This window comes from Bradyrhizobium sp. SZCCHNR1051, assembly GCF_032489615.1.
Taxonomy (GTDB): Bacteria; Pseudomonadota; Alphaproteobacteria; order Rhizobiales; family Xanthobacteraceae; genus Bradyrhizobium.
Genome location: NZ_JAUEYJ010000026.1, coordinates 1 through 114,492 on the forward strand (window position 1 = coordinate 1; position 114,492 = coordinate 114,492).

The 114,492-nt window shown below is 65.4% G+C and carries 101 protein-coding genes, 1 tRNA gene and 2 pseudogenes (1 of these 104 only partly in view); 47 read left to right on the forward strand and 57 right to left on the reverse strand.

The annotated features are described in order from the left end of the window. Nucleotides 1-643: 643 nt before the first annotated feature. The 6 genes from QW868_RS27865 to QW868_RS27890 form a co-directional block, all read right to left on the reverse strand. Nucleotides 644-1,690: a peptidase M29 gene (locus tag QW868_RS27865; RefSeq protein ID WP_316232024.1), complete on the reverse strand. Its 1,047-nt coding sequence runs from the start codon at nt 1,688-1,690 to the stop codon at nt 644-646. Nucleotides 1,691-1,721: 31 nt separating this feature from the next. Further along, nucleotides 1,722-2,483, reverse strand: a complete 762-nt coding sequence (locus tag QW868_RS27870) for an ABC transporter permease (RefSeq protein WP_315741106.1) — start codon at nt 2,481-2,483, stop codon at nt 1,722-1,724. Then, entirely contained in the window at nt 2,480-3,256 is a 777-nt protein-coding gene (locus QW868_RS27875) for an ABC transporter permease (RefSeq protein WP_315773047.1), read from the reverse strand. Before QW868_RS27875 ends, QW868_RS27870 begins: the two co-directional genes overlap by 4 nt. Continuing rightward, complete coding sequence (locus QW868_RS27880; RefSeq protein ID WP_315782577.1) at nt 3,253-4,098, reverse strand: ABC transporter ATP-binding protein; 846 nt, start codon at nt 4,096-4,098, stop codon at nt 3,253-3,255. Before QW868_RS27880 ends, QW868_RS27875 begins: the two co-directional genes overlap by 4 nt. 288 nt (nt 4,099-4,386) lie before the next feature. Continuing rightward, nucleotides 4,387-6,093: a dihydroxy-acid dehydratase gene (ilvD, locus tag QW868_RS27885; protein WP_315812697.1), complete on the reverse strand. Its 1,707-nt coding sequence runs from the start codon at nt 6,091-6,093 to the stop codon at nt 4,387-4,389. 24 nt (nt 6,094-6,117) lie between these two features. Then, complete coding sequence (locus QW868_RS27890; RefSeq protein ID WP_316232025.1) at nt 6,118-7,095, reverse strand: ABC transporter substrate-binding protein; 978 nt, start codon at nt 7,093-7,095, stop codon at nt 6,118-6,120. 291 nt (nt 7,096-7,386) lie between these two features. Here QW868_RS27890 and QW868_RS27895 point away from each other — a divergent pair, with 291 nt between their 5' ends. After that, the gene (locus QW868_RS27895; RefSeq protein ID WP_315741101.1) at nt 7,387-7,737 is read left to right on the forward strand and encodes a RidA family protein; all 351 of its coding nucleotides are present in this window, start codon (nt 7,387-7,389) and stop codon (nt 7,735-7,737) included. 20 nt (nt 7,738-7,757) lie between these two features. Here QW868_RS27895 and QW868_RS27900 read toward each other — a convergent pair whose 3' ends face one another. The 9 genes and pseudogenes from QW868_RS27900 to QW868_RS27940 all read right to left on the reverse strand — a co-directional run bounded on the left by QW868_RS27900 (nt 7,758) and on the right by QW868_RS27940 (nt 18,659). Then, nucleotides 7,758-7,994, reverse strand: a complete 237-nt coding sequence (locus tag QW868_RS27900) for a hypothetical protein (RefSeq protein WP_315741100.1) — start codon at nt 7,992-7,994, stop codon at nt 7,758-7,760. 86 nt (nt 7,995-8,080) lie between these two features. After that, complete coding sequence (locus QW868_RS27905; protein WP_315741099.1) at nt 8,081-9,457, reverse strand: sigma-54 dependent transcriptional regulator; 1,377 nt, start codon at nt 9,455-9,457, stop codon at nt 8,081-8,083. A 12-nt stretch (nt 9,458-9,469) separates the two neighbouring features. Next, complete coding sequence (locus QW868_RS27910; protein ID WP_315741098.1) at nt 9,470-11,272, reverse strand: ATP-binding protein; 1,803 nt, start codon at nt 11,270-11,272, stop codon at nt 9,470-9,472. A 139-nt stretch (nt 11,273-11,411) separates the two neighbouring features. Then, entirely contained in the window at nt 11,412-12,734 is a 1,323-nt protein-coding gene (locus QW868_RS27915) for an NAD(P)/FAD-dependent oxidoreductase (protein WP_316232026.1), read from the reverse strand. A gap of 301 nt (nt 12,735-13,035) precedes the next feature. Further along, nucleotides 13,036-14,364: a dicarboxylate/amino acid:cation symporter gene (locus QW868_RS27920; protein WP_315741096.1), complete on the reverse strand. Its 1,329-nt coding sequence runs from the start codon at nt 14,362-14,364 to the stop codon at nt 13,036-13,038. A gap of 582 nt (nt 14,365-14,946) precedes the next feature. Further along, nucleotides 14,947-15,234 (reverse strand): annotated as a pseudogene (locus tag QW868_RS27925) (methyl-accepting chemotaxis protein); the annotation flags it as partial. A 55-nt stretch (nt 15,235-15,289) separates the two neighbouring features. Next, entirely contained in the window at nt 15,290-16,303 is a 1,014-nt protein-coding gene (galE, locus tag QW868_RS27930) for a UDP-glucose 4-epimerase GalE (RefSeq protein WP_316232069.1), read from the reverse strand. Between the two features lie 133 nt (nt 16,304-16,436). Then, a complete protein-coding gene (locus tag QW868_RS27935) occupies nt 16,437-17,762 on the reverse strand; it encodes an alpha/beta hydrolase (protein ID WP_316232027.1) in 1,326 nt (441 codons plus the stop codon). Between the two features lie 48 nt (nt 17,763-17,810). Further along, entirely contained in the window at nt 17,811-18,659 is an 849-nt protein-coding gene (locus QW868_RS27940; RefSeq protein ID WP_315741093.1) for an ABC transporter permease, read from the reverse strand. Nucleotides 18,660-18,789: 130 nt separating this feature from the next. Between QW868_RS27940 and QW868_RS27945 the strand changes: the two genes are divergently transcribed. After that, nucleotides 18,790-20,190, forward strand: coding sequence for a hypothetical protein (locus QW868_RS27945; protein WP_316232028.1), 1,401 nt, complete (start codon nt 18,790-18,792; stop codon nt 20,188-20,190). On the opposite strand, the gene QW868_RS27950 is transcribed toward QW868_RS27945, so the two are convergent. From QW868_RS27950 to QW868_RS27965, 4 genes are read right to left on the reverse strand one after another with little or no spacing between them, the layout of a single operon-like run. Next, a complete protein-coding gene (locus QW868_RS27950; RefSeq protein WP_316232029.1) occupies nt 20,149-22,167 on the reverse strand; it encodes a hypothetical protein in 2,019 nt (672 codons plus the stop codon). The genes QW868_RS27945 and QW868_RS27950 overlap by 42 nt on opposite strands. Then, the gene (locus QW868_RS27955; RefSeq protein ID WP_315782559.1) at nt 22,164-23,054 is read right to left on the reverse strand and encodes a glycosyltransferase family 2 protein; all 891 of its coding nucleotides are present in this window, start codon (nt 23,052-23,054) and stop codon (nt 22,164-22,166) included. The genes QW868_RS27950 and QW868_RS27955 overlap by 4 nt, the downstream gene beginning before the upstream one ends. 25 nt (nt 23,055-23,079) lie before the next feature. Then, nucleotides 23,080-23,958 carry a class I SAM-dependent methyltransferase gene (locus QW868_RS27960; protein WP_316232030.1) on the reverse strand — a complete coding sequence of 293 codons (879 nt, stop codon included), beginning with the start codon at nt 23,956-23,958 and terminating at the stop codon, nt 23,080-23,082. Next, a complete protein-coding gene (locus QW868_RS27965; protein WP_315782555.1) occupies nt 23,955-25,379 on the reverse strand; it encodes an ABC transporter ATP-binding protein in 1,425 nt (474 codons plus the stop codon). Before QW868_RS27965 ends, QW868_RS27960 begins: the two co-directional genes overlap by 4 nt. 157 nt (nt 25,380-25,536) lie before the next feature. On the opposite strand from QW868_RS27965, the gene QW868_RS27970 reads away from it, so the two are divergent. Genes QW868_RS27970 through QW868_RS28000 form a run of 7 tightly spaced genes read left to right on the forward strand, consistent with a single transcriptional unit; the run spans nt 25,537 to nt 32,232 of the window. Then, entirely contained in the window at nt 25,537-26,676 is a 1,140-nt protein-coding gene (locus QW868_RS27970) for a glycosyltransferase (protein ID WP_316232031.1), read from the forward strand. Further along, the gene (locus QW868_RS27975; RefSeq protein ID WP_316232032.1) at nt 26,589-27,872 is read left to right on the forward strand and encodes a hypothetical protein; all 1,284 of its coding nucleotides are present in this window, start codon (nt 26,589-26,591) and stop codon (nt 27,870-27,872) included. Before QW868_RS27970 ends, QW868_RS27975 begins: the two co-directional genes overlap by 88 nt. Nucleotides 27,873-27,925: 53 nt before the next feature. Next, nucleotides 27,926-28,207 (forward strand): acyl carrier protein, encoded by a 282-nt coding sequence (locus QW868_RS27980; protein WP_315776286.1) that lies wholly within the window; start codon nt 27,926-27,928, stop codon nt 28,205-28,207. A 1-nt stretch (nt 28,208) separates the two neighbouring features. Beyond that, nucleotides 28,209-29,423, forward strand: coding sequence for a beta-ketoacyl-[acyl-carrier-protein] synthase family protein (locus tag QW868_RS27985; RefSeq protein ID WP_315717187.1), 1,215 nt, complete (start codon nt 28,209-28,211; stop codon nt 29,421-29,423). Further along, nucleotides 29,329-30,279, forward strand: a complete 951-nt coding sequence (locus QW868_RS27990; protein ID WP_316232033.1) for a MaoC family dehydratase — start codon at nt 29,329-29,331, stop codon at nt 30,277-30,279. The genes QW868_RS27985 and QW868_RS27990 overlap by 95 nt, the downstream gene beginning before the upstream one ends. 12 nt (nt 30,280-30,291) lie before the next feature. Continuing rightward, a complete protein-coding gene (locus QW868_RS27995; protein ID WP_316232034.1) occupies nt 30,292-31,086 on the forward strand; it encodes an SDR family NAD(P)-dependent oxidoreductase in 795 nt (264 codons plus the stop codon). Between the two features lie 27 nt (nt 31,087-31,113). Beyond that, nucleotides 31,114-32,232, forward strand: coding sequence for a glycosyltransferase (locus QW868_RS28000; RefSeq protein ID WP_316232070.1), 1,119 nt, complete (start codon nt 31,114-31,116; stop codon nt 32,230-32,232). Between the two features lie 39 nt (nt 32,233-32,271). Here the strand turns inward: QW868_RS28000 and QW868_RS28005 are convergent, their stop codons facing one another. From QW868_RS28005 to QW868_RS28020, 4 genes are all read right to left on the reverse strand, one after another. After that, the gene (locus QW868_RS28005; RefSeq protein WP_316232035.1) at nt 32,272-33,771 is read right to left on the reverse strand and encodes a B12-binding domain-containing radical SAM protein; all 1,500 of its coding nucleotides are present in this window, start codon (nt 33,769-33,771) and stop codon (nt 32,272-32,274) included. Nucleotides 33,772-33,942: 171 nt separating this feature from the next. Further along, entirely contained in the window at nt 33,943-35,160 is a 1,218-nt protein-coding gene (locus tag QW868_RS28010) for a radical SAM protein (protein ID WP_315776281.1), read from the reverse strand. Between the two features lie 76 nt (nt 35,161-35,236). Next, entirely contained in the window at nt 35,237-36,442 is a 1,206-nt protein-coding gene (locus tag QW868_RS28015; RefSeq protein WP_316232036.1) for a pyridoxal phosphate-dependent aminotransferase family protein, read from the reverse strand. 44 nt (nt 36,443-36,486) lie between these two features. Further along, the gene (locus tag QW868_RS28020; RefSeq protein ID WP_316232037.1) at nt 36,487-37,740 is read right to left on the reverse strand and encodes an LptF/LptG family permease; all 1,254 of its coding nucleotides are present in this window, start codon (nt 37,738-37,740) and stop codon (nt 36,487-36,489) included. A 353-nt stretch (nt 37,741-38,093) separates the two neighbouring features. Between QW868_RS28020 and QW868_RS28025 the strand changes: the two genes are divergently transcribed. Both QW868_RS28025 and QW868_RS28030 read left to right on the forward strand, forming a co-directional pair. Then, nucleotides 38,094-39,236 carry a glycosyltransferase gene (locus QW868_RS28025; RefSeq protein ID WP_316232038.1) on the forward strand — a complete coding sequence of 381 codons (1,143 nt, stop codon included), beginning with the start codon at nt 38,094-38,096 and terminating at the stop codon, nt 39,234-39,236. Next, nucleotides 39,233-40,366 (forward strand): glycosyltransferase, encoded by a 1,134-nt coding sequence (locus QW868_RS28030; protein ID WP_316232039.1) that lies wholly within the window; start codon nt 39,233-39,235, stop codon nt 40,364-40,366. The genes QW868_RS28025 and QW868_RS28030 overlap by 4 nt, the downstream gene beginning before the upstream one ends. Here QW868_RS28030 and QW868_RS28035 read toward each other — a convergent pair. Next, on the reverse strand, nt 40,311-41,393 hold the full coding sequence (locus QW868_RS28035) for a glycosyltransferase family protein (RefSeq protein WP_316232040.1): 1,083 nt from the start codon (nt 41,391-41,393) through the stop codon (nt 40,311-40,313). The two genes, QW868_RS28030 and QW868_RS28035, sit on opposite strands and share 56 nt — an antisense overlap. 173 nt (nt 41,394-41,566) lie before the next feature. Here QW868_RS28035 and QW868_RS28040 point away from each other — a divergent pair, with 173 nt between their 5' ends. Further along, nucleotides 41,567-42,568, forward strand: coding sequence for a UDP-glucuronic acid decarboxylase family protein (locus tag QW868_RS28040; RefSeq protein ID WP_315741074.1), 1,002 nt, complete (start codon nt 41,567-41,569; stop codon nt 42,566-42,568). A gap of 243 nt (nt 42,569-42,811) precedes the next feature. Here QW868_RS28040 and QW868_RS28045 read toward each other — a convergent pair. After that, nucleotides 42,812-42,886 (reverse strand) — tRNA-Gln (locus QW868_RS28045). A 288-nt stretch (nt 42,887-43,174) separates the two neighbouring features. On the opposite strand from QW868_RS28045, the gene QW868_RS28050 reads away from it, so the two are divergent. Continuing rightward, nucleotides 43,175-44,953 carry an acyl-CoA dehydrogenase gene (locus QW868_RS28050; RefSeq protein WP_316232041.1) on the forward strand — a complete coding sequence of 593 codons (1,779 nt, stop codon included), beginning with the start codon at nt 43,175-43,177 and terminating at the stop codon, nt 44,951-44,953. Nucleotides 44,954-45,172: 219 nt separating this feature from the next. Here the strand turns inward: QW868_RS28050 and QW868_RS28055 are convergent, their stop codons facing one another. Further along, nucleotides 45,173-46,519: an IS4 family transposase gene (locus QW868_RS28055; RefSeq protein WP_315798036.1), complete on the reverse strand. Its 1,347-nt coding sequence runs from the start codon at nt 46,517-46,519 to the stop codon at nt 45,173-45,175. Nucleotides 46,520-47,396: 877 nt separating this feature from the next. After that, nucleotides 47,397-47,801 carry a nuclear transport factor 2 family protein gene (locus QW868_RS28060; RefSeq protein WP_316162913.1) on the reverse strand — a complete coding sequence of 135 codons (405 nt, stop codon included), beginning with the start codon at nt 47,799-47,801 and terminating at the stop codon, nt 47,397-47,399. Nucleotides 47,802-48,116: 315 nt separating this feature from the next. Here QW868_RS28060 and QW868_RS28065 point away from each other — a divergent pair, with 315 nt between their 5' ends. Beyond that, nucleotides 48,117-48,410 (forward strand): HdeA/HdeB family chaperone, encoded by a 294-nt coding sequence (locus QW868_RS28065; protein ID WP_315772939.1) that lies wholly within the window; start codon nt 48,117-48,119, stop codon nt 48,408-48,410. A gap of 104 nt (nt 48,411-48,514) precedes the next feature. Here the strand turns inward: QW868_RS28065 and QW868_RS28070 are convergent, their stop codons facing one another. After that, nucleotides 48,515-49,207 (reverse strand): phytanoyl-CoA dioxygenase family protein, encoded by a 693-nt coding sequence (locus QW868_RS28070; RefSeq protein ID WP_316162912.1) that lies wholly within the window; start codon nt 49,205-49,207, stop codon nt 48,515-48,517. Nucleotides 49,208-49,520: 313 nt separating this feature from the next. Between QW868_RS28070 and QW868_RS28075 the strand changes: the two genes are divergently transcribed. Beyond that, nucleotides 49,521-49,904 carry a hypothetical protein gene (locus QW868_RS28075; RefSeq protein ID WP_316162911.1) on the forward strand — a complete coding sequence of 128 codons (384 nt, stop codon included), beginning with the start codon at nt 49,521-49,523 and terminating at the stop codon, nt 49,902-49,904. Nucleotides 49,905-50,191: 287 nt separating this feature from the next. Further along, a complete protein-coding gene (locus QW868_RS28080) occupies nt 50,192-50,449 on the forward strand; it encodes a hypothetical protein (RefSeq protein ID WP_315740867.1) in 258 nt (85 codons plus the stop codon). Between the two features lie 422 nt (nt 50,450-50,871). Here the strand turns inward: QW868_RS28080 and QW868_RS28085 are convergent, their stop codons facing one another. Then, on the reverse strand, nt 50,872-52,140 hold the full coding sequence (locus QW868_RS28085) for a DUF892 family protein (RefSeq protein ID WP_316162910.1): 1,269 nt from the start codon (nt 52,138-52,140) through the stop codon (nt 50,872-50,874). A 462-nt stretch (nt 52,141-52,602) separates the two neighbouring features. Between QW868_RS28085 and QW868_RS28090 the strand changes: the two genes are divergently transcribed. Together QW868_RS28090 and QW868_RS28095 are read left to right on the forward strand one after the other, a co-directional pair. Next, nucleotides 52,603-52,932: a hypothetical protein gene (locus QW868_RS28090; protein WP_315776239.1), complete on the forward strand. Its 330-nt coding sequence runs from the start codon at nt 52,603-52,605 to the stop codon at nt 52,930-52,932. Continuing rightward, nucleotides 52,932-53,306 carry a hypothetical protein gene (locus QW868_RS28095; RefSeq protein WP_316162908.1) on the forward strand — a complete coding sequence of 125 codons (375 nt, stop codon included), beginning with the start codon at nt 52,932-52,934 and terminating at the stop codon, nt 53,304-53,306. The genes QW868_RS28090 and QW868_RS28095 overlap by 1 nt, the downstream gene beginning before the upstream one ends. A gap of 26 nt (nt 53,307-53,332) precedes the next feature. Here QW868_RS28095 and QW868_RS28100 read toward each other — a convergent pair whose 3' ends face one another. Continuing rightward, nucleotides 53,333-54,148 (reverse strand): hypothetical protein, encoded by an 816-nt coding sequence (locus tag QW868_RS28100; RefSeq protein WP_316162907.1) that lies wholly within the window; start codon nt 54,146-54,148, stop codon nt 53,333-53,335. A 251-nt stretch (nt 54,149-54,399) separates the two neighbouring features. On the opposite strand from QW868_RS28100, the gene QW868_RS28105 reads away from it, so the two are divergent. Both QW868_RS28105 and solA read left to right on the forward strand, forming a co-directional pair. After that, the gene (locus QW868_RS28105; protein WP_315758028.1) at nt 54,400-55,164 is read left to right on the forward strand and encodes a crotonase/enoyl-CoA hydratase family protein; all 765 of its coding nucleotides are present in this window, start codon (nt 54,400-54,402) and stop codon (nt 55,162-55,164) included. Nucleotides 55,165-55,185: 21 nt separating this feature from the next. Then, entirely contained in the window at nt 55,186-56,379 is a 1,194-nt protein-coding gene (gene solA, locus QW868_RS28110; RefSeq protein ID WP_316176778.1) for an N-methyl-L-tryptophan oxidase, read from the forward strand. Nucleotides 56,380-56,391: 12 nt separating this feature from the next. Here solA and bla read toward each other — a convergent pair whose 3' ends face one another. After that, nucleotides 56,392-57,279 (reverse strand): subclass B3 metallo-beta-lactamase, encoded by an 888-nt coding sequence (gene bla / locus QW868_RS28115; protein ID WP_316232042.1) that lies wholly within the window; start codon nt 57,277-57,279, stop codon nt 56,392-56,394. Nucleotides 57,280-57,386: 107 nt separating this feature from the next. Here bla and QW868_RS28120 point away from each other — a divergent pair, with 107 nt between their 5' ends. The 7 genes from QW868_RS28120 (at nt 57,387) to QW868_RS28150 (ending at nt 66,282) form a co-directional block, all read left to right on the forward strand. Next, nucleotides 57,387-59,063, forward strand: coding sequence for a bifunctional metallophosphatase/5'-nucleotidase (locus QW868_RS28120; RefSeq protein WP_316232043.1), 1,677 nt, complete (start codon nt 57,387-57,389; stop codon nt 59,061-59,063). Nucleotides 59,064-59,174: 111 nt separating this feature from the next. After that, nucleotides 59,175-60,104, forward strand: a complete 930-nt coding sequence (locus QW868_RS28125; RefSeq protein WP_315740876.1) for a histone deacetylase family protein — start codon at nt 59,175-59,177, stop codon at nt 60,102-60,104. Between the two features lie 102 nt (nt 60,105-60,206). Next, the gene (locus QW868_RS28130; protein WP_316232044.1) at nt 60,207-60,458 is read left to right on the forward strand and encodes an exodeoxyribonuclease VII small subunit; all 252 of its coding nucleotides are present in this window, start codon (nt 60,207-60,209) and stop codon (nt 60,456-60,458) included. 947 nt (nt 60,459-61,405) lie between these two features. Further along, complete coding sequence (gene dxs / locus QW868_RS28135; protein ID WP_315740878.1) at nt 61,406-63,331, forward strand: 1-deoxy-D-xylulose-5-phosphate synthase; 1,926 nt, start codon at nt 61,406-61,408, stop codon at nt 63,329-63,331. A 32-nt stretch (nt 63,332-63,363) separates the two neighbouring features. Beyond that, a complete protein-coding gene (locus QW868_RS28140) occupies nt 63,364-63,924 on the forward strand; it encodes a nucleoside 2-deoxyribosyltransferase (protein WP_315740879.1) in 561 nt (186 codons plus the stop codon). Nucleotides 63,925-64,316: 392 nt separating this feature from the next. Then, entirely contained in the window at nt 64,317-65,054 is a 738-nt protein-coding gene (locus tag QW868_RS28145; RefSeq protein WP_315796904.1) for a TlyA family RNA methyltransferase, read from the forward strand. Beyond that, nucleotides 65,047-66,282: a class I SAM-dependent RNA methyltransferase gene (locus tag QW868_RS28150; RefSeq protein ID WP_316232045.1), complete on the forward strand. Its 1,236-nt coding sequence runs from the start codon at nt 65,047-65,049 to the stop codon at nt 66,280-66,282. The genes QW868_RS28145 and QW868_RS28150 overlap by 8 nt, the downstream gene beginning before the upstream one ends. A gap of 105 nt (nt 66,283-66,387) precedes the next feature. Here the strand turns inward: QW868_RS28150 and QW868_RS28155 are convergent, their stop codons facing one another. Then, nucleotides 66,388-66,960, reverse strand: coding sequence for a septal ring lytic transglycosylase RlpA family protein (locus QW868_RS28155; protein WP_315740882.1), 573 nt, complete (start codon nt 66,958-66,960; stop codon nt 66,388-66,390). A gap of 199 nt (nt 66,961-67,159) precedes the next feature. Here QW868_RS28155 and QW868_RS28160 point away from each other — a divergent pair, with 199 nt between their 5' ends. After that, entirely contained in the window at nt 67,160-68,002 is an 843-nt protein-coding gene (locus QW868_RS28160; protein WP_316232046.1) for a nucleotidyltransferase domain-containing protein, read from the forward strand. A 67-nt stretch (nt 68,003-68,069) separates the two neighbouring features. Here QW868_RS28160 and QW868_RS28165 read toward each other — a convergent pair whose 3' ends face one another. After that, the gene (locus QW868_RS28165) at nt 68,070-68,924 is read right to left on the reverse strand and encodes a DUF1194 domain-containing protein (RefSeq protein ID WP_315772915.1); all 855 of its coding nucleotides are present in this window, start codon (nt 68,922-68,924) and stop codon (nt 68,070-68,072) included. A gap of 226 nt (nt 68,925-69,150) precedes the next feature. On the opposite strand from QW868_RS28165, the gene clpS reads away from it, so the two are divergent. Continuing rightward, the gene (clpS, locus tag QW868_RS28170) at nt 69,151-69,456 is read left to right on the forward strand and encodes an ATP-dependent Clp protease adapter ClpS (protein WP_035654766.1); all 306 of its coding nucleotides are present in this window, start codon (nt 69,151-69,153) and stop codon (nt 69,454-69,456) included. Between the two features lie 12 nt (nt 69,457-69,468). On the opposite strand, the gene QW868_RS28175 is transcribed toward clpS, so the two are convergent. From QW868_RS28175 to fabI, 4 genes are all read right to left on the reverse strand, one after another. After that, nucleotides 69,469-70,659, reverse strand: a complete 1,191-nt coding sequence (locus QW868_RS28175) for an adenylate/guanylate cyclase domain-containing protein (RefSeq protein ID WP_315772911.1) — start codon at nt 70,657-70,659, stop codon at nt 69,469-69,471. A 58-nt stretch (nt 70,660-70,717) separates the two neighbouring features. After that, a complete protein-coding gene (aroC, locus tag QW868_RS28180; protein WP_315740888.1) occupies nt 70,718-71,803 on the reverse strand; it encodes a chorismate synthase in 1,086 nt (361 codons plus the stop codon). Nucleotides 71,804-71,917: 114 nt separating this feature from the next. Further along, nucleotides 71,918-72,517, reverse strand: a complete 600-nt coding sequence (locus QW868_RS28185; RefSeq protein ID WP_315758041.1) for a histidine phosphatase family protein — start codon at nt 72,515-72,517, stop codon at nt 71,918-71,920. Nucleotides 72,518-72,543: 26 nt separating this feature from the next. After that, nucleotides 72,544-73,377, reverse strand: coding sequence for an enoyl-ACP reductase FabI (gene fabI, locus QW868_RS28190; protein WP_316232047.1), 834 nt, complete (start codon nt 73,375-73,377; stop codon nt 72,544-72,546). A 205-nt stretch (nt 73,378-73,582) separates the two neighbouring features. Here fabI and QW868_RS28195 point away from each other — a divergent pair, with 205 nt between their 5' ends. Together QW868_RS28195 and QW868_RS28200 are read left to right on the forward strand one after the other, a co-directional pair. Next, nucleotides 73,583-74,071, forward strand: coding sequence for a sigma-70 family RNA polymerase sigma factor (locus QW868_RS28195; protein WP_316232048.1), 489 nt, complete (start codon nt 73,583-73,585; stop codon nt 74,069-74,071). A 91-nt stretch (nt 74,072-74,162) separates the two neighbouring features. Continuing rightward, nucleotides 74,163-74,936: an anti-sigma factor gene (locus QW868_RS28200; RefSeq protein ID WP_316162899.1), complete on the forward strand. Its 774-nt coding sequence runs from the start codon at nt 74,163-74,165 to the stop codon at nt 74,934-74,936. A 369-nt stretch (nt 74,937-75,305) separates the two neighbouring features. Here QW868_RS28200 and QW868_RS28205 read toward each other — a convergent pair whose 3' ends face one another. Together QW868_RS28205 and QW868_RS28210 are read right to left on the reverse strand one after the other, a co-directional pair. Then, nucleotides 75,306-76,265, reverse strand: a complete 960-nt coding sequence (locus tag QW868_RS28205; RefSeq protein ID WP_316232049.1) for a DnaJ C-terminal domain-containing protein — start codon at nt 76,263-76,265, stop codon at nt 75,306-75,308. 112 nt (nt 76,266-76,377) lie between these two features. Further along, complete coding sequence (locus tag QW868_RS28210; RefSeq protein WP_315740894.1) at nt 76,378-76,782, reverse strand: RT0821/Lpp0805 family surface protein; 405 nt, start codon at nt 76,780-76,782, stop codon at nt 76,378-76,380. A 125-nt stretch (nt 76,783-76,907) separates the two neighbouring features. On the opposite strand from QW868_RS28210, the gene pdxH reads away from it, so the two are divergent. Together pdxH and QW868_RS28220 are read left to right on the forward strand one after the other, a co-directional pair. Continuing rightward, nucleotides 76,908-77,558, forward strand: a complete 651-nt coding sequence (gene pdxH, locus QW868_RS28215) for a pyridoxamine 5'-phosphate oxidase (RefSeq protein WP_315740895.1) — start codon at nt 76,908-76,910, stop codon at nt 77,556-77,558. 139 nt (nt 77,559-77,697) lie between these two features. Beyond that, nucleotides 77,698-78,450 carry an SDR family oxidoreductase gene (locus QW868_RS28220; protein ID WP_315758045.1) on the forward strand — a complete coding sequence of 251 codons (753 nt, stop codon included), beginning with the start codon at nt 77,698-77,700 and terminating at the stop codon, nt 78,448-78,450. Nucleotides 78,451-78,725: 275 nt separating this feature from the next. On the opposite strand, the gene QW868_RS28225 is transcribed toward QW868_RS28220, so the two are convergent. Next, nucleotides 78,726-78,938, reverse strand: a complete 213-nt coding sequence (locus QW868_RS28225) for a hypothetical protein (protein WP_409998085.1) — start codon at nt 78,936-78,938, stop codon at nt 78,726-78,728. A 423-nt stretch (nt 78,939-79,361) separates the two neighbouring features. Beyond that, nucleotides 79,362-80,339 (reverse strand): magnesium transporter CorA family protein, encoded by a 978-nt coding sequence (locus tag QW868_RS28230; RefSeq protein ID WP_315782504.1) that lies wholly within the window; start codon nt 80,337-80,339, stop codon nt 79,362-79,364. Between the two features lie 343 nt (nt 80,340-80,682). Between QW868_RS28230 and QW868_RS28235 the strand changes: the two genes are divergently transcribed. Continuing rightward, entirely contained in the window at nt 80,683-81,363 is a 681-nt protein-coding gene (locus QW868_RS28235) for a L,D-transpeptidase (protein ID WP_315740898.1), read from the forward strand. Between the two features lie 579 nt (nt 81,364-81,942). On the opposite strand, the pseudogene QW868_RS28240 reads toward QW868_RS28235, so the two are convergent. Next, nucleotides 81,943-83,007 (reverse strand): annotated as a pseudogene (locus QW868_RS28240) (extensin family protein); the annotation flags it as partial. Between the two features lie 120 nt (nt 83,008-83,127). Between QW868_RS28240 and QW868_RS28245 the strand changes: the two are divergent. The 3 genes from QW868_RS28245 (at nt 83,128) to QW868_RS28255 (ending at nt 87,099) form a co-directional block, all read left to right on the forward strand. Beyond that, the gene (locus QW868_RS28245) at nt 83,128-84,756 is read left to right on the forward strand and encodes a fatty-acid--CoA ligase (RefSeq protein WP_316232051.1); all 1,629 of its coding nucleotides are present in this window, start codon (nt 83,128-83,130) and stop codon (nt 84,754-84,756) included. 131 nt (nt 84,757-84,887) lie between these two features. Next, nucleotides 84,888-86,105 carry an MFS transporter gene (locus QW868_RS28250; protein ID WP_315796895.1) on the forward strand — a complete coding sequence of 406 codons (1,218 nt, stop codon included), beginning with the start codon at nt 84,888-84,890 and terminating at the stop codon, nt 86,103-86,105. A 133-nt stretch (nt 86,106-86,238) separates the two neighbouring features. Further along, the gene (locus tag QW868_RS28255) at nt 86,239-87,099 is read left to right on the forward strand and encodes a DUF1499 domain-containing protein (protein WP_315758050.1); all 861 of its coding nucleotides are present in this window, start codon (nt 86,239-86,241) and stop codon (nt 87,097-87,099) included. A 108-nt stretch (nt 87,100-87,207) separates the two neighbouring features. Here the strand turns inward: QW868_RS28255 and QW868_RS28260 are convergent, their stop codons facing one another. The 3 genes from QW868_RS28260 to ribB all read right to left on the reverse strand — a co-directional run bounded on the left by QW868_RS28260 (nt 87,208) and on the right by ribB (nt 90,653). Then, nucleotides 87,208-88,125 carry an MBL fold metallo-hydrolase gene (locus tag QW868_RS28260; RefSeq protein WP_316232052.1) on the reverse strand — a complete coding sequence of 306 codons (918 nt, stop codon included), beginning with the start codon at nt 88,123-88,125 and terminating at the stop codon, nt 87,208-87,210. A gap of 172 nt (nt 88,126-88,297) precedes the next feature. Next, on the reverse strand, nt 88,298-89,512 hold the full coding sequence (locus QW868_RS28265) for an acyl-CoA dehydrogenase (RefSeq protein ID WP_315715517.1): 1,215 nt from the start codon (nt 89,510-89,512) through the stop codon (nt 88,298-88,300). Between the two features lie 64 nt (nt 89,513-89,576). Then, nucleotides 89,577-90,653 (reverse strand): 3,4-dihydroxy-2-butanone-4-phosphate synthase, encoded by a 1,077-nt coding sequence (gene ribB / locus QW868_RS28270; protein ID WP_315740903.1) that lies wholly within the window; start codon nt 90,651-90,653, stop codon nt 89,577-89,579. A gap of 176 nt (nt 90,654-90,829) precedes the next feature. Between ribB and QW868_RS28275 the strand changes: the two genes are divergently transcribed. Further along, complete coding sequence (locus tag QW868_RS28275; RefSeq protein WP_315740904.1) at nt 90,830-92,068, forward strand: PLP-dependent aminotransferase family protein; 1,239 nt, start codon at nt 90,830-90,832, stop codon at nt 92,066-92,068. Nucleotides 92,069-92,079: 11 nt separating this feature from the next. On the opposite strand, the gene QW868_RS28280 is transcribed toward QW868_RS28275, so the two are convergent. After that, on the reverse strand, nt 92,080-93,360 hold the full coding sequence (locus QW868_RS28280) for an amidohydrolase/deacetylase family metallohydrolase (protein WP_315740905.1): 1,281 nt from the start codon (nt 93,358-93,360) through the stop codon (nt 92,080-92,082). A 170-nt stretch (nt 93,361-93,530) separates the two neighbouring features. Here QW868_RS28280 and QW868_RS28285 point away from each other — a divergent pair, with 170 nt between their 5' ends. Both QW868_RS28285 and QW868_RS28290 read left to right on the forward strand, forming a co-directional pair. Further along, the gene (locus QW868_RS28285) at nt 93,531-93,980 is read left to right on the forward strand and encodes a hypothetical protein (protein ID WP_315740906.1); all 450 of its coding nucleotides are present in this window, start codon (nt 93,531-93,533) and stop codon (nt 93,978-93,980) included. Between the two features lie 138 nt (nt 93,981-94,118). Next, nucleotides 94,119-94,346 carry a hypothetical protein gene (locus tag QW868_RS28290; RefSeq protein WP_315740907.1) on the forward strand — a complete coding sequence of 76 codons (228 nt, stop codon included), beginning with the start codon at nt 94,119-94,121 and terminating at the stop codon, nt 94,344-94,346. Between the two features lie 80 nt (nt 94,347-94,426). On the opposite strand, the gene QW868_RS28295 is transcribed toward QW868_RS28290, so the two are convergent. From QW868_RS28295 to QW868_RS28305, 3 genes are all read right to left on the reverse strand, one after another. Then, nucleotides 94,427-95,248, reverse strand: coding sequence for an aldo/keto reductase (locus QW868_RS28295; protein ID WP_315740908.1), 822 nt, complete (start codon nt 95,246-95,248; stop codon nt 94,427-94,429). A 189-nt stretch (nt 95,249-95,437) separates the two neighbouring features. After that, on the reverse strand, nt 95,438-95,857 hold the full coding sequence (locus tag QW868_RS28300; protein WP_315782496.1) for a hypothetical protein: 420 nt from the start codon (nt 95,855-95,857) through the stop codon (nt 95,438-95,440). 316 nt (nt 95,858-96,173) lie between these two features. Continuing rightward, nucleotides 96,174-97,055, reverse strand: a complete 882-nt coding sequence (locus tag QW868_RS28305) for an aldose 1-epimerase family protein (protein WP_316232071.1) — start codon at nt 97,053-97,055, stop codon at nt 96,174-96,176. A 318-nt stretch (nt 97,056-97,373) separates the two neighbouring features. On the opposite strand from QW868_RS28305, the gene QW868_RS28310 reads away from it, so the two are divergent. Next, nucleotides 97,374-98,570 (forward strand): amidohydrolase family protein, encoded by a 1,197-nt coding sequence (locus tag QW868_RS28310; RefSeq protein WP_315740910.1) that lies wholly within the window; start codon nt 97,374-97,376, stop codon nt 98,568-98,570. Between the two features lie 272 nt (nt 98,571-98,842). Here the strand turns inward: QW868_RS28310 and QW868_RS28315 are convergent, their stop codons facing one another. The 8 genes from QW868_RS28315 to QW868_RS28350 all read right to left on the reverse strand — a co-directional run bounded on the left by QW868_RS28315 (nt 98,843) and on the right by QW868_RS28350 (nt 107,119). Next, on the reverse strand, nt 98,843-99,358 hold the full coding sequence (locus tag QW868_RS28315; RefSeq protein ID WP_316232053.1) for a MarR family winged helix-turn-helix transcriptional regulator: 516 nt from the start codon (nt 99,356-99,358) through the stop codon (nt 98,843-98,845). A 13-nt stretch (nt 99,359-99,371) separates the two neighbouring features. Next, entirely contained in the window at nt 99,372-100,076 is a 705-nt protein-coding gene (locus tag QW868_RS28320; RefSeq protein ID WP_315740912.1) for an ABC transporter ATP-binding protein, read from the reverse strand. Continuing rightward, on the reverse strand, nt 100,073-100,864 hold the full coding sequence (locus QW868_RS28325; protein WP_315740913.1) for an ABC transporter ATP-binding protein: 792 nt from the start codon (nt 100,862-100,864) through the stop codon (nt 100,073-100,075). The genes QW868_RS28320 and QW868_RS28325 overlap by 4 nt, the downstream gene beginning before the upstream one ends. Then, nucleotides 100,861-102,747, reverse strand: coding sequence for an ABC transporter permease (locus QW868_RS28330; protein ID WP_316232054.1), 1,887 nt, complete (start codon nt 102,745-102,747; stop codon nt 100,861-100,863). The genes QW868_RS28325 and QW868_RS28330 overlap by 4 nt, the downstream gene beginning before the upstream one ends. Nucleotides 102,748-102,930: 183 nt before the next feature. Further along, a complete protein-coding gene (locus QW868_RS28335; RefSeq protein ID WP_316232055.1) occupies nt 102,931-104,133 on the reverse strand; it encodes an ABC transporter substrate-binding protein in 1,203 nt (400 codons plus the stop codon). A gap of 26 nt (nt 104,134-104,159) precedes the next feature. After that, the gene (locus QW868_RS28340) at nt 104,160-104,744 is read right to left on the reverse strand and encodes an amino acid synthesis family protein (protein WP_315715503.1); all 585 of its coding nucleotides are present in this window, start codon (nt 104,742-104,744) and stop codon (nt 104,160-104,162) included. Between the two features lie 39 nt (nt 104,745-104,783). Continuing rightward, nucleotides 104,784-105,671: a UPF0280 family protein gene (locus QW868_RS28345; protein ID WP_315740916.1), complete on the reverse strand. Its 888-nt coding sequence runs from the start codon at nt 105,669-105,671 to the stop codon at nt 104,784-104,786. Beyond that, nucleotides 105,668-107,119: a 6-hydroxynicotinate reductase gene (locus tag QW868_RS28350; RefSeq protein WP_316232056.1), complete on the reverse strand. Its 1,452-nt coding sequence runs from the start codon at nt 107,117-107,119 to the stop codon at nt 105,668-105,670. Before QW868_RS28350 ends, QW868_RS28345 begins: the two co-directional genes overlap by 4 nt. Before the next feature lie 285 nt (nt 107,120-107,404). Between QW868_RS28350 and QW868_RS28355 the strand changes: the two genes are divergently transcribed. From QW868_RS28355 to QW868_RS28380, 6 genes are all read left to right on the forward strand, one after another. Beyond that, nucleotides 107,405-107,887, forward strand: a complete 483-nt coding sequence (locus QW868_RS28355) for a (2Fe-2S)-binding protein (RefSeq protein WP_316162888.1) — start codon at nt 107,405-107,407, stop codon at nt 107,885-107,887. Beyond that, the gene (locus QW868_RS28360) at nt 107,887-111,432 is read left to right on the forward strand and encodes a molybdopterin cofactor-binding domain-containing protein (protein ID WP_410051336.1); all 3,546 of its coding nucleotides are present in this window, start codon (nt 107,887-107,889) and stop codon (nt 111,430-111,432) included. The genes QW868_RS28355 and QW868_RS28360 overlap by 1 nt, the downstream gene beginning before the upstream one ends. A 153-nt stretch (nt 111,433-111,585) precedes the next feature. After that, complete coding sequence (locus QW868_RS28365) at nt 111,586-112,368, forward strand: IclR family transcriptional regulator (RefSeq protein WP_315740919.1); 783 nt, start codon at nt 111,586-111,588, stop codon at nt 112,366-112,368. Next, nucleotides 112,368-113,243: an ABC transporter permease gene (locus tag QW868_RS28370; RefSeq protein ID WP_315758074.1), complete on the forward strand. Its 876-nt coding sequence runs from the start codon at nt 112,368-112,370 to the stop codon at nt 113,241-113,243. The genes QW868_RS28365 and QW868_RS28370 overlap by 1 nt, the downstream gene beginning before the upstream one ends. Before the next feature lie 8 nt (nt 113,244-113,251). Then, complete coding sequence (locus tag QW868_RS28375; protein ID WP_315776213.1) at nt 113,252-114,130, forward strand: ABC transporter permease; 879 nt, start codon at nt 113,252-113,254, stop codon at nt 114,128-114,130. A 14-nt stretch (nt 114,131-114,144) separates the two neighbouring features. Beyond that, nucleotides 114,145-114,492, forward strand: partial view of an extracellular solute-binding protein gene (locus QW868_RS28380; protein WP_316232057.1) — the 5' end (the start) only. 717 nt of this gene lie beyond the right edge of the window; the window shows 348 of its 1,065 coding nt (coding positions 1-348); it begins with the start codon at nt 114,145-114,147; its stop codon lies beyond the right edge, outside the window.

Consider the following 114,492-nt stretch of genomic DNA (forward strand, 5'->3'; position numbering starts at 1 on the left):
TCTCCACCGAACCGGTCGAAAACTTTGAATCACATCCAGAAATCGCTTGGAATCGCTTTCGGGCATCCCGTAGCCCCTTGTGGGAGAGGGCATCGAGGACAGCGCGTCAAGACTCGGTTGGGTGAGGGGTATGCGTCCACGCGCATCGTTCGCGGAGGGATCCCCCTCACCCGATCGCGTGCGTGGATAGGTCGGAGATGCCCTCTCCCACAAGGGGAGAGGGCACTGTATCGCACAGCACCGCCGAGTGAACGCACTCAGTCAGGCAAGGCAGCGCCGTGAGACGCCGCGGCGACCGCGGTGGGCTAAATCGGATACACGGATCAAACAGCGGCCGGCATGGCGCCTCGTTCTCGCGGCGCGTTGCGCCCGAGGCCTGCTATCACTTTGTCCCTCGCAAGTATGCAGAGGGCGCAGGGAAGGCCAGGCGTCGGCTGACGCCTGCGGCCCGCCTGCGAAAAGAATGCAGGCGGCAGGTACCACAGGTGCAGCCGGAAACACCCGGCCTTCGACGCAATTCTGCATCGCGGACGCTTAGCCATTATGGGGCTGCCCCTCATGTGACGGTGCGCTCCCCTCCCCCTTGCGGGGAGGGGAGTAGACTGCCGCCGTGGCGCCCACTCGCGAGCGACGACCCGGAGAATTACCCGAACACGTCCTGCAGCACGCCCTCCTTGATCACGGCCACACCGTCCAGCTCGATCGTGGTGCCCATCATCGGCAGGTCGAAATGGCCAGCCGTGTAGCGGCCGGCGAATTCGTTGGCGCCGGTGGAGAACAGGAAATTGCCGGGGACGGCGCGCAACTCGGTGCCGTTGGTGTCGCGCTGGTCGTACATGGTCAGCGCCTCGTAACGCGCGCCGGGGTTCATGCCCCAGCCGACATGCGACACCGCATAGGCCTCGCGGTCGCCCCAGGAGGCGAGATAGGATCGCATCATCGCGGCATCGGCGCCCTCGCCGTCCAGCCCGGTGACGTAGTCGTCGCAGAGGGTCATCGTCACCGGCGAGGTGAGATAGCGCTTGAAGGTGAGGTTGATGTCGCCGGGCGCCATCACGATGGTGCCGTTGACCGATTTGCTCCTGGGGAAGCTGACGACGATGCCGCCCGGCCAATGCGCGAGCGTGCCGGGACGGTCGGTCCAGCCCCAGACGCCGACGGTGGAGGCGCCCTCCATGATCACGTCGAGATCGGTGCCGGCCTTCGAGGTCACGCGCATCCGCTTGGTGCCGCGCAGCATCTTGGCGGCGGCGCGCACCCGCTTCTCGAGCGCCGAGTCCGGCACCATGCGCTCGAGCGCCTCGGGATGTTCGTTGGAGATCACCAGGATGCGGGCGCCGGCTTTCAGGATCTCCGGCGTCTCCACCGCATGCATCAAGCCTTCGATGGTGCAGTCGACGACAAAGCCGGCCTGCTGCAGCGCTGAGACCACCGGCCCGAGCTTGCCGATCGCCTCCGACGCGCCGGTCGAGCGCACCGGCACCGGATGGCGGTTGCGCGGGGTCGGCACCACGACATGGAACGGCCGCGCGCCCATCCGCAGCAACGCCAGCTCGGCGATGTGGACGTTCAGCGCCCGGGACTGCGTCTCCGACAGGATCGCGGCGGTGTCACCCGCCTTGACGGCACAGCGCTCGAAGATCTCGCAGAATGCGTCGATCCATTTCGCCTCGATGCGATCCGCCAGCATGGTCGTTCTCCCGATTGTCGTTGTGTTGTTATCAGACTGAGGGAAAGCCGCGCAGCAGATACGCGCGCAGGCCTTGCAGCAGGGCGTTGAGAATGAGACCCAGCAGCGAGATCGTGATCAGCGGCACGAACATGTCGACAGCCTGGAAGGTGCGCGCGGCGGTCACCAGCACGTGACCGAGCCCGTCGGTCGAGGTGATCATCTCGGCCAGGAACACGACGATGCAAGAGATCACGAGGCCGATGCGGCAGCCGGTCAGGATCGACGGCATCGCGGCCGGCAGCACCACCTTCCACAGCACGTCGCGCGGCGGCGTGCCGGCCGCGAGCGCCGACCAGATCAGCTTCTGCTCGACGGTCGTCGCGCCGTAGTAGGTCGACAGCAGGATCGGAAACAGCGCGTCCGCCGCCACCAGCATGATCTTGGATTCGTGGCCGAAGCCGAGCAGCAGCAGGAACGCCGGATAGAGCGCGACCTTCGGCAGCGGCGCCAGCACGCGCACGATCGGCTTGACGGCGGCGTTGACAGGCGGGCTCACCGCGGCGGCAATTCCAAGGGAAACACCGAGCACCACGGCGATCGCAAAGCCGGCGAACAGCCGGAACAGCGTTGCCGCGATGTCCTGCTGAAACGTGACACTGGTGAGCTGCTGGCCCATCCGCAAAAACACCTGCCCCGGCGGCGGCAGCAGGGTCGGCGGCGCATAGCCGAACGACACCAGCCCCTGCCACAGCAGCAGGACCAGCACGATCGGCGCGGCGCCAAGGAGGATGTCGTTGGAGGTGCGCGTCATGAGAAGCTCAGCGGCATGTCGAACTGCGGCTCGGACCAGCGCACCAGCCAGCGCCTGACGACCTCGAACGCCGCATCGAGGCAGATGCCCATGGCGCCGATGATGATGATCATCGCGAACACCGTGTCGTACTGGCCCATGTCGAGCGCGTTGAACAGGATGTTGCCGGCGCCGGATTGCCGCGCGATCATCTCGCTCGTCACCATCGTGATCAGCGCCAGCACGATTCCAGTGCGGCAGCCGGTGAGGATCTCCGGAAGCGCCGCGGGCAGGACAATGCGCAGCAGGCGCTCGCCGGCCGAGAGTCCCATCGCCGCGCCCGACCACAGCATCTTCTCCTCGACCGCCTTGGCGCCCTCGAAGCTGTGGTAGATCACCGGAAGGCTGACGCCGAGGAAGATCACCAGCGTCTTGGAGATGTCTCCGACGCCGAGCCACAGCATGATGATCGGCATCAGCGCCGCCTTCGGCACCGGGTAGATCAGCATCAGCAGCGGATTGAAGAAGGCGGCGGTCGACCGGCTGCGCCCCATCAGCAACCCGAGCGGAATCGAGAACGCAAGCGCGAGCGCGAAGCCGATCGCCATCCGCCGCAGCGAGGCCAGGATGTTGATCAGGGAGTCCTTGTCGGTGAGAATCGGCGGGATCGCACGCAGCGATTCCAGCGCGGTCGGAAAGCTGTCGTTCTTCAGTCCGAGCGAGGCGAGCTGCCACGCCAGCAGCAGACCGCAGCAAGCCAGCACCGGCGCGAGCGGCTTCAGCAGGCCGTTCATGACGGCAGCTCGTTGTCACCGGAATCGTCGAACATGCGCTCGATGTCGACGATGTATTTCTGGTAGCGCGGGTCCAGCAGAAGCTCCTCGCGGCGTCGAGGGCGCGGCAGGTCGATGTCGATCACCTCGCGGATGCGGCCAGGCGAGCGCGACATCATCACGACCTTGTCGGACAGGAACACGGCTTCCTCGACCGAGTGGGTCACGAACAGCACCGTCTTGCGGTCGCGCTCCCAGATGTCGAGCAGGTCGTTCTGCAGCCGCGTACGCGTATGCGCGTCGAGCGCGCCGAACGGCTCGTCCATCAGCAGCACCTCCGGCCCGTAGGCCAGCGTGCGCGCCAGCGCGACGCGCTGCTTCATGCCGCCGGACAGCTCCTTGGGATAGAATTTCTCGAAGCCGGTGAGTCCGACCATGGCGAGCAAAGTCCGCGCGAGCGCCTCGGCCTTCGCCGGCTTCTTGCCCTGCTGCAGCGGACCATACATGACGTTGCCGAGCACGCTCTTCCAGGGAAACAGCGCGAACTCCTGGAACACCGGGCCGCGATCGGTGCCGGGACCGGTGATCGGCTTGCCCTTCATCTTCGCCGTGCCTTTGGTGGGGCTGACGAAGCCACCGACGATGTAGAGCAAGGTCGACTTGCCGCAGCCGGAGGGCCCGAGGATGGAGACGAAGGCGCCCTCGCCGACCGAAAGCGAAATGTCCGACAGCGCGGTGTGGTCGCGGCGCGACGACGTCTTGAACACCTGCGACACGTGATCGATCTCGATGATCGGCGTGGCCGCGCGGCGGCCGAGCGGAGTGCCCGCGAGCTGGCCGGGTCGGATCGGGGTCACGCCCATGTCGGCTTCTCTTTCCGATGCAGCACGCTTAGAGGCTCCGTGATATCAGGCATGAAGACTGCCGCAGACGATCGTTTTAAACCACATCCGCCGTCATTCCGGGGCAAGGCCGAAAGGCCTTGAACCCGGAATCTCGAGATTGCCTTGCGTCATGCTCAACAAGCTCGAGATTCCGGGTTCAATCATCGAAGCGCAACCGCTTCGCGTCTGCGCCTCGACGATTGCCCCGGAATGACGGGGACCTGGAAAGATTAGCAAGAACTCTGCCAATCGTCCCACGCGCGCCGCTCATTGCTGCTCCTGATCGAACCAGGGCCATTCGGCCGGTCCCTCATGCGTGACGGCGCCGAGCGGCGCCTGCCCGACCAATTTCGCATACTTCGCCAGCGCTCCCGCGCGGTGCCGCGGCGGCCGCTGCGTCCAGTGCTTGCGGCGCGAAGCCAGCTCAACGTCATCAAGCAGCACATCGAGCGTGCGCGCCTTCGCATCGATGCGGATCGGATCGCCGTCTTGCACCATCGCCAGCGGACCGCCGACGAAGGCTTCCGGCGAGACATAGCCGATGCACATGCCGCGGGTGGCGCCGGAGAAGCGGCCGTCGGTGATCAGCGCGACCTTCTCGCCCATGCCCTGGCCATAGATCAGCGCGGTGACGCCGAGCATCTCGCGCATCCCTGGACCGCCGACTGGACCCTCATTGCGGATGATCAGCACCTCGCCCGCCTGATAACTGCGCGCGCGGACCGCGGCGACGCAGGCCTCCTCGTCCTCGAACACCCGCGCACGGCCCTCGAACACCAGGTTCTTGAGGCCGGCAATCTTGATGACGGCGCCGTCGGGCGCCAGGTTGCCCTTGAGGACGGCCACGCCGCCATCCGCCATGATCGGCTTGGCCGGGCTGAACACGATCTCGCCGTCCGGCGGGTTGGCCGAGCCATATTCCTCGGCCAGCGTGCGGCCGGTGACAGTGATGCAGGAGCCGTCGATGTGGCCGCTCTCGATCAGCGCGCGGATCACCACGGCGGCGCCGCCGATGTCGTAGACGTCCTTCGCCGTGTACTTGCCGCCCGGCCTGAGATTGCCGATCAGCGGCGTGCGCGCGAACACCTCACCGACATCGTCGAGGGTGAAGCGGATGCCGGCCTCATTGGCGATCGCCGGCAGATGCAGCGCGGCGTTGGTGGAGCCGCCGGTAGCCGCGACGATGGCCGCCCCGTTCTCCAGCGCCTTCCGGGTCACGATGTCGCGCGGCAGCGGGCCGCCACGCGCGAGCATCTGCATGATCATGCGTCCGGCCTGCCGCGCGACGTGCGCGCGCTCGGCATAGACGCCGGGGATCATCGAGACGTTGGGCATCGACAGGCCCATCGCCTCCGACAGCATGCCCATGGTGTTGGCGGTGAACTGCCCGGCGCAGGCGCCGATCGTCGGCAGGCACGACCGCTCGATGCCCTCGAGCGTGTCGGCATCGATCTCGCCGGTCATGTAGCTGCCGACCGCTTCATACGAGTCGAGCACCGTGAGCGTCCTGCCCCGGTACTTGCCGGGCAGCGCGCTGCCGCCATAGATGAAGATCGACGGAACGTTGCAGCGGACCATGCCCATCATGACGCCGGGCAGGGTCTTGTCGCAGCCGCCGAAGCCGATCAGCGCGTCATAGGCCAGGCCATGGACCACGGCCTCGATGGAGTCGGCAATCAGCTCGCGCGAGAACAGAGAGAACTTCATCCCCTCATGGTTCATGCTGATGCCGTCGGAGACCGAGACCGTGGCGAACTCGCGCGGCGTGCCGCCGGCTTCGGAGACGCCCGTCTTCGCCGCATCGACCTGGAAATCGTGCGTCATGTTGCAGGGCGTCTGCTCGCCCTTCTGGCTGACGACGCCGATCATCGGCTTGGCGATGTCGGCATCATCCAGCCCCATCGCGCGCATGAAGGCCCGGTGCGGAGCGCGATCGAGCCCTTCCACCGTCACACGCGATCGCAGCTTCCTCATCGACAAGGCTCCGCGTGAAGCCGCCTACTGGATCGGCGCGACGATCGTGGGATGCTTGAACTGGGCGACGTCGAGCTTCGGCAGCATGCCGGTCTCGGCGTAGATGTCGAGCATCTTCTGGATCGCCGGGAAGTTCGGCGCGGCCACCGGATCGCGGCCGAAATCATTATCTTTCAGCAGATAGGTGTCGATCACGGCGACCGGCGCCTTCATGACCTCCGACACCACCTTCAAGGTCTCGTCGCGATTGGCGAGCGCCTTCTTCATGCCGGCGGTGATGTCGCGGACATAGGCCTTCACCAGCTCCGGGTTCTTGTCGACGAAATCGGCGCGACAGGCCTCGAGGATGTGGACGATGTTCGGCATCGCCTCGGACAGCGAGAACAGCTTGCGGGTGCCGCCCTTGGCCTCGGCGCGCGCGGCAAAGGGTTGATTCATGTTGACGGCGTCGACACGGCCCTGGCGCAGCGCATCTTCCGACACCGCGAAGCCGACTTCGACAAGCTTGATGTCCTTGGCCGGATCGAGCCCGGCCTGCTTCAGCAACATGTTGAACGGCCCTTGCGTGCCGCCGCCGATCACGGAAATGCCGACCGTCTTGCCCTTGAGATCGGCGATGGTCTTGATCGGGGAATCGTCCTTGACCGCCCAGTAGACCGAGAAGCCGCCCGGCTTCTCATAGACGTGCTGGGCGACGATGTAGGCCTTGAGCCCGCCGCCGACGACCCCGTTCGACAGCGACAGCGGCGCCTGGGTCGCGCAGTCGAGCGCGCCGGCAGCCAGCGCCTGGGTCATCGGTGCCGTTCCCTGGAACTGGGTCCATTCGATGTTGTAGGTCTTGCCGAGATCCGGAAATTCGGTCGGCCGCTTCATCATCCAGTATTTGGATTCTTCCGCCGGGATGGTCCAGCCGACGCGGATCGTCTGCTGTGCGAATGTCGGCCCCGCGCTCGTCACCAAAGCCATCGCCGCGAGTGCCGCCAGCATCAACCGTTTCCGCATCACGCCCCTCCGCCCTTTCAAAAAGGAACCTCGCGGAGAATGTTTCATGTCTCAAATATCTGTGCAAGCGCGGAAAACGCCCCGCCTTTGCCTGCCCCATGGGCAAGCCCGCTTTGCAGCGCGACAAGGCCGGGTCATCGTGAAACGCCCCGCGGTCCGTGTGCCGCGGCGCGGTCGACAACGCAAGGTCGCACGCTCCAGGGTGGCGAAAGTGGCCGTTCAGCCGACTGGCGTCGCCGCGTCGCACGCGCTAGGGAGAAGCCCCGAATTGACCTTTTGAGGAGTTCTTCGATGTCGATCCAGCGTTTCGAAATTGGCCCGCGCATGAGCCAGGTCGTCGTTCACGGCAATACCGTCTATCTCGCGGGAGTCGTCGCGCAGAAGACCGCCGGTGAAAGCGTCACCAAGCAGACCGAGGAGATTCTCTCGATCATCGACGGCCACCTCGCCAAGGCCGGCACCGACAAGTCGAAGCTGTTGTCCGCGACGATCTACCTCACCGACATCAAGACCTTCGGCGAAATGAACGCCGTGTGGGATGGCTGGGTCTCGGCCGGCAATACCCCGGCGCGCGCCACGGTCGAAGCCAAGCTGGCTGCGCCGCAATACACCGTCGAGATCATGGTGATCGCGGCGAAATAGGCGCGCTGGGTCGCCGCGCACTAGTCAGTGTCGCGGCGACCAGTATTGCGATTGAGCGGACCACGCCGCTCGCGCATGAGCCCTTCCGGAAGCACCGGCTCGGTGCCGGGCAACGGCTCGGCCCGCACGTCGGCGCCCCACTGCTCCTGCTGGCGGGGCGTCGTTTTGTCCTTGACCTGGTGCGACTGCGGCAGACCGTCCTTGCTGACGGGGTCGTAGGCGCCGGAGCGCAGGTCGCGGGTGTCTCTGCCTGTCATGATCTTTCAACAAGCGGTGTCCAGCATTCGTTCCTGATCGCCGGCATGGAACAGATGCCCTCCTGCCGCCGCAGGACCAGCCACGGTCAGGACTGCGGCCGCAGCGGCGCGCCCTCGCGGACGCCGTCGACCTTCACGGCCAGCCGTTTGATCTTGTCGTAAAGCGTCTGCTTCGGAATGCTCAGCAGCGCCGCAGTCGCCGGCACGTCGCCGAGCTTGCGGCGCAACGCATCCTCGATGATCGAGCGCTCGATGTTCTCCAGCTGCCGTGGCAGCGACAGCTCCGAGGCCGCGGCGCCCGAGCGGTCGAGGACCTTGCGGTCGAGCACACCGAGCACGAAGCGGTCGGCGACGTTGCGCAGCTCGCGCACGTTGCCCGGCCATGAGTAGCCGAGCAGCAGCGACATGGTCTGCTCGTTCACGATCGGCGCGTCGCGCTCGAACCGCTTGGCAGCCTCGAGGGTGAAGTGCTCGAACAGGATCGGGATGTCCTCGCGGCGTTCGCGCAACGGAGGCAGCTCGATGAACGCGACGCCGAGACGATAATACAGATCGGCGCGGAACAGCTTCTGCTCGCTGAGCTCGAACAGATTGGCCTTGCTGGCCGCCACCACGCGGCAATCCACCGCCACAGGCTTGTTGGAGCCGACGCGCTCGACCGAGCGGTCCTGCAACGCCCGCAGCAGCTTCACCTGCACGCTGAGCGGCATGCTCTCGATTTCGTCGAGGAACAGCGTGCCGCCATGGGCATATTCGATCTTGCCGATCCGCTGCTTGGTCGCGCCGGTGAAGGCGCCGGCCTCGTGGCCGAACAATTCGCTCTCGACCAGCGACTCCGGCAGGCCGCCGCAATTCACCGCGACATAGTTGCCGCCGCGCCTGGCGCTGTGAGCGTGCAGGCAGCGGGCGACGACGTCCTTGCCGGTGCCGGTCTCGCCATAGATCGTCACGTCGACATTGGTCGAGGCCAGGGTCGAGACCAGGCGGCGCACCTCCTGGATCTGCGGCGAGCGCCCGAGCAGGCTCGCCTCGATGCCCTGGCGGTCGGCGAGCGCCGAGCGCAGCGCGCGGACTTCGAGCGTCAGGCGGCGCTTGTCGAGCGCGCGGCGCACGACGGAGACGAGCTGCTCCGACGAGCACGGCTTCTCGATGAAGTCATAGGCGCCGTTGCGCATCGCTTCCACGGCCATCGAGATATCGCCGTGTCCGGTGACCAGGATGACCGGCAGGTCCGGATCGAGCCGGTGCAGCTCGGACAGCCACTCGGTGCCGCTCTTGCCGCGCAGCCGCACGTCGGAGACCACCACGAACGGCATGTCGGCGCGAACGGTCGTGCCTGCGGCTTCGGCGGAGGCGAACGGCGTGACCGAGAGCCCGGCGAGCTGCAGCGCCTGGACTGCGCCGATGCGGACATCCTCGTCGTCCTCGACATAGATCACGCCGACCGGTTGCTCAGGAGTCATGCGGGAACCTCTTCAATCGGCAAGCGGCAGCAGCACAATGAACTCGGCGCCGGACGGCTCGAGATTCCGCGCCCGCAGCTCGCCGCCGAACGACCGCGCGATGTGATTGGCGATCACGAGCCCAAGTCCGAGACCCTTGCCGGCCGGCTTGGTCGTCACGAAGGGCTCGAACAGGCGCGGCAGGACATCTGCGGCGATCGCCGGGCCGCTGTTGGCGATGGTGATGCGGCACTGGCCCTCCTCACGCACGGCGCGGATGTGGATGGACTTCCGCGCGGCGCCCTCGACGGCATCGAGCGCGTTGGCGATGATGTTGCAGAGCAGTTGCTCGAGCCGGATCTGATCGGCCCTGACATGAAGCTCGGGCGCGAGATCGATGGTCACGTCGACATTGCCGTCCTTCACCCGCGCGCCGAGGATCTTGAGCGTCTCGGATAGCGCCTGCTCGACCGAGACGGCATCGAGCGGCGCGTTCGATTTGTAGGCGAACACGCGCAGCTGGCCGGTCAGGCGCGCCAGCCGGCGGACCAGCTCGCCGATGCGGATGAGATTGCCGCGGGCCTCGCCGATCATGCCGCGATCGACGAATTGCACGGCATTGTCGGAGGCGGTCTGAAGCGCCGCCAGCGGCTGGTTGATCTCGTGCACCATGCCGGCCGACATCTGGCCGAGCACGGCGAGCTTGCCGGCATGGACGAGTTCGTCCTGCGCGGCGCGCAATTCGGCGGTGCGCTCCTGCACCCGCATTTCCAGCCTGTCATTGGCGGCCTGCAGCGCGGCCTGGCTCGCCAGCCGCTGCCGGATCTCGCGGCGTCGCTGCGCCAGCAGGCCGAACGCCAGCAGCGCCACGATGCTGGCGAGACCCGAGAGCGTGCCGATGATCAAGGCCGTCCGCCGGATCGGCGCCTCGTCGTCGAGCAGCAGCAGCTGCCATTGCCGCCCGTTGAGCGGACGCTCGTCGACGCTGTAGACCGCGCCGCGCTCGGTCGCGACCTGGCCGCCGCGATCGGTCCTCTCCATGAAGCTCCAGCCGAGCGGCGCGAGGCTGGAGCTGCCATAGGGCTTGGACGTCGCGATCTCCTCGAGCGCGTCGGCCGAGAGCGGCGTCAACGGGCGGAAACGCCATTCCTCGCGCGAGGCGAGAATGGTGACGCCGCGGGCGTCGACCAGCAGCATGTCGGCACCGCGGTTGCGCCATTCGCGCTCGAAGGCATCGAGATTGACCTTGACGACGGCGACACCGATCGTCCGTCCCTCTTGCTTGACGGCATAGGACAGGTAATAGCCGGCGCGCGCGCTGGTGATGCCGATGCCGAAGAACACGCCGCGACCGGTCGCCAGCGCCTGGCGCATATAGGGGCGGTAGGACAGGTTGCTGCCGACCGGCGTTCCCGGCTGATCGAAGTCGGCGGCGGCGATCGCATCACCGGCGACGGTGAGGACATAGAGGTTGTCGGCGCCGGCCAGCAGGTTGATCGACTTCAGATGCAGGCTGACGCTCTGCTGCAGCGCGCGATCGTCCGGCGTGCCGAGCAGCCGGAAGACATCGGGCGAGGTCTCCAGCAGCGAGGGCAGATATTCGAAGCGCGAGAGGTAGCCGTCGAGCTGCGCGGCCTCGACCGCCAGCCGCTGCTGGGCCGCGGCGTGCCGCTGATCGAGCCCGCGGGAAAAGGCAATGGCATAGCCGAGCCATGCCGCGACGCCGACCAGCGCAGCCGCCATCACTCCGCGAGCGACCCAGCCCGCGCGCCTGCCGACCACCGCGGTGACGTCGGGATGTCCCTCGAGGCCGATCCGGAATGGAAGGTCCGTCATTCCCTTTTCCAGGCCCATCACTTCCCAGGCCCGTGTACCGGGCCGCGGCTGCCGTATCCGTAATTGTGCTGCAAGTCTAAGGTCTTGCCGGGCAATAGGCGACAACAAAATCGGCCGGGCCGACGCCAAGGCGCCCTCGTCAGTGCAGCTTGACGTGCGGCTCGGTGCGGCGGGTGATCAGGCGCGCCAGCGTGTCCAGCGACACCTTCGCGAGCCCGTGCAGCGCGTATTCGTGCATCTTGTAGAGCGACAGATACATCATCCGCGCGAACAGGCCTTCGAACACCAGATTGCCGCCGACCAGCGCGCCCATCATCGAGCCGACCGTGCTGAACTCGCCGAGTGACACCAGCGAGCCGAAATCGTGATAGCGGTAGTCCGCCAGCGGCTCGCCTCTGACGAAGCGCGGAATCTGCTTGTAGAGATGCGACGCCTGCTGATGCGCCGCCTGCGCCCGCGGCGGCACGTTGCCGCGCTCGCCCCAGGAGCAGGCCGAGCAGTCGCCGATCGCGAAGACGCGCTCGTCGCGCGTGGTCTGCAGGGTCTGCCTGACCACGAGCTGGTTGATGCGGTTAGTCTCCAGGCCCGCAATGTCCTTCAGGAAGTCGGGCGCCTTGACGCCCGCGGCCCAGACGATCAGCTCGGCCGGGATGACACGGCCGTCGACAAGGCTGACCTTGTCGGCGCCGACCTCGGCGACCTTGGCGCCAACCAAGACCTCGACGCCGAGCTTTGCGAGCAGCTTCTCGGTCTCACGCGAGACCCGCTCAGGCAATGCCGGCAACACCCGGCCCGCGGCCTCGATCAGCGTGATCCTGATGTCCTTCTCGGCGTCGACCTGGTCGAGACCATAGGCCACCACCTCGCGCGTCGTGCGATGGAGCTCCGCGGCCAATTCGACGCCGGTCGCACCGGCGCCGATAATCGCGACCTTCAGCTGGTGCGGCGCGATCGGCGATGACTGCGAATGGACGCGGATGCAGGCGTTGATCATGCGCTCATGGAAGCGCCTGGCGTCGCGCTGCGATTCCAGCTTGATGGCGTGGTCGACGACGCCGGGCGTACCGAAATCGTTGTTCTGGCTGCCGATGGAAATGACGAGCACGTCATAGAGGATGGTCCGCTGCGGCGTGACCTCGCGCCCCTCGGCGTCGAGGTAGGGCGCCACCAGCACCTCGCGCTTGTCGCGGTCGAGGCCGATCATGTCGCCGATGCGGTAGTGAAAGCCGTGCCAATAGGCCTGGGCGAGATAGTCGACCTCGTGCGCGGAGATGTCCATGCTGCCGGCCGCGATCTCGTGCAGCTTCGGCTTCCAGACATGGGTACGGTTGCGCTCGACCAGCGTGACGTCGAGCTTGCCCTTGCGGCCGTATCTGTCTCCGAGCCGGGTCGCGAGCTCCAAGCCGCCGGCGCCACCGCCGACGATCACGATGCGAGGAACACCAGACTGCGCAACGGCCATCATCCAATCTCCCCGAGGGTGACCGCGGCGCGACGGAATGACTGCGATGTCACTCCGGCTGCGTCATCACTTCGGCACCGCCGCCCCAGCCAGCGCGACCATGTTCACGATACGCCGTATCGTCGCGATGGTCAGACCATGCCGGCCTTGCGGCACCAGGCAGGATGCCTCCACGGTAAACCCCTGCCTGCCGCCACCTTAGCAGATTATCCGAGATGTTGGCGGCATCGCGATTGGGCAGGGCCGCGGCCGGCGCTACCGACGCTGGAATGCGACAGCAGCGCCCACCGCGACCGCAGGCCTATCCCGTCGTGACTGCGACTTCGACATCGGCCGGATCGATATCGCGATCGAGCGCGATGCGCAGCTTGTCGCGATCGAGCTCGCCTTCCCACCACGCCACGATCACGCAGGCGACGCCGTTGCCGCACAGATTGGTCAGTGCGCGGCACTCGCTCATGAACTTGTCGATGCCGAGCACGATCGCCATGCCCGGAACGAGCTCCGGCCGCACAGCCGCAAGCGTTCCGGCCAGGGTGATGAAGCCGGCGCCGGTGATGCCCGAGGCGCCCTTCGAGGTCAGCATCGCGACCAGCAGGATCGTGATCTGCTCGCCGAAGGAGAGGTGAACGTTCATCGCCTGCGCGATGAACAGCGTCGCCAGCGTCATGTAGATGTTGGTGCCGTCGAGATTGAACGAGTAGCCAGTCGGAACCACCAGGCCGACGACCGGTTTGGAACAGCCGAGCCGCTCCAGCTTCTCCATCATCTGCGGCAGCGCGCTCTCGGATGACGAGGTGCCGAGCACGATCAGCAGCTCGTCCTTGATGTATTTGAGGAACTTGAAGATCGAGAATCCGGCGATGCGGGCGATGATGCCGAGCACGATCACGACGAAAGCGAGTGACGTGAGATAGAAGGTCGCGATCAGGCCGGCGAGGTTGCCGAGCGCCTGCGGCCCGTAGCGACCGATGGTGAAGGCCATGGCGCCGAAGGCACCGATCGGAGCGGCCTTCACCACGAGGGCGATGACGCCGAAGATCGCGTGCGCGGCGTCGTCGATGAAGGCGCGCATCGTATGGCCGCGCTCACCGAGCGTCATCAGGGCGATGCCGAACAGGATCGAGAACAGCAGCACCTGCAGGATATCGCCCTGCGCGAACGCTCCGACCACCGTGTCCGGGATGATGTGAAGCACGAAGTCGACCGACTTCATCTCGCTCGCCTGCTTGGCGTAGTTGGCGACGGCGGCGGTGCCGGCGTTGCTCTGGCCCTGGAACCCTGCCCCCGGCTGAATGAAATTGCCGACGATGAGCCCGAGCGCAAGCGCGAAGGTCGAGACGATCTCGAAATAGATCAGCGCCTTGACGGCAACGCGCCCGACCTTCTTGACCTCGGAGACGTGCGCGATGCCCGACACGACGGTGCAGAAGATGACCGGCGCGATCACCATCTTGATCAGCTTGACGAAGCCGTCGCCCAGCGCCTTGATCCATTCGTTCTTGCCGAGCTCGGGCCAGAGCCAGCCGACGATGACACCGAGCACGATCGCGAACAGGACCTGCACATAGAGGACCCGGTAGAACGGCTTCTGCGGTGGTGCCGCGGCCGCTGTGGTGGTTGCAGACATCGTATCTTCTCTCCCTGATCTTACTCGGTCTATCTCTCTGGTCTGCCTATGACCCGCTTCCGCGCCGGCTCCATTGCATGCCGGAGCAACGTCATGCGTCCGGACGCGGGCCGGGCCGGGGGGCGGACCCGCGAAGCTGCGCAGGCGGAATCGCCTGTCGCCGGGTCTCAGGTGAGGGATGGGCTGTGGGCTGGCATCCGGACGTCCCCTCGCATCTGTTGTTCTGGAGCTGGCGCTCGTTTGGCGGCTCACTAAGCAGCAATCGTGCCAGCGGCGCGGCGCAGCATGGGGCGCCTGCATGTCCTTCAGTTTGCTACGATTTGTGAACCATCACGCGGCGGGCGGTCAAGGCACAGCGCGCGGTTTGTCTGGACTTCCGGAATTTTGCCATCGCAGGCACCCGAAACATCGGACGTACCGGCGACATTGTCCCACGGGCGATATCCAGCCCTGCCTGTCGGGCGCTCGACCTGGCTGGGGCGGGAGGGATCGAACCTCCGAATGGCGGGATCAAAAGCTACGGGCGTCCGCTGTAAATCAACGCCAATTCTGAATTTGGCGCAGATTCTAGCCCTAGTACCCGGCGGACAGAACCTGGGATGTGGCGGTTCCGGCATCGACTGCGCCACGCTGTACATCCGCAATGTTGGCCGAGACCAACTGCGTTCCCGCGCCCGCGTGCTGGACATTGTGCGAGATCTCCCGGGTGGCAGCGCCCTGCTGCTCCACGGCCGATGCGATCGTCGACGAAATCTCCTGCAGCTTCTCGATTGTGATGCCGATCTCGCGGATGGCACCGACCGATTGCTGGGTGGCGGACTGGATGCTCGAGATCTGCTGGCCGATCTCGCCGGTGGGCCGCGTCGTTCGCGACTTTGACATGGCCGGCAGCCGGAAAGAAGGACGCAACGGCGGCTCCCCCTGGTCAAAGCTCGCGGACCCGGCGAGGATGCGCCTTCGTATGCCATGCCCAGGCTGACCTGATGATCGTACGCAGGTCCGATCGCAATGGGCGGAACTGGAGATCGTCGTTGGCAGCTGTGGGGTCCGCCACCAACGTGGAGGGGTCACCGGGGCGACGATCCTTCATCGTTGCGGGCGGCGCAGAACCGGTTTCCCGCTCAATGGCGTGCAACACCTCTTTGACCGAATAACCCTTGCCGGTTCCGAGATTGAACGCTCGTCCGACAATTTTCCTTTCGTTTCTCATCAAGGCATGGATTGCCCTCACATGCGCATCTGCCAAATCGCTGACATGAATGTAGTCCCGGACTGCCGATCCATCGGGAGTATCGTAATCATCCCCGTAGACGGCGAACTCATCCAGGTGTCCCTGAATGACCATCAGCGCCCGCGGAATCAGATGAGTTTCGGGGTCCCGAAGTTCGCCGATGAGCCCGCAATCATCTGCCCCGCAAGCATTGAAATAGCGCAACCGAATCGCGTTGAATCCATATGAAGCCTCGAAGTCCCCGATGATCTGCTCGGCCATCCATTTCGATCTGCCGTATGGATTTACGGCATGCCCTGCTTGGGCTTCTCTGATGGGCATCAGAGGTACTTCGCCATAGACTGCGCCGGTGCTCGAAAAAACAATGTTGGAGCATCCGGCCTTGCGCATGGAGTCGAGCAGCGTCAGCGTGCCGACCACGTTGTTACGATAATAAATGTGAGGATGCGATACAGACTCACCCACCAGGCTCAATGCCGCCAAATGAATAACGGCCTGGATCTCAAACTCCCTTAGCGCTGCAACGAGGCTCCGTTCGTCCAGGATGTCCCCCGTAACAAGAGGTCCCCAGTTCACAAACGATCGATGGCCGATTGCAAGGTTGTCGTAGCAGACAGGCTCAAATCCAGCTTCCTTAACTGCCTTGCAACAATGTGACCCGATGTATCCGGCTCCGCCCGTAACAAGAATCCGCCGCCCAGCACCCATGCAAGAACTCGCTTTCTTCAGCCGCAACCTTCCCGCCTCGCAACCTCAACCAATGCGATCAAATATCGACACGACACCTTTCGATCGATACCATGGGTTATCGTTGTGGTCGACCGGCTTGCTCGAGTCCCGCTCATTCGGGTGACGGCCTCCAACGTGCTGCAGTCGTCGTAGCGATCCACTCAAGGCAACGATCCGGCCAGTTTGCGACCTCGCCGCCATGAATTCCGAGGCCAAAGCCATGGCCGCCGTGATCACAGATCATGGCCTCCACAGGCACGGCCGCCGCGCGCAGCGCCTCAAGATAGACGAAGCTATTCTCTGGCTTGGCGACGGTGTCGTCCCGAGCGTGAACGACAAATGTCGGACAGACGCCTGGCGTGACGGCCCGCTCAAACGAGTAACGTCCGGCCACGGCATCGGATGGAGACTTCCCGAGCAGGGCCTTGCGTGATCCAGCATGGGTAATGGCTCGATCCATTGAGATTACGGGGTAGACCAGGATGGCAAAGGCCGGCGATCCCGCCGACCGCGAGGCCCATGCCACCATATGCCCGCCGGCCGAGAAGCCCATGGCGCCGATCCGATCGGAGCGGATCCCCCACACCGTCGCATAGGCGCGCGTCACTGCCAGCGCTTCGTCGAGATCGGCCATCGGCAACGGCAGGGCGGTGTCCGCCCGATCCGATTGCGGCAGCCGGTATTTCAGGACAAGGCCGGCGATGCCCCGCGCCGCCAGCCAGCGCGCGACGTCATGACCTTCCTTGTCGATGGTGACGCCGGCATAGCCGCCGCCCGGACAGATGACGATCGCCGTTCCGGTCGCGATCCGCCGCTCGGGGAGGAACACCGTCAAGGTCGGCCGGCCGACGACGCGCACCGACCGGTCGGGACGACTGACGCCACGCTCTTCGATCCGATCGGCCATCGCCGATCCGCCGTTCCTGGTGCCCAGCGCCAACTCGATCGGCAGCCGCCCGTCGCCCGTCGTCGTCCATGACGATCCCATCTGCAGGACCCCGCGCAGAACATGCTCGACGCCCTCGATGGCTGGCAGCGCCAACGTCTTGGCTGAAGATGTCTTGGCAGAAGATGTCTTGGCTGAAGACGCCACTGCATCCAAGCCCACAGCGGCATAGCGGCCACGAACCAGCCGCACGAGGCGCGCAATGCCGGGTTGGGGACTGTCCGTCACGACGGGAATGCCGAACAGGACGCCCAAAACGGCGCCCCAGTTCGCACCGCGCGACGACGGCGCGTAGAGTGCCGCGGGCCGACGGCTACGCAACTGCCAGGCCAGCCGCATCAGGCCGGAGAACCGCGTGAGTCCGGCCGGCCAGAGTTCCGGCGCAAACCAAGTGGGATCGAAACCGTCGCACAAGGTGGCGGCTCGCGCCAGCGATGCCGCGTCGGCATCGTCGAACAGAATTGCCAATCGGAACGGTGTGGGCGCCTTCATCGCCCCGGCCGAAGCGCACGTTGTGCTGTTCATCGCGTCCGCAGACCGTCAGACCACGTCGGCGAAGCCGCGCTTCGTGCGCATGAAGAAAGCATAGCCAGCAACAGCGACAACGACGCCAGCGGCGAACATCGCGCCCAGCCTCCCCCATTCCGGCGCAAGCCCCAGCACGGCGACCTTGCGCGCATCATCGACCAGCGCAGCAATCGGATTGAGATCGAACAACCATCGGAATTCCGAGGGGACACTGCTCAGCGAATAGAAGATCGCGCTGGCAAACATGAGCACTGTCAGCAACAATGGCACCATCGCGTTGAGATCCCTGACAAACACGCCGAGACTGGACAGCAGCCAGCTCAAGCCCAATGCAAAGCAGATCAACGGCGCGACCACGAGCGGAAGCAGCGTCGCCGTGGCCGGAACCGTACCGTGCGCCAGCAGGACGCCACAGAAGAATGGGACGAAGCTGACGATCATCTGCACGAGCGCGGCCGCCACGGCCGACAGCGACAGAATCTCCAGCGGGAAAACCACCTTGGTGACGAAGTTAGGTTTCGAGACGACCAGAGCGGGCGAGCGTCCGACCGCCTCGGCGAAGAAATCGAATAGGATCAGCCCGCAGAACATCGAGAGCACGAAGTCCAGCTTGCCCGCGCCACCGCCGAGTTGCGGCTGCAGGATGAAGCCGAAGACGACCACATAGACAGTCAGCATCCCCAGCGGCCGCAACAGCGACCAGACAACGCCCAGATACGAGCCGCGGTAGCGCGCCAGAATATCCCGCAAGGTAAACTGCCGAAGCAGCGTGCCGTGCGCGACCAGTCTGCGCACGATTTCCCACGGCAACAGCAGTTGCGGCCAGGAAAAATGATCTCGCGATTGCTGCACGGCCGCCATGTTACGTCGCCCCCGCTACGAAACCATAAGTATCAACAAGTTTGACAGTAGCGCCAAACGAGTGCAAGCAAATAGCTGAATTTCGCAAGCCGACAGCGACGATTCCGCATCCTTCTCAGGCACAGCGCTCATGACGACCGAGCATCAGGATCGCTTTCCGCCTTGGGCTCTGGCGCTCTTGACCTTCGTCGGATCAGCGCTGATCGCGTTGCCCTCGTTTCCCGGACGGATGAATGCCGATGCGCTCGACCTGTACGGCCAGGCACTCGGCGACCGCTTTCACGACTGGCACGCTCCTCTCGTGGCCTGGCTGTGGAGAACGATCGGCGCCTCTCCGGCCCTGGTCGCGGGGCATACCACGCTGATCGTCTTCGCGATCGTTTATGCGGTCGTCCTCACCTTACGCGCCAATGGCCTTTCGTCGCCGGCGGCGTTGCTGGCCGCGTTCGGATTCGCGTTGTTCCCACCCGTACTCAACCACCTCGTTGCGGTCTCGAAGGACACCTGGGTGGCCGCGCTATTCGTCGCGACCTTCGCGATGTCCTCGGCGGCCGCGCCAGCCAGGCTCCTCCATACGCGCGCAGCCCTGATTGCGCTCGCGCCATCGATACGCCCGGAGACCGTTCTCCTGCTGCCGCTGTTCATTTGGGGCGAGTACGTCCTGGCCGGACGAAAATTGCTCCCCGCCGTCCGCTTCGCCGGGGTCTTGCTCCTCACCGCCGCCGCGCTAGGCCTGTTCGTCGCAAAAGTCGTCAAGCCTGAAGCCCGGCATGCCGAGGGCGGGATCTTTCTGTTCGACCTCGCCGGCATTTCGATCCGGACCGATCAGCTCTTGCTGACTCCCGCGAGCTTTCCCGCCAACGATCTTGCTGTGCTGCAGCGGCACTACTGGAGCGACAGCCTGTCTCCGATCGCATGGGCGAATCCCGAAAGTGAAATGGTGCGGTTCGTCGTCGGCGACGACTTGGCAGAACTGCGTCGCCGCTGGGAGAGCGCCGTTGTGGCCTATCCGCTCGCATATCTCGACACCCGCAGCGTCATCGTGCGCGAGTACCTGCGCGGGCATTGGACGTACCATCCCGGCATCGATTCAAATCCTCGTATTCACCTCTTTTGGCCGAAGGCGAACGGAATGGTGAATGCCTATCTCGATGCCGCGCCTCGATGGCTCTCCAGCCATTGGCTGCCGATGATCGGAGCCGTCGTCCTTCTGGCGGCCATAGTGCGGCTGAAGCTGCATCGGCGTCGACCGGAGTGGATGGTCTATCTGGCCGTGGCTATCGCCTATCAGGTCATGCTGCTTCCCCTCATCGTCGTGCCGGATTATCGGTTCGGATATGCGGGCGTGATCCTGTTCTTCCTGATCCTTGGGTTGACGTCGCGCGATCTCGCGCTGATGGAACGAGCGCGGACTGTGGGCGATGACCATGGGACCAAGGCGGAGGGCGTCGCCGGCGGGTTGGCCGCGCCGGCGTCGACGTCCGCGGGATTACCGGGTCAGAAGCCAATAAACCGCGCGCTGCACCGGTGAGCCCCGACGATTGCGGCCGGCGTGCCAATAATCGTGCCGGAGCACCCATCGGAACGACTGCGGTCGCGCCAGCATCCGCAGACTGTGCGGATAGGCCAGCAGTCGTCTTGCGTATACGGCACCGAATCCTTCTCCGTGCGGAATATCGCCGACATGACGCGCCTCGGCTTCGGTCGGATACTGCAGGAAGCGCTTCAATTGCGCCGCCGCCGCGTCCCTGGACAAGGCGAGGTCCGGAAACCGGACCTTCAGCGCCAGATAGTCGTCGACGAATTGCATCGCCCCTTGTTGCATGCGCACGATACTCTCGACCCTGTAGGGCTCGAGATCGGTGGACGCCCTAACCGGAAAATAGTTGCCGTCGGCGTCGCGCTCCATACGAACGATCGTCCCCTCCGTCGCCGAAAACAACAATTCGACGACTTCGACCCCCTCCCAGATCAAGCGCCGGTAGTCGTCCGGTTCGCCCCGCCGGAAAAGATAGGCGTCGTGGGGATATTTCTCGTCGGGCAGAACGATCTCGTGCGCGAACCCATATGTGCCGAGGTAGAGTCCGGTAATCTCCGGGCAATCCCCCCTCTCGCGCAGCATATCGGTGATCGACCGCTGCATCGTACCATGCCACCCGACGTCGATCAGGCCAACGCGGCGGCCCCCCACCAGACCGGAAGCGCTCAAATAGTCCAGCAGAACCTCACGTTCCTCGCGCGCGTTCTCGCAGATCGGTCCTGCAAGCCCGAGGAACAATTGCCGCAGGCGCCCATAGTCCGCTTCCGTCTTGACCTCGTGGTCGGGGCCGCTAAATCCAGCCGCACCGAAAGCTCCCTGATGTTTGCGCCAGTCGACGCCAGCGCGCTCGATGAATTGCGCCGCTGTAAGCACCGATGTCCCGCCCGACAGAAACCGGATGACATCCTCATTGAGGTCCTTGATCGCCGCCACGTTAAGCGCACGCCTCGAACCATAAAGATAGTGCGTCTCTTTGACCGCTCCATCTGTCGCGGCGGCCAGCTTGTCATAGACCTGCTGCATCACGAGCCCTTCACGGGCCAGGAAATACAGGGCGTCCAAGCGGCGCGCCTTAGCCTGCTCAATCAACCATTCCGTGAAGCCGACAAACAGCGGACCGGCCGTTGCATAGCCGAAATCCTCCCAAAAGCTCTCCTCGCGCGAGACCGGCACGGCGTCCCGCCTTGCATGGGTGATCCGGTTGGCGATCAGCCCCTGCGCGACCGACCTTGCCGCAGATACAGGCTCCGATGTCTTCCACACCTTCGAGGCGCGGTGAGAGCTCATATACGCGTCCATGCAGCGCCGGTAATGCCAGGTCGACATTCCATGCTTCCGTCCCATCTCGATATCCGCGCGGATGTTGTCGCCGATGTGGAGCCAGCGCTGACCTTCACCGGGCAGGCGCGCTCGCGCTTCGGCATGGAGCTCGCCGGTTGACTTCGTCTTCTTCGAGACCGACGAAACCAGCAAGGCTTCATGGCCGTCATAGCCCGCGTTCCGCAGCAGGTCGGCGATCACGTGCTCCGGAAGGTACGAATCGGAGATGAAGGCGATTCGCTTGCCGCGATCGCGGCACCAGCGATAGGCATCATGAATGAACGGATTGCGCCGGCAGACGTCGAGCTCCGCCTCGATCTCCATTTGAGCAACAGCCTTAGATAACTCCGAATCGATAGCCAGGGTCTCGGAAAGGGTGCCGTAGATTTCGTCCAACGTGACTTCCCGGGCACGATGGCTTTGCCAGGCACGTTCGCGCGCCAACCGCTCCGCATCGCGCCGCGCCGCCGCGAACTGTATTGAATCTGCGCCGAGCCTGCGGCGCACTGCCGGCTCCATCAACAGAAAGAGATCATCGGGCTCCGCCAACGCGCGAAGAATCGACGTATCGAAGACGTCGAATGAAACGACGTCGGCGTCATCAAGTCTGGATTGGAGTTCCGCGTCCATGTAGCTTTGCATGCTCAATCGAACTTTCTTCGGCGAAAGACGCGATGAAGAAAGCCCTTGTCCTGGCGCCGCTTTCGAAGCCACGCCTCCAATAGAAACATCTGCCACGAAATATTGGCCAGGGTGCCGATCCCGGTGCGGCCGCTATTCAGTTCCTGACGAAGCCATTCGTTGCGGAGGAAGACGCTGTAGTTCTCATGCTGGTGGCTCTGATCGACGACCGAATTGCTGTATTCGACCGCGCCTGCCGGCAAACGATGGTGATAATAGGCCAGGCATTCGCACAGCACTCCGATCTCGAAGGATTGCAGGAATCGGACATTGAATTCCCAGTCACCCAGAACTGGAAGATCCTCCCGGAACGGGCCGATCTTCACCAGCGCATCTCTCCTGAACAGGAACGAGATCGGCGGGAACATGTTTTGCGCCAGCATGCGAAACAAATGCACCCCCTTCACCCAGGAATTGAAATCATGTCGTTGCACGGTCTCGATCCGGTCCTCCTTTATGGATTCGACGACTCTCTCCGTGTGGGTGATCACGCCGGCCAGTTTCGGAAACGTCGCATTCGCCTCCATATAGGCCACGGTCTTACTGAGGAAGTCCGGTCGCCATGCGTCATCATCGTCGTGAATAACGATATAGCGGCTGGATGACGCTTCAACGCCTTGATTTGACGCGGCTTCCATGCCGCGCGATGTATTATTGTGGATGACGTGGCAACGACCTGCATAGCGGCCCGTGCGCTGGGCGATCAGTCCGTCGACCGTGGCAGGATCGCCGCCGTCGTTGACCACGACGTGAATCCAATTCTCGAAGCTCTGGTCCAACACGCTGTCCAGGGCGCGCGGCAACAGCAACGGACGGTTCCTGGTCCGCGTGATCACCGCAACAGTGTCATCCATCTGCCGATATCCCCAATCCATCCCGTCAATCACCGTCGGAGCGACGAACGATGCCGATCGCGCGCAACCAGCCAGAAGGCTGCCGTCTTTCCAGTTCGCCGACGCGCTGTTTGAATCTCTCGCTTTCCTGCCACCAGCGGTCGGTCTGCTCCCTCTGCCATTGCAAGTCGATGGCGGCGCGGTAGCGCTCGACGAGCCATTCGCCGCGGTAGAGATAGCCGCGAATCTTGTCCGGCACGCCTTCCGCGAGCCCGGCGCGGTACCAGCGTTCGCCCTTGGGAAAGAGGATGCCGAGCCCCCACCGGTTCAGGAATTCGAGGTGCGGATGGCGCTGCTTGATCTCTGCCCAGAAACGGGCGGACTCGTAGCCCGATGACGGCGCGATATCGTGCATCAGGACGATTCCGTCCGGGGCAAGCTTTGGCAACCAGGTGGTGAAATCGCTGCGAACCGCATCATAGGTGTGCAGGCCGTCGATATGCAGCAGATCGATCGAATCGTCGTCGAACGCTTCCGTCGCCTGATCAAAGCTAGCGCGATGCAGCACAAAGCGATCATCGGCGAACGAGCCGGCCATCGTCTTCGCGGCCGTCTCGTACACTTCGCCGCCATAATGGCCGCAGTGCTCGTCGCCTTCCCACGTATCGATGCCGACGACCCGGCTCGGCAGATCGCGATCTTTGACCGCCTGGCAGAAGGCAAAATAGGAGCAGCCGTAGTGAACGCCGAGTTCGACGATCAGGCGCGGCCGCGAAAAGCCGACCAGATCATACGCGAAGTCGCGATGCCCCTGCCAGGGGGATATCGCGAGCTGCGGGTTCAGGACATCCGACTCGTAAGCTGGTTCGCTGACGACCCAGGCTGGTTGCTGCGACAAGTCGGCGGAATGCTCGGGCTCGATCATACGCCACACCGGATTGATGGAGGCGCTGCCGAACCGGGGGCTGGCCAGGCCGTGGAACCGCCAAGCGGCACGATGTCGAGCTTCGTTATCGGGTTGTTGAAGATGCCGTGGATCGCCCGACCAGGACTGATGGCGTTGAGCTTGACGACGTTATGAGCCCAGCATTGGACGACGTGCCGCAGCGGATCCGTCCCCTCGCCAATGCCGACCGTAAGGGTGTAGTCGCCCGGCTGGATTTCCGGCCAGACAAATTCGAGCCGCACCAGGTGTTCGCCGGGATCGAGTGCGACGACGCCGCGGGCGAGGCTACAACTGTTCTCGCCGCAGATTTGATTGCCGTGACGGTCGCTGAGCAGATAGCCGACGATCACGTGCGTCTTCGTTGCGGCGCACCCCAGCAACAGGTCGACGCTGATCCGGTCCCCCGCCTGAACCATACCGGCCGGAGCAAGATCAGGTTTGGTGACGGCGACCCGCCTGATCAGAACGTCCCCCGCCCCGCTCAATTGCGACGATTTGAGATCAATCCATGGCAGCCGCTCGAACCTGTTCGCGTCCATGTCCGCGCCCGGCGCGGAGCGTCTGCCCAGCGCTGCGGAGCCGGCGTCCGCCACGGAACGGTCGCGTCCGTCGGAGACGCGGTGCGACATCCTGATGTAGAAATCGACTGCATCCCTGGAGCTTCCGGCGAAGACGATTTCGCCGCGGTCGAGCACATAGGCGTATTCGGTCACGCTGCGGATCGCCTGGAGGTCGTGCGTGACGAAGACCTTGGTGACATCAGCCATCGCCTCCCTCATGTGGCGGATGCACTTCTGCTGGAAGAAGATGTCGCCGACGCTCAGCGCCTCATCAACCAGCAGCACCTCCGGCTTGAGACAGGCGGAGGTGGCGAACGCCAAACGGACGGTCATGCCGCTGGAATAGGTCTTGGTCGGTTGGTCGATGAAGTCGCCGATGTCCGCAAACGCGGCGATTTCGTCGAATTTCGCGTCGGTTTGCCGCCGGCTCATACCGCGGATGGCCGCATTCAGATAGACATTCTCACGCCCCGAAAAGTCCGGATCGAAGCCGCTGCCAAGCTCGAGCATGGCGGCAATGCTGCCGACGACGGCGATCTCGCCCTGGCTCGGCGTCAGCGTCCCAGCGAGCAGCTGCAAGAGCGTGCTCTTGCCTGAACCATTGCGGCCGATGATGCCGACACTGGCGCCGCGCCGCACCTCGAGCGAGACGTCATGCAGGGCGTAGTAGTTGCGCACGGCGCCATGCGACAATCGCTCGCAGGTGTCTCGCACCGCGGCCGGCAGGAACGGCAGTTGGCCAAGCCGCCCGAGCATCGGCCCATGTAGGCGCGCCGCCGGCGACGACCAGACCGTATAGGCTTTGGAGACGTTCTCGACTTTGATGGCGAGTGATGGCATCTGCGCAGACTGCGGACGAAGGCCATGCCATCAAACATCAACGAGCAGGCCATGGCAATTGCAACCTTGAAGATGTCCGATATCTATCAATCCGGGGCGAAGGACGGTAGAGAAGAACGACGGAACCGTTGAATACAATTCGTACCGGTATTCTTTCTTGATCTGGGACAACACATTGCCCCGCTGGGCGCCGCTTCTGCCGGCCAAGCTTCGCTTCCGGCACATGCTGGCGGCGCATCACGGCGGACGGACAAAGGGCCGGTTCGTGCCTGTCCCGGAGGAACCGCCGCCCGACCCGCGCCGCGCGCCACTCCGCATTCACTTCTGGACACCCAATCCGTGGCCCAGCACCGCCATCCATGTCGATCGGGTCGTACCGGAGTTGCGCCGTCAAGTCGCAGCTCTCGGTCTGCCTTGGCAGATCGATGCCGGAGGCCTCCCCACAGCGCCGGTGGATTGGCTGCTCTGCCTCAAGGCGGTCCCGCCGCGTGGCTTGTGCTCACCGCATCGTACCGTCCTGCTGCAGCCCGACGACGCGGACCGGGTCTGGGCGAATCTCGACCGCTTCGCTCATGTCGTCTCGGTTTCCTCTCCGGTATTCGCATCGTTCTTAGGGACTGCCCATTCCCGCACCTGGTTCATCGAGGAGACCGAAACGCTCGATCTCATCGAAAGCGGCGGCGCCGCGCTCGACGCTGCGGCACCCTCGCAACGACCGCCACTCTTGTTGTGGCATGGTACGCGGGAAAGCCTCGATGGTCTCGTCGCCCTGAAGGACGCGCTCGCTTCGCTCGGCCGCGACACCGATGCCGAACTGGTCATCCTCACGAACCTTCCGGAGCGGAGCGAACGGTGGGGTGCTCTGCCAGTCCGCTACGCCGCCTGGTCGCCCAAAGCGCTGTGCGCGCTGGCAGCCCAGGCCCGGCTGGGCATCGTCCCGGCGCGGCCGTCAGTTCCCGATTCCTATCTCAAGTCTGCCGGCCGCATGCGTGGCCTGTTCGCCCGGGGATGTCCGGCCATCGGCGACGCCCGGTCGCCGGATGTTGTCGCCTTCAGCGAGATCTGCGGCATGCCGTCGGCACAGACCGCGGATCAATGGCGCGACGCGATTCGGCAAATCTGGAACGATGATGTGCGGCTGGATCGCATTGCGCGTCAGGGACATGCCCAGATGCGCGCGCATTACAATACGGCTCGAACCGCGGCCCAGTGGCTTTGGTTCCTCGGCGGTGGGGCCGAAGGGCCCGACCGCCCCGGCAGCACCCATCCCGCTGCCTTGCCCCGAGACCGCACATGACCGCAACCGGCGAGAACAGCCACTTCTCTTCTACCATGGTGCATCGCCGCACGACCTCGTCGCCGCTGACGATCGAGCAGGTCCACACCCGCGCGCAACTACACGATTTCATCGTCCTGCCGCGAGTGATCTACAACGGGATGCCGGGTTTCGTCGCTCCGCTCGATTTCGAACGGCGGCAGATGCTCGATCCCCGGCACAACTCATTCTTCACGCACGGGCAGGCAGCCTATTGGATCGCCATGCGGAATGGTCGGCCGCAGGGACGCATCTCGGCCCAGATCGATCACGCTGCCACCGGGCCGGAAGCGGCCGACATCGGACTGTTCGGGTGTCTCGACGCGATCGACGACGGCGACGTCGTCAACGCGCTGTTCGTGGCCGCGGAGGCTTGGCTGCGTCGGCAGCGGCGCAAGGTGGCTCGGGGACCGTTCCTGCTGTCGATCAATGGCGAATCTGGCCTCCTCCTGGAAGGGCAACAGGAGCCGCCGATGACGCTGTTCCCATGGCATCCCGACTATCTCGATGGTCGCGTTCGCGACGCCGGATACGCGCTCGTCCGAGAGTTGCTCTGCTTCGAGTACAATAGAATGGACGTCGGCACCGAGAGTCGTTTCGAACGATTCTCCTCCATGCGACGTCACGCCGGCATCACCACGCGCGACATTCATCTCGACGCCCTCGACGCCGACATGGAGCTGGCGAGGCAGATCTTCAATGATGGTTGGCAGGACAATTGGGGCTTCACCCCGACCACGCAGTCCGATGTGCGTGCACTGACGGCCCAATTCAAGCCGATGCTGTTTTCGGACGCTGGATTTTTCATCGAGGTCGATGGCGAGCCCGCAGCATTCATGCTGGCGATTCCCAACTTGTTCGATGTCGCCGCCGGGCTCGGGCCTGTCCCGAGCCTCGTCGGCTGGCTCAAGCTGTTGATCCGCATCAAACGCGCGAAGTACCGTTCCTTCAGAATTGTCCTACTCGGCATGGCCTCGAAATACCGCAGCAGCGCTCTCCGCGCAGCGATTGCGGCCGTCATGGTCGAGGAACTCTGGAAGCGCGGATCGACGCTGGGCATCGACCGGGCAATAGCCGGGTGGGTTCTCGACAACAACCCCCTGGCGCAATCCCTGACCCGGATCGGATTGCGACAGTCCCACACCTATGGAGTCTACGAGAAGAGCATTGTAGACTGACTTGAAGTTGCCGTAACTAGGCAGCGCAACTTGGCACGCAATCGGAGGCACGATTGACCCAATCGAATGTGGAAAAGGCCGCTCTTGCCGCCTCCCTGGCCGACCAGATCCTTGAAGTCATTGTCAGCGAAGGGAAGATCGACCCGGCCAAGACGACCCCCGATGCGACGCTGGAGAGTCTCGAGATCCAATCCATCGACGTCGTCATGATCCTGATGGCGATCGAGGAGAAGTTCGGCGTCTATGTGCCGATCGACGGCGGCATCGCTGACGTCAAGGACCTGAGCGGATTCGTGCAACAGATCGAAGCCCGCATTCTGGTGGAGCGCAGCTGACGTGTCGCGCCCTCGCGTCGTCGTCACTGGCATGGGCGCGGCTTGCGCGACCGGCAAGGGCATTGACGCCCTCTGGCGCGCAGCCCGCGACGGACAAAGCGCCGTGGGACCGCTCGAGTTCGAGCGGCCGGGCTCGAACCAGATCAAGCTCGCAGCGCAGATCAAATCCTTCGCCCCGGAGAGCTATGTCGAGGCCAAGGTTCTGCCGTTCTGCGACCGATACGCGCAGCTTGCCATCGTCGCTGCGGACGAAGCCCTGTCCCAGGCAGGCCTTGCGCGCGAGGAGCGCCAGGGGCCGACGACCGCCGTGATTCTCGGAACCGGCGTCGGCGGCATCACCACCATCGACGAGCAGTGCTACAGCGCCTACGCGACGAAGTCCCGTCTCAATCCGCTGGCCATTCCGCGCATCATGAGCAGCGCCGCCACCTCGCACCTGAGCATACGCTACGGCTGCACTGGCCCGACCTTCACCATCACGAGCGCCTGCGCCTCATCGGCCCAGGCGATCGGAGTAGGTACCTCGCTGGTCCGGTCCGGCGCGGTGGAGCGGGCGATCGTTGGCGGCAGCGAATCGTCGATGACCGCGCTGAATATCCGCACCTGGGAATTGCTGCGAGTGCTGACCCCGGATGCCTGTCGGCCCTTCTCCACCGGCCGCAACGGCATGGTGCTCGGCGAGGGCGCCGCCATCATGGTGATCGAAAAACTCGAGACCGCGCGCCGACGCAACGTCGAACCGCTGGCCGAGATCGTCGGCTATGGCACGTCGAGCGATGCTTTCGACATCGTTCGTCCCGACCCCAATGGCGCTCGGTCCGCGATCGAACAGGCGATCGCCGACGCCGGGCTGACGCCCGGCGATATCGACTATGTCAACGCCCATGGCACCGGCACCGTCGCCAACGATATCGCCGAGGCCGAGGCGCTGCAGCGCGTGTTCAGCGACCGGCTGCCCCGCCTCGCAGTGTCGTCCACGAAGCCGATCCACGGCCACGCACTGGGCGCCGGCGGGGCGATCGAACTGGCGATCACCATCATGGCGATGCGCGACAACATTGCGCCGCCGACCATCAACTGGCTCGGTGCCGATGCGAAATGCGGCATCGACCCGGTCGCCAATGCGGCGCGCGCAATGCCGATCCGCGTCGCCATCTCGAACTCCTTCGCCTTCGGAGGCGTCAACGCATGCCTCGCCGTCGCGCGGGCGGATTGACCCTGAGGGATCTGATGTGAGCGGGCCGGACAGCGCGCAGGATCAGGTCAGCATCGGTCCGATTGCGGTCCGGGCTGACAGGGCGGACGTCGCTGCCTTCGTGTCCGCGCTGGGGCTGCAGCGCCGCTTCGGCCCCGTACCGTTTGCGTTTCCGATCCGCTGGCTCAGCCTTCCCGCAATCCGACCAACCGTGATCGGCAGGCTCGGGCTCACCGATGAAATCGTCGTGCAGCAATCGCAGACCTTCACCTATCATGAAGGCCTCGGCCCCGATCGCGACTACGGCTTCGCAGTCGAAGCCCGTCGCGAGCGGACCCCAACGGACCGGACGCTCTTGCGCGGGACCGTGTGCGATTCCGAAGGGCGGATCGTCGCAACGCTCGACACGCTGTTGCGCACGTTTCGTCCCGACGCAGCACGCGACGCCGCACTCCGCTCGCGCCCGATGCCGGACTCGAGCTTTCCGGTGATCGAGACCGGGCCGATCGACATCGCGCAGACCGAGAGCTACGCGGCGGCATCGCTCGACGACAATCCGCTCCACAGCGATCCCGCGACGGCTCGCGCCGCGGGTCTCGACGGCCTGATAATCCACGGCATGCTGGCGATGGGGCAGATCGAAGGCGCGCTCCGCGACTGGATACCGGCACTGCGGATCAATCGCATCCATGGCAATTTCCTGTTGCCCGTTCCAGTTGGCAGCCGCCTCCTCTTCTCCGGTCGTGTTGTCAAGCGAATGCCATCGGACGTGCCGAGTAGCGGTCGCGCCGAGCAGTTGATCCTGCGCGTCATCGTCTCGACCGATGCGGGGTACGCAGCATGCGTCGCTGAAATCGCGGCGCGCCACGACGGCTGAGGATCGCACATCATGTCCGCCCCCAGCTCGATCGTCATCACGGGAGCCAGCAGCGGCATCGGCCGCGCGCTCGCGATGAACTATGCCGCGCCGGGGATCCACATGGCGCTGTCCGGTCGGGACGAGGGCCGCCTGGAAGAAACGGCAGCACAATGCCGGGCCAACGGCGCAGCCGTCACGACCGCATCAATCGATGTCCGGGATCGCGATCGAATGGCGGGATGGATCCGCGCCATCGACGACGCCGCCCCGATCGGGCTCGCGATCGCCGGCGCCGGGGTCACCGCTGGGCTCGGCATCGGCCGGCTGCGGGAAGATCCGGCCGTCGTGCGCAACGTGATCGCAATCAACCTGATCGGCGCCATCAACACCATCGATCCCCTGGCGGAGCGGATGTGCATGCGCGGGCGCGGGACGATCGCCGTCATCGGGTCGATCGGCGCCTTGCGCGGCCTGCCCTCCTGTCCCGCATACAGCGCCAGCAAGGCCGGCCTTCACGCCTATGCCGAGTCGCTTCGTCCCACTCTTGCCGCCCAGGGCGTTACCATCAGCACCATTGCGCCTGGATTCGTCGACACGGCGCTCAACCGCGACACCGTCTGTCCGAAGCCCCTCATCATGAGCGCCGACCGTGCAGCCGCCATCATACGGCGGCGGCTGGAGCGCGGCGATGCGGTCATCGCATTCCCCCGCCTGCTGGCCTTCGGTCTGCATTTGACCCGCCTGTTGCCGCGGCGCTTGACCGACCTTGCGTTCGCCGCAGTCCATGTCGACGTGCCCGAGCGCACCGAACTCTACAACGAGTGACTGGCGCCGGCGATGGACGCGCTCTCGATGCTCCCGGTCGCCGCAGCGGCATGGTGGGCGATCTCCTGCGCTCTTCGCATCACGACCATCTCTGCCGCATTGGCGCACCCTCGCTTACGGCACAGGTTGGCTACGCGACATGATCGACCGCCGGTCTCGATCGTGATCCCAATCCGCCGGCTGGAGTTCGAAGCCGAAGCGGCCTTCACGTCGGCCTTCGCGCAAGTCTATCCGCAAAGCGAGATTCTGGTCGCCGCCGCGGAAGACCGCTCGCCGATGATCGAGATCGCCCGGCAGGTCGCTGCGCAATTCCCGGCGGCCGGCGCGCGGATCCTGACAGGAAACAAGCGCATCACTCCGAACCCGAAAGTCAGTAATCTCGCGCCGGCCATCGCAGCGGCGCAACACGACCTGATCCTGATCAAGGATTCGAACATTCTACTGAGCCCCGACCAACTCGCCGATCTGATGACGAACCTGACCGCCGGCGTCGGCCTCGTCTGCGCGATCCCGGTTGCCGTCGCCCCGACCGGATTCGCCGCCGAACTCGAGCGGGCATTCCTCAATGGGCAGGCCGCTCCGCTGACGCTGGCACTGTCCGTCGCCGGCGCAAACGTCGGCTTCGGCAAGGTCATGCTGTTCGACCGCCGAGATCTGACGCGGGCGGGCGGCATCGGATTGATGGCTTCGGCCTTCGGCGACGATCACGCGCTGTCGCAAGGGCTGGCACGCCTCGGCCTGCGAACGGTGTTCGCCGCCAAGGAGATCCGTCAGCCGATCGGCCGGAGGCCGTTCAGCGAAGTCTGGGACCGCCACCAGCGCTGGATGGTCATTCGTCGAATCCAGGCGCCGCTTGCCTTCTGCGGCGAGCCGCTGGTCAGCGGCGCTTTCACGGCCCTGTGCGGCGCCGTGGGCGCTGCAGCCTTCGGAATGCCATGGTGGCTGATGGCGGGCGCGACCCTGCTCGGCTGGGTCTTGCTCGACGTCACCTTCTTCGCGGCCAAAGGCTGGGGCTGGTCCTGGATGTCCCCACTCTCTGGATTGTGCCGGGAAGTCCTGCTTCCCGTGATGTGGCTGAAGGCGCTGCTCGACCGCCGCGTGACCTGGGCCGGACTGCCGTTCGACGTTCCCGCCAAGACCACCTGACTAGACCACCTGACAAGACCGCCTGACAAGACCGCCTGATCAGAGGCCCGATCGGACCGCCGCCTGACCGATCGCCACCGGCGGTTCATGCCGCCGCGCAAGGCCGGCATCGATTGATCCGATCTGCCGGTTCAGGCTTGCGATCACCTCTTTGGAGAACGGCCCAACATGGAGGTAGAGTAGAAATAGCGAGACCACCTGTTTGAGCGCCCTCGGATTGCGGATTGCGCATTCGGCGATGGTCGCAAGGAATCCGCTCAGGAGGTCCGGCCGCCGCGCGGCCACGAACCAGAGCAGGCGCACGACCGTCGCCGCATCGTTCAAAACCACCCGCCAGGGCACCGAGGCATTGATGCGAGCCGGGACCAGCAGGCGGGCGACCGCCCGGATCCGGCCGAAGAAGGCCGCAGGCCGATTGACCCGTTCCAATATCGAGCGGTAGTCGCCCAACACGTCGCGCCGCGCCCGGGCGGTTCGGAAATTGAGGCCCTCGGTGCATTGATCGCCGCCATCGGCGCTGCTGACGAAGCTGAAATCGACGTCAGGGTTCAGCCGCCCCTCGCGTTCGAGTCGTCGCGAGAGCTGGGTCTGCGGCAGCGCGGTCAGCAGGCCGACCATACAGATCGGCAGCCCGGCCGTTTCGATGCAGGAGACCATCTCGTCGGCGATCCGCTCGTGTTCGTTGTCGAACCCAACCACGAAACCTGCGGTCACGAACATTCCGGCACGGTAGACCTTGTGGACGCAGTCGGCGAGATTGCGCCGCATATTCTGCTTCTTCTGGGTGGACAGCAGCGCGTCCTCGTTGGGGCTTTCGATCCCAATGAAGACCGCCCCGAAATTCGCGTCGCGCATCAAGTGCAGGAGGACGTCGTCGTCGGCGAGGTTGATCGAGGCCTGCGTGCTGAACGTGAAGGGATAGCCGTGCGCCTTTTGCCAGGCACAGAGATACGGCAGAAACTGCTTCACCGCCTTCTTGTTGCCGATCAGATTGTCGTCGACGAAATCGACATGGCCGCGATAACCGAGCCGGTAGAGGCTCTCCAGCTCACCGAGCAACTGTTCAATGGTCTTGGCGCGCGGCACCCGTCCGTAGAGCTCGATGATGTCGCAGAACTCGCAGATGAACGGACAGCCCCGCGAAAACTGGACGGACAAAGCCAGATAATGGTCGAGCTTGAGAAGGTCGAAACGCGGGGGCGGACTCCTGGTCACATCGACGGTGAATTTCTCCGCCTCGAACAGCCCACGGCGCTCGCCCGCATTCCAGGACTCTATGAAGGCAGCCATCGTCGCCTCGACCTCACCCGGCATGCGAAAGTCCGCATGACCGTAGGCATCCGGACTGGAGGTGATGTCCGGCCCGCCGACGACGACCGGCTTGCCGCGGGATTGACCGAGTTCGATCAGGCGCAGCGTATCGGCCCGCTGCGGGATCATGCCCCCGGTCATGACCATGTCGGCCCAGGCGAGATCGGATTCGCCGACCTCCTCCGCATTGCGGTCGATAAGGCGGACCGACCATTCCTTCGGCAGCATCGCCGCGACGGTGATCAGGCCGAGCGGAGGCTCCATGCGCCGCTTGCCGGCGATCCGGCACGTCGTCGTCAGGCTCCAGAACGACGTCAGATCGAAACGAGGATAGACGAGGAGGACGTTGCATCGTGTCGCTGCCATGAACTCCCTCCAGATCCTGCCGACCGCAGCCGCTCAGTATCCCATCAGACCGCAACAGCGGGCGCAGACGGGCATGAGCCCGTCGCGACCGATGCTCGCCCGGAACTTCCTGTATGGCTCGGAATTCCATAATTCGGTGATCGTCGACGTCTTGACGTTGCCGACGACGTAGTCGTGGTAGTCGCGGCACGGCGAGACATCGCCGTTGCTGTTGATCTCGACCGCCTGGAAGATCGCCGCACATTCGTCATAGCCGAAGTGCTCCTGGTGATCGGTGTAATACGTCGTCAGCTTGTCAGAGCCGGAGATCGGCGGAATCAACGCGACCGCAGGCGATGACCAGCCGGACGATCGTTCCATCACCGCCTGTAGCTGATCGTCCAGCGCCTCCGTGCTGCTGGGCTTCCAGTTTCCGACCCAGCCGTGGTGGCGGGTCGGATAGAAGCCGAAGCGGCGAAAGAAATCCTTCTCGTGCGCCTCCGCGTTACCCTGGTCGATCCACCATGACAGATAGAAGACAAACAGATCGACCTTGTCCCGAAAGGCATCGTAGATGTCGACCAGATGCTTGCAGTTGGCCTGCGAGATCACGGTCAAGGCGGCGATGAAGGGCAGCCCGCGGCCATGCTTCGCCCGCGCCTCGGCGACCGCATCCAGCCCGCGGCAAAGCTCGTGGAAATTATCGCCGCCGCCGCCCGCGGCCGGTCGCAGCGCATTGTGCAGGTCAGCGCGATGACCGTCGACCGACACCTGCAACAGGAAGAGCGGCGCCTTGGCCAGCCGTTCGGCGGAGGCAGCCACCCGCGTACCGTTGGTCGCGATGCTCACCGGCAGCCCGAGTTCGGTAGCGCCCTCGATCAGGTCGAGGATGCCGTCATAGAGCATCGGCTCGCCGCCCCAGAAGTAGACCAGCGGGCCATGACCATGGTCGACGAGGTCGTGCAGCAATTCGAGATAGCGACCGGTCGGGATCTCGCGCTCCTTCAGATGCCGGAGGCTGGAGTTGAGCAGATAGCCATTGTCGCCCCACTGGCCACAGGTATGGCAGCGCAGATTGCAGCGGTCGGTCAGACGGAAGCTCGCTTGGCGAATCCTGCCGGCCTCGCCTTCCGCACGACTGATCCGGAACTTGCTGAAAATCCGCTTGTCAGCCTCCATCTGGATCAGCTTGGTTGCGATCCATGGATGCGGAAGGACTCGTCGCGCGTAGCGCGCCGCAGTTAGTATCCCCAGGCTGCTCGTCTTTGCCATGACTTCCCGACCGTCGTCGTCCCATCAAGCCCGATCCGAAGCCGCGACGCCGTGCGGCGCCAGCATCATCTTCCAATCAAGCCAGCTTCACCAACTTCGACACCTCGGCCACGGCGTCGACCGCCGCCCGGATCTGATCCGGCGTGTGGGCAGCGGAGACGCTGAAGCGCAACACCACGTCTCCGTCGGGTGTCGCCGGCGGCACCAGCAGATTGACGTAGATGCCGCGATCGAGCAGTGCCTTCCAGAATTCATAGCCAGCGGCCAACCCAGGCATCCGGATGCTCCCCACGGGGCCGGGGTCCGCGCAAGGCCGGACGCCGATCCCGGCGAGGCCGTCATGCATGGCTCGCGCGTTGCGCCAGAGGTCGTCCCGCAATTTCGGCTCCCCTCCGATGAGGTGAAGCGCCCGCCGCGCCGCCGCCACGATCGGAGGCGGGAGCGATGCGGTGTAGAGATACGGCCTGCTCATGAAGCGCAGCGCGCGCAACGCACTCGAATCGCTCACGGCGTAACCACCGATTCCGCCAAGGCTCTTGCTGAAGGTGCCGACGATCACATCGACATTGGCTTCGACGCCGAGATGTTCCGCGATGCCGCGGCCGTAGCGCCCATAGATGCCGAGCGAATGGGCCTCGTCGACGATGACCACCGCTCCATGGCGCCGCGCGACGGTCGTCAGCCCCTTGAGCTCGCCAAGGTCGCCTCGAACGCTGTAGAGCCCCTCGCAGATCACCAATGTCTGCGGTCCGGGAACGTTGCTGCGCGCAAATCGGCTGTCGAGATCGCTGCGGTCATTGTGAGCGAAGCTCTCCACCTGGGCGCCACTCAACCGACAGGCATCGAAGATGCTGGCGTGGCAATGGGCATCGACAAAAATCATGTCGCCCTTGCGGGCGAGCGCCGAAGTCACGCCCAGATTGGCCATGAATCCCGTGCTGAAAATCACCGCGTCGCGCCGACCATAGAGGGTCGCGATGTCCTCCTCGAGCATCACGTGGAGACGGTGATTGCCTGCAGCGACCCGCGAAGCCGTGGAGCCCGTCCCGTAGTGTCGCGCAGCCTCGACCGAGGCCTCGATGCACGCCGGATTGAAGTTGAGCCCAAGATAGCTGTTGGTACCGAACATCAACGTTCGGCGGCCTGCGACCATAGCGGTGACGGTGTCCACGACATCATCGACGACGATGCTCAGCGGGTTGGTTCGCGAATCGGCCAGCCTCTCCAGCGAGTTGCCGAGGCGATCTGCACGCGCCAATATCCCGTTTCCGCCGTTGTCCATAAGCCGATCCGTCCAAGTAATCGATGAGTCGCCCGAACTACCTGTCAAGGACACGGCGGCGCGATCGCGTTCGGCAATTGATCGTGCGGTCCATTGGCAAGAACGGCGGCGCCCCCGTCCCACAAAGCTAGTCCGGCGTGCAGCGCCGGCACGCCGGTCATTCCGAGCCGCATCGAAACGGCGGGCGTGGCGGACGGTGCGGCCATCGCCCCGCCGCGGCGCCTGAGGGCGAGGATGAGTGCCAGCGCCAACTCGGCCAGAAAGAGCCCGCCGACCGCCCATGTCGTCCGCAAGTCCACCAGCGTCTGCTCGATGGTGAGCACCATGAAGAAATGCAGCGCCCCGATCGCGGCGCAGACGAGCAAGGCACGCGGACCTCGGCGGTCGCCGAAGCTGCGCCAGACGGGAAGCAGTTCGAGGCCGAGCCAGGTGTGGAGGAGCGCGAGAAGCGGGATTCCCAGGCGGTTGAGAGCCTCATGAATCCATTCGCGCGCCGTCCCCGGGTCGGCCATGGCCTTGGAGCGGCCATCGAGGAAGTCCCGCAGGGGCACTTCGTCGATGATCGTATAGTCACGCTTGACGCCTCCGAAGCCATATTCGTTCAGTGGTACGAATATACGAGCATAGGCGACGCCCCTGACCTCCGACTGTCCGTTCCGCAAGCTCTGAACGGTCCCGTCGAGCAGCACTAAGCCGCTTTCGTCCCCCTGCCTTTCGAACACCGCGAAACGAGCTTTGAAGACCCGCTCCTCGCCGTCGGACATCGCCTGCCGGATGAAGACATCGGCAAGCTCGTTGCCCTTGATATAGTTCCTGAAATAGAAGACCTGACGACCATGATCGAACTGATTGAAAACGCCGACCTTGAGCAACGCCGGATTTACCCCGCGCCGCAGCGAGAACAGCACGTCGTGGAGATGCCCTGAGGTTAGCGGAACGACCCAACAGGTCAGCAAATAGCCGAGCGCCACCGCGGCGAACGCGACGGCAAAACCCGGCAACCGCGCAGCGAAGGTCGAGCGACCGCTCGAATAGATCACGATCAGGATCCCATCTGCTGCAAACCTGCCGTAGGACCAGACGATCGCGATCGCAACCAACGCCGGGAGAACATGGAAGAGGATCATCGGCCCCGTGCTGGCGAGCGCGGGCCACACCAAGCTGGTATAGAGCGCCTCTTCGCCCAGATGGCTGATCAGAGAGATCAGAATCACCGGCGCGACGACAGCCGCAACGGCGACGGCCGAAGCAAGCAAAATCTGCCGTGTCAGATATCTGTCAATGACCCCAACTAGCACGCTTCGCCCCTGGCAGCAGTTCCACTCCGGGGGGACGGTCCTTCCTAGGAATCGTTCCCACCACGGCCCCCAAAGCCGTATTGCCGGCGACTGTCTCTTACCGCCGACACTAGACATACGAAAATTATACTATCTTGGCGAGCATGTCATGAAAACGCCGCCGGCCGTCCACATTTCGCGCCGCTCTTGCGGGCAGCGGCCGAATACGGTCAATGGTTCGCGGCAATGACGTCTTTGGACAATTTTCCACGTCCACAGCCATCCGACCCCGCCGTGTGGACGCCCCGACCAACCGCCGACGGAACCGACCGACGCGGTACTGTCGTCACGAAGCGTAGGCTCACTGAGCAGCAATGCAGAAGCTCATCAATCTCGCGATTTTCATCGACGATCTTGGTGTCGGCGGGACCCAGAACTGGCTGACTCTCCTGGTGCCGGCGCTGGCCGCGCGCGGTTTCGCAGTGCGCGTCTACGGCATGCGTGCAATCGCACATCCCGAAATCCTCGAACGTCTGGCGCCTTACGCCGAAGTTCAAATCATCGGCGAAGGCCGTCTGTGGGCAGGACCCGGATTGCTGCGCCTGGCGCAGGAGCTCCGGACCTGGCCGGCACAGGTCGTGCAGACGGCGCTGCCGACCTCCGACATGATCGGCCGCTTGCTGGCATGGCTGACGGGGGTACCGGCGGTCTTTTCTACCATCCGTGGCCGGAACGTCGACAAACCAAGCTGGCAGAGGTGGCTTGATCGCCGCACCGCACACTTGGCCAGGGCGGTCGTCTTCAACGACCGCGAGGCGGTGCCGTTTGCGATCCGCCACGAGGGTATACGCGCAGGCCAGGTCGTCTACATTCCCAATGGCGTTTCGATCACGACGGCGCGCCGGCCACCCGGCGACGTGCGCAGGGAACTGCAGACGTCCGCGGAAGCGACCGTGCTCGCGACCGTCGCCCGCCTCCATCCGTCCAAGGGACAACAATATCTGTTGCGCGCCTTCCGTCTCGTTCGCGAACGCTACCCCAGCGCGGTTCTGTGGCTCGTCGGCGACGGTGAGTGTCGAGCAGCCTTGGAGCGCGAAGCTGACGAGCTCGGGATAACGACGTTCGTCCGCTTCGCGGGCACCCGGCGCGACGTGCGCGACATCCTCGATGCCGTCGATCTCTTCGCGCTTCCCTCTTTGTGGGAAGGCATGCCCAATGCACTGATGGAGGCCATGGCCGCGAGCCGGCCGGTGGTCGCTTCCGATGTCGACGCCATCCGCGAACTGGTGATCCACGGCAAGACCGGCTGGATGGTCAGACCGGGCGACGCCGACGCTCTTGCACGCTGCATGATGGATATCCTGGCGGATCCCGCCCGGGCAGCCGACATCGGCCAGGCAGGCTTGCGGCACGTTCGCGAGCATTTCTCACTGGATGGCATGGCGGATGCCTACGCGACATTGTATCGCGACGGCCTGAAGGACGCGGCACTGCGCGTGGGAGCCCCGTTGCGATGAAGATCGTTCATATCCTCGACAATCTCGATCGCGGCGGAGCTCAAACCATGCTGCGCAGCGTGGTGGCCGGCCTCACGGCGCGCGGCCACATCCAGCACATCATTTGCCTCAACGAGATATTCAACGAAGAGGTCGTCGCTGCCATGCGCGCCGCCGGAGCCAGCGTCGAGATCATCGGGCGGCCGCGCCTGTACGGCCTGATCGGTCTTTGGCACCTCGCCGCGGAATTGCGGCGGCGCCGGCCGGATCTCGTCCACACCGAACTCCCGTGGGGCGATTTGATCGGACGTACCGCCGCCCGCGTCGCCGGCATCGCCCCGATTGTCTCGACTGTGACCGCCCGCTACGCGGACAAGCCGCGGCTGCAATTGTGGTTCGATCGCAAGACCGCGGCCTGGGCCGACCGCGTGGCCTTCCAGAGCGCCGAAATCGTTCCCTTCTCGCTCGCGCATGAAGGTGTCCGGCGCGACCAGGTTCAGGTCATTCCGAACGGGGTCGATGCGGACGACCGTGACCGTTCTGTTGCAGCATCCGCCCTGCGTCGGGACCATGGCGGCAGCGCCACAACCATCCTCGGCATGGTCGCACGGTTGCACCCACAGAAGGCCCACCCCGATCTCCTCGAGGCGTTCGCAAAGCTGGCGTGTTCGGACGTTCGCCTCTGGCTGGTCGGCGACGGACCCGATCGCGCGCAACTCATGGAGCAGGCGCGCGCGCTCGGCATCGCCGATCACGTGGTCTTCGCCGGCGACCGCGGCAACGTTCGCGACTGGATCGCCGCGATGGATATCTTCGTTCATCCGACTTATTTCGAGGGTCTGCCGCTCGCGGTCCTCGAGGCCATGGCCATGGGCAAACCGGTGATTACCTCGCCGGTCGATGGGCTTCGCAGCCTGATCACCTCCGGCGTCGACGGCTGGCTGGTGCCGCCCGGCAATCCCGACGCGCTCGCCGAGCTCATCGGCCACGTCATAGCCCATCCCGAGGAACGGGCCCGCGTTGCCGCGACGGGCGCGATCCGCGCGCTGTCGCAATACGGCTCGGATCGCGTGGTCGAAGCCTACGAAACGCTGTTCAAGTCCGTGCTCGAGGCCCGGAGCGCGGGGAGCGGCGCCAACGGCCGTCGATGAACGCGTCGATCGCAGCAAAGGCCGCATCGTTGCCGCAGAAATCTCCGTGACCGATCCGGGCGCGATAGCTCTCCAGCCGCACCTCGAATTCGTGCAGGATCCGCGACGAGAAAGTCGCCAGATCGGCACGCATGCCGTAACCGAGCCGCTCCAGATAGTGCGCGTTGAGAAACTGTTCGAAGGCGCCACGGACCGGAATCGATAACACCGGCTTGCCGAGATGCAGCGCCTCGGAGATGAGCGTATGGCCACCGCCGCAGACGACGAAGGCGCAGGACGCCAGATCATCGAGAAACGATTGCTCGTCGAATGCCTTGAAGTCGACGCGACCCAGGCTGCAGCGCTCGCCCAGGCCGTAGACGCGGACAGGCCGGCCAAGCGTGGCGAGATGCTCGACGAAGGCCGGGAACGTGGGATAGCCCTGATAGGCGACGACGTGGTCACCCGTCGTCGGCCGGCGCGCAACGACGTCGCGCCGCAGCAGCGGCGGCAGTTGCCGAAGCCAGGGGCTCGACGCCCGCGCGGGAACGTCGAAGAAATTGCAGACGAGGTACTGATCGGCCGAACTGAACAGAAGCCGGACCGCCGCAGCCGTCGCTAACCGGCTCGACATCTGGCCCAGAGGGCATGCGATCCGTCCCATGGTGATGACATGCTGGTTGTCGAGCGACAGGCAGGCCACTCCCATCCTGCGCGCCACCCGCGGCACGAAGAACTCGTAGTCGGTCATGGCAAAGTCCGGGACGAAGGCCTCGGCCGCCTGCTCGACCCGGCGGCGCCAATGTGCGCCATTGCTGAGTGTCGCCGCGGTACGCAGCAACGCCGCCGGAGCATCGACCCGATGCGAGCCCACGGGCGTAACCGGATTGGGACACTCGAATACCCGGAATTGGCCCCCGAGCAGGCGCGCCGCTTCTCCATGACAGACGAACAGGAAGTCGTGCTGGGAATAATGCTGAGCCAGGGTCAAGGCGCGGATCGCGTGCCCCCGGCCGGTCCCATGCACGCCATAGAGAATGCGCGCCATGAATTCAGACCGACGCGCCGGCAGGCGGGTGAAGCGGCGGCCAGCGCCGCGAAAGACAATTCACCATCGGCCGGTTCATTCCTTGTGCCGACAGTCCCGCAGGACCGTCGCCTTGCCCTTCGACTCATCTTATGGTTGTTATTGGTTGCCGAACATTCTAACGAGCAAGGATCGTGTCGAGAAGAGCGTCCAGGCGAATCAGCGAGAACAGTTTGGTTACGGGCGGCGCCGGCTTCATCGGTTCGCATCTGTGCGAGCGACTGATTTCCGACGGCCATCAGGTCGTCTGCGTCGACAATTTCTTCACCGGCACACGCCGCAATATCGAGCCCCTTCTCGACGATAGGAATTTCGAGCTGCTTCGGCACGACGTGACGTTTCCTCTCTATGTCGAGGTCGACAGCATCTACAACCTCGCCTGCCCCGCCTCGCCGGTCCATTACCAGCACGATCCCGTGCAGACGACCAAGACCAGCGTTCACGGCGCCATCAACATGCTAGGGCTGGCGAAACGGCTCAAGGCCATGATCCTTCAGGCGTCGACCTCGGAAGTCTACGGCGACCCGGAGAAGCACCCACAGACGGAGGACTATTGGGGCAACGTCAATCCGATCGGTCCGCGGTCCTGTTATGATGAAGGTAAGCGCTGCGCCGAGACGCTGTTCTTCGACTATTGGCGCCAGCACCGATTACAGATCAAGGTGGCCAGAATCTTCAATACCTACGGGCCTCGCATGCACCCCCACGACGGGCGCGTCGTCTCGAACTTCATCGTCCAGGCGCTGCTCGGCAAGCCGATCACCCTGTATGGCAACGGATCGCAGACGCGATCGTTCTGCTATGTCGACGACATGGTCGATGCGCTCGTCCGCCTCGCCGCGACACCCGACGATGTGACCGGACCGGTCAATCTCGGCAACCCCGCCGAGATCTCGATCCAGGAACTCGCCAGGACCATCATCGACTTGTGCAATTCGCGGTCTGCCATCGTATGCGGGAAGCGACCGGTGGATGATCCATGTCGGCGACGGCCCGACATTGCGTGCGCCGAAGCTGTCCTGTCGTGGCAGCCGAGGATTGGCCTTACCGAAGGCCTGACCAGGACCATCGCCTATTTCGACCGGCTCCTCTCCGAGGATGCTGTCCGCCGATCCCTGCTGGACGACCCGGATTGAGGTGACGGGCCTCGGTGTGGATCGGTCGACGGAATCTCGCTCGCCAGCGTCTGATGCCTGCGCGAGAAGTGGCAAGACGGGCTGGGCGGAGCACAGACTCTCGCTCAGGTCCAAGTAAATTGGCTGCCAGAAACAAGCGGGCATCATGAGATTGCAGGGCAATCTTTTCGCAGCAACCGCCTTCGGAGGGCCAGACTCCTGGCACGCCTGAGAGTTTCAGAACAACAAAATCGCGAAGAAATCTGGCTGGGGCGGGAGGGATCGAACCTCCGAATGGCGGAATCAAAATCCGCTGCCTTACCGCTTGGCTACGCCCCATCAGGCCCGGCGGATCGGCGTGGCGCGCGGGCGCCATGCGATTCCGGGTCGGCGCCCGTGGTCTACAGAGCGCGCCCGCCCATTTCAACCGCGCCGCCGCAGGAATTTTGCAGGCCCCTCCGGTGATCCGCCGCCCAGGCCAATTCGTCAATGCCGGCAAGCCCTTATCCTGCTCGTTGGAAGCCGCCGCGGCGCCCGGCCGCAGCGCCACGCGAAAAAGTTGAGACCCGGCCGGTTTCATGGGATGACGGCGGCCAAACCGGCCACATCGAGCCCCGAGGACACGCCATGACCTATCGCGCCCCGCTCAACGACATGCTGCTCGCCCTCAACCACGGCGCCGGGCTGAAGGCGGCGGTCGAGGCCGGCCATTACGGCGATTTCGACCCCGACATCACCGCGGCCGTGCTCGAGGAAGCCGGCAAATTCGCGAGCGACGTGCTCGCCCCGCTCAACCACATCGGCGACAGGAACGGCGTCAAGCTCGCCGATAAGAAGGTCACCACCGCGCCCGGCTGGCCGGACGCCTACAAGCGCTGGACCGAGGCCGGCTGGAACGCGGTGTCCGGTCCCGAGGCGCATGGCGGCCAGGGCCTGCCGCTCGCCATCAACGCCGCCTGCACCGAGATCTGGAGCGCGGCCAACGTCGCCTTCGGCCTGTGCCCGCTGCTGACCTTGTCGGCCATCGAGGCGCTCGACGCCCACGGCAGCAAGGAGCTGAAGGACATCTATCTCGGCAAGCTGATCTCCGGCGAATGGACCGGAACGATGCAGCTCACCGAGCCGCAGGCCGGCTCCGACGTCGGCGCCTTGCGCACCCGCGCCGAGCGCGCCGCGGATGGCACCTACCGCATCACCGGAGCCAAGATCTTCATCACCTATGGCGACCACGACATGACCGACAACATCGTGCATTTCGTGCTCGCGCGGCTGCCGGACGCGCCGGCCGGCACCAGGGGCATCTCGCTGTTCCTGATCCCGAAATTCCTCGTCAACGCCGATGGCTCGCTCGGCGCCCGCAACGACATCTATGCCTCCGGCATCGAGCACAAGCTCGGCATGCACGCCTCGCCGACCTGCACCATGACGATGGGCGATCACGGCGGCGCCATCGGCTATCTTATTGGCGAAGAAAACGCCGGCATGCGCTGCATGTTCACGATGATGAACCAGGCGCGGCTCGGCGTCGGCCTCGAAGGTGTCGGCGTCGCCGATCGCGCCTATCAGCAGGCGCTGGCCTACGCGCAGGAGCGCAAACAGGGCCGCGCGGTGGGAGCTAAGGGCGCCGGCTCGGACGCGATCATCGCCCATCCCGACGTCAAGCGCATGCTGATGCAGATGCGCGTCCTCACCGCCGCGTCTCGCTCGATCTGCTACGCGACCGCCGTCGCACTCGACGTGTCCGTGCGCGCCAAGGATCCGGCGGTGCGCACTGAAGCCGCCGCGCGCGGCGCGCTGCTGACGCCGATCGCAAAGGCGTTCTCCACCGACATCGGCAACGAGGTCGCCTATCTCGGCGTGCAGATCCATGGCGGCATGGGCTTCATCGAGGAGACCGGCGCCGCGCAGCATTATCGCGACGCCCGCATCACCGCGATCTACGAGGGCACCAACGGCATCCAGGCGATCGACCTGGTGACGCGCAAGCTCGGTTCGAACGGCGGCGCCTCGGTGTTCAAGCTGCTCGACGAGCTCACCGAGATCGTCCGCCGCGTCGAGGCCTCGAACGATCCGGCCTTCGGCACCACTGGCGCCAAGCTGCGCGAGGCGCTGGGCGCGCTCGACCGCTCCAGCCGCTGGCTGCTGGACAAGCTCGGGACCGCGCCGAACGATGCGCTCGCCGGCGCCACGCCTTACCTGCGCCTGTTCGGCTCGGCGCTCGGCGGCTGCATGCTGGCCAACGAGGCGCTGGCCGCGCGCAGCGAGAACGAGACCGAGGGGGCGCGTCACGTCGCGCTCGCCCGGTTCTTCGCCGAGACCTTCGCGGTGCAGGCCCCGTCCCTGGAAAAGACCGTCACCGACGGCGCCGACGCCGTGCTCGCGGCGGAGGCCGTGCTGGTGGCGTGAGCGGCGAGCGTCGCGACCCAGACCAGCGAGTTCAGCCTCCCGCACCAAAGCTCGCTGCCGGGCTCCCACCCTCCCCTGGAGGGGGAGGGTCGCCTCGCGGGGCGCGCAGCGACGCGTGAGGCGGGGTGGGGTGATCTGTCCGCGGATGCTTGTGCCAACGGAGAGATCACCCCACCCCGATCTCGCGCTACGCGCGCGATCGACCCTCCCCCTCCAGGGCTACGGGATTCCCGGTTTTATGCTTTGGGTTGCAAGTAGATAGCCTTCAAGCATTGCAGCGAGACGATCCCAGCCGTCTCGCATTGTCTTTGGCCCTGGTGGTTTACCGTAGCAATTCCAGCCGCCGAGGCGTGCCGCGATCCATGCGACGAACGCGAGGGAATCGGGAGGATGTGGGTTCTGCTGCCGCGCGGTCTTGCCTTCGAGCGTTTTTGATAGGTGCCCCAGAGCTGGTCTGAAGGCCGGGTCGATCACGTCGCTCATGGGACGGGGACTGCCGTCTCTGGCGTCGACAAGCTGGATGGTCCGGATAGCGCCAGCAAGCCCGATCGCCGCGAGATTGAACATGCGATCGGCATCGATGACCTGACTGTCGTCGAGAGCCAAGCCATCGCTCTTGAGAGCACGGAAGACCTGTTCGATGCGCCAGCGCAATCGATAGAGTTGCACGATCTGTTCGGCATCTGCCGCGCTGGCAACGGAATGGGTCGTGAGCAGATGCCACAACAACGGTGTTTTGCCGGCGGGCGCATCGATCTCACGCGCCTGAATCAAAGTCATTTCGGTGGCATCGCAGGCCTCTGATCGTTTCAGGCTCTGTGGCCGGGCAAGAGACACGCTTCCGGCGCGAAGCTCGACGGTCGCCCCGCGCCCTTTATCGCCGGGGCCGCGCGGCGCCACCTTGACGAGGCTTGTTTTCAGCACCTTCGTCTCGGCAAGCGCTGCAAACAGCATTTTGCCATCGGACAGGCAGCGATCTTGCGCAGCACGCACGATCAGATCGAGCCCTTCCGGCTTACGCGTAAACAACGGGTAGATGTCGCTTTCGCGATCGGCGACCATCGTGACGCTGGCCGCCTCCGATAAGACGCCGGCAGCCGCCTGACAGCCATACAGCCAGCGTATCGACTCCTTATCCTCGATCGCTCGCTTGCGGCGAGCCGGAACTCGTCCGGCTGAGCGCGTCCAGATTTCCGCGTCGACAAGTCCCAACACCGCCTCGCTCTCGACGTCGAGGGCAATCACGGGATGGATGAAGAAGCCGGGTGTTTTTCCGTCCCCGCCAGGACCGAAGCCGCGCCGCTTCTTGTCACGGCCGGAGAAATTGATCTCGCTCGTGTCCTGGATCGCCAGAATACGCCGTCCCACGCATTGAGCCGCAGTCCGAGCCGCCAGCGTCTCGACGATCCGATCGACCGAGACGTGGTGCGAGGACAGAAATCGGTGAATGGCCTTCTCGCCGGCTCGCGTCTCCCCCAACTTCCGCAAGACCAGCGTGCCTGCTGTCGCCACCCGTTCGATCAGCCAGTCAGCCCGCTCCGCAACTCGAATATCGCCAAATGACATTCAAAGCTCTCCACCGAACCGGTCGAAAACTTTGAATCACATCCAGAAATCGCTTGGAATCGCTTTCGGGCATCCCGTAGCCCGCAAGGGGGAGGGTGTCCCGAGTTCGCCGCTTCATTGATCCGCATCTCAAACATCTATCCGAACAGCCTGTCGCGATGAGATGAGCATCCGCGTCCTCGCGACGCATTCCGCGCCCGAGCTATGCTCTCGAAACCCGCCCTCACCGAGTGGAGGGCGCAGGGAAGGCCGGGCGCTGGCCGCGCCCGTGGCCCGCCTGCAGAAAAAAAGCAGGCGGCAGTCACCACAGGTCTGGCCGAGAACACCCGGCCTTCCCCGCGCGATGGTTTTAACGGGCTATAGCGCGCTCTTCCTGGTGCACCGGGCTTTCTGGCCACCATGTCGCGACAATGCGCTTCTCGCGCATTGCGCTGGATACTAGCATCGGAGTATCGGAACCACGCGCCTTCACCGTCCGCAGGCTAACGTTCGTCCGTGCCAACAGCACTGCGCCGCCCGCGTCCACCGCATCCCGCTGCCAACGTCCGTGACGACCGCGAACCGTCCCCTACCGTGCAACGGGATGCGCGAACCATAATGCTGATTTGGGCAAGCCGCAAAGCGATTTATGTTTTTCAGAACGACTTGACAGGAGTTGGCCCGACCGAGCTGATTTGGCCGACGGGTCGGAAGCGCGCTTCCCTGCGCTCCGGCAAACCGGAAGGAACCAGGTCGACTGCCGATAAAGTTCAAGCCCTGCCCCAGTCAGCCATTCACTTCCGGGATAATGTTCACTTCCGGGACAATGATCCGACGCCGCACCACGCAGGTCGCAGTGCGAGCCGCTCTGGTGGTCGCCACGTAGCGCTCAACCGGCTTACGACGCCATCGTCTGGATGAGCGCCGTGTCGGCGAACTCTATTAGTTCGACGATCTTCCCATCCTGAATTCTGAAGAGGTCGAGTATCTCGGTTTCCCGCGTCATATTCGTCGGACAGCTTCGCACGGTGAGGCGGGAACGCACGGCCACGCGATCGTTGTCCACCAGTTCGGTCAGGATATTTCGCTGCGCGAACTCGAACGTATCGATGAGCTTGGCCAAGCCCTCCTTGACTTGGGGGTGACCACACATGCACCCCAACATTTTGGTGGCGTTCCGGTCGCCAGCCAGTGTGAACACCACGTCCGGATGACACTCTGCCATCAGGTCGTCCAACGACCCCGTGTCGCGCGCCTTGTATGCGCGCCTGACCTGCTCGAGGAGTACTTCGCGATTTTCCATCGGCACCTCCCAAAGTTCAGCACGAAGACCTTAGCTGGTCATTGATCTACTTGCAATTGAGTCAATCGAAAACTTCGCCTTCAACTGTGCTCGCTTACCTCGGAGAGATGGAGCGAGCATGGGCCAGCTAGCCGAAGGCGTAGCCCGCCGCGCTTCCTCTGATTGAAGCCGCTGCCGTTCTTGACTTCCGCCATCGATCCAGCCAGTTCTATCTGCTCAGGTGCCGGCTCGACCGTGGTCACGCAGTTCGGCTCCTCATTCGCGAAGCCTCTGCATAGTTCGTTGTTTTTCACCAAATCCATTCGGAGCAAGAATATGAAATCTGTCGTTGCGACGTTGTTTGCCGCGGCCCTGATGCTGTCGTCCGCGCCGGCGTCGGCCGTCGTTCTCGATCTCTCCACCATGAGCTGCAAGCAGTTCGTCGAAAGCGGCGACGACGGTATCAAGATGGTGCTGATCTGGCTCGACGGCTGGTACAAGGGCGACCAGGACGAGGCGATCTTCGACACCGAGGTGTTCCTCGAGAACGCCAAGAAGTTCGGCAAGTACTGCGCCGAGCATCCGACGGTCAGCATCGTCACCGCGGCGGAGAAGATCCTCGGCAAATAGGCAAATAGGATGGCTGCGGATCGTCAGCGCGCAGGCGAATGAACACGCTTTCCGCACGCACGCCACCGCAGGTGACTTTGCGGCTGCTCGGCCCCTCTCTTCGTCTAGACCCCGAGCCACTCCAGCCCGCCCGGCAGTTCGTCCGCGGCAAAATCGATCTGCAGCACCCGGCGATGGCCGGGCTGGGTTGAGGGCTCCGAAGCGTGCAGGATCGGCGTCGCGTAGAGCCAGATGTCACCGACGTCGGCGCAGCACGTCGCCGTGCCACAGCGCGCGACCGTCGCGGCCACATCGCCTTCCGAAATGCGACCGAGGCGGTGCGAGCCTGGAGCGATCAGCAGCGGCGCGTTGCCGTCCGGCACGACGTCGAGATGGACGCGCAGGGTGACCATGCGCGCGAGCACCTCATAGGGCGGCGCGACGTGTTGTAGGCCCCCCTTGATGGTCCAGGGCCCGAACCCGGTGACATCGATGCGCTCGCGGACGACGATGGTGCGGTCCTGATGCCAGGGCACGGCCCAGTTCGACGCGGCCGTCTTGTCGAAATAGACCGCCCGCACCGGGCGAGTGGCGTCACCGAGAACCGCGGCGCCGGCGGCGCCGACCGGTCCGGCATTGGCGAGGAACGGCCTGAGCGCCGCGACGCCGTGCAGCCGGCTGCCCGCCTGCTCCGGTGCGTGGCCGGACAGCGCCTCGAAGAGAGCGCGCAGGGCGGACGCATCGAGCGCGGCCGCGATGTGCAGCGCACCCGTTTCCGCGACGAGTGAGGCTTGCTGGGGAGAGAGTGCGACGGTCATGCGTGAGGGAGACTAGAGCGCGGCGCCGGCGCTTGGCAATCACTCTCCCCGCTCTTCGCCATCAGTCCGAACTTGCGCCGGGAGAGCAAGAGAGGCGCGAAGGTGATCCGCAACGTCTCGGTGTGCCACCCTGCGACAGAAGACTATACCGCGGACGGCGCGGCTGGCCGCAAGTTTCGATGACCCCGCATGAAGACCGCAGCATCCGGACACACTCAGACGCAACTCATTGCGCCAGCTTGGCGCGGAGGCTGCGTTGAAGAAGCGTGCCGCGCCCCGTGCGGCACCTGCCCTTTCTTCATGCGAGAGTCCCATGTCGATCAGCTCCGTCACGACGCCCCTCGCGGCGCCTTCGTCGCAGACCACCTCGGCCACATCATCCACTTCGGCGACGTCTGCGACGTCATCCTCGTCGGCCACGAGCTCGGCTGACAGCACGTCGGAAAGCTCCTCCGGCAGCGGCGGCTCGTCGTCGGGCAAGACCGTCGTCAGCGAGGTCTCGATCACGCTCGACGGCGTCACCACCACGACGATCACCTATTCCGACGGTTCGACCGAGGTGACCAAGACTGCCGCCAGCTCGGACGGCAGCAGCAAGGGCGCGCAGACCTACAACGCGCAAGGCGCGACCAACAGCGCCGCGAGCAACGGCGTCTCGGGCAGCGCGGGCACGGCGAGCACGACCGTGACGACCTGAGGCCTCGCAGGACGCGCGACACGCCTTCGCTCAGGGCTGATGATGCCGTCTCGACCGGAGGCGTAGGTTCCGAAGCCGGAACCGTTCGATCTCTCAACACTGTCAGGGCGGCACGGGGACAGGCCATTCCGCCCGGCGACGGTTGCAGGCGATGCTCAACCGTCACGTCCGGTGACACCGCGAAGCCACACTGCGCTGACGATGTCACGCGCGTGTCATTGTTAATTTGCGCCCTCGCTCCGAGTCACGCCTGTTAGCAGGCAGCTGCGACAATGGGGAGGATGTCGATGTTGCGGGGTGTGATCGGTGCGGGGATTCTGATCCTGGCGATGGGGTCCGAGGTACAGGCGGCCAACGAGGCCGGTCCTGAGACCCGGATGTCCTGCTCGGAGGTGCGCTACTACGTGGAGAAATACACGGCCGAGGTGGCCGAGATGTATGCTCGCAGCCGCGGCGCCACCGATGCGCAGATCAGCCGGGCGCGGCGCTGCCTGTCGACGAACCATTTCCGCAGGGCGGAGCGGGTGCACAGCTATACGGAGTAAGCGGGCGAAAGATTCGCAAGGGATGGCTCTCGTCCGGCCATGATCGCCTGTGGTTATGGATTCCGGGCTCCCGCGCGCTGCGTCGAACGGCTGCGCCGTTCGCGCGTGAATGCCAGGGATGACGGCTGGGGAGAGAGCAGCGCTCGCAAGATGCAGAGCATATCGGCCGAAGGCGTGACGCTCGACCCATCCTTCAGGGCACACGCGGCGCCCTGAAAATGGTCATCATACCCCGCGCAGGCGGGGTATCCAGTACGCCGCGGCGTCTCGACTGAAGTCGACCGTTTCGGAGTACTCGATCGCCCGCCTGCGCGGGCGATGACAGTTGTTGTGACGCAATGTCTGCGCTGCGCTCCACGGTGGCGTCTGCGCGCCACGGCGGCCTGCATGGCGCAAGCGCCGCGCAGGTCCCGCTCCCCGCCTCACGCCTGCTCGATCGCGGCCGGCATCTTGGCGACCGACATCAAGGAGCGCCCGACCTGGTTGAGGAGCTGATCGGCATTCTCCTCCTCGGCCAGCGACTTCGACAGCAGCGCGACGACGGCGCTGTGGCGGAGCTGGGAGGCGAGATTGCGCGCGGTCGTGTAGCCCGACATCTCGTAGTGCTCGACGCGCTGCGCGGCGCCGATCAGCGCGAGATCGGCGGCGGCGTCCTCCTTGTCCTCGGCCTGGGTCATGATCTCCTGGCCCTCCTCGATGAGGCCCATCATGCCCTTGCAGGGCTTTGCCCGCGGCGTCTTGCCGAGCAGCTCGAAGCATTCGTTGATGCGCTCGATCTGCGCTTCGGTCTCGACCAGATGCTGCTCGAACAATTCGCGCAGCTGGTCGAAGCGCGCGGCCTCGGCCATCTTCGGCAGCGCCTTGGTGATCTGCTTCTCGGCATGGAGAATGTCGCGCAGCTCGTCCATCAGCAGATCGCTCAGGCCGGATTCGTCGGCCGGCGGCGAGCTTTCGGTGACGATCGACGACGCCGCGCCGGGCTCACCGGCTTGGATCGCCGGCGACTCCGTGAAGACCCAGTCGCCACCCTCGTTCCAGGGGCCGCGGGTATCGATCTCGCCATGATCGCCGGAGCCCGTGGAATCGTTGAAGAACTGGTCGACCAGGCCCGGCGTCGGCGCGAGGCGGCCGATGCTGAAGGCCGGCTTGCCCATGCTCTCGAGCGCCAGCGCGAACGCCTTCATGTGGGTGATCTCGCGCGTCATCAGGAACTGCAGCGCGTCCTTGGTGCCGGCATCGTCGGTGAAGTTGATCAGCCGCTCGTAGACGATCTTGGCGCGCGCCTCGGCGGCGATGTTGCTGCGCAGGTCAACGTCGAGCTCGCCGGTGATCTTCAGATAATCGGCGGTCCAGGCATTGCCTTGCGAGTTGAACAGGTTCACACCGCCACCGCCGGCAATCGCGATCAAGGGATCGGCCTCGGCGGCCTCGCGATCGAACTTCGACGGCTTCAGATGCAGACGCGCCAGGGTGCCGACGACCTCGAGATGGCTGAGCTCCTCGGTGCCGATGTCCATCAACAGGTCCTTGCGGTCGGGATCCTCGCAGTTGAGGCCCTGGATCGAGTACTGCATGGCGGCGGCGAGCTCGCCATTGGCGCCGCCGAACTGCTCGAGCAGCATGTTGCCGAAGCGCGGATCGGGCTCGTCGACACGAACGGTGAACATCAGCTTCTTGACGTGGTGATACATCGGGGGACCTCGGAGCGTTGGAGGGGACGCAGTCATGTCCGAACGGCCCGACCACACGGTTGTTCCTTACCTCTCGCCCCGGAACCCGAGCGCCGGCTGCCTGCGCCGGCCGCTTCTTATGCACACTGTCGCACTATAGGCGGGCGCAGACGACACCCCGGCAACGGACGTGCGGGACCGGCGCGCGCAAGCATCTGCGCCGGCTACCGCCATACATCCTGTTGGCAGCTCGACGACTGCCTCTTGCTAAGCTTTTCCCTGCTCGCCTAAGCTGTTCAGCTGGAGAGTGACATGTTGATGCGAACACCGGCCAGGGAGAAGCCAGGTCTCGGCGCGCGAGTCCGCCGGGTCATCGCGCGACTCCGCGACCACGCATCGTCATTCACGTCATCATCGCCCGCGAATGGGGCGACACTGCGGAAGCCGTCCTACGTTGTCGACGATGAGCCTGACGACAGCAACATGGACGTCGCGCTGGCGGCGCTGATCGATCAGATTGAACGTCCGGCGCGCACGCCGCCACCACGGTTTCCGAGTCTCGCGCGCGTCACGTCATCGCGTCAGGCGCCGCACATCCCGGTGTACGAGCGGCCACCCTATTTCGACGTCGCGCCGCGCCCCGTCGAGGTCGAGCCGCGGCGGATGGCCTATGATGAACCCGTCGAGCGCATTGTGCCCGAGGACGAACTGTCGGAACTGCGCAAGGATCTGATGAGCGCGATCTCGGCGCGGCTCGGATCGCCGGAGGACCATCTGGCGACGATCAGGACCCTGCTGAGGTCGGTGAAGTAATGTGGGGCCGCAGCAATATCGGCAAGACGGTCGAGGAGCTGACTGACCATCTGCGGCTGGTCGATCATGTCCGCGCGCTGCAGGACGGCCAGAAGGAGATCGCCGAGGCGATCAGGGCGGTCAACAACCGCCTCACCTCGATCGAGGCCGAGTTCAGGGTGCTCAAGGCGGAGACCCAGCGCGACGCGTTGCGCGAGGTGCAGCACGCCGTGCAGGGTGTCCAGGGCTCGGTGCATGACGAGCTGACGCGCATGGCGACGCGGCTGGTGGTGCTGGAGCAGGCACTGCGGCGCGAGGCTGTCCGACAGCAGGCATCGCCGGCCGCCGGCCCGCGCCCGCCGGCTGCCCCGCCCCGCCCGGACGGATCACGCTGAGGCGCGACAACTGGACCGCCGCAGACTCAGCCCAACTTTGCCGAGCGGCTTGCAATCTCGATGATGACGCTGCCGCTCTTGGCGTAACCGTCCGGCACAAAGGCTTCGCCCGGAGCGAGTTCGCGCATGTCCTCCGCGTCCCTCGGCTTCGGAAAGCCCTTGGCGCAGGCCGTGCTGATCGTCTCGCGATCGGCGTAGCTGACGGCGGCGACCACGCTGCCGGGGGTTGGCCCGGCCGCGAGCTTCGACAGGCCGAAATATTTGAGCTGCTCCGAACAGCTAACGACGTTGGTCAGGTAGGCTCCCGTCGTGTCCTCGGCCTGCAGCAGAAAATCGTACGACATTTCGATGGACCCGCCGCTGGCACTGGCGAAGCCGACGCGCGCCACGCCGGTCTCGACCACCCCCTGCCCCATATGCCCGGTCAGGCAGACGAGCACGTCCTGCGCTTCGTCCCTGGTGGTGGAGATGACGCATTCATTCACCTGCATGCCCGGCTGGAAGCCGCGAAATTTGTAGGCGCCGCCGACCTGCTCGAACACGACCGCGCCGCCGAAATCGGTCGCGTGCGGCTCGCAGCCGCTGCCATAGCTCACGACCAGCAGCGGATTGCTGGAGGCCAGGAAACGTCCCTGCTGCCGCTCCGGCTTCAGGGTGACGTCACAGCGGCGCCCCTCGGAGTCGGGATAGGATCTGGCGCGCTTGCAGGTGGTGCCCGCGATCGCGCCGGGCGCGCAGAACAGCGACAGCAGCGCGCGGTTGGTGGCGGCAGCCTCAGCGATCCCCGGGAAGGCGTGACAGAGCAGCAGCAGCGACAGCAGCACTGAAAAGACCTTGGTCATCGAATTGCCTTGCAAAAGATCGCAGTTCTGCGCGGGACGATAGCGGACGCCGATGCTGTTGCAAACCAGTCGTAAACCACGACGAGAATCATGGCGAGCGCTCGCCTGCGATCACGCCCGCATTCCCTCCGCGACCAATGACCGCTTCAGCCCTTGGCGCGACCAGCGGATGATGTAGGCTGCGGCGAGACGCAGGACTGGACGAATGATCGGCGGCAACGCAGCGGCCGGCGCACACGCATGAGGGGCCCATGACCGACCATCTGATCGTGACCGACGAGGGCGAGACGCGGACGATCAAGCTCAGGCGCCCGGAGAAGAAGAACGCGATCACCCAGGCCATGTATCTCGGCATGAGCGATGCGATCGACACCGCGCAGAACAATCCGCTGGTGCGATGCATCATCATCACCGGCGGCTCCGGCGTGTTCACGGCCGGCAACGATCTCGAGGACTTCCTGCATGCGGGGTCGGCCGGCAACGACGCCGCGCGCACCTCGGCGGCGACCAAGTTCCTGTATTCGCTGGCGCATAACGTCAAGCCGATCATCGCCGCGGTCGACGGCGTCGCGATCGGCATCGGCACGACGATGCTGTTTCACTGCGACTACGTGCTGGCCTCCACCACGGCGACGTTCTCGACGCCCTTCATCCATCTCGGCCTGGTGCCCGAGGGCGCCTCGAGCCTGTTGATGCCGCAGACCATGGGCTATCAGCGGGCGTTCGCGATGCTGGTGATGGGGCGCACCATGACGGCGACGGATGCGCAGATCGCCGGCTTCGTCAACACGGTGGTGGCGCCGGGCCACACCGAGGTCGAGGCGCACAAGGTGGCGCGCGACATCTGCCGGCTGCCGGCCGAGGCGGTGGCGATCGGGCGCAAGCTGATCCGCACCGCGCCGGACGAATTGACCCGGCGCATCGACCAGGAGGCCTATCTGTTCGCCGAGCGCATGACCTCCGAGGAGGCGGTCAGCGCGTTCAAGGCGTTCCTATCGCGCAAGAAGAAAAAATGAGCGAGGCCGCGGCGGGCGCGCATGGCGCAGTTTGATGTCATCGTGATCGGCTGCGGCGCGGTCGGCAGCGCCGCCGTGCTGCATCTCGCCAAGGCCGGGAGGCGCGTGCTGGGCATCGACCGCTTCCAGCCGCCGCACCGCTTCGGCTCGACCCATGGCGAGACCCGCATCACCCGCGCGGCAATCGGCGAAGGCGTCGACTACACGCCGCTGGCGCAGCGCTCGCACGCGATCTGGCGGGCGCTGGAGCGAGAAACCAGCACGCGGCTGTTCGAACAATGCGGCTGCCTGTTCATTCCGAGCCAGCACGGCGGCGAGGTCCACGGCGTCAGCAGCGCGCAGTTCTTCAGCAACATCGAAACCGCGGCGCGGCTGCACGGCGTCGACGGCGAGACGCTTTCCGCGGAGCGGTTGCGTGCGGATTATCCGGCCTTTGCCACCGCGCCCGGCGATCGCGCCTTTCTCGATCGAGAAGGCGGCTATCTCCTGGTCGAGGACTGCGTGCGCACCGAGCTCGCGGTCGCCGCGCGCCATGGCGCCGAGTTGCTGACCGGCCGGCGCGTGACAGCGTTTCGCCGTGCCGCGGGCGCCCTCACCGTGACCATGGACGACGACACGACGGCGTCGGCCGACAAATTGATCGTCACCACCGGACCATGGATCACCGAGATGATCGCGCCGCTGCGCCGCCGCGTCCACGTCACCCGGCAAGTGCTGTACTGGTTCGAGCTCCTGTCCAATCCGCAGCATTTTGGACCGGGCACGCCGGTGTTCATCTGGGACGTCACCGGCCGCGATCGCGCGGCCTCCGACATCTATGGCTTTCCCTGGCTGGGCTCGCAGGACAATGGCGTGAAGATCGCAAATGAAGTGATGACCGGCGAGACCGATCCCGACGACGTGGCGCGCGAGGTGACCGCGGACGAAATCGCCGCGACCTATGAGACCTATGTCCGCCCCTTCGTGCCGGATCTCGGCCCGCGCTGCCTGCGCAGCGAGGTCTGCCTCTATACCAACGCGCCGGGCGGCCGCTTCGTCATCGACCACGATCCGGGTGACGCCGACGTGATCTACGCCTCGGCCTGCTCGGGCCACGGCTTCAAGCATTCGCCGGCCGTCGGCGAGGCGCTCGCGGCGATGGCCCGGGGCGAGACGCCGTGCGTCGACCTCTCCGGCTTCACACTGGACCGGCTCGCCGCCGCCGATCCAGCATAGCGGACGCCGCAACTACTTTGCGGACTGCAGCGCAGCCGTCTGCTTGGCGAGGCCTTCGTTGAACTGCGTCTCGAGCTTGTCGAGATAGGCGTTGAATTCACCCGGCTTGACGAACGGGTTGGGCGCGCCGTCGGCAATCTTCGCTCGCTTTCCGGCCATGTCGTACATCTCCGGATGCGGCGCCAGCAGGATGTCGGGATGCGCCGTCTTGGCCCAGGCGAAGGTCTTCTTGTAATCGTCGACGATGCCCGGATAGGTGGGACGGCCGACCAGCCGGTTCAGCGCCACGGTGGCGCTGCAGAAGAAGATCAGGCTGCGGGTGGCGTCGCCATCCTTCACGTCGGCCGTCCAGCTGGTGCAGCCCGGCGAATGGCCCGGCGTCTCGTGCGCCGTCAAGGTGACGCCGCCGAGCGTGACGGTGTCGCCCTCGCGCACGGCGCGGTCGACCTTGACCGGCGGGAAGCCGAGATAGCGCTCCTCCTCGCGGCCCGGATAGAAGCCGCCTTCCAGCAGCGGCACGTCCTTGGCGCCCGCCACCATCTGCGCCCCGGTCTCCTGCTTGACCTGCGCCAGCCCGCCGGTGTGGTCGATATGGGCGTGGGTGTTCAGGATGTATTTGATGTCGGCGACCTTGAAGCCGAGCTTGCCGATGCTGGCCTCGATCTGCGCGGTCGATTCCGGCATCACGGTATCGATCAGGATGTGGCCCTGCGGCGTGGTGATCAGGTAGGAGGCGAGCCCGTTGGTGCCGACGTAATAGACGTTGTCGATCACCTTGAACGGCTCGGTCGGCTTATTCCACGCCGCGACCATTTGCTTCATCAGGTCCGGCAGCGATTGCGCTGCAGCGGAGCCGGCCACGAGCGACAGTGTGGCGGCGAGCAGCATCATTCTTTTCATTCCGGCCTCCCGATGTATTGTTGTTATGAAATCATTTTATGTCATTGCGACCGCGGCGGGGCAATCGCGCTTCGTCCCGCGGCCCCTGCATCACACGTGACCCTGCCATGAGCCGTCTCTCCCGCTTCGCCCTCGCCTGCCTGCTGACCGGTGCCGCCGTTGCAAGCATCGCCGGCCCGCCGGCATCGGCCGAGGACGAGCCGGTGGCGTTGCGCATCCTCGCCATCAACGACTTTCACGGCAATCTGAAGCCGCCCTCCTCCGGCATCCGCGTCGCCGATCCCGCCGATCCAACCAAGACCACCGTCGTTCCTGCCGGCGGCGCCGAGCACATGGCGAGCCTCGTCAAGCTGCTCGCCGACGGCCAGCCCAACACGATCTTCGTCGCCGCCGGCGACCTGATCGGCGCGAGCCCGTTCCTGTCGGCGATGTTCCACGACGAGCCGACCATCGAATCGATGTCGCAGATGGGGCTCGCGCTGTCGGCGGTCGGCAACCACGAGTTCGACGAGGGCAAGGCCGAGCTGTTGCGGATGCAGAACGGCGGCTGCCATCCGACCGATGGCTGCGGCGGGCCGCAGCCGTTCACCGGCGCCAAATTCCATTATCTTGCGGCGTCGACGTTCCTCGCCGGCACCGACAAGACGGTGTTTCCGCCCTATGAGATCCGCACCTTCGAGGACATCCCGGTCGCCTTCATCGGGCTGACGTTGAAAGGGACCGCCGGCATCATCTCGCCGGCGAGCGCGGCCGGCCTCGACTTCCGCAACGAGGCCGAGAGCGTCAACGCGCTGATCCCGGAATTGAAGGCCAAGGGCGTGCAGGCGATCGTCGTGCTGATCCACGAGGGCGGCTGGCCCTCGGGCGGCATGAACGAATGCCCCGGACTGTCCGGACCGATCGTCGACATCGTCAAGGAGCTCGACAGCGCCGTCGACATCGTCATCTCCGGCCATACCCATCAGGCCTATGTCTGCACCATCGACAAGCGGCTCGTCACCTCGGGCGACAAGTTCGGCACGTTGGTGACGGCGATCGACGTCAAGCTCGACCGCACCACGCGCGACGTGATCAGCGCCACCGCGACGAACATCGTCGTCGACACCACCCTGCCGAAGGATCCGGCGCAGACCGCGCTGATCGACGCCTATGAGAAGCTCTCCGCCCCTTACGCCAACCGCCCCGCCGGCGTGCTCGCCGCGACGCTGTCGCGGCTGCCGAACGCCTCCGGCGAGAGCGTGCTCGGCGACGTCATCGCCGATGCCCAGCTCGCAGCGACAGCCGCGGCGGACAAGGGAAGCGCGGTCATCGCGATGACCAATCCCGGCGGCATCCGGACCGATCTCGTTCGCCGCGATGGCGGCGCGGTGACCTATGCCGACGTGTTCGCGAGCCAGCCGTTTCGCAACCAGCTGACGACGGTCACCCTGACCGGCGCCGAGATCAAGGCCGCGCTGGAGCAGCAATGGCTCGACCCGGCGCGGCCGCGCATCCTGCAGGTCTCCAGCGGTTTCTCCTATGCCTTCGATGCGAAACAGTCCGCGGGCGCTCGGATCGACGCCGCCAGCATGATGCTCGACGGCAAGGCCATCGACCTCGCCGCGTCCTACCGGGTCACCATCAACAACTACCTCGCGCTCGGCGGCGACGGCTTCACCGCATTCAAGAGCGGCCGCGATCCGATCACGGGACCCTATGACGACGAGGCGCTGTTCGCCTATCTCAAGTCCAACAGCCCGCTGGCCCCGCCGCCGCGCGGCCGCATCGTCAACAAGGCTTCGTGACGCCTGCCGCGCCCGCCGGAAAGCCGGTCATATCGCCCGCGGGGCTCTTTCCGAGGCTGCGTTCAGCGCATAGATTGGGCACTCCCGCAACGCGCGAGTGGCAGAGCCCTGATGTCGACGCTGTATCTCTCTCATGAAGCCTGCCTCGATCACGCCACGCCGTCCGGCCACCCAGAGCGCGCCGACCGCCTGCGGGCGGTCGAGGAGGCCCTGACCGAGGAGCGCTTCGCCCTGCTCGACCGCGACGAGGCCCCGGAGGCCGATATCGAGCTGGCCCTGCTCTGCCACAACGAGCACTACGTCACCGAGCTGCGCCAGATGGCCCCGACCTCGGGCATCATCTATCTCGACGGCGACACCTCGATGTCGCCGGGCACCTGGGAAGCCGTGATGCGCGGCGTCGGCGGCGCCGTCGCGGCAACCGAATCCGTGATGTCCGGCCGCCACCGCAACGCCTTCGTCGCGGTGCGTCCGCCCGGGCACCATGCCGAGATCGCAAAGCCGATGGGCTTCTGCTTCTTCGACAACGTCGCGATCGCGGCACGCTATGCCCAGCGCACCTTCGGCATCGAGCGCGCCGCCATCGTCGACTTCGACGTCCACCACGGCAACGGAACCCAGGACATCTTCTGGGCCGACAAGAGCGTGATGTACTGCTCGACCCACCAGATGCCGCTGTTCCCGGGCACCGGCGCCCGCGGCGAGCGCGGCGAGCACGACACCATCGTCAACGCGCCGCTGGCCTCCGAGGACGGCAGCCTCGAGTTCCGCTCCGCCTTCGAAAACCTGATCCTGCCGCAGCTCACCAAGTTCAGCCCCGAGCTCGTGATGATCTCGGCCGGCTTCGACGCCCATTACCGCGACCCGTTGGCGTCGCTGAACCTGCGGGCGGAGGATTTCGGCTGGGTCACCCGCAAGCTGATGGATCTCGCCGACAAATCCGCCGGCGGGCGGGTCGTTTCGGTTCTGGAAGGCGGCTATGACCTTCAGGGGCTTAAAGAATCCGTCTCAGCCCACGTTGCGGCCCTGACTGGGGCGTGATCCCCAGGTTCCAGCCGATCCCACCCTCGGCGGGGCCTGACATGGCCGCGACCGGGGTGTAAAAGCACGGCCCCGGAGTTGAGTGAGCTGCAGGGAACCCGCATGGCGGACAACACCTTAACCGACGTCAAGAAGCTGTCGTTCGAGCGCGCGATCGAGGAGCTGGAATCGATCGTGAAGCGGCTCGAGGACGGCAAGGTGCCGCTCGAGGAGTCGGTGGCGATCTATGAGCGCGGCGAAGCACTGAAGCGGCGCTGCGAGGAGCTGCTGCGCCAGGCGGAGGCCCGGGTCGAGAAGATCACGACCGACGCCAGCGGCCATGCGACCGGAACCGTGCCGCTCGACGTGCAATAGCGGCTTGCGGCCGAACGGCCCTCTCCGAGCAACAGTCCGGATTTATTTCGCTGCCGCCGGGCGCGAGTTGACGCGGGCAAAGCGCGCCTCTCAATCGTGCAATTCAGCCGCAGATCGGTGCAACTGCATCGAAGAGCTCGGCCGCGAGGTGGCCCTCGGCGAAGTTTCGGCCGCCGCGTTGGCCACTTGAGACCCAGAGGTGCGTCCTTCGTTTACCATGCGACACGATTTGAATCGGCAGTTCGCCCCTGATCCTGTGATCGTGCCGATCCAGGTCCGCGATCATCCGGCGCAATCATGACGACGTGCTTCGCTCGCAGCTCTTTCGCATCGACTTGACGGCCAACGAAAGGCCGCACGCCGACGACTTCTTCATGATCGTCTACGGACCAATCCCTTACGCGAACGCATGGCTCACGGCGCCGCGGCGTGCGCAATCACCGCATCGGCGGATTTTGCGCCGCGGGAAAAGGCCTGGACCGAGCCGGCTTCCCCGGTCTATTCCGGAGCGCCGGCTGCCGTCGATTTGAGCAGTTGAATGGAACCTCCGGCACGCCGCCGCGGTTGAGAGGTGGCGCAAGGGTACCGTTTGCGGGCTTGCCAACTCCCATCGGGTTGGCTTTAAGACGCACTTTGGTGTAAAGCTTCTCGCAACTGCGGGTTTTTGGAAGTGTTTATCCTCTCTGGAGAGAGGAAACTAAGCGCTTGCAGGAGCTAGCAAAACTGACTTGGCTGAACGACTTGGCGATCTTGGGCGACTAACGAGGACGGCAAGGCCACCAAGAGTGACTTACATCACATAGATCGATCCCAAACCCGGCTAGTCTCCGGACTGCGGCTTCGATCCGCGCGGATGTCACCTTCAAGACTTCAGGTTTCGCCGCCCGTTACGATGAACCTCTCAGATGTCGGCCCTTGAACCCGACCTGCAAAATTGGAATGTCACCGTGACCACATTTAGTAAGACGCCGCTTCTCGACACCATCAAGACTCCGGAAGATCTGCGCCGGCTGAAGGTCGAGCAGGTCCGGCAGGTCGCCGACGAATTGCGCCAGGAGACCATCGACGCGGTCTCGGTAACCGGCGGTCATTTCGGCGCGGGTCTCGGCGTGGTCGAGCTGACCACGGCCATCCACTATGTGTTCGACACGCCGCGCGACCGCCTGATCTGGGACGTCGGCCACCAAGCCTATCCGCACAAGATCCTGACCGGTCGCCGCGACCGTATCCGCACCTTGCGCACCGGCGGCGGCCTCTCCGGGTTCACCAAACGCGCCGAGAGCGACTACGATCCGTTCGGCGCCGCGCACTCGTCGACCTCGATTTCCGCCGGCCTCGGCATGGCGGTTGCGCGCGACCTGTCGGGCGGCAAGAACAACGTGATCGCCGTGATCGGCGACGGCGCGATGTCCGCCGGCATGGCCTATGAGGCCATGAACAATGCCGGCGCGATGAACTCCCGCCTGATCGTGATCCTCAACGACAACGACATGTCGATCGCGCCGCCGGTCGGCGCCATGTCGGCCTATCTGTCGCGCCTGTACTCGGGCAAGACCTACCGGACGCTGCGAGATGCCGCCAAGCAGCTCGGCCAGCATCTGCCCAAGGTGATCGCCAACCGCGCCAGCCGCGTCGAGGAATATTCCCGCGGCTTCATGATGGACGGCGGCACGCTGTTCGAGGAGCTCGGCTTCTACTACGTCGGCCCGATCGACGGCCACAACCTCGACCATCTGCTCCCCGTCCTGAAGAACGTCCGCGACATGGAGACCGGCCCGATCCTGGTCCACGTCGTGACCCAGAAGGGCAAGGGCTACTCGCCCGCGGAAGCGGCGGCCGACAAATATCACGCGGTGGCCAAGTTCGACATCGCCACCGGCACCCAGGCCAAGGCCAAGCCGAACGCGCCGGCCTATCAGAACGTGTTCGGCCAGAGCCTGGTCAAGGAAGCCGAGAAGGACGACAAGATCGTCGGCATCACCGCCGCGATGCCCTCGGGCACCGGCATCGACATCTTCGCCAAGGCGTTCCCGAAGCGCACCTTCGACGTCGGCATCGCCGAGCAGCATGCCGTGACCTTCGCCGCCGGCCTCGCGGCCGAAGGCTACAAGCCGTTCTGCGCGATCTACTCGACCTTCCTGCAGCGCGGCTACGACCAGATCGTGCACGACGTCTGCATCCAGAGCCTGCCGGTCCGCTTCGCGATCGATCGCGCCGGCCTGGTCGGCGCCGACGGCGCGACCCATGCCGGCTCCTTCGACAACGCCTATCTCGGCTGCCTGCCGAACATGGTGATCATGGCGGCCTCCGACGAAGCCGAGCTGGTGCACATGGTGGCGACCCAGGTCGCGATCAACGACCGGCCGAGCTCGGTGCGCTATCCGCGCGGCGAAGGCCGCGGCGTCGAAATGCCCGAGGTTGGCGTTCCGCTGCCGATCGGCAAGGGCCGCATGATCCGCCAGGGCAAGCAGGTCGCCCTGCTCTCCTTCGGCACCCGGCTCGCCGAGTGCGAGAAGGCGGCCGACGAGCTCGCCGCACACGGCCTGTCCGCCTCGATCGCCGATGCGCGCTTCATGAAGCCGCTCGACGAAGAGCTGGTGCTGAAGCTCGCCCGCGAGCACGACATCCTGATCACGATCGAGGAAGGCTCTGTCGGTGGCTTCGGCTCGCACGTAATGCAGTATCTCTCCGATCAGGGCATGCTCGACGGCGGCCTGAAGATGCGCACCATGGTGCTGCCGGACGAGTTCCAGGACCACGACACGCCGGCGGCGATGTACGCCCGCGCCGGGCTGGACGCCAAGGGCATCGTCCGCAAGGTGTTCGAGGCGCTCGGCAAGGATTACACGACCGAGTCGGTCAAGCTCGCCTGAGGCGAGCTTGCGTCCCGCCGTGGTGGTGAGCCATGAAGATCTATCTGGCAGGTCCCGACGTGTTCCTGCCGGATGCCATTGAAATCGGCCGGCGGAAAGTCGCGATCTGCGATCGCCATGGCTTGATCGGCCGCTACCCCCTCGACAACAGCGTTGACCTCGCCTCCTCCGACGCCTCGCGCCAGATCTTCCATGGCAACGAGGCGATGATGGACGACGCCGATGCCATCATCGCCAATCTCACGCCGTTCCGCGGGCCCGGCGCCGATGCCGGCACCGTCTACGAGCTCGGCTACATGGCGGGCCGCGGCAAGCTCTGCCTGGGCTATTGCAACGATCCCGCCGTCTATGCCGACTGCGCCCGCCGCTTCACGACGGTGACGGAGCAGGACGGCCGCCTGGTCGATGCCGAGGGCCTGACGGTCGAGGATTTCGGCCTGCCCGACAACCTGATGATGATCCACGCGCTCGACCTGTACGGTGCCCCGCTGGTCCTCCCGCGCGAGCGGTCGGGGGATGTGTGGCACGACCTGGCGGCGTTCGAGATCTGCGTGAAGCTGGCGGCGGAGCGGCTCCTCGGCAAGACGCCGTAGGGTGGGCAAAGCGGCGCCGTCAGGCGACGCGTGCCCACCGTGGATCCGCGCCCACAATCGAAATGGTGGGCACGGCGCGTCAATTGCGATACGAGCTTGCGGAGCGGCCGGTGCACGCGCCTTTGCCCACCCTACGAACTCACTATAGGAGGCGCGATCTCGCCTCACACCACTGTCGTCCCGGCCTAGTGCGCAATTGCGCACGCGGCGCCGGGACCCGACCACAGGACGTCATGTTGGGCAGACTCGTAGTTGCCATCTCCCTACAAACTAAGTCCTGTGGTTATGGGTCCCGGGTCGGCGCATCAACGCGCGATGCGCGCTGATGCTTGCCCGGGACGACACTGAATTTGGTGTGCGTGCTCAACAACTCATGACGACTGATCAAACTCATGCCCCCTGCCCGCAAACGCGCTGATATCCTGCTCGTCGAACGCGGCCTGTTCGAGAGCCGCGCGCGGGCGCAGGCGGCGATCGAGGCTGGGCTCGTGTTCGCAAACGACAAGCAGGTCGGCAAAGCCTCGGAGAGCATCCCAGTTGATTCCGTGCTGCAGGCGGAGCCGGCGCATCCCTGGGTGTCGCGTGGCGGAGTCAAGCTTGCGGCAGCACTGGAGCATTGCGGCATCGAGGTCGAGGACCATGTCTGCCTCGACGTCGGCGCCTCCACCGGCGGCTTCACCGAGGTGCTGCTGGCCAATGGCGCGGCTGTCGTATTCGCCGTCGATGTCGGCCGCGACCAATTGCATCCCTCGCTGCGCAATCATCCGAAGATCGTGTCGATGGAGCAGACCGACATCCGCAGCTATGACGGCAAGCGCCTGCCGCAGCGCCCCGACATCGTCGTGATCGACTGCAGCTTCATCTCGCTCAAGGCGGTGCTGCCGGTCGCATTGTCGCTCGCGGCCTCGCCGATGAGCCTGCTGGCGCTGATCAAGCCGCAATTCGAGGCGAAGGGCGCACACGGCAAGGGCGGCATCATCAAGGATGCAGCGGTGCACGCCGCCGTCTGCGACGACATCGCCACCTTCGCCGCCTCGCTCGGCTGCAGTGACATCGAGATCTTCCCATCATCGATCAAGGGCGGAGACGGCAACGCCGAGTTCTTCCTGGGAGCACGCCGTCATGGTTGAGCGTCTCGTCATCGACCATGTCGGCCATCGCGGCGACGGCGCCTCGCTGTCATCGGGCGAGGCGCTTTACGTGCCCTATACGCTCGCCGGCGAGACCGTCGAGGCGGCCGTCGTTCCCGGCCATCCCGATCGCCGCAAGCTGCTCGCGGTGGAAATTCCGAGCCCCGAGCGGATCGCGCCGTTCTGTCCGCATTTCGGCGTCTGCGGCGGCTGCGCCATCCAGCACTGGGCGCCCGAGCCCTATCAGCAGTGGAAGCGCAACATCGTCGTCGAGACGCTACGGGCGGCCAAGGTCGATTGCGACGTGGCCGATCTGATCGATGCCCACGGCACCGGCCGACGCCGGGCCACCTTCCACGCCCGGATGGGCACGCACGAGGTTCTCCGCGTCGGATTCTCGGCAGCCAACAGCCACGACATCGTTCCGATCGACCGCTGTCCGATCCTCGACCCCGCGCTGGACGGTGCGCTGGAAGCCGCGTGGGCGCTGGCGGAGGCGCTGAAGCCGACCGGCAAGCCGCTCGACATCCAGGCGACCGCGACAAGCAACGGCCTCGACATCGACATCCGCGGCTCCGGCCCGCTGCCGCCGCCGCGCGTCGCGGCCCTGTCCCGCCTCGCCGAACAGCACCGGCTGGCGCGGCTGACCCGCCATGGCGAGTTGGTGCTGATGCGCAATGCGCCCGTGGTCACGATGGGTACGGCACAGGTGACGCTGCCGCCCGGCTCGTTCCTGCAGGCCACCGTGCAAGGCGAGGAGACGCTGGCGCAATTGGTGCTGGAGCGGATCGGCAAAGCCAAGCACGTCGCCGACCTGTTCTGCGGCGTCGGCCCGTTCGCGCTCCGGCTCGCTACGCGGGCGCGCGTCACCGCCATGGACAATGATGCCGGCTCGGTTGCCGCGCTGCAGAAGGCGGCCGGTACGCCCGGCCTGAAGCCGATCAAGGCCGAAACGCGCGACCTGTTCCGCCGTCCCCTGATGCCGCCGGAATTGCGCGACATCGACGCTGTCGTATTCGACCCACCGCGCCAGGGCGCTCAGGCGCAGGCCAAGCAGCTCGCGGCCAGCAAGGTGCCGGTGATCGTCGCGGTGTCCTGCAACGTGACGACGTTCGCGCGCGATGTGCGCATGCTGATCGACGGCGGCTACAGGCTCGAGACCGTGGTGCCGGTCGACCAATTCCGCCACACGCCGCATGTGGAGCTGGTGGCACGGCTGGTGCGGTGAGCTGATCTCGATGCCTGCACGTCATCGCGAGCGAAGCGGCGAAGCAACGCAGGCATTCTTCTTGGCCCTGGATCCTTCGCTACGCTCGCGATGACGAGGACATGTCTACCTGACCACGCTGACCTTCACCGGCGCGACGCCGGAGTTGACCATGCCGAGCGCCTGCGCGGCTGAGTAGGACACGTCGACCACCCGCCCCTGCACGAACGGTCCGCGATCATTGACGCGCACCACCACGGAGCGGCCGGTCTTGACGTTGGTGACCTGCAGCCGCGTGCCGAACGGCAGGCTGCGATGCGCGGCCGTCAGCTCGGAGGGATTGAAGCGCTCGCCGCTCGCGGTCTTCTGGCCTTCCGAATAGTAGCTGGCGAGACCGGACGCTCCGGAGTGCGCCGGCGGCGGGCTGAGCTCGGCCCGCCGGACGCGCACCACCGACTCCGGCGCCGTCTCCGCACGCTGCACCTGCGGCCGGAATTCGGCTCCGGCTTGCTTCGTCGGCGCCGCCCAGCGCGCCTGCCGGACCGCCGATGATTGCGCGCAGGCTGCGAGCGAAGCCGCCGCCGCACACACCAGCGCTGCCCTGAGAAGTTGGCAAGCGAGCCCTGCACGCGGACCTTGGATGACTGACGAGCGCCTGACGCGCTGCGCGGGATGGGCTGTCCGGTCGATGATACGCATGTTCTGTGCGCCTCCGCCTCAACCCGCTCATGGTCGCGGCCCAATCGCGGCAGCACGGTGGCAAAGGGAAACTTGCGAGAGGTGCAACCTATGGTTTTTGGGAGATTGTGGCTTAATGGCAACAGATCAGCCTGAACGGCGGCCCTGTGGAGTTTTTCCACGCAAGAACTTCATACTGTCATGCTGGGAGAACACGTGAATGCCTGACCCGCTGCTGACCCGCATCGTTGGCGAACTTGCCGATGTCCCGGGACTGCGCGCCATCGCGCTCGGTGGATCACGTGCGCGCGGCACCGCGCAGGCGGGCTCGGACTACGACGTCGGGCTCTACATCGCATCCAGGCACGACCTCGACACCGACGCGCTGCGCGAAGCAGTGCGGCGGCTCGTCGACGACCCGCAAACGGTCGAACTGACGGCGGTCGGCGGCTGGGGACAGTGGGTCGTCGGCGGCGGCTGGCTCAGAATCGACGGGCACAAGGTCGACCTGCTCTATCGCGAGATCGATGCGGTCGGCGGCGTGATCGACGACTGCCGGAAGGGGCGGATCGAGATGCACTACCAGCCAGGCCATCCGCATGGCTTCGTGTCGGCGATCTGGATGGGCGAGGTTGCGCTCTGCCGCCCGCTGCACGATCCCGCGCAACTGCTGGCGGGACTGAAGTCGCGCTGCACGCCCTATCCGCGCCGCCTGCGCGACGCGATTATTGCGCGCTTCCAGTGGGAGATCGCATTCAACATCGATAATGCCGAGTTGGCTGTCGGGCGTGGCGACCATACCCACGTCGCGGGCTGCGCCTATCGCGCCCTCGCCTGCCTTGCGCAGGTGCTGTTTGCGGTCAACGGGCGCTACCTGATCAACGAGAAGGGTGCGCTCAAGGAGGCCGCGACGTTTGGACTGGCGCTCGGCGGTCTCGCGGCGCGCGTGGAGTTCATCTGGCAATCGATCGGCAATGGCGAATTCGGTGCGGCGCTCCGCAGCCTGCGGGAGGTCGAGGCCGAATTGAAACAGGCGTTGGTCCATGCTGCGACGGCCGGCTGAGATCGGCGGCGCCTTACCAATCAAGCCTCCCCGCGCGCTCGTCTGCTCGGCAGCCCGGGCGTGCTGGTCACCGCCCCCAGCGGTCCTGCCAGATCTTCTCGCCGATCGTGCAGGACACGCGCGGCTCCTTGTCGGCATCGTCGGCGACCGGCACGATGCGCGGCGGCGGTGTACGTCCGGCGACCTCCATCAGCAGCTTGGTGCGGATGGCTTCCTTGAATTCGTCGCGGCTCTTGATCGTCACCACGAACGAGCCGTGGCCGCCGGTCACGCAATCCTTGTAGTAGAGATCGAGATTCTCGATATCCATCGTCGAGTAGGACGGCTCCTTGACCATGATCGGCAGGCCGTTGATCGTGATGCCCTTGTCGACGGCCTCGTCGCGCGCGATCGTCACCGGTGAGGGACCATTGTTGTTGGGCCCGTCGCCGGAGATGTCGATGACGCGGCGCAGCCCGCGATAGGGATTCTCATCGAACAGCGGCATGGCAAAGTAGATCGCGCCGGAGATCGAGGTGCGCGACGCGCGGCGGATCGGCGTCTTCATGATCTCGGCGGCGACGGCGTCGGCACTTTCCGGTCCGTCGATCAGGCGCCATGGAATGATGATCTTCTGGTCGCTCGAGGCCGCCCATTCGAAATAGGTCACGGCGATGCGGCCGTGCACGCCGCTCTTCAGCGCCTGCAGGAACTCGCGCGAGCTGAGCGCCTGGGCGTAGCCTTCGCGCTGGATCGCCAGCTCGTCCAGATCCATCGAGTAGGACACATCGACGGCGAGGATCAGCTCGACGTCGACGGACGCTTCCTTCTCACTCAGTTGCTGCGCCGGCTGGGCCCTCGGCGCTGCCACGACGGTGGCGACGTCGCCGCCCGCCAAGGCGCCTGCCAGACACGCCACCCCGATCGAGATCCACCAGCGCATGAGCTGCCCTCCAATCGCGTCTGATGATGGTGACATGCAATCCGCAGAGCGCAAAGCGGGAACGCACACATCCATTCACATTCCGGTTAGTCCCCTGGGGTTTGCCCGGATGTCAGGCAGCTGCGTGCGCCCATCGCGCAAGGCATGCAGCCCGTGGTTTCCCGGAGCGGCCGAAGCTTGTATCGTGGCTCGACTGCCGCATCAGGAACACAGGCGCGCCCTTAGAATGAACGATGCCGTCACCAAGCCCAAGACGAAGGTACGCACCAAGACCGAGCGTCCGCGGCTCTACAAGGTGATCCTCGTCAACGACGATTTCACGCCGCGCGATTTCGTGGTGATGATCCTGAAGGCGGAATTCCGCATGACCGAGGACCAGGCCTACAAGGTCATGATCACGGCCCATAAGCTCGGCGTCTGCGTGGTGGCCGTGTTCACCAAGGACGTCGCCGAGACCAAGGCGACGCGCGCGACCGATGCCGGCCGCGCCAAGGGATACCCGCTGCTGTTCACTACCGAGCCGGAGACCTGAGCCGGCGGCGAACTAATTCCCTTCCTCACGCAGCCCATACACACGTTGTGCGGTCGCGAGGCCAGCGATCGGAAATTCACCGAGATCGGTCCAGAGATCGGTCAGCGGCTCGGGACAGGCGCCGGCAAAGGCCTCGGACGCGACCACCGTCCGCTGCAGCCGCGCGGCCATCTTCTCCAACCGTGCGGCGAGATTGACGGCCGGGCCGATGCAGGTGAAGTCGAGCCGGTTGCCGCCGCCGATATTGCCATAGAGCAACCGTCCGACATGCAGGGCGACGCCGAAGCGAAAGCGCTCGACCCGGCCGCCAACCGCATATTCCAGCGCATCGACACTGGCGCGCGAGGTCCGCGCCGCCGAGAGCACGCGCCCGCAGACCGCGCTCGGATCACCGTCCTGCTCGGGAATCGGAAACACCGCGAGCAGCCCGTCGCCCATGAACTTCAACACTTCGCCGCCCTGCTCCCGGATCGCGGCGACCTGGCAGTCGAAGTAGTTGTTGAGGATCTCGACCACGTCTTCGGCCGGCAGCCGGTCCGACAACGGCGTGAAGCCGCGCAGGTCCGACAGCCAGATCGCCGCATCCATCGTATCGGTATGGCCGCGGCGGATCTGGCCGCCGAGAATGCGCTCGCCGGCGCTGTTGCCGACATAGGTGTCCAGCAGCATCGAGGCAGTCCGGCGCAGCGTGACGATCTCGGTGTAGCGTGCCAGGGCCGGCATCAGCGACCGGATTGCGTTCACGTGCTGCTCGCTGAAGCCACGGGGATCCCTCGTGGTCCAGCTCGAGGCATGGATCGCCCGATCGACGAAGGTCAAGGGCAGCGCGAGATAGTCGGTCGCCCCCTCGGCGCGCACATCCATCAGGATCGGAAAGCGCTCGGCCTCCGAGCCGCGAGGATCAGCCCTGAATTCCGCCCCGCTCTCGAACACGAGCGCGAGCGGGCTGCTCCTGTAAATCGGGCGGCTCTCAAAGCCGAAATCAACGGTGGAGGTCTCGACCTCCGCTCCCGGCCGCCAGATGAAGCTGCGGCCCGCAATGTCCGGATGCAGGGTGCGGACGAACACGCCGACGCGCCACAACGGCACACCGAGCCCGACCAGCCGCTCGCAGCATTCGGACATCATCTGGCCCGGCGTCGCTGCGGAACGCGCACCGTCGACCAGCCAGTCCTTGATCTCCTGCAGCTTGAGGATGTCCATGGGACGACATTAAGCGAGCGGCATGACAACAGCAAACAGCCGCGGCGGCCGCGTGCCTCTACCCCACCTGGCCGCGATGGCGCAGCAGGTGATCGGCCAACACGCAGGCCATCATCGCCTCGCCGACCGGAACCGCGCGGATGCCGACGCACGGGTCGTGCCGGCCCTTGGTCAGGATCTCGGTCTCCTGGCCTGAGCGGTCGACGGTCTGGCGCGGGGTGAGGATCGACGAGGTCGGCTTGACCGCGAAGCGCAGCACGATCGGCTGTCCAGTCGCGATGCCGCCGAGAATGCCGCCGGCATTGTTGGAGAGAAAGCGCGTGCCGTCATTGGCCGAGCGCATCTCGTCGGCATTCTCCTCGCCGGTCAGCTCGGCGGCGCCGAAGCCGGCGCCGATCTCGACGCCCTTCACGGCATTGATGCTCATCATCGCCGCGGCGAGTTCGGCATCGAGCTTGCCGTAGAGCGGCGCGCCAAGTCCCGCCGGCACGCCCTCGGCGACGATCTCGAGCACGGCGCCGATCGACGAGCCGGACTTCCTGATGCCGTCGAGATAGTCCTCGAAGAACGCCGCCTTGTCCTTGTCGGGGCAGAAGAAGGGATTGCGCGCGACCTCGTCCCAGTCCCAGTTGCCGCGGTCGATCTTGTGCGGGCCCATCTGCACCAGCGCGCCGCGCACCTTCACGTCCGGCAGGACCTTGCGCGCGACGGCGCCGGCCGCAACGCGCGTCGCGGTCTCGCGCGCCGAGGAGCGGCCGCCGCCGCGATAGTCGCGCAGGCCATACTTGGCCTCGTAGGTGAAGTCGGCGTGACCCGGACGAAACTTGTCCTTGATCTCGGAATAGTCCTTGGAGCGCTGGTCGGTGTTCTCGATCAGGAGCGCAATCGGCGTGCCGGTGGTGACCTGCGCTCCCGTGTCGGGATCGGCCATCACGCCGGACAGGATCTTCACTTGGTCCGGCTCCTGGCGCTGGGTGGTGAAGCGCGACTGGCCGGGACGGCGGCGGTCGAGATCACGCTGGATCTCCTCGGCCGTCAGCGGAATGCGTGGCGGACAGCCGTCGACGACGCAGCCGATGGCAACGCCATGGCTCTCGCCGAAGGTGGTGACGCGGAACATGTGGCCGAAGGTGTTGAAGGACATGAGCTGATCACCCAATCGGAAAAACCGTCATTCCGGGATGGTCCGAAGGACCAGACCCGGACTCTCGAGATTCCGGGTTCGCCTCTGCGAGGCGCCCCGGAATGACGGGGATAACTAACTGTACTTCTCGAACCCGTTCTCGCCGAACACATAGACCGCGCCCTGCTGGATCGGCAGGTCGACGGCGCCGTGCGGCGTCTCGAAGCCCAGCGCGACCATCAGCGCCCGCGCCGTGCCGCCATGGGCGACCGCCACGATATCGCCAGACAGCCCATCGTACCAGTCGCGCACGCGGCGCTCGACGTCGGCATAGGTCTCGCCGCCCTCGGGCGCCAGCGACCATTTGTCGGTCAGCCGCCTGGCATAGAAGGCGGGGTCTGCCGCCTGCATTTCCGGCAGCGTCGCCCCTTCCCATTTGCCGTAGCCGATCTCGCGCAGCCGGGCATCGAGCGCATAGCCCTCGGCCGGCAGCCTCAGGGTCTCACGCACCAGCTCCATGGTCGCGCGGGCGCGGCTGAGCGGACTCGCGACGTAAGGCAGGCCCGCCGCATCATGGCCGTTGCGCGCAACGATCTCGGCCAGGATGTTGCCGGCCTGGACCGCCTGCACCTGCCCGAGCGCGTTCAGCGGAATGTCCTGCGTGCCTTGCAGCCGGCCGAGCGCATTCCATTCCGTCTCGCCGTGGCGGATGTAGTAGATCGTGGGCCGTGGCATTGCGCGTTGACGCTATTCCTTGAACGCTATTCTTTGGCGCCGACGGAATTGCTGAGCGAGATGTCGGGCGCCTCGGGCCGCTTCATGCCGACGACGTGATAGCCGGAATCGACGTGATGCACCTCGCCGGTGACGCCGCGCGACAGGTCGGACAAGAGATACAGCGCGCTGTCGCCGACCTCGTCGATGGTCACGGTCCGGCGCAGCGGCGCGTTGTACTCGTTCCACTTCAGGATATAGCGGAAGTCGCCAATGCCCGAGGCGGCCAGCGTCTTGATCGGTCCTGCCGAGATCGCGTTGACGCGGATGTTCTTCTCGCCGAGATCGGCGGCGAGATAGCGCACGCTGGCCTCCAGCGCGGCCTTGGCGACGCCCATCACGTTGTAGTGCGGCATCCATTTCTCGGCGCCGTAATAGGTCAGTGTGATGATCGAGCCGCCGTCGGTCATCAGCTTCTCGGCGCGCTGCGCGATCGCGGTCAGCGAGTAGCAGCTGATCAGCATGCTCTTGGAGAAATTGTCCTGCGTGGTCTCGATGTAGCGCCCGTCGAGCTGGTCCTTGTCGGAGAAGGCGATGGCGTGGACGACGAAATCGATCTTGCCCCACCTCTCCTTCAGCACGTCGAACACGGCGTCGATGGTGGCGGGATCGGTGACGTCGCAATGGCCGAGCACGAGGCCGCCGAGCTCGGCCGCCAGCGGCTCGACCCGCTTCTTCAGCGCGTCGCCCTGGTAGGTCAGCGCGATCTCCGCGCCCGCCGCACGCGCCGCCTTGGCAATGCCCCAGGCGATCGAGCGGTTGTTGGCCACGCCGAGAACGACCCCGCGCTTGCCCTGCATCAAACCTGAAATCTGCGCCATGCGGCTTCCCATCGAACTGATTATTAAGGACTGGACGTACACCACCGGTCTGGCCCGGTACAGCCCCATTCCGCCCGCTCTGTGGCAAACTCCCCGCAGGGCTTGCGGCCCGGAATAGGCGCGTCATCGCGGTGTTATGATCTTTGCAAGGCACAGGCTGCGGCCTGCGCCCTTGTCATCGCAGCGAACAGCCGCAGGGCATTCCATGAACGCGTTCCGCCAGAGCGTCGAGGCCATGATTCCGGCACTGCGCCGTTATGCCCGGGCGCTGGCGCGCGACATGGACGCGGCCGACGAGTTGGTCCAGGACACGCTGGTGCGGGCGCTGCGCTCGGAACGGCTGTTCCTGGGCGGCGACATCAGGAGTTGGCTGTACACGATCCTGACCAATCTGAACAAGAACCGCCGGCGTTCACTGGCGCGGCGGCCCCACTTCATGCCGCTTCAGGACGACAATCCCGACGCCAGCGGCACCGAGGCCGAGGGCCGGGACATCGAGCGCGCACTGGCGACCCTGGTGGACGAGCAGCGCGCAGCGCTTCTCCTCGTCGTGCTCGAAGGCATGAGCTACCGCGAGGTCGCCGACATCCAGGGTGTCCCGATCGGCACCGTGATGTCCCGCCTCGCCCGCGCCCGCGCCCATGTCCGTGCCGTGCTCGAGGGCGAGCGGCCGGCGCTGCGGAGGGTGAAATGACCACTGCACAAAAGCCGCCCTGCCATGTTCGGCTGCTCAAGCCTGCAGCGACCGCGCATCGCCGCAGCCGCTCGATTGCCATGAGATCCCGATGATGACCGACCCGACCATTCCCGTCACCGAAGACGAGCTGCACGCCTATGTCGACAACGAGCTGCCGGCCGAGCGCCGCAGCGACGTCGAGCGCTGGCTGGCCGAGCATCCGGCGGACGCCGAGCGGGTGCAATCCTGGCGCAGCATGGCCGAGGCGCTTCACGCCCGCTACGATTCGATCGTCAACGAGCCGGTGCCGCCGCGGCTCGACCTCGACGGTCTGGACCGCCAGCCGCGGCGCTGGGTCATCGGTGCGATAGCGGCAAGCGTGGCGGCCTTCGCGGTCGGCGGCGCGGTCGGCTGGGTCGCGCGTGGCGCCGCGTCCTCGCCGTCGCCGCTGCAGGCCCTCGCCGGCGAGGCGCTCGATGCGCACCGGCTCTACGTCGTGGAGGTGCGCCATCCGGTCGAGGTCCCCGGCGACGAGAAGGCCCATCTGCAGCAATGGCTGACGCGGCGCTGTGGTCGCACCGTGCAGGCGCCGGAGCTGGAAACCACAGGACTGAAGCTCGTCGGTGGCCGGCTGCTGCCGGGACCGACCGGCCCGGCCTCCTTCCTGATGTATGAGAGCACCTCCGGCGAGCGCTTCACGGTGTATGCGACCAAGGTCGGGATCGAGGCGGCCGAGATGCGCTATACGGCGCAGGGCACCACCGCTGCGCTGTCCTGGGCGGAGCGCGGCGTCAGCTACGTCGTCAGCGGCAGCAGCGACCGGACGCGTCTCACCCAGGTTGCGCGCCTTGTTTATGATCAGTCCGAACGGACGGGCGGCTAGCGGCGAGACGCCGGAGATCGTGGCCCCCACGAGTACCGTTACAATTCCCGATACGATCTGAAGGGCTTGCTCGCAGGCTGCAGGAGATGAGCGAGGGGAAGCGGTGCCTGCGTCCTCCCGCGCAGGGGGACACGCCAAGGTCGGCGCCGCAATTCGGTCACCGGAAATCTGGAATCCGGCCACCGGCACGTCTCAATATAGCGCCAAATGTTCACGAAAAAATGAGGAGTGTTCGATCCGCCGATCGACACGGAAGCGGCCTCGATTGGGGTTTTGTACCGCGCTGGTCCCCCTTTCGAGGCCGCACTTTTTTCTCAGCTTTCCAGCTCGCACTTCAACTTCTAGCCGATATACATGCGAAATGCAACCTCAGGAGATGTTGCTGCGCGGATTGTAGGTATGGCGATCGCGCCACTTGGTCATCAGCGCCTCGAGCTCGGCGTCGTTGCCGTCGGGCAGCACGATCCGGGTGGTGACGAACAGATCGCCGGCCGAGCCATCGCTCTTGGGCAAGCCCTTGCCCTTGAGCCGGAAGGTCCGGCCGCTGGACGTGTTCTTCGGGATCGATAGCTCGACCGCGCTGCCGAGCGTCGGCGCCCTCACCTTGGCGCCCAGGACCGCCTCGTAAAGCGTGATCGGCAGATCGAGCCTGAGGTCGCTGCCCTCGACCTTGAAGAACGGATGCGGCGCGATCTGGATGGTGATCAGGAGATCACCCGGCCGGTGTCCGGGCGCGCTCTCGCCCTGCCCCTTCAGCCTAATCTGCTGGCCGGCGGTGACGCCGGCGGGGACCTTGACGTTGAGCTCCTTGCCCGACGGCAGCCGCACGCGCTTCTCGCCGCCCTTGACGGACTCCTCGAGCGAGACCGACATCGCAACCTTCAGATCGAGGTCGAGGCCGACACCGCCGGCGTCGAACTCGAACGGGCTGCCGCCGCCGCGCGCGCCGCGCTGGGCGCCGCCGAACATGCTGTTCAGAATGTCCTCGAAACCGCCGCCGCCGAAGCCGCCGCCCGGCCCGCCGCCACTGCGGAAGGTATAGTTCTCGAAGCCGCCCCCTGGACCGCCGCGCCCGGCGCCGCCACCAGGAAAGCCCTGGAAGCGCGGCTTGCCGTCAGCGTCGATCTCGCCGCGATCGAACTGCTTGCGCTTCTCCTCGTCGCCCAGGATCTCGTTGGCAGAACTGATCTCGGCAAACCTTGCCGATGCCTTCGGATCATCCTTGTTGCTGTCGGGATGGTGCTTCTTGGCGAGCTTGCGATAGGCGCTCTTGATGGCCGCAGCGCTGGCGCTTCGCGGCACCCCCAAGACCTCATAGGGGTCGCGCATCCGTCACGTCTCCTTACAGAAAGTCAGATACTAACCTATGGGCTCCCCGCCCGCTTTGCATTTCATCTGGGGAGTCCGTTGTATTTTTGCAACGGGTTTCAGACGATCCCAGCTAGCTTTGCTGCCAGGGCTTGAGCGTCTGGATGTCCCAGCGCCCCCGCTCGATCCGGCACGCCGACCCCTGCAGCCAGCGCTCGGTCTTGCCGTTGACGTAGCTCGCCAGGAAATCCCGGCAGGTACGGCCGTTGTCCGCGGTGTAGGACTTGGCGATCGGCGTCACCGAGCCGCGGGCGCCGGTCTGCGGATTCTGCCAGGGCTGGCTGGAATCCTTGGTCCCCTTGGTCAGCACGTCCGACGCAGCGTTGCGGGCAAAAGCGAGATCGGCTTCGGTCGGCTCGCGCTCGGGCGGCGGGCTGATCGCGCCGGTGACCTCCGCATCGTCCATCTTGGCAAAGGCCGTTTCAGGGTGCGACAGGCTGCAGCCGCTGCCGGACAAGCCGATTAGAATGAGTGTCAAAGCGGTGCCGGCATGACCGATCGCGGATAGGCCAAGCCGGACCGATGCCCTATATAGGGCCGGACCAGAATGGACTTGCACGCGCCTGGCCGCGGGTGAACGCAAAACTCGGACTCCCCATACACATGACCGACCCCACGAGCATCAAACACCAGACAACCTTAACATCCGGTACATCGGCCGATTTTACCCAGGCCGGCGAGCCGTTTGCGCTGTTTGCGGCGTGGTTTGCCGAAGCCGGCAAGAGCGAGCCCAACGATCCAAATGCGATGGCGCTGGCAACGGTCGACGACAGTGGGCTGCCTGACGTGCGCATGGTGCTGATGAAGGGCTATGACGCGGACGGCTTCGTCTTCTACAGCCACAAGGCCAGCCAGAAGGGCCGAGAGCTCGCCGCCAATCCGAAGGCCGCGCTGCTGTTTCACTGGAAGTCGCTGCGCCGCCAGGTCCGCATCCGCGGCCTCGTGACGCCGGTGACCGACGAAGAGGCCGACGCCTATTTCGCGACCCGGCCGAAGCAGGCGCAGCTCGGCGCCTGGGCCAGCAAGCAGTCGCAGCCGCTGGAAAGCCGCTTCGCGTTCGAGCAGGCGATCGCCAAGGTCGCCGCGCAATACATCATCGGCGACGTGCCGCGCCCGCCAGGATGGAGCGGCTGGCGCATCACGCCCGTCAGCATGGAGTTCTGGCACGACCGGCCATTCCGCCTGCACGACCGCATCGAATTCCGGCGCGAGGCTTCGGGCCAGCCCTGGACCAAAGTGCGGATGTATCCGTAGGGGGATCGCCGCGCGCGCTTGCGCCCGGCCTCTAGGCGTCCGACGCGCCAACGAAACGCCATCGCGCGCGTGAATCAGGCGCCGAACACACAACCATTGTGGTAAGTTGATCCGTCCGGGATCGTGAAAGACGCAATTCATGCCGACCTCTTCCAACCAGCCACGGCGCACGATGCTGCTGACCGGCGCCAGCCGCGGCATCGGCCATGCCACCGTGATCCGCTTCTCCTCTGCCGGCTGGCGCGTCCTCACCTGCTCACGGCACCCCTTTCCCGAAGAATGCCCGTGGGGCGCCGGCCCCGAGGACCATGTCCAGGTCGACCTGTCCGATCCCGAGGACACCGTGCGCGCGATCGCCGAGATCAAACAGCGGATCGACGGCGGCGAGCTGCACGCGCTGGTCAACAACGCCGCGATCTCGCCGAAGGGCGCCGGCGGCGCCCGGCTCGGCACCGTCGACACCGACCTCGACACCTGGAATCACGTCTTCCGCGTCAACTTCTTTGCGCCGATCATGATGGCGCGCGGCCTGATCAAGGAGCTGAAGGCGGCCAGGGGCTCCGTCGTCAACGTCACCTCGATCGCGGGCTCGCGCGTGCATCCCTTTGCCGGCGCGGCCTACGCGACCTCCAAGGCGGCGCTGGCCGCCTTGACCCGCGAGATGGCGTCGGATTTCGGCCGGGTCGGCGTCCGCGTCAACTCGATCGCCCCCGGCGAGATCGACACCTCGATCCTGTCGCCGGGCACCGAGAAGATCGTCCAGGAGCAGATCCCGATGCAGCGCCTCGGCACCCCCGACGAGGTTGCCAAGATCATCTATGTGCTGTGCTCGGAGACCAGCTCCTACGTGAACGGCGCCGAGATCCACATCAACGGCGGTCAGCACGTCTGAGGCAATCGACGCAGAGACGCTTGCCCGTCTTCGATTTGGTTCATAGCGGCGATTTGGTTCATAGCAGCTTGCCACGTTCGGCAAGTTCCGGATGACCGGACGAAGGCGCGATTAACGCCATCTCCGAAGATCGCTACGGAACCTACCGACCACCACAAACAAGACAGCGCTCCCGGAGGGAACGCTGTTCATGGGATGGGATCGGCGCACCGAATTTCCGATCATTGGCAGCGCGGGCGGCATTGCCTGAATACCGCCCAGTCGAGAACGGTCGTTCAGCCTTCGCACACCAAACCGCGCAGAATCTGCGCGGCGCGCCAGCGCAGGCGGTCGGACTCGACGTTGAGAGCGCTGGAGCAATCATCATCGCGCTCGTCGTCCTCGAGTTCGGCGCCGCAGTAGCGGCAGGTACGCGGCGACAACGCCACGACAATGTCGGCGCGGCTGCGCTGATAGCTGGCAAGATCGATCACGTTGTTCGATGCCATTATGCGTTTCTCAACCATTGCCGCCGCCTCTTGGATAAGGCGCGATGAACGCGCCCTCGAGCTCTGCCTTGCATGCCACGCGCCGAGGCGCTCGTTGTTTGTCATGCTGGTGCAGATTTATCGCAGAGAAGTTTCGATCAAACGTTCAGCGTTCCCATCAAATTTTACCTGAGGAATTGGGGCGGCTTTGCAGCGGCATTGCAGCCGGCCTAACAAGTATTTCCTATTATGTGTTGCATCTCACCGCTTGTGTCACCTTAAGTGCATAGCGACGGACAGCATGACGATCGATCAATGACATGTCTACGCCGCTGCTAACAACAGGGCGCGAATGAGGCATCGCCTGGAATGACGGCACAATGCCGCAGGCCTCGCGCAGATTCGTCCCTCTCGCGTAGAGCCTGGATTTTCAGGCCAGCGGCACTACAGCCACTTCTTCAATTTGAAGATGTAGTACGGCACGATCGCACAGATCAGCATCAGCACCAGCGCCATCGGATAGCCGTGCACCCATTCGAGCTCCGGCATCATCTTGAAGTTCATGCCGTAGATCGATGCGATCAAGGTCGGCGGCATCAGCACCACCGCCATCACCGAGAACAGCTTGATGATGTTGTTCTGCTCGAGGTTGACGACGCCTAACATCGCATCCAGCACGAAGGTGATCTTGCTCGCGAGGTAGGACGCGTGGTCGGTCAGCGAAGCGACGTCGCGCTGCATGGTCTTGAGCTGCTCACGCATGTCCTTCGACCACTTCACGCCTTCGACCACCGCAGACAGGAAGGTGACGAGGCGGCCGATCGACACCAGGCTCTCACGTACCTTCGAGGTCAGGTCGCCCTTGCGGCCGATCGCGATCAGGATCTGCGAATATTGCTTGGCATGGCCGTGACGCTCATTGTTAGGCTCGAAGATCTCGTGGCTGACCTGGTCGATATCAGCCCCGACCTTCTCGAGAATGTCGGCGCAGCGGTCGATTACCGCATCGAGCAACTCCATCAGCACCATCTCGCCGGTGATCCCGGGCGCACAGTTGCGGGCGAGCTTGGCCTCCACCACGGCGAACGGGCGCGGCTGGTCGTAGCGCACCGTCACGAGACGGTGGCCAGCCAGGATGAAGGTGACGGCCGTGGTCCTGGGCATATCGGAATCCGAGTGACACATCAGCGTGGCCGTCATGTAACGGGCTCCGTTCTCGATGTAGAGACGGCTGGAGATCTCGATCTCCTGCATGTCCTCGCGGGTCGGTACCGCAATCCCGGCCAGCTTTTCGACGGCCCGATCCTCGGCATTGCTCGGGTTGACCAGGTCGACCCACACCGCATTCTCGGGCAGAGCCGCGGGATCGGTGACCGCCATCTTCTTCAGCGCGGCTTCCGACGGGACGAACACCGAGAACATGGACAAACTCCGAATCGCGAAACGTGAATTTCGGGGACTTAGCGGTGGGATGCTGCTGCCTTGTGACGCAGCCTGCGGGCCCGGTCCATGGGCTTTTCTCGCCAATGCCCCGCAGCCGCTCGCGCAACGCCCAGCGGAGCATGAGCGTGCCATTCGGAGCACAGCTGTGGATGACTGCCCGCAACTTTGCGGCAGAAAAGCAACAATCGCGGCGCTGCAGCGTGACCTATGCGTGTAGCGGCTGGAATTGAGAACGATTTTGACGATAATGGGACATGTGGAATCGCGCTGCAGTGGCGCGGCCGTGTCATTGCAACGTCAGCTGTCGATTGGAATTGGTGACATGTCGCTGAAGGTGAAACTCGGACTCCTGGCCGCCGGCCTGATGCTGTCGGGCTGCATGCAGGCCACGACGTACGAGGCGACCAACACCCAGGCCTTCAAGCCGAAGGACAAGGAGCTTCTCGCGAAGATCCGCTACACCAACACGCCGGTGGCCGAGCCCTATCGGCGCGCAATCGTCGACTATCACCGCAAGGAAGCCCCGGGCTCCATCGTGGTCGATTCCGACAGCCACTACCTCTATTACGTGCTCGATGGCGGCAAGGCGATTCGCTACGGCATCACCGTCGGCGAAGAGGCCATGGCGTGGTCGGGCATCGCCAAGGTCGGGGCCATGACCGAATGGCCGGCCTGGCATCCGACCAAGAGCGAGATCGAGCGCCTGGGCGTCCCGACCTTCGTGGCGGCCGGTCCGGACAATCCGATGGGCTCGCGCGCGATGTACCTCTATGCCAACGGCAAGGACACGCTGTTCCGCATCCACGGCACCAACCAGCCGGAATATATCGGCGCCTCGATCTCCTCGGGCTGCATCCGCCTGACCAACGAGGATGCGATCGATCTCTATAACCGGGTGAAGGTCGGCACCATCGTCGTGGTGCTGGATCCGAAGAAGGGTGATTCGCCCTACAAGCCGCAGATGGCGCTGCAGGGCGGCGGCACCTACGCTGCGATGCAGTAAGCATCGCCTGCGGCGGACGAAATTCAAAAGCCGAGAAACGCGTTTAGCATCCTTCTTTGAGAGCGCCGGGCAACCGGCGCTCTTTTGTTTTGGGCGCTAGAGCGCGATGCCTCTTGGTTGAATCGACTTAACCGCAGGCTCGCTTCACCTCTCCCGCTTGCGGGGGAGGTCGGCGCGAAGCGCCGGGTGGGGGCTCTCTCCGCTCGGGCAGCCTCAATCGCGGCAACACCCCCACCCCAGCCCTCCCCCGCAAGCGGGAGAGGGAGCGCACCTTCGTTCGCAGCTAGCAACCAGACCTCATCTCATCACGCGCTAGAACAATCCACGGAACGGATCCCAGCTTCGGCGACTGTGATGGCGCTTCCGCGACGCCGGCTTCGAGGGCAAGGCTCGCTCCCCATTCTGGCTCGTCTGCGCGCGCTGGTCGCGCCCGGCTGCATCGCGGGTTTTGTCCGACACTGCGGATGGACCGCCTGCCGGCGGCTTGGCGGTCGAGGATCGCGCCTCTGGCGCAGCGGCTTCGACCTTTTGCTGCTCGGGCGCCGGCTTTGACGCCGTGCGCCGATTGCGGGCCGAATCAGCTGGTTTTTGCGCGGGAGAGCGCTCTTCCACGGCGGACCGTTCGGTCCCCTCGTCAGCTGACGGAGCGGTGCCGTCCGCTGCGGTAGACGTTCCGGCCTCCATCTCCGCCGAGACGCCGCGACTGGTGCCGTTGCGCTCGGCCGGGGTGCTCGCGGTCTTCCTGGAGCGTTCAGTGCCGGCCTGTTCGGTCTCGCGCGGCGGCGCATCGTCAGGCCGGGCGGCCGGCATCAAGGGCGCGACCTTCGGCAGCGGGTCGAGCACGTCCCATTGGCAGATCCGGTAGTTGTTCCGCCGCTCCATCAGGTCGAGATGGATGTGATCCTCGTGGTACCAGTCGGAGTCGGGGCCGAGCACGGTGGAGAAATGGGTGCACACCGCGTGCAGCACCGCCTCGCGCAAATCGCGCGGCTGGGTGCGGTCGGTGAGATCGATCATGCGGCCGTCGGCCAGCCTGAAGCCGTGGACGTCCAGCGCATTGGCACGGCCGTGCTCCGAAAGCTGCGCGCCGCTGACATTGTTGCGGCCGCGGCACTGATATGAATCGAAATTGTCGAGCGCGGTGACCGCGCTGCCGAGCCGTTCGGCCAGCGGCGCCACATCGTCGCGCACCCAATTGACGACCGCAGTCGCCATCGGACAACGCATGGTCGCCGCGGGCGTCAGCGCCACCCTGCGCTTGTCAGGCAGCACCACCGCCTCCAGCCGCACCAGATCCTCGCCGCCGCAGCCGCCAGGACCCTTGATCGGCGGAATCGACGGCGCGATCGCGACCTCTTCGGTCAGGGCCAGCCTGCAAGCCGAAGGCGGCGGCGGGGCTTTGGCATCCACCTTTGGACCGGTGCTGGCCTCGTCGCGCAGAGCGGCATCCTCGCCCTTGGCCGCCTCCCGCGCCGGCGCGTCGGCCGGCCGCGGCTGCGGAAGCGGCACCTTGGCAACGCCATCGGCCAGCTTCGCAGCGGGCTCAGAGGCCGCGGGCGGGCTGCGGTGCGCTGATTTCGCGGCCGCCGCCGGCGCCGCCATGAGCCAGCTCAATGCGATCGCCACGGCCACAGCGCTAACCATCACGCCCGGCGCGACGTCGTGGCCATCACAAGTCCATTTGCGTCGGGTGCGGCACGCGCTAAAATTGACCAAAGAGACCAAAAGACCCTCGCTGCAAGCGAATACCGGAGGAACGACCTGATGCTTGGTTTGATGCAAGACTGGCCCCTGCTTTGTCACCGGATCATCGAGCATGCGGCGACAATCCACGGCTCCCAGGAGGTCGTGACCCGCTCGGTCGAAGGCCCCATCGTTCGCACCACCTATCGGCAAATCCACGACCGCGCTCTCAAGGTCTCGCAGAAGCTGACGCGCGACGGCATCAAGCTGGGCGACCGCGTCGCCACCATCGCCTGGAATACCGGCCGCCATCTCGAGGTCTGGTACGGCATCATGGGAATCGGCGCGATCTGTCACACGGTCAATCCGCGCCTGTTTCCCGAGCAGATCGGCTGGATCATCAACCATGCCCAGGACCGCATCGTCATCACCGATCTGACGTTCGTGCCGATCCTCGAGAAGCTCGCCGACAAGCTGCCGAGCGTCGAGCGCTACATCGTGCTGACCGACGCCGCGCACATGCCGCAGACGACGCTCAAGAACGCCGTCGCCTACGAATCGTGGATCGGCGAGGCCGACGGCGATTTCGCCTGGGGGACCTTCGACGAGAACACCGCAGCCGCGATGTGCTACACGTCCGGCACCACGGGCGATCCGAAAGGTGTGCTGTATTCGCATCGGTCCAACGTGCTGCATGCGTTGATGGCCAATAGCCGGGATTCACTCGGTACGTCCGCAGCAGACACAATGCTTCCGGTGGTTCCGCTGTTCCATGCCAACAGCTGGGGCATTGCCTTCTCCGCTCCCTCGATGGGCACCAAGCTGGTGATGCCCGGCCCCAAGCTCGACGGCGCGTCCGTCTACGAGTTGCTCGACACCGAGAAGGTGACCTACACCGCCGGCGTGCCGACGGTGTGGCTGATGCTGCTGCAGCATATGCAGGCGCATAACCTCAAACTGCCGCATCTGAAGATGGTGGTGTGCGGCGGCTCGGCGATGCCGCGCTCGATGATCCAGGCCTTCCTCGACATGGGCATCGGCGTGCGTCACGCCTGGGGCATGACCGAGATGAGCCCGATCGGCACGCTCGCCACCCTGAAGCCGCCGTTCCTCGGCGCCGAGGGCGACACCAAGCTCGATGTGCTGCAGACGCAGGGCTTCCCCCCGTTCGGCGTTGAGATGAAGATCACCGACGATGCCGGCACCGAGCTGCCGTGGGACGGCAAGACCTTCGGCCGGCTCAAGGTGTCCGGACCCGCGGTGTCGAAGGCCTACTACAAGGTCGACAGCAACATCCTCGACGATGAAGGCTTCTTCGACACCGGCGACGTCGCCACCGTCGATGAACATGGCTACATGCGCATCACCGACCGCTCCAAGGACGTCATCAAGTCCGGCGGCGAATGGATCTCCTCGATCGACCTGGAGAATCTCGCGGTCGGCCATCCCGCCGTCGCCGAGGCTGCCGTCATCGGCGTCTATCATCCGAAATGGGATGAGCGCCCGCTGTTGATCGTGCAGTTGAAGCCCGGCCAGACGACGACGCGCGAGGACATCCTGAAATACATGGAAGGCAAGATCGCCAAATGGTGGATGCCCGATGACGTCGCCTTCGTCGACGGCATTCCGCACACGGCAACCGGCAAGATCCTGAAGACCGCGCTGCGCGACCAGTTCAAGAGCTATCGCTTCCCCAACGCCGCGGCCTGAGCAGGCCACCTCCAACGGCGCATCACTACGAGCGGCCTCTCCATCACCGGGGAGGCCGTTCTGCATTGCCGCCGGCATACAGCGTTGACGTGGCGCAAGGCTCGACGAGATCCAATCGCTACAATGCCGTGATGAACACGACAGGACCACGGACCGCGCGCACGACATGGCGCGACGTGCCGTCGACGGTGCTGACGCTCGGGCTGGTGTCGCTCCTGATGGACATCTCCTCGGAGCTGATCCACGCGCTGCTGCCGATCTTCCTCGCGACCGTGGTCGGCGCTTCTACGGTGACCATCGGCCTGATCGAAGGCGTGGCCGAGGCCACCGCGGCGGTGACGAAGGTGTTCTCCGGCGCTCTGTCGGACCGGATCGGCAAGCGCAAGCTTCTGGTCGGAATCGGCTATGGGCTGGCGGCACTGACCAAGCCGGTGTTTCCGCTCGCCAGCACGTCGTGGCAGATCCTCGCCGCGCGCTTCGTCGACCGCATCGGCAAGGGCATCCGCGAGGCGCCGCGCGACGCGCTGATCGCCGACGTGACGCCGGAAGGCATCCGCGGCGCGAGCTACGGCCTGCGCCAGGCGCTCGACACGGTCGGCGCCTTTGCCGGCCCCCTCCTCGCCGTGGCACTGATGGCGCTCTACGCCAACGACTTCCGCGCGGTGTTCTGGTGGTCGGCACTGCCGGCCGCGCTCGCCGTGCTGCTGATCCTGTTCGGCCTGCGCGAACCGGTGGAGACCGCGCCTGTGCCGCGCCGCGATTGGCCGATCCATGCGCGCGAGCTGCGCCGGCTGCCACGCGCCTATTGGATCGTGGTCGCCATCGGCGCGGTGTTCGCGCTGGCCCGCTTCAGCGAGGCGTTCCTGGTGCTCAAGGCGCAGGCCGACGGCCTTCCCCTATTCCTGATCCCGCTGGTCTACGTGCTGATGAACCTGGTCTATGCCGGCGTGGCCATGCCGGCCGGAATCCTTTCCGACCATATCGGCCGCAGCAACGTGCTGACCTGTGGCCTCGTCGTGCTGACAGCCGCCGACCTGACGCTGGCATTCCTGCCCGGCCTGATCGGCACCGCGATCGGCGTCGCGCTTTGGGGCCTCTATCTTGGACTGTCGCAGGGGCTGCTCTCGGCGATGGTCGCCGATACCGCCCTACCGGACTTGCGTGGCACCGCCTTCGGCCTTTTCAACCTCGTCACCGGCGGTGCGCTGCTCGTCGCAAGCCTGCTGGCGGGCTGGCTGTGGCACGCCTATGGGCCGCAGGCGACGTTCACGACCGGCGCAGCATTCTCCATCGCGACCGTCCTGTTGATGCTGACGGCCTTGCGTATCCGCCCCAGCGAAAGCACCTGAGACGGTGTCCGGATCATCCGCCCTCTCCGGACCAGACGCCTCTTGAATTTACCCCATCCGCGTGGTCTCACACGGATGACCCGGCCGCCCGGCGCAATGCAGGCAGCGGCCCAACCCGGCAGTTCCTGACACGATGGCACGCAGGTTTCACGCCCCCTATCTGTCGGAGCCGATCTCCAGCCTCGCGACCTGGACCCGCAATCTGGCGGTGTTCTCGGTCGTCGCCGTGCTGGTCTCGATCCTGATCCTGCGCTTCGATTTTCTGGAGATGAAGCCGGCGCTGGCGACGTTCTTCGGCGCGCTGGGGCTTGCCGCGCTGTCGATCCTGCTCGGACTTGCCGCCTTCGTCGCGATCTGGCGCAACGGCAGCCGCGGCATGAGCCGGATTCTGCTCGCCTTCATGATCGACGCCGTGGTGCTGGCCTATCCGGCCTACCTCGCGCTCCAGTACCGCAAGCTGCCGAAGATCTACGACATCACCACCGACCCGATCGATCCGCCGCGCTTCGAGGCTTTGGCGCCGCTCCGCAACGGCGACGGCACCAACACGGCCGTCTATGCCGGGCTGTATTCAGCCGAGCAGCAGCAGAAATTCTATCCGGACATCGAGCCGGTGCAGATCGAGCTGCCGCCCGATCGCGCCTACGCGATCGCCCTGAAGCTGGTCAACCGGCGCAAATGGTTCGTGGTCGACGAGCGCGCGCCGCAGCCGCCGCGCCGCGTCGGCCGCATCGAGGCCGTCGCACGCACACCGATCATGGGCTTCCGCGAGGACATCTCGATCCGCATCCAGCCCGACGGCGAGGATTCCCGCGTCGACGTCCGCTCCGCCTCGCGCTATTTCGAGTCCGATATCGGCAGCAACGCCGCGCGCGTGACCAAGCTGATCGAGGACCTGTCCAACGCCGGCGAGGCCGAGGCGCAGAAGCCGGTGAAGAAGGTCACGCCGCCGCCGGTGGCGGCGAAGGGGAATGCGAAGACGGTGAAGAAGTGAGCGGGGCGAATGGCGAATAGGGAGTAGCGAATAGGAAATGAAGTCTTCCCGGCTCGCACTCTTCCCCTACTCGCTATTCCCTACTCGCTATTCCCTATTCGCTATTCGCTACACCAGCCGATACGTCCCGCCGATCACCGGATCGCCCTCCGTTGCGACGATGCCGCGGGCGACGAGGTCTTCCAGATGGGCGAGAACGGAGTAGCCCGCCGCCGTGGTGAGCCGCGGGTCGATGCCGATGTAGATCGCGCGCACCATCGTCGGGATGTCAGCCTCGCCCTTGGCGAGACGATGCAGGATCGAGGCTTCGCGCGCTTGGCGGTGGCGCATCAGGAAGCGCGTGTAGCGTGGTCCCTCCGGAATTTCCGGGCCGTGGCCTGAGAAATACAACTCCTCAGGTCGCGCGGCGAGCCGCTCCAGCGAGGCCATGTAGTCGACCATCGCGCCGTCGGGCGGCGCCACGATCGAGGTCGCCCAACCCATCACGTGATCGCCGACGAAAGTGGTGCCGCGCTCGCCCCAGGCGAAGGCGAGATGGTTGGCGGTATGGCCGGGCGTCGCCACCGCTTCGAGCTGCCAGCCGTGCCCTTCGATCACGTCGCCGTCAGCAACGGTGACATCCGGCGCAAAGTCGCGGTCGACGCCGGATTCCGGATTGTGCTTCTCGCTCTCGTAGCGCGGCCGCGAGGCGCGATGCGGGCCCTCCGCATAGACGGTGGCGCCGGTCGCGGCCTTCAGCCGGCCGGTGTTCGGCGAGTGATCGCGATGGGTGTGCGTCACCAGAATGTGCGTTACCGTCTCGCCTCTGATGGCATCGAGCAGCGCCTGCGCATGGGCCTCGTTGTCCGGGCCGGGATCGATGATCGCGACGTTGCCGGTACCCACGATGTAGCTGACGGTGCCGGTGAAGGTGAAGGGGCTCGGATTGTTGCAGAGGACGCGGCGAATGCCCGGCCGAACCTCGTCGACGACGCCAGCAGGAAGCGGGAAGTTGCGGTTGAACGGGACGTCGTCATTGTCGGCCATGGCGTGCCTTCCTTCGCCTGGGGCACTTCGTCGGCCCCACTCTCCGCCCGTCATACCCCGCCAAGGCGGGGTATCCAGTACTCCGAGACGGCATTGAGTCTCGATAGGCCAGCGTTTACCAGATCGTCCGCTTTCGCGGACGATGACAGTGAGGGTGGCCGAGACACAAGTCTTAGAAGAACGCCTGGATGCCGGTAATGGCGCGGCCCAGGATCAGCGCATGAACGTCATGCGTGCCCTCGTAGGTGTTGACCGTCTCGAGGTTGGCAGCGTGGCGCATCACCTGATACTCGATCGAAATGCCGTTGCCGCCGTGCATGTCGCGTGCGACGCGGGCGATGTCGAGCGCCTTGCCGCAATTGTTGCGCTTGACGATCGAGATCATCTCCGGGGCCATCTTGCCCTCGTCCATCAGGCGGCCGACGCGCAAGCTCGCCTGCAGGCCAAGCGCGATCTCCGTCTCCATGTCGGCGAGCTTCTTCTGCACCAGCTGGGTGGCGGCGAGCGGCTTGCCGAACTGCTTGCGGTCCAGCGTGTACTGGCGGGCGCGGTGCATGCAGTCCTCGGCGGCGCCGAGCACGCCCCAGGAGATGCCGTAGCGGGCGCGGTTGAGACAGCCGAACGGCCCCTTCAGACCGGACACGTTGGGCAGCAGCGCGCTCTCCGGCACCACCACGCCGTCCATCACCACCTCGCCGGTGATCGAGGCGCGCAAGGAGAGCTTGCCGCCGATCTTCGGCGCCGACAGGCCCTTCATGCCCTTTTCGAGGATGAAGCCGCGGATCTGGTTGTCATGCGCGGCCGACTTGGCCCACACCACGAACACGTCGGCGATCGGCGCGTTCGAGATCCACATCTTGCTGCCGGTCAGGCGGTAGCCGTCGGCGACCTTCTCGGCGCGCGTCTTCATGCCGGCCGGATCGGAGCCGGCATCCGGCTCGGTGAGGCCGAAGCAGCCGACCCATTCGCCGCTGGCGAGCTTCGGCAGATACTTCTTGCGCTGGCTCTCGTCGCCATAGGCGTAGATCGGATACATCACCAGCGAGGACTGCACCGAGTTCATCGAGCGGTAGCCGGAATCGACCCGCTCGATCTCGCGCGCCACGAGGCCATAGGCGACGTAGCTCGCATTGGCGCAGCCATATTCCTCCGGCAAGGTGATGCCGATCAGGCCGAGCTCGCCCATCTCGTTGAATATCTCGCGGTCGGTTTTCTCTTCGAGATAGGCCTTGGTCACGCGCGGCAGCAGCTTGTCCTGGGCGTAGGCGCGCGCGGTGTCACGCACCATGCGCTCGTCCTCGGTCAGCTGATCGTCCAGCAGGAAGGGATCGTCCCACTGGAAGCTCGACTGGGCCGGCTTGTCCTTTGCCTGAGGGCGCGCGCTCATGAATGGTCCTTTCGCGTCTCGCTGCGCACGGGTCGCAGCAGTCTAGAGGTTAAATCCTGGAAGTTCAGCCTTCAAGCCGCTCGTTGGCGACGATCTCGATGCCGAAACCCGACAGGCCCTTGTAGTCATGCGCCGACGACGTCAGGTTCCGGATCGAGGTCACGCCGAGATCACGCAGGATCTGCGCACCGACGCCGACCTCGCGCCACTGACGATGGCGATCGGCCTCCGCGGTGTGCGGCTCTTCGACCGGCTCGACGGGAACGCCGGCCGCCCCGTCGCGCAGATAGATCAGCACGCCGCGACCGGCCTGCTTGAAGTGCTGCAGCACCGCCTGGATACGCTGCGGACCTGCGATCAGATCCTTCACGATGTTGGGCTTGTGCAGCCGCGTCAGCACGTTCTTGCCGTCGCCGATGCCGTTATAGACGAACGCGGCGTGGGTGATCGGATCGAACGGCGAGCGGTAGGCGAAGCCCTGCAGCGGCCCGATCGGGCTGTCGGTCGTGAAGGTCGACACCCGTTCGATCAGCTTCTCGCGCGCCTGCCGGTACGAGATCAGATCGGCGATGGTGACATGCTTGAGATTGTGGGCCGCGGCGAAACGAACGACCTGCTCGCCTTTCATCACCGTGCCGTCGTCGTTCATCAACTCGGAGATGACGCCGACCGGCGGGAGCCCCGCGAGCTTGCAGAGATCGACCGCCGCCTCGGTGTGGCCGGAGCGCAGCAGCACGCCGCCGTCACGCGCGATCAATGGGAAGATGTGGCCGGGGCGCGCGAAATCAGCGGCGCCGGCATTCGGGTTGGCGAGCGCACGACAGCAGGAAGCGCGCTCTTCGGCCGAGATGCCGGTGCCACCGTCCGGCTTGTAGTCGATCGAGACGGTGAAGGCCGTGGTGTGGTTGGAATCATTGTGCGCGACCATCGGGTCGAGCCGCAGCCGCCGCGCGTCGTCGGCCGTGATCGGCGCGCAGACGATGCCCGAGGTATGGCGAATGATGAACGCCATCTTGTCGGGCGTGCAGAGCGAGGCGGCGACGATGAGATCGCCCTCGCCCTCGCGGTCGTCGTCATCGGTCACGACGACCATCTCACCCTTGGCGAAGGCGTACAGAACTTCCTGGATCGAGTCGGCCATTGCAAGTCTCGCTGCTTTTCCGGGCTGCTTTAGCCGGGATCGCAGGCGCGCGCCAGAGCGGTGGAACCGCCGTTCGAAGGTCGCCTTCCCCCGGGAAAAGGACCTACCCTGCGAGGACAAGCGCCCCGGTATCTGTTTAAAGTCGCCTCAAATCGAGAACAAGGGAGCCGCGCCTCATGGCCGCATTCGATTTTGCACCCCTCCTCAGCCCCGGCCTGCCCGCACCGGCCGCGCGCTGGACGGGACTCGCAAAATACAGCTTCGTCGGTGGCAACAACGACGCCGATGCCGTGCCCGTGGAGGGCTTGCGCGCGGCCGCCGACGCCGTGCTCGCCCGCGAGGGACGCGCGCTGGCTACCTACGGCCTCGCGCATGGGCCTCAAGGTTACCGGCCGCTACGGGAATTCCTTGCCGCCAAGCTGACGCGGGACGCCGGCATGTCGGCGCGCGCCGACGACATCATGATCCTCTCGGGCTCGCTGCAGGGCCTCGACCTCGTCAACCAGGCGCTGCTCACGCGCGGCGACACCGTGCTGGTCGAGCAGGACAATTACCAGGGCACGCTGACGCGCCTGGCGCGACTGGGCGTCAAGGTCATCGGCATCCCGCTCGACCAGGACGGCATGCGAACGGATGCGCTGGCGACGGTGCTGGCCGATCTAAGGGATCGCGGCATCCGGCCGAAATACATCTATACCATTCCGACGGTGCAGAACCCGACCGGCACCATCATGCCGGAAAGCCGCCGGGCCGAGCTGCTATGGCTGTCGCGCGCCTATGGTGTGCCGGTGTTCGAGGACGACTGCTACGCCGACCTGATCTGGGATGGCAAACGGCCCCGCGCGATCCACGGCATGTCCGACCATGGCGGGGTGATCCATCTCGGGTCGTTCTCGAAGTCGGTCGCGCCCGCGTTGCGGGTCGGCTTCCTGGTCGCCCCCTGGGAGATCATGTCGGTGCTGCTGTCCCTCAAGACCGATGCCGGCTCGGGCGCGCTGGAACAGATGGTGCTTGCGGAATATTGCAGGCCGCATTTCGCGACCCACGTGCCGCAGCTGGTGCGGGGCCTGCGCGCCAAGCTGGACACCCTGATCGAGGCGCTCAACGCCGAGTTCGGCATCGCCGCCGAGTTCGAGGCGCCGAAGGGCGGAATCTTCCTCTGGCTCAAGCTGCCGGACCAGGTTGACGCGATGAAGCTGTCACAGGCCGCGCTCAAGCGCGGCGTGTCGATCAATCCGGGACCGGAATGGTCCACCGACGCCGCGCATGCGCGGAGCCGCCTGCGGCTGTGCTTCGCCAGCCCCTCGCATCAGGACATCCGCGAGGGCATCGCGGTGCTCGCCGACGTCTGCCGGGAGGAGTTCGGCGTGCCACTGCGCTCGTCCAATGTGGAGCGGACGCGCGCGATCGAGTGATCGCGCGCTGCTCATCGCACCGAAAATGGCGACTGGTAGGGCCGTCCGAACGGCACGCCATTGATCACCGTCTGCACCGGCTTGAGCTGCAGCTTGCCCTCGCGCTTGTTGCCGCGGGTATCGACGAAGCTGACGGGACCCTCGACCAGGTCCATGATTGCGACGTCGGCCGGCGCGCCGACCTGCAAGCTGCCGATCTTCGGCGCACGGTTGATGATCTTGGCCGGCGCCGAGGTCGCCATGCTCACCACCTGCTCCAGCGAGAGTCCCATCGCCATGAATTTCGCCATCACGTTGGGCAGGAACGGCATGCCCGGGCTATTGCCGGAGAACACGTGGATGTCGGAGGAGATGGTGTCCGGGCCGCAGCCGCCGGGGATCGCGACCTCGGCCACGGTGAAATCGAAGCTGCCGCCGCCATGGCCGACATCGAACAGCACGCCGCGCTGCTTGGCGGCGAGCGCCGCGGGCAGCAGCTTGCCGTCCTGGACGATGTTGGTGAAGGCGCCGCCCATGTTCGGCGCGCCGGAATAGGCATGGGTCAGGATGTCGCCGGGGCGCAGCAGGTCCAGGATCTGCGACATCAACTCACCGGTCTCGACGCCACCGATATGCACCATCATCCGCGCCGGCCAGCCGCACAACTCGCAGGCCTTGATGCCGCGCTTCAGCGGCTCGAGCCCATGCTTGAAGATCACGTTCTCCGACATCCGCACCTTGACGCCGAGCAGAAAGTCCGGGTTCTCGGCCAGCGCCATGGCGCAGGCATCCACCTGGGCGTTGTCGATGTTATAGAGCTCCGCGACCGGAAATGCCGACAGACCATTGTTGGCGATATGCACGAAGGCGTAGATGCGGGCGCGCGACTGGGCGGCGATGAAGCGGCGCAGCGCCGCCAGATTGTTCACCCCGGCATCGCCGGCCGAGACGACCGTCGTGGTGCCCTGGAATTGCACGAGCTCGTCCGGCGGAATCCCGATCGCCGAGCCATAGGGATAGACGTGGCTGTGGAGGTCGATGAGGCCCGGCATCACCAGCCGGCCGGCAGCGTCGATCGACCGCAGCGCACGCTCGACCGGAATGTCCGGTTCGAGGGCCTCGACCACGCCCCAGCGGATCCCGATGTCGCGCCGGCCGCGCAGGGCCTGGCTGGGATCGATGACGTCGCCGCCCTTGATGAGAAGGTCGAACTTGTCGGCCGGCCCCATCGCCGCGTGAGCCGGGCCCGACACCGCAGCCATGGCGGCCGCTCCGGAAGACAACAGGAAATGACGGCGCGACAGCGCGGACATGCTCGGCCTCCCCCACATCTTATTTGTAGTTGCCGATAGCATGCGCCTTGTCGGCGGCTCCGGCAAGACCCGCACCGGAAGATCGACGCTTCGGGCCTATCTCGCAGGTCCGACATTGCGCCGTTGACGCGGTGCATTAAGATGGACGGACGACATTCCTGCGAGACCCCATGACCTCGATCTCCCAACGCCTGCTCGCAATCCTCCTGCTCGCATCATCCTTTGCGCCGGCCGCCTCGGCGGACGATACGGCCGAGGTGGCACGTGCGTGGGGCCTGATCGGAACCTGGGCTGCTGATTGCAGTGCGCCTCCGGTCAGAGGCCGCGGCGCCATCATCTCCTACGAGATCTCGCCGGACGGCAGCCTGGTCTATCGCCGCGACCATGATCCCTCCGACGTCAATGAGGTCGCCACCGCGCGGATCGAACCCGACCAGACTCTAGTCCTCTCGATCGTCCTGTCGAGGGCGCGCCAGACGCGCGAGAATGGGATCATCAAGACGACGGACGGCGGCATCCGCTCGGTGTTCAATCGTGGCGAGGACGGCAGCTATACCATTCGCGAGGCGCGCTTCGTCGCCAACGGCAAGCCGACGCCAGCGCTCAGGAAGTGCGACTGACGCGGCAGGCTCGAGACGCAGCTCGCCCGCAAGCGTGAAGACCAAATCTGAACGTGTATTCAGCAACTTCGTGGAAGGTCCTGCGGAACGTTCTTTCACACTTCAAGTTGATCCCGCACTTTCATTCTGGAGGACAACATGAAGAAAATCGCTCTCGCGCTCGCTTCCCTTGCAGTCGTCGCTCTCGCGGCACCGTCGATCGCCAACGCCGAGACGGTGGTCATCAAGCGTGGTGGCCATCACTACCACCACGGCTGGGATCGCTCCCACGCCGAATACCGCATGCATCGTGAGTACCGGCCTCACCACTATGTCCGGCCGCTCCACCGCCATCATGACCGCACCGTGATCATCAAGCGCGACTGATCCGCGGACTTCGACGCAGCAATGGCCCCGCAAGGGGCCATTTTCTGTGGTCCATTCACCCCGGCCCGATGGCACGGTCGTCAGCGATCCCAGTCCGGCGCAAAGGCCGGATTGACGAAGCGCTTGTCCTTCGGGAGGGACGCGATGGTGGCACGATCCTCATCATCGAGTTGAAGCTTCGTCGCATCCCAGTTCGCCCGCTGACTTTCCGGGCGCGCTGCCTTGGGGATCGCCGCCACCCCATCCTGGTCCAACAGCCATTTCAGCGCGACCTGGGCGGCGCTGGCGCCATGCTTCCTGCCGATGGCCCCCAGCGTCTCGTCGGCGGCGGCGCGTCCCTGCGCCAGCGGGCAATAAGCCACCAGGGGAATTGACCGGCTCGCCATGTAAGCCATCAGCTTCGACTGATCGAGCATCACATGATACTCGACCTGGTTGCACGCCACTGGCGCCCGAATCTCCTCGACCGCCTGCTTCAGCAGCGCGACGGTGAAATTGGCGACGCCCACCGCGCGCGTGCGCCCCTCCTCCTTCAGCTTCAACAGTGTCTCCAGCGCAGCCGGCAGGTCCATTCCCTTGGCCGGCCAGTGGATGAGATAGAGGTCGACGAACTCCAGCCTGAGCTTCCTCAGACTCGTGTCGAATGCGCGACGGATCGCGTCCGGCGCGAGGTTCTCCGGCCAGACCTTGGTGGTGACGTGCAATTCGGCGCGCGGCAGATTTGTTGCCGCAAGTGCAGCACCGATCGCGTCCTCGTTGGCGTACATCTCAGCAGTATCGATGTGGCGGTACCCGAGCGCGAGCGCGCTCTCGACGGCCTCGCGGCAGACGGTGCCCTGCATGCGAAAGGTGCCGAGCCCGAGCTTGGGCAGACGAATACCCTGGGTGTCGATGGCGTTCATGAATTCTCCTGGAATCGCGCGAACCACTCGCCAGCGAACGCCGGCGGCAGCCTCGAAACATCAAGACCTTGGCGGGAAGTGCTCAGCTTGCCGTCGCTCCGCTTGCGAGTTCAAGCGAGCCGGCATCCACCTCAATCAAGATGTCGGGAGGTCGGTTCCGGCGTGCAGGCGCACGCCGAGCCTGTCTGCTCAGCGCCAGTTGCAGATGCCGCCGCTGCCGGGCCGGCACGGCCAGGTCTGGATGCGCGTATCCATCGCCTGCGCGTCCAGCGGATTGCCGCGCCGATGGACGAGCTTGGTGCGAGCGGCGCCGCGGGGCCGCTCGGCCGTCCTGGTGCCATGAGCGCGCCGGGTGGCGACGGCGCGCGGGATGCCGGAGCGCTCGTCCGGGTCGATCGCGGAACGGACGGCGACCGCAGGTCGATCTGATTTGGCTTCGATAGGCACAGGTTCGAAATGCGCCTCGGGGCCGAGCGGCTCCGGCGACAACACGGCCTTCGACAGATCAAGCTTGAGGAAGTCGCCCGGCCGATAGGCCCCCGCCACAGCATCGCTCGCCGTGAGCAACACGGCGCATGTAATCGTGCCGATAACAGCTCTCAACACCATCCCATCCTCCCGTTCCCCGCGTAACGCCACTTACGCGCCCCGCCGCGAGATCTCTGCACGCCGGCCGATGGCGAACTCGCAGCGCTGCCCGGCTGCAAGAGCCAGCTAAGAGCGCCTGACATCACGCCGCACATCATGTTCGGTGATCGACCGTTATCAGTTCGGAGAAAGCGCCCACCAACCGCCGGTCGTTCGACGCATCATAGCCAAAGTTCCGCGCTCGTCTCTGATGTAGGTCACGGCGCCGTCATTTCCAGGCCCAAAACTGCGAGTCACAGTTACCGCTGTGCACGCAAATGGGCGCTGCGAGCATTAGTCATAGCAATCCGTCGACCCGGATGCGGCATCGCAGCGTCTCTGCAGAGTCCGGGGCGATGTGCATGACGCCGGGCTTGGCCGCAAACTCGCCGTCGAAATCGAGCGGACTGGCGAAACCGCGCCACGGCTCGATGCACAGGAACGGCACGCCGCCGGGCTTCGACCAGATTCCAAGCTGACGAAAATGATCCCAAGTTAACTCAAGCGCCGGTCCTGTGGTTCCGACGAGGCGAACCGAACGGCTGGCCGGCTGATCGAGGATCACGGCATCGTCGTCGAACAGACGTTCGCTCAACGGGAGAACGCGCCCCTCGATCGGTGAGGGCTCCGGCCGCTCGCGCAGCAAACCGCCAGTCAGACGGCGGATCGGCGCCGGCTCCGGCTCTGCAAAAATTAGCCGGTAGCTCTCCTTCGGCTGGCCGGGGAGCAGCGGCCAGTTGAAGGCGGGATGGCATCCGAACGAGGCGGGCAGAACCTCCGCGCCGGGGTTGGCGATCTCGACCGCCACGTCCAGCGCATCAGCGGTGATCCGGTAGCTCACCGTGAGACGGAAGGCGAACGGATAGCGCGCCCGCGTCGTCTCGTCGTCGGTCAGCTGCAACACGCATGACTCGGCCCCGCGCTCCAGCCAAGTGAAGCGGAGGTCGCGGGCGAAGCCGTGCTGCGTCATCGGATAGGTTTGGCCGCGGTGGTGGAGCTGGTCATTCTTGAGTCGGCCGACGATCGGAAACAACCATGGCGCATGGCGCGGCCAGACGGCTCCGGCCTGCCAGAGCAACTCCAGGCCCCCGCCGGTCTTCAACGAGCACAGCTCGGCGCCATCAGCCTTGACCGCGGCAGTGATGCCGCCCGCGCTGATCGTATGAAGGTCGTCGCTCATTGCCGTCACCGACGTCGCAAAAGAATCGCACGAGGTGATGCCGGATTGCGGCAGCAACGTCCAGGGGTGCGGTTCATCACCAGCGCGTAGACCACCGCCACAAGCACAGGGCACGGGAATGTCGAACACAGGACCGAAGCCGCACTCATAGGGCCCGCGCTGTGTCTGAAGGGTAGGCAACCCGCGCCAAATCTTCGTGCAGGCCGCAGCTTGCCGGCCCTGATCATTCGTGTACGAATGACCGAAACCGGCTTGATGCTGCGCCGCGTGCAGGCGCAAACTGCCGCAAATTCTTTGCCAGGAGAGAAGGATATCCCGATGGCCCATGACGCGCCGCAAGCGACCGGTCCCAGCAAGCTGGTCATCCGCAACATCGGCCTGATGCTGTCCGGCGCACTGGAACGGCCCATCCTGGATGCCGACACGATCGTCGCCGAGAACGGCAAGATCACGGGAATCGGCCGCTTCAAGGACGTCGACACCGAAGGCGCGACGACCATCGTCGATGCTCATGGCACGACGGTGGCGCCGGGCCTGATCGACAGCCACGTCCATCCCGTCGCCGGCGACTGGACGCCGCGGCAGAACCAGACCAACTGGATCGACTCCTATCTGCATGGCGGCGTCACTACGATGATCTCCGCCGGCGAGGTGCACATGCCCGGCCGTCCGCGCGACGTCGTCGGCCTGAAGGCGATGGCGATCTTCGCGCAGCGCGCGTTCTGGACCCTGCGGCCCGGCGGCGTGAAGGTGCATGCCGGCGCGCCCGTGATCGAATGCGAGATGGTCGAGGACGACTTCAAGGAGCTCGCCGCGGCTGGCGTCAAGCTGCTCGGCGAGGTCGGTCTCGGCGGCGTCAAGGATGGCCCCACCGCACGCAAGATGGTCGGCTGGGCACGCAAATACGGCATCCAGAGCACCATCCACACCGGCGGTCCGTCGATCCCCGGCTCGGGCCTGATCGACAAGGACGTGGTGCTGGAGGCCGGCACCGACGTCATCGGGCACATCAATGGCGGCCACACCGCCCTGCCCGACGACCAGATCCGCTGCATCTGCGAGGGCTGCAAGGCCGGGCTCGAGCTCGTGCACAACGGCAACGAGCGTTCGGCGCTGTTCACCCTGCGCACCGCGCGCGAGATGAACGAGCTCAACCGCGTGATCCTCGGCACCGACGCGCCGGCCGGCTCCGGCGTGCAGCCGCTCGGCATCCTGCGCATGGTGTCGCTGCTGTCCTCGCTCGGCGACGTGCCGGCCGAGATCGCGTTCTGCTTCGCCACCGGCAACACCGCGCGGATGCGCGAGCTCGACTGCGGCCTGATCGAAATCGGCCGCTCCGCCGATTTCGTCATCATGGACAAGGCGCAGCACTCGCCGGCCAAGACGCTGCTCGACAGCGTCCAGCTCGGTGACCTCCCGGGCATCGGCATGACCATCATCGACGGCATCGTCCGCACCCAGCGCAGCCGCAACACGCCGCCGGCGACGAAGATCCCGGAGATCGTGGCGAAATAGGATCGACCGGCTTTCTCCGCCGTCATTGCGAGCGCAGCGAAGCAATCCAGGGCCGCATGTGAAGCTCTGGATTGCTTCGGCGCAAGGGCGCCTCGCAATGACGCCGTGAGTTTGATGAAGATTGCGTAGCAAGGTTGGGCAAAGGCGCGCGCGACGCGCCAGCGCCGTGTGCGACGCACCCAGCGTCTTCGTCGCAGCATAGATGGTGGGCACGACGTATTCGCTACGCGAATGCGTCTTTGCCTACCCTACACGACCTGCGCTCGTGGCGACTACCGCAGCCTGTTCAACAGCGACAGCAGCGTCTCGCGTTCCTTCGCATCGAGCGGCGCCAGTGTCTCCTTGGAGATCGCCAGCGCGAGCGGTGCGGTCTTCTCCGCGAGCTGCTGGCCGGCGCGGGTCAGGCTGACTAACAGCCTGCGACCATCCTGCGGGTCCGGGCTGGTTTCAGTGAGACCGCGCGCCGTCAGCCGATCGATCACGCCCTTGATGGTCGCGACATCCATCGCCGTGAACCGTCCGAGCTGGTTCTGAGAGCACGGTCCGGTCTCGACCAGCTTCGACAGCGCCGCCCATTGCGTCGGCGTCAGGTTGCTGCCGATGTCGCGCGCGAAGATCATGGTGTGGCGCTGCCACACCTGCCGCAGGATGAAGCCGATCTGGTCGTCCAGCACATAGGCCGTGCGGGCCGGCTTTGGCGCAGCCTTCGCGGCTTGCCTGGCCTGTGGCTTCGGCGTCGTCTTGGTCGCCGCTTTTGTCGACCGCTTCAGCGGGGCGCTCTTGGCCATATCTTTCCTCGCCTCAGATCGACAGATGCGCGTCGCGGATGTCGGGCCGCGCGTCGAGCTCGGCCATGGTGCCGGAGAAGCAGATGCGACCGCGCTCGATGATGTAGGCGCGGTCAGAGATCAGCTTCGCGAAATGCAGGTTCTGCTCGGAGACGACCAGCGAGACGCCTTCCTTCTTCATGGTCAGGATCGCATCGACCATCTGCTCCACGATCTTCGGCGACAAGCCTTCCGAGGGCTCATCGAGCAGGACCAGCGACGGATTGCCCATCAGCGTGCGGGCGATGGTCAGCATCTGCTGCTCACCACCGCTCATGCGGCCGCCCGGGCGACTCTTCATCTCGCCGAGATTTGGAAACAGCTGATACAACTTCTCGCGGGTCCATTGCGGGGCATTGGGCCGCGGCTTCTGGCGCCCGACCTCGAGATTCTCCTCCACCGTCAGCTCGGTGAAGATTCTGCGCTCTTCCGGAACATAGCCGAGGCCGGCACGGACGATCTCATGGGTCGGCGCGGACGAGATGTCCTTGCCCTCGAACATGATCTGGCCCTCGCGCAGCTCGACCAGGCCGACGATCGAGCGGAAGGTCGTCGATTTGCCGGCGCCGTTGCGCCCGAGCAGCGCCACCACCTCGCCCTCGCCGACCTCGAGGCCGATGTCAAACAGGATATGCGCAGGACCGTAGTGGCTGTTGAGATTGGCGACGGACAGCTTCATGCCGGAGCTCCCTCGCGATGATCCGCATCATACAGCAGGCCTTCGCCGAGATAGATCGCCTGCACCTCGCGATTGGCCCGCACCTCGGCTGGCGATCCCTCGGCAATGAGACTGCCACGATTGAGCACGAGAATGCGGTCCGCATGCTCGAACACCACGTCCATGTCGTGCTCCGTGAAAAGGACGCCGATCGACTGCTCACGCGCGATTCCGGCGGTCAGCCGCATCAACTCGACGCGCTCGCGCGGCGCCATGCCGGCGGTCGGCTCGTCCATGAGCAGCAGCTTCGGCTGGTTGGCGAGCGCGATCGCGAGCTCCAGCCGCTTGAGGTCGCCATAGGCGAGCTCGCCGCAGGGACGCTCGGCATAGCCGGCCATGCCGACGAGATCGAGCAGGCGATCTGCTTCGTCGCGCTCGATGGCAAGCATCGGGCTCCAGAAATCGAACAGGCGGCGATGATGCGAGACCAGCGCGACCTGGATGTTCTCACGCACCGTCATGGTCGGATAGGTCGCGGTGATCTGGAAGGTCCGCCCGACTCCGAGCCGCCAGACCTCGCGCGGCTTGCGCCCCGTGGTCTCCTGCCCCATCACGGTGATGCGGCCGCTGTCCGGCACGTTCTGGCCGTTGAGCATGTCGAAGCAGGTGCTCTTGCCGGCGCCGTTCGGACCGATCAGCGCGAGGATCTCGCCGGCCTGCAGCGTGAACGACACGTTACGGACGGCGTGAATGCCGCCATAGGATTTAGACAGGCCTTCGACCGAGAGCAGCGACACGCCGAGACTCATTGTGCGCCCTCCATCTTGGCCGACAGCGAAGCCCCCTTGGGGGCCGCTGCGCGGCGCCGATGCATGACGGTTTCGACCACGCCCACGATGCCTTTCGGGAACACCACCACGATCAGCACGATGAAGATGCCGAGCACGAGCTTCGACCAGTCGGTCTGGCTGACCAGCCAGATGTTGAGCGCCTTGTAGACGATGGCGCCGAAGATCGCGCCGGGCACCGTCTCGACGCCGCCCAGCAGCACCATGACCAGGGCATCGACCGACAGCGAGATGCCCATGTTGTCCGGAAAGACGCTGCCCTTGAGATAGGCGAACAGCGCACCGCCGAGGCCGGCCGTCGTGCCGGCGATGATGAACGCCGTCCACTGGATGCGCTTGCCGTTGATGCCGATCGACTCGCTGCGCAGCGGAGAGTCGCGCATTCCGCGCAAGGCGTAGCCGAACGGCGAGAAGGTGATCAGACGCAGCACGCTGACGACGAACGCGGAGACGCCGAGCGCGAGCCAGTAGAAGTGCGACGGCGACGCGGCCCATTTCTCCGGCCAGAGCCCGAGAATGCCGTTGTCGCCGCCGGTCACCGCAACCCACTGGAACGCGATCGACCACACGATCTGTGCGAATGCGAGCGTCAGCATCGCGAAATACACGCCCGAAAGCTGGACGGCGAAGGCGCCGAACACGGCCGCACCAAGCGCGCCGAGCAGCGGCCCCAGCAAGAGGCAGGCGATCATCGGCAGCCCCGCCATCTTCGCGAGGAAGGCGACGCCGTAAGCGCCGAGGCCGAAATAGGCGGCGTGACCGAACGAGGCGAGGCCGCCGACCGCCATCAGGAAATGCAGCGACGCCGCGAAGATCACGAAGATCGCGATCTCGGCGCCGACGGTCAGCGCGTAGTTGCCGGCGATGAAGGGCAGCATCGCCGCCAGCGCCAGCGCGACGAGAGACGCCAGCCGCTCGACCGAGCTCAGCGGACGCCAGGGAATGACGGTGAGACCGGGCGTGCGCCGCGCCGGCGCCTCCTTCTTGCCAAACAGGCCCCAAGGCCGCACGACCAGCACGACGGCCATCACCAGGAACACGAGGATCAGCGAGATCGTGGGGAAGATGAGAATGCCGAAGGCATTGAGCTCCGAGACCAGAACCGCGGCAACGAAGGCGCCGAGGATGCTGCCGAGGCCGCCGATCACGACGACCACGAACACCTCGACGATGATGCGCAGATCCATCGCGTGATGGACCGCGTCGCGCGGGATCTGCAGCGCGCCGCCGAGCGCGGCGAGGAAGACGCCGACCGCGAACACCGAGGTGAACAGCCACTTCTGATTGACCCCGAGCGCTGCGACCATGTCGCGGTCCTGCGTCGCCGCGCGCACCAGGATGCCCCAGCGAGTGCGCTGGAACAGCAACCAGAGCACACCGAGCACGATCGGACCGAGCGCGATCAGGAACAGGTCGTAGCTCGGGATGTTCTGACCGAAGAAATCGACCGCACCTTTCAATCCCGGCGCGCGGCGGCCGACCAGATCATCCGGTCCCCAGATCAGCACGACGAGATCCTCGACCATCAGGGTCAAGCCGAAGGTCGCGAGCAACTGGAACAGCTCCGGCGCGTGATAGATCCGGCGCAGCAGCACGATCTCGACGAGCACGCCGATGGCCGCGACCACGAGCGCCGCCACGATGATGCCGCCCCAGAAGCCGAGCGGACCGGACAGCCGCTCGGTGAGCGAAAAGGCCACATAGGCGCCGAGCATGTAGAACGCGCCATGGGCGAAATTCACGATGCGGGTGACGCCGAAGATGATCGACAGTCCCGACGCCACCAGAAACAGCGAGGCTGCACTGGCAAGGCCGGTCAGGAACTGGACGAAGTAGAAGGCCATGGGCGGTCCGCGTGAGGAGATCGTCGAATCGATGAGCCGCATTTGCGCTCGGGCGCTCCTTCAGAGAGCTGACGAGCAAGCGTGGGGTGAGGGATCTCGGCCCGAACCTGTAGATCAGGCGTCGTATTCCCTCACCCCGCCCGCTCTCCCCCTGCGGGAGAGGGAGAAGCAGGATCGTGTGGATCAGTCCTTCGGCCGGAGCTTGCCGACTTCCGCGTCACCAGGCAGATAGTCCGAGCCCTTGCGGTAGACGGTGTCGACCATGATGCCCTTGCCGTCCTTCAGCGCGGTCTTGCCGACGTAAGCGCCGAGCGTCGACTGGTGGTCGATCTTACGGAACGTGATTTCACCGAAGGGCGACGGCACGGACAGTCCCTCGGCCGCGGCGATCAGCTTGTCGGTATCGGTCGAGCCGGCCTTGGCGAGAATGGCGGCTGCCGACTTGATGGTCTGGTAGCCGACGATCGAGCCGAGCCGCGGATAGTCGTTGTACTTGGCCTGATACGCCTTCAGGAACGCGTCGTGCTCGGGCGTCTTGATCGAGTACCAGGGATAGCCGGTGACGATCCAGCCCTCGGGCGTCTCCTCCTTGAGCGGATCGAGATATTCCGGCTCGCCGGTCAGGAAGCTGACGACCTTGCGGTCCTTGAACAGGCCGCGGGTGTTGCCTTCGCGGACCAGCTTCACGAGATCGGCGCCGAAGGTGACGTTGAGGATCGCCTCCGGATTGGCGGCGGCGACGGCCTGCACCACCGGACCGGCGTCGATCTTGCCCTGCGGCGGCCACTGCTCGTCCACCCACTGGATGTCGGGCCGTTTCTCCGACAAGAGCTTCTTGAACACCGCGACGGCCGACTGGCCATATTCATAGTTCGGCGCAATGGTGGCCCAGCGCTTGGCGGGAAGCTTGGCGGCCTCCTCCACCAGCATCGCCGCCTGCATGTAGTTCGACGGACGCAGGCGGAAGGTGTATTTGTTGCCCTTCGCCCAGGTGATGGCGTCGGTCAGCGGCTCGGCCGCCAGGAAGAACACCTTCTTCTGGTTGGCGAAGTCGCTGACGGCGAGGCCAATGTTCGACAGGAACGTACCGGCGAGCATCGCGACGTTCTCGCTCGAGACCAGTTCGTTGGCTGCGGTCTGCGCATCGGCCGGCTTGCCGCTGTCGTCCTTGGAGACGACGACGAGCTTCTTGCCGTAGATGCCGCCGGCTGCATTGACCTCCTCGACCGCAAGCTGCCAGCCCTTGCGATAAGGCTCGGTGAACGCCGGCAGCAGCGAATAGCTGTTGATCTCGCCGATCTTGATGACGTCCTCGGCGCGCGCCGCGCTCGTCAGTCCCGCGACGGCAAGGCCCAGGCCTGCCGCAAGCATCGTTCTCCGTCGCATCCCTTCAGCCTCCATGTTGAGTCGAATTACCGTAGACCGTCCTCGCCCTTGATCTCGGCGACCGTGAGCCCGCCGACGCGCGGCAGCGGACGGCCGCTGTCGGTGACCGCGAGCGCGACCATGATCTCATTGGCGCGTGGCGCGTCGTTGATCTGCACCTCCATGCCGTCGAAATGACTGCGCACGAAGGCCGCATCTTTGTGGCCGAGCGGAATGTCGAGCGTGCAGCCAACGCCGCCGCGCTTCTTCGACGAGGGGATCAGCGCCGCGCCCTTGCCGAGCACCTTGCGCACCGGCGCCCCCATCTTCGGATGCAGGATCGCGGCCGCATGCTCCAGCTCGCCATCGCTGCCGACGGCCGCCGCCTTGCCATAGCTGTGCGCGGCCGGACCCTCGATGCCGAGCGCGGCGACCGCGCGCTTGGCCAGCATCTCGCCGAGCTCCTCGCCGATCGCGATCAGCGGCGACAGGTCCTCGACATAGCGGCCGGCAAACGGATTCTCGATCACCGCCACTGCCGCAGCCCGCCGCGTCGGCGGCGAGACGGACCGGCCCATCTCCTGATGGACTTCCTCGACCACGGTCACGATCTTCCTGATGACGGCGCTCATCGTCGACCCTTCGTATTCTTGCACATCATGCATCAAACCTCACGCCGCCGCCGCCCGCAACTGCGGCCGACGAACGATCTCGACCGCGCGCGGGCCGACAACGCGAATGTTGCCGCGGAGCTGCAGAACAGCGCCTTCGATCAGACCAGCCGACAGCAGCGACTGCCCACGATGCTCGCCCGCGGCCAGCGCTTCGGCAACCTCGACATCACGGAGCTCTCCGACCTCGCATGTGACGAGGCGGTCACCGAGATCGCTCTCCGGTTGCAGCTCGCACGCAGGTCGGCGAAGCACGGCCGGATGACCCGGAAGGTCGACCGCGTTGCCGATCACCGTCGCAGCCGCATCGGCCTGCGCCGCGCTACGCGCGAGCACCGTCACCGCATCGGCAATGCCCAGCGAGAAGCTGCGACCGTGGCGGCCCGATGTGGCGACACCGCCGATCGCGTCGGCAGCACGAAGCGTCATCCTCCGCATCACGCCCGCGCCGTCGGGACGGTCCATCAGCCCGACGCTGAACGTGGCGGCATCCCGCAGATGGAGTGCGATGTCACCGCCATTGTTGACATAAGCCCGCGTCAGCTTCGCCGCGCCGCGCATTGCGCCGAGAATCTCCTCGGCGACACTACCCGCGACAGCCGCCATCGGCGTGATGAACATCTCGCGCGCAAACGGCACCACGGCGGCATGCATCCGCTGCGCGACGACGCCCTTCAACGGGCAGCGATCCTGATCGGCCCCTCTGCGCAGCACGGACAGTTCCACACACAGCTCGTCGAGCAGCCCCGTAAAACGCTCGGCCGCCGCACGATAGGCCGCACCAATATCGCCATCGGCCGCATCTGCGCCGATGATCAGATCGATCGGGCCGTCCTGCAGATGCAGCCGCCGGTCGGGCAACAAGGCGATCTGTGGCCGCCGGCTCATGCGCCCGGCCTCGGCCACGGCAGTTGGCGGATGTCCTTGCTGACATCCTTCAGCGAAGCGAGCGGCTGGACGTAGTCCATGTGCCCGCCGAGCGCCGCATAATCCGATAGCCTCAGCGTGAACTCGATCGGCGCGACGATCGCAGGCGTCGGCACATAGCCGAAGGCGCCGGCCGGCATCTGGGTCACGTCGACCATATAGGTGATGCCGCCGCCCGGCCAGACATAGACCGGCGCACCGCCGCTCGTCACCCGCGTCAGCGTATCCTTGACCGAACGCGTCAGCCGCACCGGATTGTCGGTGACGCCAGCGCGCAGCGAGCCGCCGGCACCGGCCATGAACAGCACGGTGCACAGCGCCGGCTCGCAGTTCTCCTGGATGCGCTCGACCGAGAACCGCAGCTCCGGCGGCATCTCGCGCTGCACCGGCCTGAGCGTCTCGTCGAGCACGTAGTATCCGGCATGCTCGCCCGTCGTGGACACCATCAGCAGCGTCGTTCCCGGCTTCGCCGTCTTCGGATCGAACGGCCCGAGGATCGACAGCGGATCGGAGATGTCGGTGCCGCCCCAGCCGGTTCCGGGCTGCGCCACCTGGAAGTAGCGGCCCGGCGTCGAGCGGCGTCCCTTCATCTTGATGCCGGTCGCAGGAATGTCGAGCAGCTTGCCGGCCTGGTGCTCCGAAAGAACGCCGGTGATGTGATCATCAACCACGACGACCTCGTCGACCTTGCCCTGCCATTGCTTGGCGAACATGCCGATCGTGGCCGAGCCGCAGCCGACGCGCATGCGCTCTTCCTTGACGCCGTTGACGATCGGGGGCTGCCCCGCCTGCACGATCACGCTGGAGCCCCCGTCGACCACGAGTTCCACGGCTTTGCGGTTGCTGAGGTCCATCAGCGCGTCACAGGTGACACGCCCCTCCTTCTTGGAGCCGCCGGTGAGATGATGCACGCCGCCGAGCGACAGCATCTGCGAGCCGTATTCGCTGGTCGTGACGTGACCGACCGCCTCGCCGTCGACGCGCACCGTCGCCGCTTCCGGTCCGAGATAGCGGTCGGTGTCGATCTTCACCTTGACGCCGCAATAGCTGAAGATGCCCTCGGTCACGACCGTGACCATGTCGACGCCATCGACCACCGACGACACAATGAACGGCGCCGGCTTGTAGTCCGGATAGGTGGTGCCGGCGCCGATCGCGGTAACGAACAGCTCGGGCTGATGCACGATCTTGCCGTCCCAGTCGCCGCTCGCCTGGAACGGCACCAGCTTGCCGCCATGCGACACCGTGCGCTCCAGCAGGATATGCGGATCGACGCGCACCAGCACACCGTCCTGATTGGCATAACGGTCGCAGGCACCTGCCGCGCCCGGCTTGATGTAGCACATCACCGGACAGGCATCGCAGCGGATCTTGTCCGCGGCACCGTCGCTCGCCGTTTCGGTCACCATGCAGAGAAGCCTATCTTGAAGCGGAGCTGGCGGCAAACGTCCACACGCCGCGGCAATTCGTTCGTATACGAATGATGTCGCGCCCCTCCGCCGGCTGTCAAGCGCCACCGCGAACGAAAAGCACGATTGCCGGATAAACGATCAGTTTGCCCTGCACAATGACGACAAATCGTGCATACGCTGCAGCGCAAAACGTGGCACTTGCATGTTAGTACACAAACGATACGCTCGGAGCGATCGCCATCGCATCCTCGTTAACGATAGCATAGCGGACGACAGAAGGGCATGACGCCAGCAACGATTCGGCTGACCGTGAACGGACGGGCGCACGACGTCGCCGCCGCGCCCGGCACGCCCCTGCTTCATGTGCTGCGCAACGACCTCGCCCTGAACGGTCCGAAATACGGCTGCGGCCTGGGTGAATGCGGCGCCTGCACCGTGCTGATCGACGGCCGCGCCGCCCGCTCCTGCGTCATTCCGGTGGAAGGCTGCATCGGCCGCGATGTCACCACGCTGGAAGGGCTGGGCTCGCGCGAGGCGCCCGATCCGGTGCAGCAGGCCTTCATCGCTGAGCAGGCCGCGCAATGCGGCTATTGTCTCAACGGCATGATCATGACGACCAAGGCGCTGCTGGCGATCAAGCCCGATCCGTCACGCGACGAGATCAAGCAGGCGCTGCGCTACAATCTCTGCCGCTGCGGCGCCCATGTCGAGATCCTCCGCGCGGCGATGCGGGCGGCCGGCCACACGCTCGAGGCGCTGGACTGATGAACGATCGCCTCACCAAGGACGAAGACATGCCTCGCGGCCGGCTGGTCGTCGAGCGTCCCATGGCCGGCAACAATGGCCGGTTCGAAACCTTCATCCGGATCACGGCGGCAGGCGAGGTCTCGGCCTTCAACGGCCATGTCGATCTCGGCACCGGCATCCGCACCGCGCTGGGACAGATCGTTGCAGAAGAGCTCGACGTCTCCTTCGCCCGCGTCGTGGTCGTGCTCGGTCACACCGCGGTCGTGCCGAACCAGGGCGCGACCATCGCCAGCGAGACAATTCAGATCACCGCCGTGCCCCTGCGCAAGGCGGCGGCGCAGGCGCGCGCCTTCCTCTTGGCGCGAGCGGCCGCGCAGCTCGGCCTCGACGTTCAGGATTTGACGGTCGAGGACGGGCTGATCCGCGGGCCCAACAACCGCGTCCTCAGCTATGGCGAACTGATCGGCGATGAGACGATCAGCCTCGCGCTCGCCGACGATATCATCGTCAAGTCGATGAACGACTATCAGGTCGTCGGCCGCTCGGTGCCGCGCGTCGATCTGCCGGCGAAGGCGACCGGCGAGCTCACCTACGTACATGACGTGCGCGTGCCCGGCATGCTGCACGGCCGCGTCGTGCGCCCACCCTATGCCGGCGTCGATGCCGGACCGTTCATCGGCACCAGCCTGCTTGACGTCGACAGAGACTCGGTGCGCGGTGTCCCGGGCCTGATCGACGTCGTCGTCATCGGCGACTTCATCGGCGTCGTCGCCGAGCGCGAGGAGAACGCGATCCTGGCCGCCGAGCGCCTCGAGGTGAATTGGAAGCCGGTGCCGGCCTTGCGCGATCTCGACGATGTCGAAAACGCGCTGCGGGCCAATCCGTCCGAGCCGCGACGGCTGCTCGACAAGGGCAATGTCGATGACGCCATCGCCGGCGCCGCCAAGCAGATGCGGCGGACTTATCTCTGGCCTTATCAGATGCACGGCTCGATCGGTCCGTCCTGCGCTGTAGCCGACTATCGCGACGGGCAGATCCGCATTTATTCCGGCACGCAGAATCCGCACATCCTGCGCGGCGATCTCGCCAGGCTGATCGACTGTCCAGAGGATCACATCGAGCTGGTCCGGCTGGAGGCCGCCGGCTGCTATGGCCGCAACTGCGCCGACGATGTCACGGCCGATGCGCTGCTGCTGTCGCGTGCGGTCGGCCGCCCGGTGCGCGTGCAGCTGACGCGCGAGCAGGAGCATCTGTGGGAGCCCAAAGGCACCGCGCAGCTGATGGACGTCAATGGCGGCCTCAATGCCGACGGTTCGGTTGCGGCCTATGAATTCGCCACGCGCTATCCCTCGAACGGCGCGCCGACGCTGGCCTTGCTGCTCACCGGCCGCATCGCGCCGGAGCCCGCCGTGTTCGAGATGGGCGACCGCACCGCGATTCCGCCTTATGATTACGACCATATGCGCATCACAGCGCATGACATGCCGCCGATCGTGCGCGCCTCCTGGATCCGCGGCGTCTCGGCCCTGCCCAACACCTTCGCCCACGAGTCCTACATCGACGAGCTCGCCGCCGAGGCCGGCGTCGACCCGATCGAATACCGGCTGCGCTATCTGAAGGACGAGCGCGCGCGTGATCTCGTGAACGCCGTGGCCGAACGCGCCGGCTGGACGCCGCGCCCCGTGCGGGAAGAGAAGACGCCCGAGAACGGCGTCGTCCATGGCCGCGGCTTCGCCTACGCGCTCTACGTCCACAGCAAGTTTCCCGGCTACGGTGCGGCATGGTCGGCCTGGATCGCCGATGTCGCCGTGAATACGACGACCGGCGACGTCAGCGTCACGCGGGTGATCGCAGGCCAGGACTCCGGCCTGATGATCAATCCGGACGGGGTACGCCACCAGATCGAAGGCAACGTCATCCAATCCACCAGCCGGGCGCTGATGGAGGAGATTCCCTTCACGCGCGGCAAGGTCGCGGCGCGGGAATGGGGCGCCTATCCGATCATCACCTTCCCCGACGTGCCTGAGATCGACGTGCTGATGCTGCCGCGACCGGATCAGCCGCCGCTCGGCGTCGGCGAGTCAGCGTCCGTGCCAAGCGCCGCCGCGATCGCCAATGCGATCTACGACGCCACCGGCGTCCGCTTCCGCGAGCCGCCATTCACGCCGGAGCGCATCCTGAAAGGACTGCGCGGCGAACGGGTGGAGACGCCGGCGCCGCAGTCGCTGCCCGCCCCCGAAAGACCGGCGACCACGTGGCTCAAGCCCTTTGCCAAGCGGGGCGGCGTGATCGCCACCGCCGTCGCGGCCTGCGCCGCGGCGATCGGCGTCGCCGCCGCCGTGCTGCCCTGGCGCGCCATCGCGCCGATCACCCGCCCCGATCCCTCGGTCTATTCCGCTGCGACGATCGCGCGCGGGGAGGCGCTCGCGGCGCTCGGCAATTGCGCGGTCTGCCATACCGCGGATGGCGGCCTGATCAATGCCGGCGGCCGCGCACTGGAGACGCCGTTCGGCACGCTGTTCAGCACCAATATCACGCCCGACGTCGAGACCGGGATCGGCGCCTGGTCCTATCCCGCCTTCGAGCGCGCGATGCGCGAGGGTGTGCATCGCGACGGCCGGCAGCTCTATCCGGCGTTCCCCTACACGCATTTCGCACGAACCGATGATGCCGACCTGCAGGCGCTGTACGCCTACCTGATGGCACAGGCACCGGTCCGACAGCAGGCGCCGGACAACGCGCTGCGCTTCCCGTTCAACCTGCGGCCGCTGGTCGCCGGGTGGAATGCACTGTTTCACGACACGCAGCCGTTCAGGCGTGATCCAACACGATCAGAGCATTGGAATCGCGGCTTCTATCTCGTCGAAAGCCTCGGCCATTGCAGCGCCTGTCACTCGCCGCGCAACGCGCTCGGCGCCGAGCAGCGCAACGCATATCTCGCTGGCGGCTTCGCCGAGGGCTGGGAAGCCCCAGCGCTGACCTCGCTCTCGAGTGCCCCGATCCCGTGGACCGAGGACGAGCTCTACACTTATCTCCGCTCCGGTCAGTCGCGCTTCCATGGCGTGGCCGCCGGTCCGATGGCACCGATCGTCAAGGATCTCGCGACGCTGCCCGATGCCGACATTCGGGCCATGGCGATCTATCTCGCCTCGTTCCAGACGCCCTCGCCCGCGGCAGCGAAGCTGGAGGCGATGGCCGCGGAATTGGAAGCGCGCACCAAGGTGACCTCGACGCCGTCTCCGGCGGCACGGCTCTATCTCGGCGCCTGCGCGGTCTGTCACGAGGTCGGCGGCCTGCCATTGTTCGGCAGCCGGCCCTCGCTGGCGCTGAACAGCAACCTGCACAGCGCCACACCCGACAATCTGATCCAGGTGATCCTGCACGGGATCATGAAGCCGGCCTCGTCCGACCTCGGCTACATGCCGGCGTTCAAGGAGCATCTCAGCGACGTCCAGCTCGCCGAACTCGTCGCCTATCTCCGTCAGCAATTTGCCCCGGACAAGCCGGCCTGGACGGGCGTCGACGCCGCCATCGGTCGCATCAGGTCCGCCGTGGCGCAGTGAGGCCGAGCATGCTCCTTCAGCGCCCGGCGCCCCGACCACCACCCTGACGCGCATTCGGGCACCTCCTTGCCAGTAATTTCGCCTTGCGGCAGTCGCCCTGCCGCTTCTAGAATTTGGGACTATGTTCCAAAAAATGGAACAAATGGTATCATCATGAGCGCCCTGACCAACGCCATCGACATCCTGCGCTGCTTTTCGACCGCGCGACCTGACCTCTCCTTTGCCGACGTCCAGGTCCTGACTGGCAAGCCGAAGAGCTCGACCTCACGCCTGCTCCGCTCGCTGCGCGATTGCGGCCTGCTCGAGCAGGACCCACATAGCCGACGCTACCGCCCGGGCCTGCTGACCTTCGAGCTCGGGCGGCTTCACCGGGCCCATGACGACCTGATCGCCACCGCCGAGGGCGAACTGCGCGATGTCTGCGCGCGCACTGGCCACACCGGCTACATCGCCGTGCTCGACGGCTATCAGCAGGTGGTGCTGCGGATCGTGCCCGGCTCCAATCCGCTGCGCGTCGTCAACCCGCCCGGCCAGCGCACGCCGGCAATCATCACCTCGAATGGCCGCGCCATGCTGGCGCGTCTGTCAGACCAGGAGATCCGGGCGCGCGTGCCGCTCGACTACCCGAAGGTCCCGGCCAACTCGCCGCAGAACTTCACCGAGCTGATGGCGCGGCTGAACGAGATCCGCCGGACCGGCATCTCGGACGCCGCCGACGAGGCCATCGAGGGCGTCGGCTCGCAGGGCTTTGCGCTGGCGAGCGGCGAGAGCGGTGAGCTGATCGGCATCGCCGTCTCCTATTCGGTGCAGGCGACCACCGAGATCGAGCGCGCCAACGTCCGCCGCGAGCTCGGCGCGATGGCTGCCAAGCTGCGCCGCATGACCGGCGATCCGCTCGGCCAGACCATCGAACAACTGGCCGGACTGGCCTCCTGATGACGAGCAGCAGCGCGCCGCGCGTCAACAGCATGGCGCTGTTGATCCTGCCGAGCGCGTTGCTGTTCGCGCTGTTCTTCTTCCTGCCGATCGGATTGATGGCGCTGATGAGCGTCCTGACCGGCAACCCCGTGGTCATGCCGAACGTCGCCCTCACCGCCAAACACTATGCCCGCATGGGCGATGACGGCTACTATCTCGAGGTGATCTGGACCACGATCCGGATCGGCCTCTGGACGACCCTGGCCGCGCTCGTGATCGGCTACCCGCTCGCGCATTGGATGGCGCGGATCAAGAGCCGCACCGGCCATGCGCTGCTGCTGATGGCCGTGCTGGCGCCGATGCTGACCGGCATCGTGGTGCGCACCTTCGCCTGGATGACGCTGCTGTCCGACAAGGGTGTCATCAACCAGATCCTGACCGCGCTCGGGCTGATCACCAGGCCGTTGCAGCTGATGTACAATGAGACCGGCATCATCATCGGCCTCGTCCACATCTATGTGCCTTTCATGGTGCTGACGCTGACTGGCGTGATCGGCCGCATCGACGAGCGGCTGGAGCAGGCGGCGGAGAATCTCGGCGCCAGCCCGTGGCGCGCTTTTCTCGAAATCACCCTGCCGCTCAGCCTGCCCGGCATCCTCGCCGGTTCGCTGCTCGTCTTCGCGCTCGCGATCAGCGCCTACGTCACGCCGATCCTGCTCGGCGGCTTCCAGATCATGACCCTGCCGATCCTGATCTACCAGCAGATCTCCGCGAACTTCAACGTCGGATTCGCGGCTGCGCTCGGCATGGTGCTGCTCATCATTTCGCTCTCGCTCGTTGTCGCGTATAATCACGTGCTCGGCCTCGTTTCGGGCCAGCGCGAGCTGCAATGAGGGCCAATATGACGAGCCTTGCTCCAGGATCGCGGCCGCCGCTTGCTGCGCCGATCGATCTGGCGGCCACACCTGCCCTTCGCAGCAAGACGCGGCCGCTCCGGTGGGGTCGCAGGCTCTATCTCACCGCCAATACCGGCATCCTCGCCTTCCTGCTGACGCCGATCGCGATCGTGATCGTGTTCGCGCTGAACCCCACGCCTTTCATCCAGTTTCCGCCGGTCGGCGTCTCCTTGCGCTGGTTCGAGAAGTTCTTCGCCTCGCGCGACTTCATGCACGCGCTGCTCTTCAGCATCGAAGTTGCGGCCATGACCACGGTCGCGGCCACGGTGCTTGGCGCGTCGGCCGCGCTGGCGATCGCCCGCGGCAACCTGCCAGGCTCTCGGCTGATCGTGGCGACCATGCTGTCGCCGCTGATGCTGCCCGCGATCCTGACCGGTCTTGCATTGTTCCAGTCCTACGTGCTGCTCGATGTCGGGCGTCCCTTGTGGGGCCTCGTCGCGGGCCATACGCTCGTGACGATTCCCTACGTCGTGCGCACCACGCTCGCGGTGTTGCATAATTTCGATGTCAGGCTGGAGGAAGCCGCGCAAAATCTCGGCGCCAGCCCCACCCGGGCCTTCTTCGAGATCACTCTGCCGCTGGTGAAGCCCGGCGTTCTGGCAGGCGCGATCTTTGCTTTCATCGTCTCGTTCGACCAGTTTCCGGTGTCGCTGTTCCTGGTCGCGCCGGGTAGCGAGACCTTGCCGATCACGCTGTTCAACTATCTGAAGTTCGATCTCGACGGCACCATCGGCGCGGCCTCGGTGGTCTCGATCCTGCTCGCCTTCATCGTCGTCATCGCGCTCGACCGCACCGTAGGTCTTCGCTCCTACGTCAAACTCTAAGGGAGATCCCGGACATGACCGCCTCATCGCGTCGTTTTCCTCTGAGCCGCCGCCGCCTGCTGACCGCGGCTGCGTCGCTCGGCGCCGGCGTTGTCGCTGCTCCCTATGTCGCGCGTGCGGATGAGCCCGTTCTCAACGTCACCGGCTGGGGTGGCAAATGGGGTGACGTGATGAAGGCCGAGATCGGCCCGGCCTTCGAGAGCGAGTTCAAGTGCAAGCTCAAGACCGACACCGCGCTGCCGTTCCTGCCAAAACTGCAGGCGAGCTCACGCTCGGCCCCGGTCTACGACGTGCTGCACACCAACTCCAACGAGCAGTGGGCGGCCGTGGAGATGGGTCTCGTCGAGCCCAAGGTCGACCCC

Excerpts from the sequence above, each read along its gene's own strand:
- QW868_RS27865 (WP_316232024.1), bottom strand. The coding sequence starts at position 1,690 with ATGCTGGCGGATCGCATCGAGGCGAAATGGATCGACGCATTCTGCGAG.
- QW868_RS27870 (WP_315741106.1), bottom strand. The coding sequence starts at position 2,483 with ATGACGCGCACCTCCAACGACATCCTCCTTGGCGCCGCGCCGATCGTG.
- QW868_RS27875 (WP_315773047.1), bottom strand. The coding sequence starts at position 3,256 with ATGAACGGCCTGCTGAAGCCGCTCGCGCCGGTGCTGGCTTGCTGCGGT.
- QW868_RS27880 (WP_315782577.1), bottom strand. The coding sequence starts at position 4,098 with ATGGGCGTGACCCCGATCCGACCCGGCCAGCTCGCGGGCACTCCGCTC.
- ilvD (WP_315812697.1), bottom strand. The coding sequence starts at position 6,093 with ATGAGGAAGCTGCGATCGCGTGTGACGGTGGAAGGGCTCGATCGCGCT.
- QW868_RS27890 (WP_316232025.1), bottom strand. The coding sequence starts at position 7,095 with ATGCGGAAACGGTTGATGCTGGCGGCACTCGCGGCGATGGCTTTGGTG.
- QW868_RS27895 (WP_315741101.1), top strand. The coding sequence starts at position 7,387 with ATGTCGATCCAGCGTTTCGAAATTGGCCCGCGCATGAGCCAGGTCGTC.
- QW868_RS27900 (WP_315741100.1), bottom strand. The coding sequence starts at position 7,994 with ATGACAGGCAGAGACACCCGCGACCTGCGCTCCGGCGCCTACGACCCC.
- QW868_RS27905 (WP_315741099.1), bottom strand. The coding sequence starts at position 9,457 with ATGACTCCTGAGCAACCGGTCGGCGTGATCTATGTCGAGGACGACGAG.
- QW868_RS27910 (WP_315741098.1), bottom strand. The coding sequence starts at position 11,272 with ATGACGGACCTTCCATTCCGGATCGGCCTCGAGGGACATCCCGACGTC.
- QW868_RS27915 (WP_316232026.1), bottom strand. The coding sequence starts at position 12,734 with ATGGCCGTTGCGCAGTCTGGTGTTCCTCGCATCGTGATCGTCGGCGGT.
- QW868_RS27920 (WP_315741096.1), bottom strand. The coding sequence starts at position 14,364 with ATGTCTGCAACCACCACAGCGGCCGCGGCACCACCGCAGAAGCCGTTC.
- galE (WP_316232069.1), bottom strand. The coding sequence starts at position 16,303 with ATGGGTGCTGGGCGGCGGATTCTTGTTACGGGCGGAGCCGGATACATC.
- QW868_RS27935 (WP_316232027.1), bottom strand. The coding sequence starts at position 17,762 with ATGAAGGCGCCCACACCGTTCCGATTGGCAATTCTGTTCGACGATGCC.
- QW868_RS27940 (WP_315741093.1), bottom strand. The coding sequence starts at position 18,659 with ATGGCGGCCGTGCAGCAATCGCGAGATCATTTTTCCTGGCCGCAACTG.
- QW868_RS27945 (WP_316232028.1), top strand. The coding sequence starts at position 18,790 with ATGACGACCGAGCATCAGGATCGCTTTCCGCCTTGGGCTCTGGCGCTC.
- QW868_RS27955 (WP_315782559.1), bottom strand. The coding sequence starts at position 23,054 with ATGGATGACACTGTTGCGGTGATCACGCGGACCAGGAACCGTCCGTTG.
- QW868_RS27960 (WP_316232030.1), bottom strand. The coding sequence starts at position 23,958 with ATGATCGAGCCCGAGCATTCCGCCGACTTGTCGCAGCAACCAGCCTGG.
- QW868_RS27965 (WP_315782555.1), bottom strand. The coding sequence starts at position 25,379 with ATGCCATCACTCGCCATCAAAGTCGAGAACGTCTCCAAAGCCTATACG.
- QW868_RS27990 (WP_316232033.1), top strand. The coding sequence starts at position 29,329 with ATGCGGCGCGCGCAATGCCGATCCGCGTCGCCATCTCGAACTCCTTCG.
- QW868_RS27995 (WP_316232034.1), top strand. The coding sequence starts at position 30,292 with ATGTCCGCCCCCAGCTCGATCGTCATCACGGGAGCCAGCAGCGGCATC.
- QW868_RS28000 (WP_316232070.1), top strand. The coding sequence starts at position 31,114 with ATGCTCCCGGTCGCCGCAGCGGCATGGTGGGCGATCTCCTGCGCTCTT.
- QW868_RS28005 (WP_316232035.1), bottom strand. The coding sequence starts at position 33,771 with ATGCTGCCGAAGGAATGGTCGGTCCGCCTTATCGACCGCAATGCGGAG.
- QW868_RS28010 (WP_315776281.1), bottom strand. The coding sequence starts at position 35,160 with ATGGCAAAGACGAGCAGCCTGGGGATACTAACTGCGGCGCGCTACGCG.
- QW868_RS28015 (WP_316232036.1), bottom strand. The coding sequence starts at position 36,442 with ATGGACAACGGCGGAAACGGGATATTGGCGCGTGCAGATCGCCTCGGC.
- QW868_RS28025 (WP_316232038.1), top strand. The coding sequence starts at position 38,094 with ATGCAGAAGCTCATCAATCTCGCGATTTTCATCGACGATCTTGGTGTC.
- QW868_RS28030 (WP_316232039.1), top strand. The coding sequence starts at position 39,233 with ATGAAGATCGTTCATATCCTCGACAATCTCGATCGCGGCGGAGCTCAA.
- QW868_RS28035 (WP_316232040.1), bottom strand. The coding sequence starts at position 41,393 with ATGGCGCGCATTCTCTATGGCGTGCATGGGACCGGCCGGGGGCACGCG.
- QW868_RS28050 (WP_316232041.1), top strand. The coding sequence starts at position 43,175 with ATGACCTATCGCGCCCCGCTCAACGACATGCTGCTCGCCCTCAACCAC.
- QW868_RS28055 (WP_315798036.1), bottom strand. The coding sequence starts at position 46,519 with ATGTCATTTGGCGATATTCGAGTTGCGGAGCGGGCTGACTGGCTGATC.
- QW868_RS28060 (WP_316162913.1), bottom strand. The coding sequence starts at position 47,801 with ATGGAAAATCGCGAAGTACTCCTCGAGCAGGTCAGGCGCGCATACAAG.
- QW868_RS28065 (WP_315772939.1), top strand. The coding sequence starts at position 48,117 with ATGAAATCTGTCGTTGCGACGTTGTTTGCCGCGGCCCTGATGCTGTCG.
- QW868_RS28070 (WP_316162912.1), bottom strand. The coding sequence starts at position 49,207 with ATGACCGTCGCACTCTCTCCCCAGCAAGCCTCACTCGTCGCGGAAACG.
- QW868_RS28075 (WP_316162911.1), top strand. The coding sequence starts at position 49,521 with ATGTCGATCAGCTCCGTCACGACGCCCCTCGCGGCGCCTTCGTCGCAG.
- QW868_RS28080 (WP_315740867.1), top strand. The coding sequence starts at position 50,192 with ATGTTGCGGGGTGTGATCGGTGCGGGGATTCTGATCCTGGCGATGGGG.
- QW868_RS28085 (WP_316162910.1), bottom strand. The coding sequence starts at position 52,140 with ATGTATCACCACGTCAAGAAGCTGATGTTCACCGTTCGTGTCGACGAG.
- QW868_RS28090 (WP_315776239.1), top strand. The coding sequence starts at position 52,603 with ATGGACGTCGCGCTGGCGGCGCTGATCGATCAGATTGAACGTCCGGCG.
- QW868_RS28095 (WP_316162908.1), top strand. The coding sequence starts at position 52,932 with ATGTGGGGCCGCAGCAATATCGGCAAGACGGTCGAGGAGCTGACTGAC.
- QW868_RS28100 (WP_316162907.1), bottom strand. The coding sequence starts at position 54,148 with ATGACCAAGGTCTTTTCAGTGCTGCTGTCGCTGCTGCTGCTCTGTCAC.
- QW868_RS28105 (WP_315758028.1), top strand. The coding sequence starts at position 54,400 with ATGACCGACCATCTGATCGTGACCGACGAGGGCGAGACGCGGACGATC.
- solA (WP_316176778.1), top strand. The coding sequence starts at position 55,186 with ATGGCGCAGTTTGATGTCATCGTGATCGGCTGCGGCGCGGTCGGCAGC.
- bla (WP_316232042.1), bottom strand. The coding sequence starts at position 57,279 with ATGAAAAGAATGATGCTGCTCGCCGCCACACTGTCGCTCGTGGCCGGC.
- QW868_RS28120 (WP_316232043.1), top strand. The coding sequence starts at position 57,387 with ATGAGCCGTCTCTCCCGCTTCGCCCTCGCCTGCCTGCTGACCGGTGCC.
- QW868_RS28125 (WP_315740876.1), top strand. The coding sequence starts at position 59,175 with ATGTCGACGCTGTATCTCTCTCATGAAGCCTGCCTCGATCACGCCACG.
- QW868_RS28130 (WP_316232044.1), top strand. The coding sequence starts at position 60,207 with ATGGCGGACAACACCTTAACCGACGTCAAGAAGCTGTCGTTCGAGCGC.
- QW868_RS28140 (WP_315740879.1), top strand. The coding sequence starts at position 63,364 with ATGAAGATCTATCTGGCAGGTCCCGACGTGTTCCTGCCGGATGCCATT.
- QW868_RS28145 (WP_315796904.1), top strand. The coding sequence starts at position 64,317 with ATGCCCCCTGCCCGCAAACGCGCTGATATCCTGCTCGTCGAACGCGGC.
- QW868_RS28150 (WP_316232045.1), top strand. The coding sequence starts at position 65,047 with ATGGTTGAGCGTCTCGTCATCGACCATGTCGGCCATCGCGGCGACGGC.
- QW868_RS28155 (WP_315740882.1), bottom strand. The coding sequence starts at position 66,960 with ATGCGTATCATCGACCGGACAGCCCATCCCGCGCAGCGCGTCAGGCGC.
- QW868_RS28160 (WP_316232046.1), top strand. The coding sequence starts at position 67,160 with ATGCCTGACCCGCTGCTGACCCGCATCGTTGGCGAACTTGCCGATGTC.
- QW868_RS28165 (WP_315772915.1), bottom strand. The coding sequence starts at position 68,924 with ATGCGCTGGTGGATCTCGATCGGGGTGGCGTGTCTGGCAGGCGCCTTG.
- clpS (WP_035654766.1), top strand. The coding sequence starts at position 69,151 with ATGAACGATGCCGTCACCAAGCCCAAGACGAAGGTACGCACCAAGACC.
- QW868_RS28175 (WP_315772911.1), bottom strand. The coding sequence starts at position 70,659 with ATGGACATCCTCAAGCTGCAGGAGATCAAGGACTGGCTGGTCGACGGT.
- aroC (WP_315740888.1), bottom strand. The coding sequence starts at position 71,803 with ATGTCCTTCAACACCTTCGGCCACATGTTCCGCGTCACCACCTTCGGC.
- QW868_RS28185 (WP_315758041.1), bottom strand. The coding sequence starts at position 72,517 with ATGCCACGGCCCACGATCTACTACATCCGCCACGGCGAGACGGAATGG.
- fabI (WP_316232047.1), bottom strand. The coding sequence starts at position 73,377 with ATGGCGCAGATTTCAGGTTTGATGCAGGGCAAGCGCGGGGTCGTTCTC.
- QW868_RS28195 (WP_316232048.1), top strand. The coding sequence starts at position 73,583 with ATGAACGCGTTCCGCCAGAGCGTCGAGGCCATGATTCCGGCACTGCGC.
- QW868_RS28200 (WP_316162899.1), top strand. The coding sequence starts at position 74,163 with ATGATGACCGACCCGACCATTCCCGTCACCGAAGACGAGCTGCACGCC.
- QW868_RS28205 (WP_316232049.1), bottom strand. The coding sequence starts at position 76,265 with ATGCGCGACCCCTATGAGGTCTTGGGGGTGCCGCGAAGCGCCAGCGCT.
- pdxH (WP_315740895.1), top strand. The coding sequence starts at position 76,908 with ATGACCGACCCCACGAGCATCAAACACCAGACAACCTTAACATCCGGT.
- QW868_RS28220 (WP_315758045.1), top strand. The coding sequence starts at position 77,698 with ATGCCGACCTCTTCCAACCAGCCACGGCGCACGATGCTGCTGACCGGC.
- QW868_RS28225 (WP_409998085.1), bottom strand. The coding sequence starts at position 78,938 with ATGGCATCGAACAACGTGATCGATCTTGCCAGCTATCAGCGCAGCCGC.
- QW868_RS28230 (WP_315782504.1), bottom strand. The coding sequence starts at position 80,339 with ATGTTCTCGGTGTTCGTCCCGTCGGAAGCCGCGCTGAAGAAGATGGCG.
- QW868_RS28235 (WP_315740898.1), top strand. The coding sequence starts at position 80,683 with ATGTCGCTGAAGGTGAAACTCGGACTCCTGGCCGCCGGCCTGATGCTG.
- QW868_RS28245 (WP_316232051.1), top strand. The coding sequence starts at position 83,128 with ATGCTTGGTTTGATGCAAGACTGGCCCCTGCTTTGTCACCGGATCATC.
- QW868_RS28250 (WP_315796895.1), top strand. The coding sequence starts at position 84,888 with ATGAACACGACAGGACCACGGACCGCGCGCACGACATGGCGCGACGTG.
- QW868_RS28255 (WP_315758050.1), top strand. The coding sequence starts at position 86,239 with ATGGCACGCAGGTTTCACGCCCCCTATCTGTCGGAGCCGATCTCCAGC.
- QW868_RS28260 (WP_316232052.1), bottom strand. The coding sequence starts at position 88,125 with ATGGCCGACAATGACGACGTCCCGTTCAACCGCAACTTCCCGCTTCCT.
- QW868_RS28265 (WP_315715517.1), bottom strand. The coding sequence starts at position 89,512 with ATGAGCGCGCGCCCTCAGGCAAAGGACAAGCCGGCCCAGTCGAGCTTC.
- ribB (WP_315740903.1), bottom strand. The coding sequence starts at position 90,653 with ATGGCCGACTCGATCCAGGAAGTTCTGTACGCCTTCGCCAAGGGTGAG.
- QW868_RS28275 (WP_315740904.1), top strand. The coding sequence starts at position 90,830 with ATGGCCGCATTCGATTTTGCACCCCTCCTCAGCCCCGGCCTGCCCGCA.
- QW868_RS28280 (WP_315740905.1), bottom strand. The coding sequence starts at position 93,360 with ATGTCCGCGCTGTCGCGCCGTCATTTCCTGTTGTCTTCCGGAGCGGCC.
- QW868_RS28285 (WP_315740906.1), top strand. The coding sequence starts at position 93,531 with ATGACCTCGATCTCCCAACGCCTGCTCGCAATCCTCCTGCTCGCATCA.
- QW868_RS28290 (WP_315740907.1), top strand. The coding sequence starts at position 94,119 with ATGAAGAAAATCGCTCTCGCGCTCGCTTCCCTTGCAGTCGTCGCTCTC.
- QW868_RS28295 (WP_315740908.1), bottom strand. The coding sequence starts at position 95,248 with ATGAACGCCATCGACACCCAGGGTATTCGTCTGCCCAAGCTCGGGCTC.
- QW868_RS28300 (WP_315782496.1), bottom strand. The coding sequence starts at position 95,857 with ATGGTGTTGAGAGCTGTTATCGGCACGATTACATGCGCCGTGTTGCTC.
- QW868_RS28305 (WP_316232071.1), bottom strand. The coding sequence starts at position 97,055 with ATGAGCGACGACCTTCATACGATCAGCGCGGGCGGCATCACTGCCGCG.
- QW868_RS28310 (WP_315740910.1), top strand. The coding sequence starts at position 97,374 with ATGGCCCATGACGCGCCGCAAGCGACCGGTCCCAGCAAGCTGGTCATC.
- QW868_RS28315 (WP_316232053.1), bottom strand. The coding sequence starts at position 99,358 with ATGGCCAAGAGCGCCCCGCTGAAGCGGTCGACAAAAGCGGCGACCAAG.
- QW868_RS28320 (WP_315740912.1), bottom strand. The coding sequence starts at position 100,076 with ATGAAGCTGTCCGTCGCCAATCTCAACAGCCACTACGGTCCTGCGCAT.
- QW868_RS28325 (WP_315740913.1), bottom strand. The coding sequence starts at position 100,864 with ATGAGTCTCGGCGTGTCGCTGCTCTCGGTCGAAGGCCTGTCTAAATCC.
- QW868_RS28330 (WP_316232054.1), bottom strand. The coding sequence starts at position 102,747 with ATGGCCTTCTACTTCGTCCAGTTCCTGACCGGCCTTGCCAGTGCAGCC.
- QW868_RS28335 (WP_316232055.1), bottom strand. The coding sequence starts at position 104,133 with ATGCGACGGAGAACGATGCTTGCGGCAGGCCTGGGCCTTGCCGTCGCG.
- QW868_RS28340 (WP_315715503.1), bottom strand. The coding sequence starts at position 104,744 with ATGAGCGCCGTCATCAGGAAGATCGTGACCGTGGTCGAGGAAGTCCAT.
- QW868_RS28345 (WP_315740916.1), bottom strand. The coding sequence starts at position 105,671 with ATGAGCCGGCGGCCACAGATCGCCTTGTTGCCCGACCGGCGGCTGCAT.
- QW868_RS28350 (WP_316232056.1), bottom strand. The coding sequence starts at position 107,119 with ATGGTGACCGAAACGGCGAGCGACGGTGCCGCGGACAAGATCCGCTGC.
- QW868_RS28355 (WP_316162888.1), top strand. The coding sequence starts at position 107,405 with ATGACGCCAGCAACGATTCGGCTGACCGTGAACGGACGGGCGCACGAC.
- QW868_RS28360 (WP_410051336.1), top strand. The coding sequence starts at position 107,887 with ATGAACGATCGCCTCACCAAGGACGAAGACATGCCTCGCGGCCGGCTG.
- QW868_RS28365 (WP_315740919.1), top strand. The coding sequence starts at position 111,586 with ATGAGCGCCCTGACCAACGCCATCGACATCCTGCGCTGCTTTTCGACC.
- QW868_RS28370 (WP_315758074.1), top strand. The coding sequence starts at position 112,368 with ATGACGAGCAGCAGCGCGCCGCGCGTCAACAGCATGGCGCTGTTGATC.
- QW868_RS28375 (WP_315776213.1), top strand. The coding sequence starts at position 113,252 with ATGACGAGCCTTGCTCCAGGATCGCGGCCGCCGCTTGCTGCGCCGATC.